General features: G+C 50.4%; 90 protein-coding genes and 2 tRNA genes. 25 read left to right on the plus strand and 67 right to left on the minus strand.

Annotation, left to right across the window (positions count from 1 at the left end):
• The 4 genes from BZJ18_RS09135 to BZJ18_RS09150 all read right to left on the minus strand — a co-directional run.
• Positions 1-125 (minus strand): transposase (locus tag BZJ18_RS09135; protein ID WP_131825275.1); only part of this gene is annotated, 125 nt, incomplete at its 3' end.
• A gap of 68 nt (positions 126-193) precedes the next feature.
• Complete coding sequence (locus tag BZJ18_RS09140) at positions 194-2,953, minus strand: type I restriction endonuclease subunit R (RefSeq protein WP_241824944.1); 2,760 nt, start codon at positions 2,951-2,953, stop codon at positions 194-196.
• 10 nt (positions 2,954-2,963) lie between these two features.
• Positions 2,964-4,337, minus strand: coding sequence for a restriction endonuclease subunit S (locus BZJ18_RS09145; protein WP_077456209.1), 1,374 nt, complete (start codon positions 4,335-4,337; stop codon positions 2,964-2,966).
• Complete coding sequence (locus BZJ18_RS09150; protein ID WP_077456210.1) at positions 4,337-6,658, minus strand: type I restriction-modification system subunit M; 2,322 nt, start codon at positions 6,656-6,658, stop codon at positions 4,337-4,339. The genes BZJ18_RS09145 and BZJ18_RS09150 overlap by 1 nt, the downstream gene beginning before the upstream one ends.
• 321 nt (positions 6,659-6,979) lie before the next feature.
• On the opposite strand from BZJ18_RS09150, the gene BZJ18_RS09155 reads away from it, so the two are divergent.
• A complete protein-coding gene (locus BZJ18_RS09155; protein ID WP_077456211.1) occupies positions 6,980-8,377 on the plus strand; it encodes an alpha-amylase family protein in 1,398 nt (465 codons plus the stop codon).
• A 97-nt stretch (positions 8,378-8,474) separates the two neighbouring features.
• Positions 8,475-9,920, plus strand: coding sequence for a dGTPase (dgt, locus tag BZJ18_RS09160; protein ID WP_077456212.1), 1,446 nt, complete (start codon positions 8,475-8,477; stop codon positions 9,918-9,920).
• 44 nt (positions 9,921-9,964) lie between these two features.
• Here dgt and BZJ18_RS09165 read toward each other — a convergent pair whose 3' ends face one another.
• The 3 genes from BZJ18_RS09165 to BZJ18_RS09175 form a co-directional block, all read right to left on the minus strand.
• On the minus strand, positions 9,965-11,209 hold the full coding sequence (locus BZJ18_RS09165; RefSeq protein ID WP_077456213.1) for a dicarboxylate/amino acid:cation symporter: 1,245 nt from the start codon (positions 11,207-11,209) through the stop codon (positions 9,965-9,967).
• A 246-nt stretch (positions 11,210-11,455) separates the two neighbouring features.
• Positions 11,456-11,860, minus strand: coding sequence for a hypothetical protein (locus BZJ18_RS09170; protein WP_077456215.1), 405 nt, complete (start codon positions 11,858-11,860; stop codon positions 11,456-11,458).
• 13 nt (positions 11,861-11,873) lie between these two features.
• Positions 11,874-13,769 (minus strand): S8 family serine peptidase, encoded by a 1,896-nt coding sequence (locus BZJ18_RS09175; RefSeq protein ID WP_108743139.1) that lies wholly within the window; start codon positions 13,767-13,769, stop codon positions 11,874-11,876.
• 478 nt (positions 13,770-14,247) lie between these two features.
• On the opposite strand from BZJ18_RS09175, the gene BZJ18_RS09180 reads away from it, so the two are divergent.
• The 3 genes from BZJ18_RS09180 to yjjX all read left to right on the plus strand — a co-directional run bounded on the left by BZJ18_RS09180 (position 14,248) and on the right by yjjX (position 16,757).
• Positions 14,248-15,177, plus strand: coding sequence for a sensor domain-containing diguanylate cyclase (locus tag BZJ18_RS09180; RefSeq protein WP_158011271.1), 930 nt, complete (start codon positions 14,248-14,250; stop codon positions 15,175-15,177).
• A 220-nt stretch (positions 15,178-15,397) separates the two neighbouring features.
• A complete protein-coding gene (locus tag BZJ18_RS09185) occupies positions 15,398-16,279 on the plus strand; it encodes a sterol desaturase family protein (RefSeq protein WP_077456219.1) in 882 nt (293 codons plus the stop codon).
• The gene (yjjX, locus tag BZJ18_RS09190) at positions 16,242-16,757 is read left to right on the plus strand and encodes an inosine/xanthosine triphosphatase (RefSeq protein WP_077456221.1); all 516 of its coding nucleotides are present in this window, start codon (positions 16,242-16,244) and stop codon (positions 16,755-16,757) included. Before BZJ18_RS09185 ends, yjjX begins: the two co-directional genes overlap by 38 nt.
• A 59-nt stretch (positions 16,758-16,816) precedes the next feature.
• Here yjjX and trpR read toward each other — a convergent pair whose 3' ends face one another.
• Entirely contained in the window at positions 16,817-17,137 is a 321-nt protein-coding gene (trpR, locus tag BZJ18_RS09195) for a trp operon repressor (protein ID WP_069589177.1), read from the minus strand.
• A gap of 41 nt (positions 17,138-17,178) precedes the next feature.
• A complete protein-coding gene (sltY, locus tag BZJ18_RS09200) occupies positions 17,179-19,185 on the minus strand; it encodes a murein transglycosylase (RefSeq protein ID WP_077456223.1) in 2,007 nt (668 codons plus the stop codon).
• Positions 19,186-19,343: 158 nt separating this feature from the next.
• Between sltY and ettA the strand changes: the two genes are divergently transcribed.
• The 3 genes from ettA to BZJ18_RS09215 all read left to right on the plus strand — a co-directional run bounded on the left by ettA (position 19,344) and on the right by BZJ18_RS09215 (position 22,662).
• Positions 19,344-21,011, plus strand: a complete 1,668-nt coding sequence (ettA, locus tag BZJ18_RS09205; protein WP_077456225.1) for an energy-dependent translational throttle protein EttA — start codon at positions 19,344-19,346, stop codon at positions 21,009-21,011.
• Between the two features lie 215 nt (positions 21,012-21,226).
• Positions 21,227-21,607 carry a PilZ domain-containing protein gene (locus BZJ18_RS09210; RefSeq protein ID WP_077456227.1) on the plus strand — a complete coding sequence of 127 codons (381 nt, stop codon included), beginning with the start codon at positions 21,227-21,229 and terminating at the stop codon, positions 21,605-21,607.
• A gap of 50 nt (positions 21,608-21,657) precedes the next feature.
• Positions 21,658-22,662 carry a peptidoglycan DD-metalloendopeptidase family protein gene (locus BZJ18_RS09215; RefSeq protein WP_069589171.1) on the plus strand — a complete coding sequence of 335 codons (1,005 nt, stop codon included), beginning with the start codon at positions 21,658-21,660 and terminating at the stop codon, positions 22,660-22,662.
• Positions 22,663-22,734: 72 nt separating this feature from the next.
• On the opposite strand, the gene radA is transcribed toward BZJ18_RS09215, so the two are convergent.
• Entirely contained in the window at positions 22,735-24,111 is a 1,377-nt protein-coding gene (radA, locus tag BZJ18_RS09220) for a DNA repair protein RadA (protein WP_069589170.1), read from the minus strand.
• Between the two features lie 123 nt (positions 24,112-24,234).
• Between radA and BZJ18_RS09225 the strand changes: the two genes are divergently transcribed.
• On the plus strand, positions 24,235-26,592 hold the full coding sequence (locus BZJ18_RS09225) for a PilZ domain-containing protein (RefSeq protein ID WP_077456229.1): 2,358 nt from the start codon (positions 24,235-24,237) through the stop codon (positions 26,590-26,592).
• Here BZJ18_RS09225 and serB read toward each other — a convergent pair.
• On the minus strand, positions 26,589-27,560 hold the full coding sequence (serB, locus tag BZJ18_RS09230) for a phosphoserine phosphatase (RefSeq protein WP_077456231.1): 972 nt from the start codon (positions 27,558-27,560) through the stop codon (positions 26,589-26,591). The two genes, BZJ18_RS09225 and serB, sit on opposite strands and share 4 nt — an antisense overlap.
• A 130-nt stretch (positions 27,561-27,690) precedes the next feature.
• Here serB and BZJ18_RS09235 point away from each other — a divergent pair, with 130 nt between their 5' ends.
• Positions 27,691-28,284 (plus strand): AhpA/YtjB family protein, encoded by a 594-nt coding sequence (locus BZJ18_RS09235; RefSeq protein WP_077456233.1) that lies wholly within the window; start codon positions 27,691-27,693, stop codon positions 28,282-28,284.
• Between the two features lie 88 nt (positions 28,285-28,372).
• Here BZJ18_RS09235 and BZJ18_RS09240 read toward each other — a convergent pair whose 3' ends face one another.
• The 7 genes from BZJ18_RS09240 to prfC form a co-directional block, all read right to left on the minus strand.
• A complete protein-coding gene (locus tag BZJ18_RS09240) occupies positions 28,373-29,593 on the minus strand; it encodes a phosphopentomutase (RefSeq protein ID WP_077456235.1) in 1,221 nt (406 codons plus the stop codon).
• 11 nt (positions 29,594-29,604) lie between these two features.
• Positions 29,605-30,936, minus strand: a complete 1,332-nt coding sequence (gene deoA / locus BZJ18_RS09245; RefSeq protein WP_077456237.1) for a thymidine phosphorylase — start codon at positions 30,934-30,936, stop codon at positions 29,605-29,607.
• Between the two features lie 64 nt (positions 30,937-31,000).
• The gene (gene deoC, locus BZJ18_RS09250) at positions 31,001-31,777 is read right to left on the minus strand and encodes a deoxyribose-phosphate aldolase (RefSeq protein ID WP_077456239.1); all 777 of its coding nucleotides are present in this window, start codon (positions 31,775-31,777) and stop codon (positions 31,001-31,003) included.
• Positions 31,778-32,160: 383 nt separating this feature from the next.
• The gene (locus BZJ18_RS09255) at positions 32,161-32,331 is read right to left on the minus strand and encodes a XapX domain-containing protein (protein ID WP_069589159.1); all 171 of its coding nucleotides are present in this window, start codon (positions 32,329-32,331) and stop codon (positions 32,161-32,163) included.
• A 112-nt stretch (positions 32,332-32,443) separates the two neighbouring features.
• Positions 32,444-33,730: a NupC/NupG family nucleoside CNT transporter gene (locus BZJ18_RS09260; RefSeq protein ID WP_069589158.1), complete on the minus strand. Its 1,287-nt coding sequence runs from the start codon at positions 33,728-33,730 to the stop codon at positions 32,444-32,446.
• 210 nt (positions 33,731-33,940) lie between these two features.
• On the minus strand, positions 33,941-34,711 hold the full coding sequence (locus tag BZJ18_RS09265) for a TatD family hydrolase (RefSeq protein WP_077456241.1): 771 nt from the start codon (positions 34,709-34,711) through the stop codon (positions 33,941-33,943).
• 283 nt (positions 34,712-34,994) lie between these two features.
• A complete protein-coding gene (gene prfC, locus BZJ18_RS09270; protein WP_069589155.1) occupies positions 34,995-36,584 on the minus strand; it encodes a peptide chain release factor 3 in 1,590 nt (529 codons plus the stop codon).
• Positions 36,585-37,003: 419 nt separating this feature from the next.
• Here prfC and pnp point away from each other — a divergent pair, with 419 nt between their 5' ends.
• Positions 37,004-39,139 carry a polyribonucleotide nucleotidyltransferase gene (gene pnp / locus BZJ18_RS09275; RefSeq protein ID WP_077456243.1) on the plus strand — a complete coding sequence of 712 codons (2,136 nt, stop codon included), beginning with the start codon at positions 37,004-37,006 and terminating at the stop codon, positions 39,137-39,139.
• Positions 39,140-39,206: 67 nt separating this feature from the next.
• Positions 39,207-40,079 (plus strand): lipoprotein NlpI, encoded by an 873-nt coding sequence (gene nlpI, locus BZJ18_RS09280; RefSeq protein ID WP_077456245.1) that lies wholly within the window; start codon positions 39,207-39,209, stop codon positions 40,077-40,079.
• 43 nt (positions 40,080-40,122) lie between these two features.
• Here the strand turns inward: nlpI and BZJ18_RS09285 are convergent, their stop codons facing one another.
• Positions 40,123-42,192, minus strand: coding sequence for a putative bifunctional diguanylate cyclase/phosphodiesterase (locus BZJ18_RS09285; RefSeq protein WP_077456247.1), 2,070 nt, complete (start codon positions 42,190-42,192; stop codon positions 40,123-40,125).
• Between the two features lie 342 nt (positions 42,193-42,534).
• Here BZJ18_RS09285 and BZJ18_RS09290 point away from each other — a divergent pair, with 342 nt between their 5' ends.
• Genes BZJ18_RS09290 through rimI form a run of 3 tightly spaced genes read left to right on the plus strand, consistent with a single transcriptional unit; the run spans position 42,535 to position 43,801 of the window.
• Positions 42,535-42,936, plus strand: coding sequence for a hypothetical protein (locus BZJ18_RS09290; RefSeq protein ID WP_069589150.1), 402 nt, complete (start codon positions 42,535-42,537; stop codon positions 42,934-42,936).
• Positions 42,937-42,948: 12 nt separating this feature from the next.
• Positions 42,949-43,341: a DNA polymerase III subunit psi gene (locus tag BZJ18_RS09295; RefSeq protein ID WP_077456249.1), complete on the plus strand. Its 393-nt coding sequence runs from the start codon at positions 42,949-42,951 to the stop codon at positions 43,339-43,341.
• Positions 43,334-43,801 (plus strand): ribosomal protein S18-alanine N-acetyltransferase, encoded by a 468-nt coding sequence (gene rimI, locus BZJ18_RS09300; RefSeq protein WP_158011272.1) that lies wholly within the window; start codon positions 43,334-43,336, stop codon positions 43,799-43,801. The genes BZJ18_RS09295 and rimI overlap by 8 nt, the downstream gene beginning before the upstream one ends.
• Here rimI and BZJ18_RS09305 read toward each other — a convergent pair.
• From BZJ18_RS09305 to BZJ18_RS09345, 8 genes are all read right to left on the minus strand, one after another.
• Complete coding sequence (locus tag BZJ18_RS09305) at positions 43,777-45,720, minus strand: bifunctional diguanylate cyclase/phosphodiesterase (RefSeq protein ID WP_198532224.1); 1,944 nt, start codon at positions 45,718-45,720, stop codon at positions 43,777-43,779. The genes rimI and BZJ18_RS09305 overlap by 25 nt on opposite strands.
• A 22-nt stretch (positions 45,721-45,742) precedes the next feature.
• On the minus strand, positions 45,743-46,348 hold the full coding sequence (locus BZJ18_RS09310; RefSeq protein ID WP_077456255.1) for an OmpA family protein: 606 nt from the start codon (positions 46,346-46,348) through the stop codon (positions 45,743-45,745).
• A complete protein-coding gene (locus BZJ18_RS09315; protein ID WP_077456257.1) occupies positions 46,345-47,733 on the minus strand; it encodes a TolC family outer membrane protein in 1,389 nt (462 codons plus the stop codon). Before BZJ18_RS09315 ends, BZJ18_RS09310 begins: the two co-directional genes overlap by 4 nt.
• Before the next feature lie 20 nt (positions 47,734-47,753).
• Entirely contained in the window at positions 47,754-49,145 is a 1,392-nt protein-coding gene (locus tag BZJ18_RS09320) for an HlyD family type I secretion periplasmic adaptor subunit (protein WP_198532226.1), read from the minus strand.
• On the minus strand, positions 49,145-51,310 hold the full coding sequence (locus tag BZJ18_RS09325; RefSeq protein ID WP_069589141.1) for a type I secretion system permease/ATPase: 2,166 nt from the start codon (positions 51,308-51,310) through the stop codon (positions 49,145-49,147). Before BZJ18_RS09325 ends, BZJ18_RS09320 begins: the two co-directional genes overlap by 1 nt.
• A 63-nt stretch (positions 51,311-51,373) precedes the next feature.
• On the minus strand, positions 51,374-55,210 hold the full coding sequence (locus BZJ18_RS09330) for an Ig-like domain-containing protein (protein WP_131825276.1): 3,837 nt from the start codon (positions 55,208-55,210) through the stop codon (positions 51,374-51,376).
• A 479-nt stretch (positions 55,211-55,689) separates the two neighbouring features.
• A complete protein-coding gene (locus BZJ18_RS09340; protein WP_077456265.1) occupies positions 55,690-57,357 on the minus strand; it encodes an Ig-like domain-containing protein in 1,668 nt (555 codons plus the stop codon).
• A gap of 173 nt (positions 57,358-57,530) precedes the next feature.
• The gene (locus BZJ18_RS09345; RefSeq protein WP_077456267.1) at positions 57,531-58,436 is read right to left on the minus strand and encodes a LysR family transcriptional regulator; all 906 of its coding nucleotides are present in this window, start codon (positions 58,434-58,436) and stop codon (positions 57,531-57,533) included.
• A gap of 102 nt (positions 58,437-58,538) precedes the next feature.
• On the opposite strand from BZJ18_RS09345, the gene metE reads away from it, so the two are divergent.
• A complete protein-coding gene (metE, locus tag BZJ18_RS09350) occupies positions 58,539-60,812 on the plus strand; it encodes a 5-methyltetrahydropteroyltriglutamate--homocysteine S-methyltransferase (protein ID WP_077456269.1) in 2,274 nt (757 codons plus the stop codon).
• Positions 60,813-60,941: 129 nt separating this feature from the next.
• Here metE and rpsO read toward each other — a convergent pair whose 3' ends face one another.
• The 9 genes from rpsO to secG all read right to left on the minus strand — a co-directional run bounded on the left by rpsO (position 60,942) and on the right by secG (position 68,623).
• Positions 60,942-61,211, minus strand: a complete 270-nt coding sequence (gene rpsO, locus BZJ18_RS09355; protein WP_069589916.1) for a 30S ribosomal protein S15 — start codon at positions 61,209-61,211, stop codon at positions 60,942-60,944.
• A 252-nt stretch (positions 61,212-61,463) separates the two neighbouring features.
• A complete protein-coding gene (gene truB, locus BZJ18_RS09360) occupies positions 61,464-62,441 on the minus strand; it encodes a tRNA pseudouridine(55) synthase TruB (RefSeq protein ID WP_077456271.1) in 978 nt (325 codons plus the stop codon).
• 3 nt (positions 62,442-62,444) lie between these two features.
• Positions 62,445-62,837 carry a 30S ribosome-binding factor RbfA gene (gene rbfA / locus BZJ18_RS09365; RefSeq protein WP_069589913.1) on the minus strand — a complete coding sequence of 131 codons (393 nt, stop codon included), beginning with the start codon at positions 62,835-62,837 and terminating at the stop codon, positions 62,445-62,447.
• 87 nt (positions 62,838-62,924) lie between these two features.
• Complete coding sequence (gene infB / locus BZJ18_RS09370) at positions 62,925-65,642, minus strand: translation initiation factor IF-2 (RefSeq protein WP_069589912.1); 2,718 nt, start codon at positions 65,640-65,642, stop codon at positions 62,925-62,927.
• Positions 65,643-65,663: 21 nt separating this feature from the next.
• Positions 65,664-67,151, minus strand: a complete 1,488-nt coding sequence (nusA, locus tag BZJ18_RS09375; protein ID WP_077456273.1) for a transcription termination factor NusA — start codon at positions 67,149-67,151, stop codon at positions 65,664-65,666.
• Between the two features lie 21 nt (positions 67,152-67,172).
• Positions 67,173-67,628 carry a ribosome maturation factor RimP gene (rimP, locus tag BZJ18_RS09380; protein WP_069589909.1) on the minus strand — a complete coding sequence of 152 codons (456 nt, stop codon included), beginning with the start codon at positions 67,626-67,628 and terminating at the stop codon, positions 67,173-67,175.
• 420 nt (positions 67,629-68,048) lie between these two features.
• Positions 68,049-68,125, minus strand: a tRNA-Met gene (locus BZJ18_RS09385).
• A 65-nt stretch (positions 68,126-68,190) separates the two neighbouring features.
• Positions 68,191-68,277 (minus strand) — tRNA-Leu (locus tag BZJ18_RS09390).
• Positions 68,278-68,284: 7 nt separating this feature from the next.
• Positions 68,285-68,623, minus strand: a complete 339-nt coding sequence (gene secG / locus BZJ18_RS09395; RefSeq protein ID WP_069589908.1) for a preprotein translocase subunit SecG — start codon at positions 68,621-68,623, stop codon at positions 68,285-68,287.
• Positions 68,624-68,633: 10 nt separating this feature from the next.
• Here secG and BZJ18_RS17460 point away from each other — a divergent pair, with 10 nt between their 5' ends.
• Positions 68,634-68,804, plus strand: coding sequence for a hypothetical protein (locus BZJ18_RS17460; protein ID WP_157893172.1), 171 nt, complete (start codon positions 68,634-68,636; stop codon positions 68,802-68,804).
• Here BZJ18_RS17460 and glmM read toward each other — a convergent pair.
• From glmM to rlmE, 4 genes are all read right to left on the minus strand, one after another.
• Complete coding sequence (gene glmM / locus BZJ18_RS09400; protein ID WP_077456275.1) at positions 68,801-70,138, minus strand: phosphoglucosamine mutase; 1,338 nt, start codon at positions 70,136-70,138, stop codon at positions 68,801-68,803. The two genes, BZJ18_RS17460 and glmM, sit on opposite strands and share 4 nt — an antisense overlap.
• Before the next feature lie 5 nt (positions 70,139-70,143).
• Positions 70,144-70,986, minus strand: a complete 843-nt coding sequence (folP, locus tag BZJ18_RS09405; protein ID WP_077456277.1) for a dihydropteroate synthase — start codon at positions 70,984-70,986, stop codon at positions 70,144-70,146.
• 61 nt (positions 70,987-71,047) lie between these two features.
• Positions 71,048-72,982: an ATP-dependent zinc metalloprotease FtsH gene (gene ftsH / locus BZJ18_RS09410; RefSeq protein WP_069589903.1), complete on the minus strand. Its 1,935-nt coding sequence runs from the start codon at positions 72,980-72,982 to the stop codon at positions 71,048-71,050.
• 51 nt (positions 72,983-73,033) lie between these two features.
• A complete protein-coding gene (rlmE, locus tag BZJ18_RS09415; RefSeq protein ID WP_069589901.1) occupies positions 73,034-73,663 on the minus strand; it encodes a 23S rRNA (uridine(2552)-2'-O)-methyltransferase RlmE in 630 nt (209 codons plus the stop codon).
• 206 nt (positions 73,664-73,869) lie between these two features.
• On the opposite strand from rlmE, the gene yhbY reads away from it, so the two are divergent.
• A complete protein-coding gene (gene yhbY, locus BZJ18_RS09420; RefSeq protein ID WP_069589899.1) occupies positions 73,870-74,166 on the plus strand; it encodes a ribosome assembly RNA-binding protein YhbY in 297 nt (98 codons plus the stop codon).
• Between the two features lie 106 nt (positions 74,167-74,272).
• Here yhbY and greA read toward each other — a convergent pair whose 3' ends face one another.
• The gene (gene greA / locus BZJ18_RS09425; RefSeq protein WP_069589897.1) at positions 74,273-74,746 is read right to left on the minus strand and encodes a transcription elongation factor GreA; all 474 of its coding nucleotides are present in this window, start codon (positions 74,744-74,746) and stop codon (positions 74,273-74,275) included.
• A 276-nt stretch (positions 74,747-75,022) separates the two neighbouring features.
• On the opposite strand from greA, the gene dacB reads away from it, so the two are divergent.
• A complete protein-coding gene (gene dacB / locus BZJ18_RS09430; protein ID WP_198532225.1) occupies positions 75,023-76,450 on the plus strand; it encodes a serine-type D-Ala-D-Ala carboxypeptidase in 1,428 nt (475 codons plus the stop codon).
• A 66-nt stretch (positions 76,451-76,516) separates the two neighbouring features.
• On the opposite strand, the gene carB is transcribed toward dacB, so the two are convergent.
• From carB to murJ, 9 genes are all read right to left on the minus strand, one after another.
• Positions 76,517-79,741 (minus strand): carbamoyl-phosphate synthase large subunit, encoded by a 3,225-nt coding sequence (gene carB, locus BZJ18_RS09435; RefSeq protein ID WP_077456279.1) that lies wholly within the window; start codon positions 79,739-79,741, stop codon positions 76,517-76,519.
• A 15-nt stretch (positions 79,742-79,756) separates the two neighbouring features.
• A complete protein-coding gene (gene carA / locus BZJ18_RS09440) occupies positions 79,757-80,896 on the minus strand; it encodes a glutamine-hydrolyzing carbamoyl-phosphate synthase small subunit (protein WP_077456281.1) in 1,140 nt (379 codons plus the stop codon).
• A gap of 466 nt (positions 80,897-81,362) precedes the next feature.
• Positions 81,363-82,166: a 4-hydroxy-tetrahydrodipicolinate reductase gene (gene dapB, locus BZJ18_RS09445; protein WP_069586574.1), complete on the minus strand. Its 804-nt coding sequence runs from the start codon at positions 82,164-82,166 to the stop codon at positions 81,363-81,365.
• Positions 82,167-82,325: 159 nt separating this feature from the next.
• Positions 82,326-83,270, minus strand: a complete 945-nt coding sequence (ispH, locus tag BZJ18_RS09450; protein WP_069586573.1) for a 4-hydroxy-3-methylbut-2-enyl diphosphate reductase — start codon at positions 83,268-83,270, stop codon at positions 82,326-82,328.
• A 9-nt stretch (positions 83,271-83,279) separates the two neighbouring features.
• Positions 83,280-83,711, minus strand: coding sequence for an FKBP-type peptidyl-prolyl cis-trans isomerase (gene fkpB / locus BZJ18_RS09455; protein ID WP_069586572.1), 432 nt, complete (start codon positions 83,709-83,711; stop codon positions 83,280-83,282).
• 49 nt (positions 83,712-83,760) lie between these two features.
• On the minus strand, positions 83,761-84,264 hold the full coding sequence (gene lspA, locus BZJ18_RS09460; RefSeq protein ID WP_069586571.1) for a signal peptidase II: 504 nt from the start codon (positions 84,262-84,264) through the stop codon (positions 83,761-83,763).
• Entirely contained in the window at positions 84,264-87,089 is a 2,826-nt protein-coding gene (ileS, locus tag BZJ18_RS09465; protein ID WP_077456283.1) for an isoleucine--tRNA ligase, read from the minus strand. Before ileS ends, lspA begins: the two co-directional genes overlap by 1 nt.
• A gap of 30 nt (positions 87,090-87,119) precedes the next feature.
• Complete coding sequence (gene ribF, locus BZJ18_RS09470; RefSeq protein ID WP_077456285.1) at positions 87,120-88,061, minus strand: bifunctional riboflavin kinase/FAD synthetase; 942 nt, start codon at positions 88,059-88,061, stop codon at positions 87,120-87,122.
• 90 nt (positions 88,062-88,151) lie between these two features.
• Positions 88,152-89,723: a murein biosynthesis integral membrane protein MurJ gene (gene murJ, locus BZJ18_RS09475; RefSeq protein ID WP_077456287.1), complete on the minus strand. Its 1,572-nt coding sequence runs from the start codon at positions 89,721-89,723 to the stop codon at positions 88,152-88,154.
• Positions 89,724-90,010: 287 nt separating this feature from the next.
• Between murJ and rpsT the strand changes: the two genes are divergently transcribed.
• On the plus strand, positions 90,011-90,271 hold the full coding sequence (rpsT, locus tag BZJ18_RS09485) for a 30S ribosomal protein S20 (protein WP_069586567.1): 261 nt from the start codon (positions 90,011-90,013) through the stop codon (positions 90,269-90,271).
• Positions 90,272-90,350: 79 nt separating this feature from the next.
• On the opposite strand, the gene BZJ18_RS09490 is transcribed toward rpsT, so the two are convergent.
• From BZJ18_RS09490 to nhaA, 4 genes are all read right to left on the minus strand, one after another.
• Complete coding sequence (locus BZJ18_RS09490) at positions 90,351-90,647, minus strand: ArsR/SmtB family transcription factor (RefSeq protein WP_069586566.1); 297 nt, start codon at positions 90,645-90,647, stop codon at positions 90,351-90,353.
• Positions 90,648-90,712: 65 nt separating this feature from the next.
• Positions 90,713-91,606 (minus strand): transcriptional activator NhaR, encoded by an 894-nt coding sequence (gene nhaR / locus BZJ18_RS09495; protein WP_077456291.1) that lies wholly within the window; start codon positions 91,604-91,606, stop codon positions 90,713-90,715.
• A gap of 72 nt (positions 91,607-91,678) precedes the next feature.
• Positions 91,679-91,954, minus strand: coding sequence for a hypothetical protein (locus tag BZJ18_RS09500; protein ID WP_077456293.1), 276 nt, complete (start codon positions 91,952-91,954; stop codon positions 91,679-91,681).
• Complete coding sequence (nhaA, locus tag BZJ18_RS09505) at positions 91,923-93,122, minus strand: Na+/H+ antiporter NhaA (protein ID WP_077456295.1); 1,200 nt, start codon at positions 93,120-93,122, stop codon at positions 91,923-91,925. Before nhaA ends, BZJ18_RS09500 begins: the two co-directional genes overlap by 32 nt.
• Positions 93,123-93,542: 420 nt before the next feature.
• On the opposite strand from nhaA, the gene BZJ18_RS09510 reads away from it, so the two are divergent.
• Entirely contained in the window at positions 93,543-94,691 is a 1,149-nt protein-coding gene (locus BZJ18_RS09510) for a Na/Pi symporter (protein WP_069586562.1), read from the plus strand.
• 150 nt (positions 94,692-94,841) lie between these two features.
• Here the strand turns inward: BZJ18_RS09510 and BZJ18_RS09515 are convergent, their stop codons facing one another.
• From BZJ18_RS09515 to rppH, 5 genes are all read right to left on the minus strand, one after another.
• Positions 94,842-95,681, minus strand: a complete 840-nt coding sequence (locus BZJ18_RS09515; RefSeq protein WP_077456297.1) for a thymidylate synthase — start codon at positions 95,679-95,681, stop codon at positions 94,842-94,844.
• An 85-nt stretch (positions 95,682-95,766) separates the two neighbouring features.
• Positions 95,767-96,570 carry a prolipoprotein diacylglyceryl transferase gene (gene lgt, locus BZJ18_RS09520; protein ID WP_077456299.1) on the minus strand — a complete coding sequence of 268 codons (804 nt, stop codon included), beginning with the start codon at positions 96,568-96,570 and terminating at the stop codon, positions 95,767-95,769.
• Positions 96,571-96,583: 13 nt separating this feature from the next.
• On the minus strand, positions 96,584-97,390 hold the full coding sequence (locus BZJ18_RS09525) for a sulfite exporter TauE/SafE family protein (protein WP_108743141.1): 807 nt from the start codon (positions 97,388-97,390) through the stop codon (positions 96,584-96,586).
• Complete coding sequence (gene ptsP, locus BZJ18_RS09530; protein ID WP_077456303.1) at positions 97,390-99,651, minus strand: phosphoenolpyruvate--protein phosphotransferase; 2,262 nt, start codon at positions 99,649-99,651, stop codon at positions 97,390-97,392. The genes BZJ18_RS09525 and ptsP overlap by 1 nt, the downstream gene beginning before the upstream one ends.
• A gap of 18 nt (positions 99,652-99,669) precedes the next feature.
• Positions 99,670-100,182: an RNA pyrophosphohydrolase gene (gene rppH / locus BZJ18_RS09535; RefSeq protein ID WP_069586557.1), complete on the minus strand. Its 513-nt coding sequence runs from the start codon at positions 100,180-100,182 to the stop codon at positions 99,670-99,672.
• A 631-nt stretch (positions 100,183-100,813) separates the two neighbouring features.
• Between rppH and mutH the strand changes: the two genes are divergently transcribed.
• The gene (mutH, locus tag BZJ18_RS09540; protein WP_077456305.1) at positions 100,814-101,479 is read left to right on the plus strand and encodes a DNA mismatch repair endonuclease MutH; all 666 of its coding nucleotides are present in this window, start codon (positions 100,814-100,816) and stop codon (positions 101,477-101,479) included.
• Between the two features lie 9 nt (positions 101,480-101,488).
• Here mutH and BZJ18_RS09545 read toward each other — a convergent pair whose 3' ends face one another.
• Positions 101,489-101,791 (minus strand): DUF6482 family protein, encoded by a 303-nt coding sequence (locus BZJ18_RS09545; RefSeq protein WP_077456307.1) that lies wholly within the window; start codon positions 101,789-101,791, stop codon positions 101,489-101,491.
• Between the two features lie 139 nt (positions 101,792-101,930).
• Here BZJ18_RS09545 and BZJ18_RS09550 point away from each other — a divergent pair, with 139 nt between their 5' ends.
• Positions 101,931-102,965 carry an NADP(H)-dependent aldo-keto reductase gene (locus BZJ18_RS09550; protein ID WP_077456309.1) on the plus strand — a complete coding sequence of 345 codons (1,035 nt, stop codon included), beginning with the start codon at positions 101,931-101,933 and terminating at the stop codon, positions 102,963-102,965.
• An 87-nt stretch (positions 102,966-103,052) separates the two neighbouring features.
• Here the strand turns inward: BZJ18_RS09550 and BZJ18_RS09555 are convergent, their stop codons facing one another.
• Positions 103,053-103,283: a hypothetical protein gene (locus BZJ18_RS09555; RefSeq protein WP_077456311.1), complete on the minus strand. Its 231-nt coding sequence runs from the start codon at positions 103,281-103,283 to the stop codon at positions 103,053-103,055.
• Positions 103,284-103,735: 452 nt separating this feature from the next.
• Positions 103,736-104,614 (minus strand): LysR family transcriptional regulator, encoded by an 879-nt coding sequence (locus BZJ18_RS09560; protein WP_077456313.1) that lies wholly within the window; start codon positions 104,612-104,614, stop codon positions 103,736-103,738.
• Between the two features lie 177 nt (positions 104,615-104,791).
• Between BZJ18_RS09560 and BZJ18_RS09565 the strand changes: the two genes are divergently transcribed.
• Complete coding sequence (locus tag BZJ18_RS09565) at positions 104,792-105,220, plus strand: PACE efflux transporter (RefSeq protein ID WP_077456315.1); 429 nt, start codon at positions 104,792-104,794, stop codon at positions 105,218-105,220.
• Positions 105,221-105,257: 37 nt separating this feature from the next.
• Here BZJ18_RS09565 and BZJ18_RS09570 read toward each other — a convergent pair whose 3' ends face one another.
• The 5 genes from BZJ18_RS09570 to xerD all read right to left on the minus strand — a co-directional run bounded on the left by BZJ18_RS09570 (position 105,258) and on the right by xerD (position 112,149).
• On the minus strand, positions 105,258-106,595 hold the full coding sequence (locus BZJ18_RS09570; RefSeq protein ID WP_077456317.1) for a sigma-54-dependent transcriptional regulator: 1,338 nt from the start codon (positions 106,593-106,595) through the stop codon (positions 105,258-105,260).
• Positions 106,596-106,825: 230 nt separating this feature from the next.
• A complete protein-coding gene (gene lysS / locus BZJ18_RS09575; RefSeq protein ID WP_069586549.1) occupies positions 106,826-108,334 on the minus strand; it encodes a lysine--tRNA ligase in 1,509 nt (502 codons plus the stop codon).
• 26 nt (positions 108,335-108,360) lie between these two features.
• Positions 108,361-109,459, minus strand: a protein-coding gene (gene prfB, locus BZJ18_RS09580; RefSeq protein ID WP_108743140.1) for a peptide chain release factor 2 whose coding sequence is annotated in 2 segments (ribosomal slippage) — positions 108,361-109,383 and positions 109,385-109,459 — 1,098 coding nt in all. Because the reading frame shifts where the segments join, the coding sequence is not laid out codon by codon here.
• 91 nt (positions 109,460-109,550) lie between these two features.
• Positions 109,551-111,281: a single-stranded-DNA-specific exonuclease RecJ gene (gene recJ / locus BZJ18_RS09585; protein ID WP_077456319.1), complete on the minus strand. Its 1,731-nt coding sequence runs from the start codon at positions 111,279-111,281 to the stop codon at positions 109,551-109,553.
• A 19-nt stretch (positions 111,282-111,300) separates the two neighbouring features.
• The gene (gene xerD, locus BZJ18_RS09590; RefSeq protein WP_232112119.1) at positions 111,301-112,149 is read right to left on the minus strand and encodes a site-specific tyrosine recombinase XerD; all 849 of its coding nucleotides are present in this window, start codon (positions 112,147-112,149) and stop codon (positions 111,301-111,303) included.
• A gap of 192 nt (positions 112,150-112,341) precedes the next feature.
• Between xerD and fldB the strand changes: the two genes are divergently transcribed.
• Positions 112,342-112,869, plus strand: a complete 528-nt coding sequence (fldB, locus tag BZJ18_RS09595) for a flavodoxin FldB (RefSeq protein WP_077456323.1) — start codon at positions 112,342-112,344, stop codon at positions 112,867-112,869.
• The last annotated feature ends 235 nt before the right edge of the window (positions 112,870-113,104 follow it).

Consider the following 113,104-nt stretch of genomic DNA (forward strand, 5'->3'; position numbering starts at 1 on the left):
ATGGTGGATTTGCCCACGCCCATGGCAGTAGCTGCTTCGATAATCGTGTAGTTTTGTTCGAGAACAAGCTCAGCGGCTTCACGTTTAAATTCAGCGCTGAAAGTACGTCTTGTGCGTTTGGTCATGGTTTCACCTGTCATGCTATGAGGCGTATCTTAACACCTCTAATCAGGTGGCCAAATTCACTATGCCACTACAGGTGACGCGCATACAGGCTCAGCTTCTCTAGCTCTTTATCGTCGTAATCGACAATCTGGGACATAAACTCATAGAAGCGGACGAAGCTGCCTAAGTCTTTCTTAAAGATCTCAAGACGGTCTTTCTCCTGCTTGCTCTCTTTGAAGGCATTTTCCGCATTAGCGATTAATACCGCATCGCCGGTTTTCTTGGTGCGTTCAAACACATTTTTGGCGTGAATGTATTCGTCTACAGCAGAAGCATAGCGCTTGCGCCAACGGTCTATCGCAGGCTTACAGATATTACTGATCGCCGCATTAGACTTGTTTTTGGTAAAGAAGGCATCAATGAACTGCTCGACCTCCGACCAAAGGAAGATACCGCTAGCGCGTAGCTTCTCTGATAGGTCGAAAATTTTGTCAGGATCAGTGACATCCTCAAGCTCTGCCACTTGGTAATAAGGCTGGAAAGCATCCAAAATATCTTGCGGTTCGTTGTAGAAATCAAGCACAAACGTACCGCACTCTGCTTTGCCCGGATAGATACGGTTGAGGCGAGAGAGCGTCTGCACACACTCAACGCCAGCCAGCTTTTTATCGACATACATGGCGCAGAGCTTCGGTTGGTCAAAGCCCGTTTGAAATTTATTGGCAACCAGCATCACTTGATAATCATCAGTGTTAAAGGCTTTGCGCATCTCACGCCCTTTAAGGTCAGGGTTCATGCTGTGCTCAGTAAATTTCTGATCCATAAACGCAGTGCTGTCTGGATCGGAAGCGTTAAACTCGACTTCGCCAGAAAAGGCGACCATGGCACGAATGCCCGCGTAACCATGCTCAGACACATACTTATCAAACGCCAGCTTGTAGCGCACCGCTTCTTTACGTGAGCTGGTGACTACCATGGCCTTAGCTTGACCACCTAGCAAGCCCATCACGTTCTTTTTGAAGTGCTCTATGATCACTTTCACTTTCTGTGAAATGTTGTGGTCATGCAGGCGTACCCAGTTGTTGAGCTTCACCTTGGCTTTGCCGGCATCCACTTCTTTGTCTTCCGCTTCCAGCTTTTGCTTGAGCTGATAGATCACCTTGTAGTTGGTGTAGTTTTTCAGCACATCAAGGATAAAGCCTTCTTCAATCGCCTGACGCATCGAATAGATGTGGTAAGCCATCGGCAAGTTGCGTTTAGATGCTGGCTGCTCTGGATCAGGCCTGCGACCAAACAACTCCAGCGTCTTTTGCTTTGGTGTGGCAGTAAAGGCGTAATAACTCAGGTTGGCACTGCCTCGACGCGCCGCAACAGTAGCATCGAGAATATCTTCAGATGATAATTCGATGTCATCATCGACTTCATCCGTCATCAACACTTCTTTAAGTTGACGAGCGGTTGCGCCTGTTTGTGACGAATGCGCTTCATCGGCAATGACGGCATAACGACGCGCTTTCAATGACGTTGAATTCTCAATCGCTTTTAACACATGCGGGAAGGTTTGAATGGTCACTATGATGATTGGTTGAGAGGTTTCCAGAGCCGAAGCCAACTTCTCTGATTTCGAGCCATCGCCCTCTTTACGATTGATACGCCCGACCACGCCATCAGCATGTTCAAACTGATAGATGGTATCTTGTAGCTGATCATCCAGAACGGTGCGGTCAGTGACCACAATCACCGAATCAAACTGCTTGTTACCCTTGGCATCATGCAAGGTCGAGAGTTGGTGCGCTGTCCATGCAATCGAGTTGGACTTACCCGACCCCGCACTGTGTTGAATCAGGTATTTGTTACCTGTGCCTTCTTCAATCGCAGCATTGACCAGCTTGGTAACCACATCCCACTGGTGATAACGCGGGAAGATCAGGGTTTCTTTCTTGGTTTTGCGCCCTTCCCAATCTTCCTTTTCTTCTATTTGAAGGTGGATAAAGCGCCCGATGATATTGAGCAGGTTGTCTGGGGTTAATACCTCATTCCACAAGTAGTCGGTGGCGTAGCGATTTTCATCTTCAGGAATATCATTACCCTTACCGCCATCATGCGTCCCTTTGTTAAACGGCAAGAAGAAGGTATCGGTACCCGCGAGTTTAGTCGCCATGTAGACTTCATACTGGCTTACCGCAAAATGCACTAACGCACCGCGTTTAAAGCTTAGAAGCGGCTCTGGCTTTTTGGTGGCTGGGTCTTTCGGTAAACGGGTTAGCTTGTATTGCGCAATGGCGTTTTCGACCGCTTGTTTGAATTCAGATTTCAGCTCAAGGGTAGAGACAGGCAAACCATTAACGAACAACACCAAGTCAATACGCCACTTCTTGGCTTGCTTGCCTGTCGCTTCAAATTCCGCCTGCGTGGCATACGGGCTGTAAACCAGCTCTGGCACAATACGGCAGATGTTTTGCTGATAACGCGCCAAAGTTTCAGGGTTGAGGTTATGCTCGGGCTTAAACTGACACAATTCAAAACGGGCATTGCGAATTTTCAAACCATGACGTAACACGCCCAAGGTGCCAAAGGTGCGTGATGCACGGTCAGTTGCGTTCTCATCGGCTTTTTTAAGCTGAGCCACCAAGGCATCAAGGAAGTGACGCTCTGAATCGGTTGGGAAAACTTTGCAGAACTTCTCCCACTCTTTCGGCTGCGTTTCTTTGATAAAGGTCAGCACATCCGCTTCGTATAATGCCGATTCGCGGTTATAGCCCTCTCCCGTGCCCTGCACCCAGCCACTGGCCACCATCTGGCGGATGATGTCGTCCTGAAATATCCGTTCTTGTGTGGTGTCTTTCATAACCATTCTCTTATTCTACTTGGGCGGTTTGTTCCAACGCTTGCTGTTGAGATGTTGGTGCTTGCCAGTTGCGCACATCGATCTTGCCAGTGACTGCGGCTGAGATTAGGGCGGTGCGGCGTTCTTGGGAAAGCTCAACAAAGTCCATTGTCTTTTTAATAATTTGATCAAAGCGATTTAGTTTAGTGTTGATATCTACCACTATCTGCTTTTGCTCATCAATTGGGGGAATCGTAACTTTGAAATTACTGATTAGCTCACAATTGAGAGCCGCTTGGTTCCCTCCTCGAGCACATTCACGTATTTCATTGTACGCAGCTTGCAAGACTAGATAACCGTATTCGGAATCCAACCTGCTATCTGGAATTATTGCTGCTAAGTTTTGGTTAATTGTTGCCTCTATCCGAGTAATAGCAGACATTCCTCTGGTTTTACCCTGACCAATCATTCCCATAACAAGAGTGCCAACAGGAAGTAGCTCCACTGAGCATTCTTTCAGTGCTTTCTCAGAAATATAGTCTGATGCAGTAGTGATGTTATATTGATTAACGGAACCGGATGACAGCCAAGGCACTTCCTTTTTATCCCAATAAGATAGGTTTACTTTACTTGGAGTCGAACCATTTATAACTCTGCTGTAATAACCTAACCTACCAACATCCCAATGCTCAGGCACTTCCCCTAACCACTCAACACCAGAATCCTTCATTGGTGCTTGTGGGTTCAACCCTTTGGTCACAGCATGGCTGATCACCGCTTGGCGTTTTTCTTTCAGCAGCTTAATCAATTGATGCTGCTTTTCGATCAAGGTGTCAATTTTGGCGGTTTCGTGATCGAGGAAGTTGGTTATAACATCTGCTTCATGTTCACTCGGTAACGGCATATCGAGGTTATCGATTGTGTTCATGCCCAAGTTTTTCTGAGTGTTTGAATTAGCAAAGACTTCACATTGGGCTTGAAGCATACTTGATTGCAGGCAGTAATATATATATTTCCCATATTTATTGCTCTTTGCTGTGATGACAGCTAAAGGCGACCAAACATTAAAATCTATATTACTGTCAACATAGGCTACCTTTCCCACCGATGCGGCCTTACCCAGCAAAACATCACCTTGCTTTGGATGACATTTCATTGAGTAACGTACATGGTCTTCTTCTGATATGTATCGGCAACCATTAAAAACCAATTTGTTATCTTGAATTCCATCAACTGATAAAAAGGGAATACCATCGTCCGTAAATTTAGGCGTTTCATGAGGGCCATCTTTTACAAAGCCAGAACAAATATACTTTAATGGGACAAGCTGCCATGATGCTGGCAAGCAACTTATCCATTTGTTGTTCCAGCTTCTATATTCTGAATATTCCTGATACTTCCCCATTACGAATGTACCTCTTGCAGAAGCTTCATAATGTCGGCACTGACGGCATCCAAATCGGCATCAATTTCTACCAAGTCACGCGGCGGCTGGTAGACATAGAAATGGCGGTTGAATGGGATTTCATAACCCACCACACCAATCTCTTTGTCTTTTTCATCACGCTTATCTGCGTTAATCCATGCATCAGCAACGTGTGGTTGCACCTCGCGTGCAAAGTATCTCTCAATCAAGCGAATGGTGGTGACACTTGGGTCAAGCGGTACATTCTCGTTATCACGCAATTCGCCATCTTGTTGGAACTCCACCACTTTGCCTTTGTAATCAAATGCACCGTATAGCGGCTGCGCCTCTTCTTTCAGCACTTTTTTGATCACAGGTTCAGCATCTTGGTTCTTCCACGTTACCGCATCAATAAATTGCTTCTTCTGCTTGGCATCGAACTTGATGCCTGTCGCCTTGAATGCGCCTTTCAGCGTCAGTTCAAACTGGTTGAAATCGTCGGATTGCTGCGATTTTCCACCAAGACTGTCTCCCACAGCAATTTGCAGGGCTTTCGCTGCATCCATCAGGGCTTTCTGGCTTAGCCACAGCTTGCTATCCAGCACGTCTTTGATTTGCTTTTCTTTAAGCTCAGGGAAGTCGGCTTTGATCAAGACACGAACTTCCTTTTCCACGTCACTCAATGAGCCGTAGGTGTCTTCCGTCCACTCAGTGCCAAATTGCTCAAAGACCGCCTGCATGACGGCATTAAACGGCTTGGGTGCAAAGCGCAGTGATTCAACTGCTTCATCGGTGATTTGTGCTGACAGACGCAATGGACGCTCGATAGTGAGGCGACGATAGCCAAACTCATGCGTATTAAAAATTTTGCTGGCGAAGTGTTTTTTATTGTCCGTCACTCCATCTTGGGTCAAGGTATCAATTTCTTCATAGTCACCAAAGTTTTTGGTGATGGTGCGAATTTCGTCATCCGTTAAATAGTGACGCTTAGAGCCTAATGATTTACGCATTTTCGTGCTGAGGTTAGCCGCGTTGATAAGCTGCACCTTGCCTTTACGCTCTGGGTCTTTCTTGTTCGTCAGTACCCAAACATAGGTCGCAATGCCTGTGTTATAGAACATGTCGGTTGGCAGCGCGACAATCGCTTCAAGTAGATCCGCTTCAAGGATGTAGCGGCGTATTTCACTCTCACCGCTACCCGCGCCACCGGTAAAGAGTGGTGAACCATTGAGGATAATGCCGATACGACCACCATCGGTAACTTGGTTGTCCGTAGTCTTCTTGTCACGCATCTTGCTGATAAGGTGCATCAAAAAGAGCAACGAACCATCAGACACACGCGGTAAGCCTGCGCCAAAGCGCCCATCAAAGCCTTTTTGCTGGTGCTCATCTTTGATGTCACTTTCAATTTTTTTCCAATCCACTCCAAACGGCGGGTTGGATAACATGTAATCAAATTTATCGCTGGGCAGTTGATCATTGGATAAGGTGTTACCCAGCTTGATACGGTCAACGTCTTGCCCTTTGATCAGCATATCGGCTTTACAAATCGCGTAGGATTCTGGGTTTAGCTCTTGACCAAACGCGCGCATCACCGCGTTAGGGTTCATCTCCGCCACATACTCCATACCTGAAGACAAGAAGCCGCCCGTACCGGCAGTTGGATCGTAAATGGTACGAATAATCCCATCTTGGCTGAGCGCCTGATCATCGGCCATAAAGACCAACGAGGTGGTCAGGCGCACGATATCACGCGGCGTAAAGTGCTCACCCGCCGTTTCATTCGAGCTTTCCGCAAAGCGGCGGATCAACTCTTCAAACACCAAGCCCATCTCATAGTTTGAGATTTTGCTTGGGCTAAGGTCGGTGGTGGCGAATGTCTTCACCACTTTGTAAAGCAGATTGGCATCTTCCAGCAGCCCGACAAATTCATCAAACTTGAAGTGCTCGAAGATCTCCCGCGCATCTTTGGAGAATGACTGCACGTATTTATCAAGGTTCTCCTTGATGTTGCTTTGTCCCATCTTGCCAAGGTTCATTGGCGAGGTATTAAAGAATGACAAACCATCTGGCTGAGCTGGCGATTTTGTTGCACGCAGCAAGAACTTTTCCTGCGCATCCTCTGGCAGGTTCATCGCTTTGATGCGCTCATATTCGGCAACCACGGCATCTTTGCTTGGCTCAAGCACACACTCAAGGCGACGAAGCAGGGTAAACGGCAGGATCACACGGCCGTATTGAGATTGTTTGAAGTCACCGCGAAGCAGGTCAGCCACCGACCAGATAAAGGCAGCGGTTTGGGAGAAGTTGTTGTTGGTCATTAAAAATGCCCTGAATGAAATACATATCAAATTGAAGGCATTATATCTAAGAATAGACTAGCTGTCTGATACCCCAAGCATCCTTTCACATTGGGCGTTAATACTACCCCATTCCTCTCGTTGGTTTTGCACGTCTCTGTCGTCACAATGTACACGACGTGTTAGCTTGAGGCCCCCGACCTTACTTTTGATAAATACTTCAATATTTGAGTATTTTATCCCCTACAGAGCGTGACCATTCTTCCTAATTCTCTCAACCTCTCTTATTAAAAAGAAATATGTTAATAGCATTAAAGGGAATCCAATAACGAGGCCCTTATAATGAAAAGAAACTATCCATTCGCATTAGCAATCAGCCTGTTTATCTATTCAGCCACAGCACATTCAGAGGCTATTCTCCATGCTTTTAATTGGCCGTATCAGCTTGTAGAAGCAAGAGCAGAGCACATTGCTGAAGCTGGTTACAAGAAGGTGTTAGTGGCGCCAGCTATGAAGTCGTCTGGCACAGAGTGGTGGGCACGCTATCAGCCTCAAGATCTGCGTGTTATCGACTCCCCATTAGGCAATAAACAAGACTTTCAAGCCATGATTGCAGCCCTCGGCCAGCATGGTGTGGCTGTCTATGCCGATGTGGTGCTCAACCATATGGCGAATGAAAGCGGATTACGTGACGATCTTAATTACCCCAGCGCACAGGTCTTAGAACACTACGCGCAGAACCAAGAAGCGTTCGAGCAGCAAACACTGTTTGGGCAGCTCTCGCAGCATTTGTTTTCCAGCATGGACTTTCATCCAGAAGGCTGTATCACTCAGTGGCATGACCCAGGCCATGTGCAATATTGGCGTTTGTGCGGTGGAGAGGGAGATGTAGGCTTACCCGATTTAGACCCGAATCAGTGGGTGGTGGAGCAACAGCGTGCATATTTATCAGCGCTAAAAGTGATGGGAGTGAAAGGGTTTCGGGTCGATGCAGTCAAACACATGAGCATGTATCACATCAATCAGGTCTTTACGGATGCCATTCGTGAAGGCATGCATATTTTTGGCGAAGTGATCACCAGTGGTGGGGCCGGCGACCAAAGCTATGAGGCGTTTCTTTTACCTTATTTACAACAAACCACCCATAGCGCTTATGACTTTCCTTTATTCTCGCAAATCCGTCGCGCGTTTTCGTTCCAAGGTAGCCTCACTCAGTTGCATCATCCTGAAAGTGTTGGTCAAGCGCTGGATAAACACCGAGCGATCACCTTTACCATTACCCACGACATACCGACTAACGATGGCTTTCGCTACCAAATCATGGATCCCACTGATGAAGCGCTCGCCTATGCCTATATTCTTGGCAAAGACGGAGGGAGTCCGCTGATCTATAGTGATGAGCTTTCTGCAGGCGAAGACAAAGATAACGGCCGGTGGCAAGGCGTGTGGAAGCAACCTGCGATGAAGGCCATGCTCCGCTTTCACAATGCAATGCACGGCAAGCCAATGACGGTGATTGGCAGCACCCAATGTCTGCTGTTATTTAAGCGCGACCAAGCCGGTATTGTGGCGATCAATAAGTGTGACGAGCCCCAATCTTATACCATGGATACACGCGAATACCCACTTAACTGGTATCGCCCTTATTATGATGTGTTAAGTGATGCGACCACCACCATCGCATCGGATTTTCACACTATCACCATTCCTGCTCGCTCGGCGCAGATGTATATGCATTAATCTATGTCGCCGCCGTCTTGCTATACCAAGCGGCGGATTGACAGTCAGTGAAATCCGCCGCACTCTATCTTAAAAAGTGGACAAACTGGGTGTCATGATGACTGTGAATTTTGAACAAAAAATCCGTCCAGATCGGCCTTTTAGAACGCAAACGAACGGCGATTTGATGAAGCAGTTTGAAAGCGATCGTGGACGGATCATTAACTCTGCCGCTGTACGCCGTTTGCAACAAAAAACCCAAGTTTTTCCACTTGAACGCAATGCCGCGGTGCGCAGCCGTCTCACCCACTCTTTAGAGGTCCAGCAAGTCGGGCGCTATATCAGTCAACTGATTGCCGACAAACTGTCTGCCTCGCAACTCGCTCCCCCGCTCGACCGCTGCTTGGAAACCTTGGTTGAGATGGCTTGCCTGATGCACGACATAGGTAACCCACCGTTCGGACACTTTGGCGAGCAAGCGCTCAGTGATTGGCTCAGTGAACAGGTCCCGTCTATCTATCGTCAACATTTTAACGACGAACTGCCTGAGAAAGTACAGCGCGACCTCTGTCATTTTGAAGGCAACGCACAAGGCATACGGCTGATCCATACCTTACAACAGCTGAACCTCACCTATTCGCAAGTCTCCGGCATTCTTAAATACACTCGGTGTGGTAGCGAGCCGAAACCTGCAGATGACGACGACCGCGCGTACCTTAAAAAGAAAGTCGGCTATTTTCTCAGTGAACACGCGTACATTGGCGATTTGCAAAAAACGCTCGCCATCTCGCCCGGCTGTCGTGCCCCAGTCAGTTACATCATGGAAGCGGCCGATGATATTTCTTATGGCATTGCCGATTTAGAAGACGCCGTTGAAAAAGGCGTACTGACTCTCGCGGATTTGAAAGCGGCCTTAAAGGCAACCTTTGTACAGCTTACCCAAGCCAGTGAGGAGCATGACGACAACACCATGGCGACCATGTTAGAGAATGCTGAAAAGCGCAGCCACGGCAGTGACAGTCAGTTTTTTGTCTTCTTGCGTGTGGAGGTCAATAAACGCTTGCCTCGCCATGCCGCCCAACGCTTTGTCGACCATTTGCCCGCCGTCATTGATGGCACCTTTAATCACGCGCTAATTGAAGATAACAGCGTCAATCATTTACTTGTACAAACCTTTAAAAACGTCGCCAAAGCGCATGCCTTTTGTCACCCTGAAGTGGAACGCCGCGAGCTACAAGGCTATCGCGTCATCCATGGTTTGATGAGCATCTATCGTCCACTCCTCACCTTGCCCAGTGAGGTGTTTACAGCCTTAGTTAATGGCGAGCCGGTCAAGCCACAGGCGTCGATATACACCCAGCGGCTATTTAAAAAACTGCCTGAAAAACATAAAAAAGCCTATCGCGACGCGGTACAAAAACAGGCCCTAGCGGAGCAGATCCCTTCTGCCACTGCGCGTGAGTTCTATTTTCGTACTCGCCTGCTAATTGACTATATCAGCGGTATGACGGACCAATACGCATTCGACGAATACCGCGCCTTTCATGTGATTGAAGAGGGATAAAAAAACCGCTCCGTGGTTGGGAGCGGTTTTTTGCGATGAGGCTATTAGCCAAAGCGCTTTTGCCACTTATCAATCACCGTGGCACCAATCAAATCGCCTTGCACATTGACCGCGGTACGGAAAGTATCGAGTGGGCGCTCAATGATCAGCAAAATAGCAATGGCTTCCAGTGGAATACCGGCAGCTAGCAACACCAACTGCATACCCGACATCGAGCCCGACGGCATGCCCGGCGCGCCTACCGACGAAACCATCGCCATAATGAAGATCATCACAATGCCGGTCGTCGACAGGTCAATGCCGAACAGCTGTGCGAGGAACACCGCAGCAATGCCTTCAAATAACGCGGTGCCATCCATGTTCATCACCGCGCCCAACGGCAAGACCATGCTCGCGGTCGACGGGGTAACCTTAAGCTCTTCTTTGGCAGCCTGCATCGATACGGGCAGTGTCGCAGCACTGGATGAAGTGGCAAACGCCATCGCCAGCGGTGCAGAAATGGCGCGAAACAGACTCACAAAGCCAATACCACCAGCAATGCGTGCAATAAGCGGCAACACGATCAGTGCATGGATCATCGTCAGTCCAAACACCAAAGCAGCGAAGCTAAATAGCTGACCAAATAGATCGTTATCCCCTTTGTGGGAGAATTGGAAAACAATCGCAAACACTGCAAATGGCGCCAGCTTGATAATGCCTGCCACCATGGTGTTAATGCCTTTATTCAGCCCGCGAATGGTCTCGAATAATGGGTGCGACTCTGGCAGTGCGACAATCAGCGAAATGCCGAACAAAATGGTGAACACCACAATCGCCAACAGGTTACCCTGAGTCACCGCGGCAAACGGATTCACCAACGCCATATTAATAAGTTTGGTGGCAATGGCTCCAGCCCCCGCAGCATCTTGGTTGATAAAGCTAATGCTCTCATCCACAGGCGGCGCATTGGTGAGCGGTTGCCATTCGGGCATCATGAGTGCTGCGCCAAGGCCAATGGTGATCGCGATGGTGGTGGTAAAACCGTAAAACAAAAGTGTTGCACCACCTAGGCGCTTAAGGCGAACCACATTGCCAATATTACTGATCCCTTCCAGTAACGAGAGCAATACCATCACGCCGACCACGGCTTTGAGTAGACCGATATAACTGACCTTGGCAAGCATAAGCAACGGATACCAAGTGGTCTGTTCCGCGTTCTCAATGGGGCCGAATATCGTGCCCACCAGCCAAGCCAGTGCGGCCGCCACTGCAATTTGCAATGGCAAAGAATGTCTAAGGGTTTTCCACATTGTCTTTTCCCTAATCACAGCGTTATAGCTGCATAATGATGATTTATCTGCATTTTTGTAGCGAATTGGCGACAAATCATAGCAAGTAGCGGAATTCAGCTCATGTAAAAGTTATGAACAATCTGGAATAACTAGTAACAAAATGGTTGGTTGGCGAATGAGACCACACTTTTCACTGCAAATACCAAGAAAGCGCATGATAAAAAAGCCCGCCATTAAGGCGGACTAGGGATCACCACAAAGCCATTATTGGGGGCGTTGGTTTTGTGGGTTGAGCTCTAAGTTGACGGGGGTATCTAGCTCTTGGTTCAAGGCTTTTTCAAGTTCTGCCACATTGGTGTCCGGTGTGGCTTCAAGTAGGGCAACGCCCTCTAGGTAACTTACCAAACTTAAACCGTATTTTTGAGCCAGCTCACTCGCGTGCGCTTCGGTTGCTTTGACCAAAATAGAGCCGGTAACAGTCAAAGGCGTGCTTTGCGCGGATACAGCGACCTTATCGCCAACCATCACGCCCATTTGTTCACCGCTCATGCTGCGAGCGCTGTTGGCCGTATCCACCACCACGTAGTCTTGGCCGTTCAATTGCACGCTACCTGCGCTAACACTCAAGCTAAAGCCCATGATAGCGAGTGCTGAGATCATCTTTTTCATACTTCGTCTCCTATTAACCACGGTGACCGATAACACGCAGTGACCATTGGGTTAGTTTGCCATCATCGCGGTTGTTGGGCATGGATTTAACCTCGCCACCTAAGGTGTACTGGCGTGTATCACCGTCAGTATCCGTGACATAGAGCGTCCACTGACCTTGCGATGCTTCACCATTAAATTTGTGCGATAGCATTAAATGGTCGGTAAAACCTTCTGGATAGGTGGGATCCAAGGTGTTTGACAGCATACTGTTACGTGGTGACATCAATACGCTGCGAGTCCCTGCGGGCGACTCTAACTCAATGAGCAAATCAGACATACGGCTGTGCTCAATCGAGGTACGCACTTGTACCGCCTCGATAGTGAGGTTATCGGCTACTTGCACACTGTCTGATGTCGCTACCGCCCCAGCATCGGCTATCGCAAGCCCAGTTTCACCCTCTTGGTTATGATAAGACCACGCCCAATCCGTGAACACTTGTGCAGGAAGTGGCTGATATGTCTTCGCCGCATCGAGTGCCGCATTGACATCAATCAAACCAAACCCATAGGTTGGGCTATACCAACGCCCCGCAGCATTTTGTTTCCAGCCCTCTAGGCCAATCACCGTGCGCTCACCACCACGTGCTGTTTGATAGGTTAAAAGAACATCGGCATCGTCTGCATCAACCCGTGTCGCGGTCGTCGCTAATAGGTGACGAATATCGCGCTGCGATAGGTTCGGGTAGGCTGACATCATCAACGCAAATGCCCCTGAGGTATTTGGCGCCGCCGAGGAGGTCCCGTTCATCACGCTGTTGAAATCACAGGTGTTATCTATCTCCGTGCCACCGTGCAGGTCGTGCGAATCGTAAGGAATACTATCATCACGGTTATATCCCATCGTACAACCGGAGAGGTCCGTGGTGATATGAGCGGGTTTATTGGTGCCATACTCCCCACCCGGTGCAGTCAGGAACACATTGCTCCCGACCGACGAGTAGGAAGAACGTTCGCCGTCTGCATTGAGCGCGCTGACCGTGACGTTCCAATAATTCGCATTATCAGACGATTGGTTGCTGTTCTGCCACGGTAACCCGTGGTTCCCGTCGACAGGACCGAAGCGCTCACGATTAAACGAAGTACGCTTATAACCATTTCCCGCTGATTTGATGAATACCGCCCCCAGTCCGCCAAAGGCTTCCGTGCTCATTTTTTTGTATTGGGCGTTCTGGCGACCATCATAGCTCATTGGGTCATCGCTGTAGGGATAGCTGCGCACCCCGGAACCACCATAGCTTTGGTTGAATATGCGGACATCATCCGAATAGCCTTCACGGCCATGGCTGATCTCCCATGCATTCTGGCTTTGATATGCGAGGTAGTTATACCCTTGCAGGTTGGCAAGCGGCGCAACCCCCATACCGCCAAGGCCGTTATCTCGCACTGCGGCGATGATGCCAGCCACCGAAGTACCGTGTGCGGTATTACGGTTACTCCAGCCTTCTGGCGTAGGGTCATTGTCACGATTGACAAAATCGTAAGATTTACCTGCTCGGACATTGGCGGCCAAGTCTGGGTGGCCAATCTCCAACCCATCATCGACAACAGCGACATTGACGTTTTGGCCCAGAATAGCCTGTCGGTGAGCCCACCAAAGGTTTAGGTCGTTCCCCGCTTGCCCACCTTCGCGGGCAAAGGCTTTTTGACCACTGTTGAGTAAGTGCCACTGCTGTGCTGTAAATGGGTCGTCGCCCGGCAAACAACGCTCTGCACTAGTGCGACTAATATCAACAGGTTCATTGCCCGTTAACGCCACACAAGCTTGTGGATCGGGCTCGACAGGCTCAGGTACTTTTGCCATCGCCCACGCCCCGGAGGTGTGGAAAAGCGCGCCGATAATCAACGCAAGAGAGCTGTGTTTGTGCATTTATCATTCCTTTTTACACTAACTAGACGTGTCTCGATTCTGAGAGACCCATCATTAGTAAAAATAAATAACCTAATGATAAACAAGCAATTAAAGAAGATGTGATCTTGTGCCTAGCTTTTAAACAAAAATCATCTAAAAAACTGACCACACCCCGCATTTGTTAACATTTAATTCACGTAAAAAATCAAATATTGCGACAAAACAGGCAATATAAAAAAGTAATAAGGTATACTTTTTTATTTTAAGGGAATTATCACAGAATTATTTAAGAAATGATGTAAACGCTTCACCTCGACGCACTCCGACAAATCGGCTATTCGCCGTGTCCCCCCTTTCTCAGCCCGCAACCCAAAGAGTCATTGCCCCATCGACGAGGGAGAGATGACGTCGAAGACGGGTAAATCATCTACACTCATTAATGATAGGAAAATCAATAAAGCAAGCGGATATTAATGGGAATAGTAAGGCGGATACCTTGAGTAAAGCGTCACTTGATGAGTTTAAACAGTACTTTTTTGATGCGCTGGATATCGTGCCATTGCCCTTATTGATATCGGAAGGGATTGTGACTGATGAAATTGGCAATAACAATCGCGTCCATATTTTCTTTAATCAAGCCTTCCGACAAGAACTCGGCTATACCCTAGATAGTATGCCAGACATCTACCAATGGTTTGAAAAAGCCTATCCGGATCCTACCTATCGGCAAGATGTCATTAACCAGTGGCATCGAGCCGTGCACGAGGCGCAAGCACGCGGTGAACGTACCGTTGAACTTCCGGCATTAATCACCCATGCCAATGGAGAGCAGCGTTGGTATGCGGTCACGGCACAAGTCGATGTCACGCCAAACCCAGATTGGCACATCGTTGTATTTCGAGATATCCATCAACTCAAGACTTCACTCGATGAGACGACGCACGCCTCTCTGACTGATAGTCTGACCCAGCTAGCAAACCGGCGCGGTCTAACAGAATGGTTTAAGCAATATAGTCATCGCACTGCACTCGGCACTATTGTGTTAGATATTGACCGATTTAAGCAGGTCAACGATAGCTTAGGGCATATTGCGGGGGACCGGTTGTTAGTCCAGATCGCAAGCCAACTTAAGCAGTTTTCACCGTCGAAAGCATGCTGTGCCCGTTGGGGAGGCGAAGAGTTTGTTATTATCATACCGGACTGTACACGCCAGGACGTGCTCCAGCTGGCCAACACCCTTTGCCATCATGTTTACCAAGAAGGGTTCTTGTGGCATGCCACTCGCCATCAGGTTAGCGTCAGCGCAGGCATTAGCTTCACAGAAGCGGACCATCATTCACTGGATGAGGTGGTTGCGCGCGCGGACCGAGCAATGTATACCGCCAAACAGCGTGGCCGCAATCAGGTATGCGTGGATCTCCCATAAGCTGCCAATCGTTTACTACTGTCGCATTGCCGCTCGCGGTGTCCAGATCCTATCGAACGTCCCGCCAAGTAAACACCATGTAAACTTGGGATCATCAGCCTCTCCTTTCGCTACATTGTCATTTTGACAGCCTAGATCCCAAATGCGACTTCATCCAACCCCCGCCTGTGGGCGAGTGATGCCGTTATCACGTATCATAAATCAACCCTAAGGAGCCTTTATGAGTTGGATTGAAACGAACGAGGCCATCTTCCGGCTGAGTGTGTTTGTCGCCGTGCTGGCGGTGATGCTACTCGCTGAGTGGCGTAGGCCCAAGCGCCCCCTCACCAGAACACGGCGAGAGCGCTGGCGTGGCAATATTAGTTTGACGGTGTTTAACACCCTAACATTACGCTTGTTTGCCCCGCTAACGGCGGTCGGTACTGCGGCTTGGGCTCAAGCCCATCATGTGGGCGTGTTCAATGTCCTCGCTCTACCCGAGGTATTCGCGATAATACTGACACTGTTGCTGATGGATTTGGCCATTTGGTATCAACACAAGCTATTTCATCAATGGCCTTGGCTATGGCGTTTACATCTTGTCCACCACGCGGACATGGACATTGATGTCACCACGGGAGCACGTTTTCATACCGTAGAAATTTGGCTTTCCATGCTGATTAAATGTTTAGTTGTCATGATACTCGGTGCGCCTGTGATGGGAGTGATCCTTTTTGAGACCTTGCTAAGCGGCATGGCCATGTTTAATCACAGTAATGTCGCCTTGCCCAAACAGGTAGATGCATGGTTACGGCGCGTTATCGTTACCCCCGATATGCACCGGGTGCACCACTCGACCCGTTTTCATGAGTGCAATGCCAACTATGGTTTTAATCTGTCTTGCTGGGACCGCTGGTTTGGTACCTATGTGCCGCAACCGCGTAAAGGCCATCACGGGATGCGTATCGGCTTAGCCGAAGTCAGCCAAGCCACTGACGCCAGTCATATTTTGGGGATGCTGCGTTTACCTTTGCGTTGGCGTATACTTCAGCGCGCCTATCAAAATAACAAGGAGACGCAGGCGCATGAGCCAAGTCATCGTCACATCCAAAAACCCCGCTAAAATCGCCGCCGTTGAAGCTGCCTTTCGTGATGTTTTTCCTGAACAGCCCTTTACGTTTACCGGTGTCGCGGTCCCCAGCGACGTGCCAGACCAACCCATGACAGAGAAAGAAACCTATGCCGGTGCCTGCAACCGTGTTCAGCATGCCAAAGCAAAATACGAAGGGGATTTTTACGTCGGGGTAGAAGCCGGACTAGACCACCAGCATACCTTTGCGTGGATGGTGATCGACGATGGGACGACACGCGGTGAAGCGCGCTCAGCCTCTCTACCGCTTCCGCCAGAGGCACTGCGCGCATTACACCATGGCGAGGAGCTGGGGGATGTGATGGATCGTATGTTCAGCGAGCAGAACGTGAAGCAAAAAGGCGGTGCGATTGGTATGCTCACTGGGCATCGCTTAACGCGCTCAAGCGTTTACCATCAGGCACTTATCTTAGCCTTGATTCCGTTTCTACATCCTCATCTTTACCGCTGATAAGCCAAGAAAAAACGGAGCCAGAAGGCTCCGTTATCAATAAAACTGTGGCGTTTCCGCTAGTCGGTGTGCGCTTTCTGCTCTGCTTCGCTTTTGAGTAAACGCGCCAGCCACGCTTTACTGTCATCATCAAGGCGCTTGAGCTCATTGGATCCGCGCGTCACGGTAGCGATGCCAACCCCCAGCAACTGACTCAGTTGGCGCTGGCTCATTTTACCTTCCAATAGCTCGTGTAAAATATTGATCCTCGCGACCAAGGTATCACGCTCATCTGGCGTCAGTAGCGCCGTCAGCAACGCATCATCATGGCCATCTTGTCCGGCACGACGCACTAAAGCGATAACATCTTGCCACCCTGAAAATGCAGGTGATTGCGACATGGTTTCCTCTCACGGTTAACGTCAGTGCGGCAAGTGTACCATTAATAACGTTTCGCTAACTCGTTGGCCCGTAAAAATTGAACCGGCTCCCCCAATAGCTGACGGTAATAAATTTCAAACATCAGCACATTTTGCACATAATGACGGGTCTCATAAAACGGGATCGACTCGATAAAGGCAATCGCATCCATATGACCTTGCGATCGCTCCAACCAACGTGACACCCGATGCGGGCCAGCATTATAGGCAGCAAAAGCTAAGATGCGATTACTTTCAAAGCGATCCAGCATCATTTTTAGATAGCCACTGCCAAGACGAATGTTCACCCCAGGATCGCTTAAACTCGCCGGCCCTTCGTAGTCATAGCCAAGCTCCCGCGATGTTTCTCGCGCCGTCCGCGGCATGAGCTGCATTAAGCCCCGCGCGCCAACATGAGACACCGCGTGAGTAAAGAAGGCACTCTCTTGCCGAGACAACGCCATTAACGTGGTTTTATCCACCCCTCGCTCACGGCTGAAAAACTCAAACCACCACTGATGGGCAAGCGGGAAACGCAACGATAAGTGATCCCACATTTTTCCGGCGATCGTTGCCTGCACCGCCAAGTGATACCAGTGATTTTTACTGGCGTATGCCGCCAATAACGCAATTTGCGCGTCACTGGCACGGTTGAGGACGTAATACCATTCACGTTTCGCGGCATAGATTTTGTTCAGCGCAATCAGCTCATCCACTCGCGCTAACACATCTTTCACTGGCATCAGCCCTTCTTCTTTGAGTACCGCTGATCGGGAAGGAATATGAATAGCTTGATCCAAATGCTGCGCCGCAGCGACACTGTAGAAGTTGCGCTCTCCCACCATGCTGGCGAAGGCACGATTAGCTTGCTCACTATCCCCTAACTCGAGCTGAATGCGCGCATCCCAATAGCGCCACTTCAACGATTGCTTCTCGCTATCACTGAGCAGCGACAGCCACGCATTAAGCGCGTGCCAATCATCGTCCAATAACGCCAACCGGAAGCGTCGCTCAATCAAGCCATCGTTGCGGGTATTGCGAAGCATGCGATCACGCCACCCCGCAAGAGCAGGATCGTCATCGTTCATCAATTGGCTGATCAGGTAATCGGCAATTTCTTGGCGTTCACGCTTATCATAATGTTGCCCTTCAACCGTACGACGAAACTGACGAATGGCTTGCGCTTCGTCTTTACGCGACAAGCGTTCAAATGCCAGTCGGGTTAGCTTTTGGTTAAAAGGCGTCACCTGACTGCGCTTGGAAAAATCAGCCACCTTCTCAGGCTCATCATAAAGCGCCAGTACCTGCTCGCCTTGTGGCTGATAAGACGCCGGTAATTGGCGATTTAAATACCGCATCAGGCTGCGATTACGTGCTTCAAAGGTTAATAGCATCCGCTGTAAGATCAGCTCTCCGGTTAAGAGTTTTTGCTCAGATAAAAAACCGAATAAGGGATCGCAAGCGCTGTCTACCGACTGACCCGAGAGATAAAGCGATTTCGCCCCACTGCGCGCCAATGCGCGGTTACCAGCCTGACTGTGGGCGTAATAATACTGGCACTGATAACGCTCACCACGCGGGACTTCGGTCTGAAAAGCCACCAAGGTTTTCCATTCCCCTCGGTCGGCAAGCAAGGTCAAATAGTCGGCCCGCAAACTGTTTACAAAAGGCAACGAATTGTAGCGGTTGATAAAGTTAGTGACCGACTTGTGCGACTTTAATGACAAATTGCGAGTAAAGTCACGATAGTCCAAATAGGGATAAAGCGGATAATCGCGAAGCTGGCCCTTTAAGGTGCGAAAGCGCTTGAGGTCACCACGCTCGATGGCGTCGATTGCGGCTTCATATTGGCGCTGTTGCGGCGTTAATTCGGTGCCGTCGGGGGTAGCTGAGGCCAACACCGCCGGCGCGGCAAAGCTGGATGTCACTAATACGCCTGACACTAAAGGGCGCGAGAAGGCACGGACACAGGCGACAGCGAGACGATACGCTGCGCCATATGGCCGGGAGAAGGCAGTGAGTAATTCCATGTCAACGGTTGCTCCTGTGTTCCTAACATCGAGTAGACAACAGCCTGGCAGGCAAATTCCCTCGATGTTAACGCCTGAATATGACGATCACTGTTAAACTTGGCAAAGTTAACGTTAGAATAGCGTCTTTCACTCCACAACTATTAACGCGAGCAGAAATGGCTGAGTACGTATATACCATGTCGCGGGTGAGCAAGATCGTGCCACCTAAGCGCCAAATTCTGAAAGATATTTCTCTATGTTTCTTCCCCGGCGCCAAGATCGGTGTGTTGGGTCTAAACGGTGCGGGTAAATCGACCCTATTGCGCATCATGGCCGGTATCGATACCGACATTGAGGGTGAAGCCCGTGCGCAACCAGGCTTAAAAGTGGGTTATCTGCCCCAAGAACCGGTATTGGACGAAGACAAAACGGTTCGTGAAACCGTCGAAGAAGCGGTTGCCGATGTTAAAGACGCGTTGAACCGACTCGATGCGGTTTACGCGGCTTACGCTGATCCAGATGCAGATTTTGACGCCTTGGCGCAAGAACAAGGCGAACTGGAAGCCTTGATCCAAGCGAAAGACGGTCACAACCTCGACAACGCCCTTGAACGTGCCGCTGACGCCTTGCGCCTCCCTGAGTGGGATGCACAAATTAAGCACCTTTCGGGTGGTGAGCGCCGTCGTGTTGCCATTTGTCGCTTGCTCCTTGAGAAACCAGATATGCTGCTTCTTGATGAGCCAACCAACCACTTGGATGCCGAATCTGTTGCATGGCTTGAGCGCTTCTTGGTCGATTACACCGGTACTGTGGTGGCGATTACCCACGACCGCTACTTCTTGGATAACGCTGCTGGCTGGATTCTGGAGCTTGACCGTGGTGAAGGTATTCCTTGGGAAGGTAACTATACCTCCTGGCTGGAACAGAAAGACGTTCGCTTGAAGCAAGAAGCGTCACAAGAAAAAGCACGTCAAAAAACCATCGAGAAAGAGCTCGAGTGGGTGCGTCAGAATCCAAAAGGACGTCAGGCCAAATCTAAAGCGCGTATGGCGCGTTTCGAAGAGCTTAATACGTCGGATTATCAACGCCGTAACGAGACCAATGAGCTGTTTATCCCGCCGGGTCCACGCTTAGGCGACAAGGTCATTGAGGTGAACAACCTCACCAAATCCTTTGGGGATCGTGTCTTGATTGACGATTTATCGTTCAGTGTGCCTAAAGGGGCCATCGTCGGTATTATCGGTCCAAACGGTGCAGGTAAATCGACGCTGTTTAAGATGCTAAGTGGCACTGAGCAACCAGACTCAGGCACCGTGGAAGTGGGTGACACCGTCCAATTGGCATCGGTGGATCAGTTCCGTGACAGCATGGATGACAATAACACTGTCTACGACGAGATCTCAGAAGGAGCGGACATCATTCGCATTAACAACTTTGAGTTGCCAGCGCGCGCCTATGTGTCACGTTTCAACTTTAAAGGGAGCGATCAGCAAAAACGCATCGGTGAGCTTTCCGGTGGTGAGCGTAACCGTGTCCACCTTGCCAAGCTGCTTAAAGCAGGCGGCAACGTGCTCCTTCTCGACGAACCGACTAACGACCTTGACGTAGAAACCTTGCGTGCACTCGAAGAAGCTCTGCTTGAATTCCCAGGCTGTGCCATGGTGATCTCGCACGACCGCTGGTTCTTAGACCGTATTGCAACCCATATTCTTGACTATCGTGACGAAGGCCAAGTGAACTTCTTCGAAGGTAACTTTGCTGAATACACCGATTGGTTGAAGAAAACCTTAGGGGCGCAAGCCGCTGAGCCGCACCGCATCAAGTACAAGCGCGTCGCGAAGTAATCGCCGCACGACAGGCCCTGCTGGACGGGTTGAGGTAGCATTCTACTGCCTCAGCCCCCAGCGGGGCTTTTTATGCGTCCTAAACCGTATTGTCTCCGGTACATAGCGCAATAAAGGTAACCAAACGTTGCAAAAGTGAGACAAAACGTCTAATTCCCGTGCCATCTGCACCCCATTGCCTACACTGAAAACAGATATCTAGAGGAGATGCTGTCATGTCAGAGCGTAGAAAATATTCCCGCGTGATGTATCGTGCTCCCGCGATACTCAAACAGGATGGTCGTGAATGGCACGCACACGTACTCGATTTATCCCTAAAAGGCGTGCTACTCAGTTTGCCCAACAATTGGGAATCTGACCCTGAGCGTAAAGAGTTCGACTTGGTCTTTTTTCTCCATGATTCAGAGATAGAATTAGACATGGAGTGCATTCTCGTGAACAACTGCGCGAATTACTTACATCTTTATATCGATCACATTGACATTGATAGTGCCAGTCATTTAAAAAGGCTCGTTGAACTTAACGTCGGCAACGATGAACTTCTCCATCGCGAGCTCGCACAACTGACTGACCATATAGCGGAGCCACAAGCTTAGTGCCCGCGCGGTCATGGACGGTATTTAATGCAGGCCAGCAGTAGCCAGTCATGACAGATCACATTCATATCGCCGTCACGCACCCCAATGGCGTGAAGCACTTCACCCTCTGCCCCACTCGTAAAAAGGTGGTGCAGACGCTCGCGCTTGTGTTGCTCGCACTGCTCACCGTCACCTTTGCCAGCTTGTACTTTCTCTCTGCACGCTCAACAGAGGCCGAAGCCGCCGTGGAACGTTTGCGGGATGAACGGGCTGCGCTGAATGCGGAACTAGCGGTCCTGCAACAAAAACGGGATGAGTTAACCGCAACCATTGAAAATAAAGACGTTGAGCTCACTGCACTCACGCAACGCGTGGTGACCGTCGAGGATATGCTGGGGTTAAACTCGGTCGCTAAAGACGCCTCACTCACTCACCGTTTAGACGTCGCGGCCATTAACTCTGCAGTGCGGTACACCATGTTGCAGCTCATTCCCAACGGCAAACCGATTGAAAGTTATCGGCGCTCATCCGGATTTGGTTCACGCACACATCCAGTCACCGGCAAAGCCAAATTTCATATGGGATTAGATTTGACCGCAGACAAGGGCACGCCTGTTTATGCACCTGCAGATGGCGTGGTGGAATACGTACGCCCGAGTCGCAAAAAAGGCTATGGCAACTTTGTCAAAATCGACCATGCTTTCGGCTTTATGACCTTGTACGCACACCTCGATAAGTTCAATGTGCGCAGTGGTCAGTTCGTGAAAAAAGGCGACCTGATTGCTTGGTCCGGCAACACAGGGTTATCGACAGGCCCTCACTTACACTATGAAGTCCGTTTTTTGGGACGCGCGCTGGACCCGCGCCGCTTTATTAAATGGAGCGCTGAGAACTTTGATACCTTGCTGGAAAAAGAAAAACGTGTGGGTTGGGGCCATTTAGTTTCGGTAGTAGAAAACTTGGTAGAAACTCAGGTTCAGGTCGCCAATATGCCCGACCCCGAGCCACCGCTAAGTACCGCGCAACAGCGCGAGGCGGATTTAGACGTGACACCTACCAACGTCTCGATGTAGTCACTCAACAAAGCTCACAGAGATCGGCGCCTGCGCAGCGAGACACGTGAGCTTTGTTGTTTATCACTGCGGTTAGAGGTCTTCTAACACATCCAACGCATCAGACAGCTTGCTTACCCCAAAGACTTGCATGCCCTCAAGCGGCTGCTTTGGCATATTCGCTTTCGGGACGACCGCTTTTTTAAAGCCGTGTTTCGCCGCTTCCATCAAGCGCTCTTGACCACTCGGCACAGGGCGAATTTCACCGGCCAAGCCAACTTCACCAAAGACCACCAAATCACGGGGTAAAGGCCGATCGCGGAAACTAGAGATCAGCGCCAACAACAAAGCGAGGTCGGCACTGGTTTCAGTCACTTTGACGCCACCCACCACATTGACGAACACGTCTTGATCCGACATTTGCAGCCCGCCATGTTTGTGCAACACCGCCAACAATAACGCCAGTCGGTTTTGTTCTAAACCCACCGCGACACGACGAGGATTGGCTAACTGCGAATAGTCGACCAGTGCTTGTAGCTCTACCAACAAAGGACGGGTCCCTTCCCATACCACCATCACCGAACTTCCCGACGTCTGTTCTTCACCACGGGAAAGGAAAATCGCCGAAGGGTTGCTGACTTCTTTCAGCCCTTGCCCGGTCATCGCGAACACACCCAATTCATTTACCGCCCCAAAGCGGTTTTTGTGGCTGCGTAAGGTTCTAAAGCGACTGTCACTTGATCCATCGAGTAGAATCGAACAGTCAATACAGTGCTCGAGCACTTTCGGCCCAGCCAAGGTGCCGTCTTTGGTCACATGGCCAACCATAAATATCGCCACATTGTGCTGTTTCGCGTAGCGCGTTAAGGCGGCGGCTGACTCGCGTACTTGAGACACGCTACCCGGTGCCGATTGCACATCACCGACATGCATGACTTGAATGGAGTCGATAACCATGATTTTAGGTTGCTCTTTCTTAGCGACCTGACAAATGGTTTCTACGCTGGTTTCGGACAACAGCTTGAGTTTATCTTTGGGAAGCCCAAGTCGGTCAGCACGCATCGCAACCTGTTGGAGTGACTCTTCACCAGTGATGTATAGCGTCGGTAAGTGCTGCGCTAAGCCCACCATGGTTTGCAATAGCAAAGTACTTTTACCGGCGCCCGGGTTGCCCCCAATCAAAATGGCCGCGCCAGGCACAATCCCACCACCTAGGACACGGTCTAGCTCTTTAAAACCACTGCTCAGGCGTGGCACTTCTTGCAAGTCAATCTCTTGCAACGTCTGTACTTTACCTTCCGCACTCCCCGCGTAGCCGGCATATTTTTCGTTGCGCGCGACTTGAGGGGACGCGGCAAGGCGTACTTCAGTGATGGTATTCCACGCACCGCACGCTGAGCATTGCCCTTGCCAGCGGGGAAAATCAGCGCCACAGTCATTACACACGTAGGCCCGTTTTGTTTTTGCCATTCGCACTCCAATACGTATGATGTCAGCTAATTCACAAAATGATTGCTATCTTATTAATTATTCCCAAACTTTTTTGATAGCGTGCCGCTACAAAAGCAGGCCAATACTTTAACAGACTTTGCCATGAAGCAGGATGATTACCAGGGACTGATTGAGCAACTGCTTCCTCTTTCCCAAACCCCAAAATTTGAGGTGCTGCTCGACAAGCTAACAGCTAACGAGCCGAACTCTGCCAAGCTGCTGATCAAAATGGAGATCAGGCGGCTGATGGCGCCGTGTAATCGCACCATTGATTTGCGCGGGAAAGTCGATGGCGAATGTCACGAATATGACTTGCATGGCAAGAAGCATTGGTTGGACGACGTCGCCATTAACTATTACTACGAGCGCTTGCCACTTTATAATGGACAACTGACCCAAGGGTTATGGGAAGATCTACATAACACCCCAAATAACTTTCGCGTCCAACACGAGAAAGCCAAGCAGAACCAGCAAAAAGGGCAAGGCCCAGTCACCGACAGTGCCCAAACGGCGTTATTACCCGAGAAGCTGACCTTTGGCAGCTATCTATCACGCAGCGAAAGTCGCATTCACTATGCTACGCAAGTCTTGATCACCTTGCAGTCGGGTCAGGAAGTTCACGGGACCACCAGCGACTTATCAAACTYAGGCTGCCGCGTGCGCGTCCCCGCCGCCTTTGACTACCCGCCAAGCTCAGAAGTCACTGTCCGGTTTGCGGCGTTAGCAAAGAAGTATCTCGACCCTGATCTTGAAGATGGCTTGAGCTACCGCATTATTGGTGTGGACCAAAACAATGATAGTACGAGCAATGCTTGGTTACGCCTGCGTCTTGATACCAGCAGTGACGCCATCAAACGGGCATTGGAGTCAGAGATGGCATCGCCAGACTTTCGCGGGAAACAAGACGGGGAAGATAAACTGCTGACCCTCAAGCTGCAAAGCTATGAGCAGTCATTTTTGCATCATACCAGCGTACTGCCGCTCTATTTTGCGCAAGATAAAATGGCGTACGTGCTTAAAACGCGACAAAACCACAGCCTTTGGGATTACTGGCATGATGAACGCAACCAGCCTGTGATCAATCACCTTTTCGACCCACAACGCCTTTCATTATTACAAGTCGAAGGGGCGGCCAATAGCCAGCTACTGCTTTACTGTTTTTATGTTGAAAAAAATAAACGTCGCTTTTTCTACTCGGCCTCTCCTAGTGAGATGAGTGTGGAAGAGCGCCAGCTGTTTTGGAAATTAGGGGCTAAGCGGGCATCTTGGCGGGCATTTAAAGTGACCATGTCGGCCATCACGGCTGCCGATATCGAACGACTGCAGGATGTATCGCCAGACTGGCTCAACAAATTGAAGACATTGACGCACRTGGCGCTGGTACAGGATGTAACACATCATGATGCGCAGCAGGCCTACTTAAGTCATCCGAAACCCGAACGCTCAAGCCAAGCACTGCGCCGCTTTTTACATGAGCGTAATCCTGTGAGCCAAGCCAGCTTAATTTCCTCCGATATGCAGCCGCAGCGCCGTGAGCCACGTTATCAATACCGCTCTAAGGTCTCTTTGGTGCATGCTGAACAGGGATTTATGGAAGGTGCCCTGTTGGATTTTTCCTCGGGTGGACTGAATGTCGCACTCAAGCAACCCTTTCAAGGGGCAAAAGACGATCTGATCTCTGTCTCTCTCGATGCCTTTGTGAAGATCGACCGCCGCGCGCCCTTGGTAGATATACCGTATCAGGTTATCCGAGTCAGCCCTAAACGGAATAATATCCAGCTAAAGCTGGTCAACGAGGCCCCGAATACCCGCCGGCGCCAATACTTACGCCGTTTGATTGAGCACAACCAAGAAAAACTCACCGTGTTAGATGAGATCTTACCCGATCCGCCACTGGTGCGAGCCATGCACCAACTATTGCTGACCCGACTCACCGTGCAACCTTACTTTATACGCCGAGACAATGGCGTACTCTCGGTATCCGCGGTCGGCATTAACCTACCACCGAGCCGGTTGCACCGATTACTGGAGCGCGCCGGTGGAGGGCGGCAGATTTCCTTCTACCCCTTGTTTGGCGACAAAATTCATACGCGCACGCATGAGGTTTCTCGTCCCTCTCAACCGCAAAAAGAACTGATCCGCGAATACTATGTCTGGATGGACATGCAAGATGAAATCGTACGCAGAGTGCATACCTTCGCGGATAGCGAGTTTGAGTCCGACGATGCCCGCCGCAAGTTTATTGAGCTGGCTCAGCGCGGTGGTCTATTTGCCGTACTGCGCAACCGCATGGCGCCGCTTGCTCATGCGGAACAAGAAATCAATCCCGAAAAACTCGCGGCATTGTTACAACGCGATACCCATAAAGCACGCCAGCTTGAGGATGAGTTTGCCGCACTGTGCGCGTATGGCGAGCTGGTCGATGTCACCGATGAGGTGCTGATGCGCCTCGGCTGTTAGCGGGTCTGCCAACTGATACGTCCCTCGCGCAAGCTTGCCGACAGGATACAAAGCACACCGCCTAACCAAGTGTGTTTCACCGCCGCTTGCGCTTGGGCGTTGACCATCGGCTTAGCATGGTAAGCAACACCAAGCCCGGCGGCGTTCATCATGGGTAAATCGTTGGCACCATCCCCGACCGCAAGGGTATTTTCTGCTGCGATATCATATTGTTGTGCCAGCATCGTCAGCACGTCTGCCTTCCGCTGCGCGTCGACCACGCGCCCTTCCACTTCCCCCGTTAGCTTTCCTTGCGCTATCGAGAGTTGGTTGGACTCGGCATAATCCAATGACAGCGTGTCTTTAAGGTGATCAGAGAAATAGGTAAAGCCACCAGAGGCAATTGCCACCTTCCAGCCATGCGCACGCAAACTGGCGACTAAACGCGCCATATCTGGCATCAAAGGCAACGTAGATTTCACTGACGCTAGGATTTGGCTGTCCGCGCCTTTCAACGCGGCAACACGCTCGCGCAAACTGGCTTCAAAGTCTAATTCACCCAGCATGGCACGTTCTGTCACCGCGGAGACCGCATCCCCAACCCCCGCTAACGCAGCTATTTCATCAATACATTCGATTTGAATCGCGGTTGAATCCATATCGAATACCGCAAGACCCGGCTGACTGAGATCTGGCAGACCGTGCACGTCCGCACAATCTAGGCCAAGCAAATGGACAATGGTTTGATGCGCATCGGTTAATGGCCCCGCCATTAATAAGACTTCATAAGGCCCTACCCGCCAGCCATCAATCGGTGTCACCGCTTCGCCAGTAAAAAAAGCAATATCATCAAGCTGGCGCGGATCTAACAGCTCACCAAAGAGCACCCATCCACCTTGACGTCGGGTATAGCGACTGTAGGTCGACAACGATGGGAAACGTTGATAAAGCGTTGGGGTGCGGTAAATTTTAAAAGGCGTCGCGTCCATGGTTGTAGGCGTCCTTGCGGCCGAAGCCGTCGATTGAATAGTGAATGAATCGTATTGAGGCTGTGATACCATAAAACCAGCACTGAGCTCCAGTGCAATTTATTCTGGCGATTTAGCTTATGAGGTGGCTATGTTTACGGTTTCGCGACAAGCACTGCGACGCGTGGTGAAATGGGGGATCTTGTTCAGTGCGATCGCTGCAATTGCGGCGTTGATGCTTTACAGCACGACATTAAGCCAGCGCCAATATCAAGCGCTCTACCAACAAACGGATGAACTGGCACAACTGATAACCCGTCAGATTGGCGCACAAGCCTACGACGCCTTGGTGGATAAGAACTATCAGCCATTACAAACTATGGCCGATGCCTTGATCAAAGAGCCTCTGATCCGCGATGCGAGTTTCTACCGCCTAAACGGCCAGGCCGTGGTGCACTCGGCTAATGCACTGCCGCTCGAAACGGCGGTTGGATTGACCACACCGCTTGGGTTAGAAAGCCGCGGCCGTCAGCAACTCATGGCCCCCATTAGCCGAGAGGGCGATGTAGCAGGCTTTCTCCGTCTCACGCTAGAACATCAGGCGGTCACAGAAAAAGCCCATCACCAATTGCAAGAGAACATGAATCAGTTTCGCACCCTGCTAGTACTTGCGATTCTGTTGGGAGCATTGCTGGTTGGCATGCTTAAGCGTCGCGACAGCCAAACCTCATTGCTTCCTTGGTAACCCAACTCAGCGACGTACGCGCCTCAAACCTCACTCATAAAAAAAGAGATGGCCAAAGCCATCTCTTTGATGCATGAATCCTTTATCCTTACAGGAAGGATTGTCCATAGTCCATCGGCGACGTGCCAAAATAAGCCGCCAGTGATTGGCCAATATCGGCAAAGGTTTCACGGCGACCTAATGACCCCGCAGGTACCTTGCTGCCATAAACCAGAGCAGGAATGTGCTCACGAGTATGGTCAGTGCCCGGCCAAGTCGGATCACAGCCGTGGTCTGCGGTAAGGATCAAGACATCATCTTCTTCCAGCATGGCCATGATTTCTGGCAAACGCGCATCGAAGTATTCCAAGGCCGCAGCGTAACCAGCCACATTACGGCGGTGACCATATGCAGAGTCAAAATCAACAAAGTTGGTAAAGACTAAGCTGTTATCACCCGCGTCTTTGATCGCGTCTTTGGTCGCGTCAAACAGCGCTTCAAGGCCAGTCGCTTTGATCTTTTTGGTGATCCCGCAATGGGCGTAGATGTCGGCAATCTTACCAATCGAAATCACGTCACCGCCTTTCTCGTCCACGATTTTTTGCAATACCGTGGCCGATGGTGGCTCAACTGACAAATCACGACGGTTACCCGTACGCTCAAATTGGCCTTTGCCTGGGCCCACAAATGGACGCGCAATCACACGACCAATGTTGTAGTCTTCCAGCTCTTCACGCACGATTTGGCAAAGCTCGTACAGGTTATCGAGGCCGTAGGTTTCCTCGTGACACGCGATTTGGAACACAGAATCTGCAGAGGTGTAGAAAATCGGCTTACCGGTTTTCATGTGCTCTTCGCCCAAATCGTCCAGCACTTGGGTTCCTGACGCATGACAGTTACCCAAATAGCCCGGCAGCTTGGCACGCTCGACAATACGATCTAGCAGCGCTTGCGGGAAGCTATTGGTCTGTTCAGTGAAGTAACCCCAATCAAATAGCACGGGGACACCGGCAATTTCCCAGTGACCAGACGGGGTATCTTTGCCAGATGACAACTCTTTCGCGTGCGCATAGGCACCGATGATCTCTGCGTTGGCATCTAGCCCTTCAGGGAAGTAACCCGATGATTCTTCACATGCCTTACCTAGACCTAATTTGGTGAGGTTTGGCAATGAAAGCGGGCCGCTGCGGTCGGCATTATCCGCTTCGCCTTTGGCACACGCTTGAGCAATGTGGCCCAAGGTATTAGCACCTTGGTCACCGAATTTAACTGCGTCTTCAGTGGCACCAATACCAAATGAATCTAAAACTAATACTATTGCGCGTTTCATGATCGCCTCCGTTAGACGTCTTCTAGGCTGATGCGACGGTAAACGTCTGGCGTCGTACTTGGCGCCGTATCAGCCACTTTTACTGCGGCTCGCACCGCATTCGCCGCTTGTTGCCATTGCTCTTCAGTTTGAGCATGGAGCATGGCGAGCGGTGTTTGCCCGTCCACGTGTTGCCCCAGACGAATCATTTCGTTCAGCCCAACGGCATAATCAATTTTATCGCTAGCAACCCGACGGCCGCCACCTATTTCTACCATAGCCATGCCCAATGCTCGGGTATCCATGGCACTGACTATACCTGAATCCGTCGCGCAGACTGGCTTAATGATAGCGGCGGTAGAAAGATAGCGCTCCGGCGACTCGACAAAGTCACGCGGACCACCCAGTCCAGCCACCATTTTGGCAAAGCACTCAGCCGCACGGCCACTGTCTAGTGCTTCATCCAGTTTCTGTTTTGCGCTGTTCACATCGTCTGCAAGCCCGCTAATCACCAGCATATCCGCACACAGTGCCATAGTGACATTGTACAAGCGTGGATTGCGGTATCGACCGGTCAGAAAATCAACCGCTTCTTTGACTTCTAGCGCATTGCCGGCAGAGGATGCCAATACTTGGTTCATATCGGTTAACAAAGCGCTCGTTTTCGTACCTGCGCCATTGGCAACCGCCACAATCGATTTGGCAAGCGCCTCGGAATCTTCATACGTGGGCATAAATGCCCCCGACCCCACTTTGACATCCATCACCAATGCATCTAACCCTGCCGCCAGTTTTTTCGACAAGATAGAAGCGGTGATCAGAGAAATGTTGTCCACGGTTGCCGTGACATCGCGGGTCGCATAAACGCGTTTATCCGCTGGCGCCAAAGAGCCGGTTTGCCCGATAATCGCAACGCCAGCATCGCGTGTGACATCACCAAACACTTGGTTACTCGGCATGATGTTATAGCCGGGAATCGATTCCAGTTTATCTAGCGTTCCCCCCGTGTGTCCTAGACCTCGGCCGGAAATCATGGGCACATAACCGCCACATGCTGCTACCATAGGGCCAAGCATTAATGAGGTCACATCACCGACACCACCGGTCGAATGTTTATCCACCACGGGACCATCAAAATTCATATGTGACCAATCGATGGTCATTCCCGAGTCGCGCATTGCACACGTCAGAGCAACACGCTCATCCATGGTCATGTCGTTGAAGTAAATCGCCATCGCAAAGGCGGCAATTTGCCCCTCTGAGACCGATTCGTCGGCCACCCCTTGGATAAATGTATAGATTTCTTCTTTGCTTAACGCGATGTTGTCACGTTTCTTACGAATAATTTCCTGAGGTAAGATCATCCATCCTCCTTACCGGCAAGACAGGACAAGCAGTCACTTGCCCTGCGAATCTCATCACTAAGGATTAGTAGCCGCCTTGCGCTGCTTTTTCACCTTCACCCAGCGTATGTAATAAGTTCGCTAACAAGCTTGAGGCGCCAAAGCGATAGTGACGGCTGTCTGCCCAGCTCTCGCCCAAGATACGATCCGCCATCGCGAGGTATTGCTGCGCATCCTCAGCAGTGCGTACGCCACCGGCTGGCTTAAAGCCCACTTTATCCGCGACACCTTTGTCTTTAATCACGTTCAGCATAATTTCTGCCGCTTCTGGCGTGGCATTCACCGCCACTTTACCGGTCGAGGTTTTGATAAAGTCAGCGCCCGCATCAATTGAGATTTCAGACGCACGCTTGATAAGCACATCTGTTTTCAGTTCACCGCTTTCGATGATGACTTTTAGCAGCGCTTGATCGCCACAGGCAGCTTTGCATTGTTTGACCAGTTCAAAACCGATCTCTTCGTTACCCGCCATCAATGCACGATAGGGGAAAACAACGTCAACTTCATCGGCGCCATAGGCAACGGCCGCCTTGGTTTCAGCCACGGCAATATCGATATCATCATTGCCGTGAGGGAAGTTAGTAACGGTGGCGATGCGCACCTCAGGGGTGCCTTGCTCACGCAGCGCTTTTTTTGCCACCGGAATGAAACGTGGATAGATGCAGATCGCAGCCGTGTTACCAACTGGTGATTTCGCGTTCTGACACAAAGCGATCACTTTTTCATCCGTGTCATCATCATTCAGTGTGGTTAGATCCATTAATTTCAGTGCGCGTAGGGCTGCGGTTTGTAATTCGTTCATGGGTATCTCCAGTCCTCATTCTTTTGCCAAACAGTTATGGGTTGGCCACTGTGTAAACAACCTATTAGCAGGTTGCCGTTCAGCGGACTTGGCTCCTTGAAGTTTGAGGCTGGACATCTCGCCGCCTTCAACCAACCATCCTTGTTGCCGCGTGCAAACGTGATGTGTTTGCGTATTCCGCCGTTGGACGTTCTAGATTGGGGCTAGCCACACCTTGTTGCTAACCATAAGAGGAAAATAAGGGATTGTGGCACCCTCAAACTATGACGGTGTTCACTTATTTTACCAACGCCATCCAAGCAAAACTAGATTTTACCGTTTCTGTTGAAATACACACTGTTGCCCACCAGCACCAATCGCAAACATGGTGAATATTTAGCCGATTAAGAAAAGAAACGCTCCACCACCCACTGGTAACCAACGCCTCCCAAATAGACACCGACAATTCCCATTATTCCTGATAAAACCGGTGGCGCAGGGATAGGGAGTTTAATCGCACTGAATAACACCCCGACCAAAAAACCCGCCACAAGCGCCAGTAAGACTTCCTGCATAGTATTTCCTTATTTTGTTGATAGATATCGCACTAACTAAGTATGGTCATCACAAATAAAAACGCCACACAGTCTCCTGTGTGGCGTTTTTGATGACACATGGTTGGAGGAATTAACCCATCATGGTCAAGGTTAGGAACAGACCAGCAATGGTTGCAGACATCAGGTTAGATAGCGTACCTGCCGCAACAGCTTTCATACCAAAGCGTGCAATGTCTGGACGACGGTTTGGCGCAAGGCCACCCAGACCACCCAGCAGGATGGCGACAGATGACAAGTTTGCAAAGCCACACAATGCGAATGAAATGATCGCTTGTGTTTTCTGCGTCATCAGTGCACCTGTTTGCGCGACTAACTGACCGTTTTCACCTAGATACTGGGTGAAGTTCAAGTAAGCAACGAATTCGTTCACAACCAGTTTCTGGCCGATGAAAGAACCGGCAACGATGGCTTCTTCCCATGGCACACCAATCAAGAAGGCAAGCGGAGCGAAAACATAACCTAGAATGAGCTCAAGCGTGATGTCTGGATAACCGAACCAGCCACCGATGCCGCCTAGCATGCCGTTAATCAGTGCAATCAAGCCGATGAATGCTAGTAGCATCGCGCCCACGTTTAGCGCCAGTTGCATACCTGATGATGCACCCGCTGCAGCCGCGTCAATCACGTTCGCTGGCTTATCAACACCTTCAGCAGTTGCATCTGCCATTTGCTCGACAGGCTCTTCTGTTTCAGGCTTGATGATTTTCGCAAACAGAAGACCACCCGGTGCCGCCATAAAGGATGCCGCGATGAGGTACTCAAGTGGCACGCCCATTGACGCATAACCGGCCAGTACACCACCAGCGACAGAGGCAAGACCACCACACATAACGGCAAACAGCTCAGATTGGGTCATACGCGGTACGAATGGGCGAATCACCAATGGCGCTTCAGTTTGACCCACAAAGATGTTAGCGGTTGCTGACATGGACTCGGCACGTGATGTACCCAGTGCTTTTTGTAGGCCACCACCCAGTACATTGATCACAACCTGCATGATACCTAGGTAGTAAAGTACGCTGATCAGTGATGAGAAGAAGACGATGACAGGCAGAACTTTCAGCGCGAAGACGAAACCGCCACCGCCGAACAGTTCAAACATTTTGCCAGAAACCAGCCCACCGAAGATAAAGCTGATCCCTTCATCACCATAGGCGATGACGTTGGCAACGTATTGTGATGCACCGTACAAGATGTCACGACCCACGTCGACATACAGTACGAAAGCACCGAAAAAGAGTTGGATAGCGAATGCGCCACCCACGGTACGGAGGTTAATCGCTTTGCGGTTATCGGAGAGAAGGACTGCAATCCCCAGCAGCACCATCATCCCTACCACGCTCATCAGCAGGCTCATAGTTTTGGCATCCTCAAAAATAAAAATTGGCGTCTCGACAAAGTGGAATTTGGTTTCCGGGGAGGGATTATACGCATGCAAGTCACATTAAAGTAATATTCCAATCACAGTTCGCTGTAAAACTATTCTGCAATGCATCAACAAGTATGACTTTGATCTACTTTTGTGAGCTTATACGAGTGCAAACGTTTGGCTTTAGACGATAGCGGCTTATTTAAGACTAAACAATCGCTCAGCATTGCCTGATGTTTCAGTCAGTAGACGATCTTCATCACAGTCTTTTAACTCACAGAGAGCGTCTGCCACCCGAGAAACCTGTGCTGGGGTATTGGCTTTTCCTTGAAATCCTGCCAAAGGCATATCCGGCGCATCGGTTTCCAGTAACAGATGTGAAAGAGGTAAATGTTGAATCGCTTGACGGGTCTTATTGGCGCGCGAATAGGTAATGGTTCCACCTACTCCCAACATCAAACCCGCATCGATAAACTGCTTGCCTTGCTGTGCGCTACCACTAAAGGCATGAAGCACGCCGCGTACCCCCGGATACGCTTTAAGCACACGCAATAATTGGTTATGGGATTGGCGACTGTGCAAAATAATGGGTAAGTCATAACGGCGAGCCAGCCATAACTGCCCTTCCAGTAAGGCGTGCTGGCGCTGCTTCATCTCTGCGCTATTCGCGACAAAATAGTCTAAACCCGCTTCGCCTACCGCCACGCAAGATAGCGGCCGTGATACCAGCGCGTCTTCTAATGCGGCAAGACTCGAGTCAGTGTGCGTGTCGACAAAACAAGGATGCAGCCCAAGCCCGGCATAGATGCCAGCAAAGCGCTCTGTCAACGCTAACACCGCCTGCCAGTTTTGTTCACTCACGCTGGGCACTATCATCCGCGTGACGCCCACCTCACGTGCCGCTTGCCAATATTGCGCGGGCGCTTGGTTAAACGGAGGAAAATCAAAATGACAATGGGTATCAATCATGCTTGTCAGTGCGATTTATCTGAGTATGTGATTCGCGTTTTACCGGCACGCAACTGCGTCGGTTCTCAGGAATGAGCCCCATGCGTTGGCACCATGCATCATAACGCGCTACCCACCTTTTGATGGCCAAAGCTATCTTCATCACTATCCTCTTAAAGTAAAATGCCGCCCTATAAAGACGGCATTATAGAAGGTTTGCCCCTCATCCGCAGGGAGCCTCACCCGCAGGGAACGAACCTGCTCCCCTACATGAGTGCGATGCCTTTGGCATCAACCCGCTTACTTAGTGCTCACGCGTTGCCCGCAATTGAATGTCCGGGAAGCGCTCTTGGGTCAGGTTGAGGTTGACCATGGTCGGTGCGATATAGGTAAGATTGTCACCACCATCCAGCGCGAGGTTGGCTTGGTTTTTACGCTGGAAGTCGTCGAGTTTTTTCTCATCCTCACATTCGACCCAACGTGCAGTCGCCACGTTAATCGACTCATAAATCGCATCAACGTTGTATTCCGCTTTCAAGCGTGCCACCACCACATCAAACTGCAGCACACCAACCGCACCAACGATAAGATCGTTCGATTGTAGCGGACGGAAGACCTGTACCGCACCTTCTTCCGAAAGCTGGACCAGACCTTTAAGCAGCTGCTTTTGACGCAAAGGATCACGCAAGCGAATGCGGCGGAACAGTTCAGGCGCAAAGTTAGGGATCCCAGAAAACTTAAGATCTTCGCCTTGTGTAAAGGTGTCCCCAATTTGGATAGTGCCATGATTGTGCAAACCGATAATATCACCGGCGTAAGCATCTTCGGCTCGCGCGCGATCACCCGCCATAAAGGTCACGGCGTCAGAGATATTAATTTGTTTGCCCAAGCGCACATGTTTTAACTTCATACCTTGCTGGTACTGACCGGATACCACTCGAACAAAGGCAATTCGGTCACGGTGACGGGGATCCATGTTGGCCTGAATCTTAAAGACGAAGCCGGTGAATTTTTCTTCGTCGGCATTAACGACACGATCCGGCGTCGGACGAGAGAGCGGTTTCGGCGCCCAAGCCGTTAACCCATCCAACATATGATCGACACCAAAGTTACCCAGTGCCGTACCAAAAAAGACCGGTGTTAAGTCGCCACTGAGAAACAGCTCGCGATCAAATTCATGCGACGCGCCCATGACCAGCTCGAGCTCATCACGTAAGTCTTGTGCAATATCAGCACCAATTGCTTCATCCAATTCGGGGTTGTCCAACCCTTTAATGATGCGAGCTTCTTGAATGGTGTGACCTTGGCCAGACTGATACAAGATGCTTTCATCACGATGAATGTGATACACCCCTTTAAACCCTTTACCACAACCAATTGGCCATGACACTGGCGCACAGGCAATATTGAGCTCACTTTCTACTTCATCCAGCAGCTCCATCGGATCGCGAATATCACGGTCCAATTTGTTCATAAAGGTAATAATCGGGGTATCGCGCAACCGCGTAACTTCCATCAACTTACGGGTACGATCCTCAACACCTTTTGCTGCGTCAATCACCATCAAACAGGAGTCAACCGCGGTGAGGGTTCGATAAGTATCTTCCGAGAAATCCTCGTGCCCTGGGGTATCAAGCAGGTTGACCAAACAGTCATTGTACGGGAATTGCATTACCGACGTGGTCACGGAGATCCCCCGCTCTTTCTCCATATCCATCCAGTCAGATTTTGCATGGTGGTTAGAGCCGCGCCCTTTGACCGTCCCGGCGGTTTGAATCGCACGTCCGAATAGCAGGACTTTTTCAGTAATCGTGGTTTTACCCGCATCCGGGTGCGAGATAATCGCAAAGGTGCGTCGTTTATCAACTTCCTGTTGCAGCGGTGTATTAGACATAGCAAGTTATCTTCTTGATTTATTCAGGCGGCAATCAGGCGCCAACTGAGGGGGTTAATCACAAAGGGAACGTATTTTCGCTGATCTTGTAGCCAGCTTCAATTCACAAATCTGACTTGGCACTGTTATCTGTGTTCGTTAGGGTCAAGATTGCTTGCCAAACACATCACAAATGTTGCCAATTGAACGCAGCGTGGTGTCGTTATTGGTGAAGCACGTGTATAATTAGCGCCACTTTCAGTTGTGACACAGTCAACGAAGTCGACCATCCGGTCGCGGCTATTGACAACACATTGCACGTCCGCCCGCGAGACAAGCCCTCAGTGTGTTGCCATTAGTCGCGATGGTGAACAGCTGAAAGCTTACATTTAGCTCGATAAATCGGATGATTTATCTCCTCAGCAACAAGGAAACATTCTGTGAATCCAATCGTAAAAACATTCCAATACGGCAACCATACCGTGACGTTGGAAACCGGTGTGATGGCTCGCCAAGCCACCGGTGCGGTAATGGCAAGCATGGACGATACCTCAGTATTCGTCTCTGTCGTCGGTAAAAAAGAAGCGGCAGAAGGCCAAGGCTTTTTCCCACTGACCGTGAACTACCAAGAGCGTACTTACGCAGCAGGTAAAATCCCAGGCGGTTTCTTCAAGCGTGAAGGTCGTCCTTCAGAGTCAGAAACCCTGACAGCACGTTTGATTGACCGCCCTATTCGTCCGCTTTTCCCTGACTCGTTCAAAAACGAAGTTCAAGTGATTGCGACCGTAGTATCGGTAAACCCAGCTGTTAGCCCAGATGTGGTTGCCATGCTAGGTACCTCTGCGGCACTGGCGATTTCTGGTATCCCATTCAATGGCCCAATCGGTGCAGCACGTGTTGGTTATATCAACGATGAGCTGGTATTGAACCCAAGCGAAGCAGAGCTGGACAACAGCCGTCTTGACCTTGTGGTTGCCGGTACTGAAGGCGCGGTGCTGATGGTTGAATCTGAAGCCGATCGCCTAAGCGAAGAACAAATGCTGCAAGCGGTGATGTTTGGTCATGACCAACAACAAGTCGCTATCAACGCTATCAAAGAGTTCGCCGCGGAAGTTGGTACCCCTGCGTGGGATTGGCAAGCACCAGAAGTGAATGCCGCCCTGCAAGCGCGTGTTGCAGAAATGGCGCAAGGCCCACTCGCACAAGCGTACCAAATCACTGAAAAAATGGCGCGTTATGAGCAAGTCGGTAACGTGAAGCAAGAGGCGGTTGCCGCTCTGCTTGAGCAAGACGAGACCCTCGACGAGCGTGAAGTACTCGATATGCTTGGCGATCTAGAGAAGAAAGTCGTGCGTAGCCGCATCATTGCCGGTGAACCACGTATCGATGGTCGCGAAAAAGACATGGTTCGTGCGCTAGACGTACGTACCGGTGTGCTACCTCGCACACACGGCAGCGCGTTGTTCACGCGTGGTGAAACGCAGGCGCTGGTGACCGCCACACTGGGTACCCAACGTGATGCACAGATCATCGACTCAATCATGGGTGAGCGTCAGGACAGCTTTATGCTGCACTACAACTTCCCTCCATACTGTGTCGGTGAAACCGGTTTTGTCGGTTCACCAAAGCGTCGTGAAATCGGCCATGGCCGTCTCGCGAAACGTGGTATCGCTGCGGTAATGCCAAGCCAAGACGAATTCCCATACACCGTCCGTGTGGTCTCTGAGATCACTGAGTCAAACGGCTCATCGTCAATGGCGTCGGTATGTGGTACCTCTCTGGCACTGATGGACGCCGGTGTACCGGTGAAAAAATCAGTCGCGGGTATCGCGATGGGTCTGGTTAAAGAAGGGGACGATTTTGTCGTACTTTCTGACATCCTCGGTGATGAAGACCACCTTGGCGACATGGACTTTAAAGTCGCGGGTACCGATGACGGTGTGACTGCACTGCAGATGGACATCAAAATCGAAGGTATCACCAAAGAGATCATGCAAATCGCTCTGAACCAAGCAAAAGGTGCGCGTCTGCATATCTTGGATGTGATGGATCAAGCGATTGGTTCAGCACGTGATGATATCTCTGAGTTTGCTCCACGTATTCACACCATCAGCATCAACCCAGATAAGATCCGTGATGTGATCGGTAAAGGTGGCGCGGTGATCCGTCAGCTAACCGAAGAAACCGGCACCACAATCGAAATCGATGACGACGGTACGGTGAAAATTGCTGCAACTGACGGCGCGGCGGCACAAGATGCGATTTCTCGTATCGAAGCCTTGACCGCTGAAGTGGAAGTGGGCCGCATCTACACGGGTAAAGTCCAGCGTATCGTTGATTTCGGTGCGTTCGTGTCTGTGATCGGTGGTAAAGATGGTCTGGTACACATCTCGCAAATCGCAGATCAGCGCGTTGAGAAAGTCTCTGACTTCCTCGAAATCGGCCAAGAAGTCGAAGTGAAAGTGCTAGAGATCGACCGCCAAGGTCGTATCCGTCTAAGCATGAAAGAAGCGGCTTCGGATAAAGCAGCCACTGAGGCTGCACCTGCCGATGATGCACCTGCAACTGACGCTTAGAGTCTGATTGTAATTCATGCTATAAAGGGGGCCGTGGCCCCCTTTTTTTATATGGAGACGCACCGTCATGACCGTTTTTTTGAAGTCGCTGGTCATTGCAGGCCTTTTACTACTCACAGGCTGCTCCAGTCAGTGGACTTTCCCGCCCATGGCCGTGCCATTGCAACCCACGTTGCAACAGGAAGTGCATCTTGCCCGTATTGACCAACTACTCGCTCGCGACGATCTGAGCGACGATGCACGCGCCCAACTCCACTATGAGCGCGGCTTGCTGCACGATAGCCTCGGAATGCGTGATCTGGCACAGCTCGATTTTAATCAGTCACTCTCATTAAAGCCGGATCAACCCGACGTGTTTAATATTTTGGGCGTTTATTTCACCCAAACCGGTCACTACGATGCCGCATATGAAGCGTTTGACTCTACCTTAGAGCTAGATAACACCCACACTTATGCCGAGCGCAATCGTGGTATCGCGCTTTACTATGGTGGACGCTACCGCCTCGCCTATCAGGATCTTCTCACCCATTACCAAGACGATGTGGACGATCCGTATCGTGTGATTTGGCTGTATTTGGTGGAGCGCGATTGGAAAGGCGATGACGCGGCCAAAACACATTTAGCCGAGCGGATAGAACATAGCGACCAACTGGATTGGGGATGGCAACTGGCGCGGATGTTTTTGGGCAAGGTGAGCGAGCGAGAGTTGCTGGAGCAGTTGGCCACTCAAGCGAGTGATAACCAAGTGCTGGCGGAGCGTTTATGCGAAGCCTATTTTTATCTGGCCAAACACTATCAGCACCTTGGCAATCAAGACAAAGCAGTTGCACTGTATAAGTTGGCCATGTCTGGCAATGTGTATGCCTTTGTCGAACACCGCTATGCCCTACTGGAGCTCAATCGTATTGCCTATCATCAATCCCAGCCAAACGACGAATAGCGCAAACCAATAACCGCCTTGTACAGGCGGTTATTTGATCTGGTTAGTCTGTCGGGGCAGGTACGGTCTGGGGTGGCTGCTTACGGGGCTTACTTTTTTGTAATAGCTTTTCAAATTCTCGCCGCGGCATGGGCGAGTGAAAATAATATCCCTGAATGGTGTCACAGTTTAAATTGGTCAGCACCGACGCTTGCTGGCGCGTTTCTACCCCTTCTGCTACCACCGTCATCTCCATGGCCCGCCCAAGGTTGATAATGCTTTCTACCAAGGTCACTTGCTTACTCAACGCATCCATATCGTGGATAAACGCGCGATCGATTTTCAATTCATCCAGCGGAAAACGCGCCAAGTAGGATAACGAGGAATATCCGGTTCCGAAGTCATCGATAGACAAGGCAAAACCCAGCTCTTTGATTGCATTGAGCATCTGCATGGCATGGGTATCGTCGTTCATCACCGCACTTTCTGTAAGCTCAAACGTGATGTCTTCGGGATTTGCGCCGGTTGCGCGCAGCAGTTTTTCCATATGCTCGGTCAGTTTAGGATTACGAAACTGTTCCGGAGAAAGGTTGATGGCAACGCGGCCGGGCAAGACATCATGAAGACGCCAACGACGCACATTTTGAAACACCTCTCGCATTACATTTCGGCCCAGTTGCTCAATCAAGCCACACCGCTCTGCGACCGGAATAAATCGCGCAGGACTGATGTACCCTTCGACTGGATGCTTCCAACGCACCAGGGCTTCCGCCCCGTTGACGCGGTAATCGCTCGCGTTAACTTTTGGCTGATACCACACTTCTAGGCCATTATTTTGTAATGCTTTTTGCAGTTCAATCTCAAGCCAAAGCCGCATCCGAGCTTCTTTGCTCATTTGGTCGTTATAGGCAACTACGCGGTTTCGGCCGCGCTCTTTCGCCTCATACATGGCAGTATCGGCATTTTGCAGTAGGCTGCGTGCATCTTTGCCATCTTCTGGATAGCGTACCAACCCGACAGAGCACGCCAAGTACTTACTAAAATGGTGCAGCTCAAACGGCTGACTGATCACAGAGACCACTTTTTCTGCAAGCTGGTCAGGCGCGTCTTCGGTCGCCGGCTTGGGCAGAATAATTGCGAATTCGTCGCCACCCAGATGACCCACAATGGTGTCTGGTGACAGTAAACGGCGTAAGCGTTGGGCAATATCTTGTAATACCCGATCGCCAATATGGTGACCTAATGAGTCGTTGATATTTTTAAAGTTATCTACGTCAAGGTACAGCATGGCTAAGGGTGTATCGCTGGCTATCAAGCCATCCAACTCACGACTAAAGCCATGTCGGTTATACAATCCAGTTAACGCATCCGTGTACGCCGAATGGATCATCGCCGCAGGCTGTGGCTCAGCCACGACAGCCTGTGCATGCAAACGCACCATATGCGCGTTTTTACCTAGGATGTGAATGGGTGCACAAGACACCTCGATGGGTGCCCCCGTGTTGGCAAGCACACACGGGGTGCTTTGATGGCCTTCAGGCTGTGAAAGCATGGCGACGAGCGATTGATTGGGATCTGCGGGACGCAGGAAGGTCGATAATGACTCACCCAATAAGGCGTCTACGCTGTCAACACCAAGGCGTTCCACTGCCATGGGATTTGCAGAGAGGATCAGTGCGTCTTCTACCAAACAGCAGCCGTCATCAATCAATTCACTCAAGCGGTAAAATTTTTCTTCGGCTTCTTCAAGGGCACTTGCAAGCACCTGCCGCTCTGATGTGTCAGCAGCATGAATGACCACATACGGCTGCCCTTTGCTGTCTCGATGCTCATTAAGCGGGGCGACACTAAAATGAAAACTGGTGCTGTGATAGCCATCAGACACCACCACTTCCCCTTCAGTGCTTTTCCCTCGCCGGGCTGACTCGTAATGCGGCTTTACCACAGCATAAAACTGTTCCCCGAGCGTTTGCCGGTCGTTCGCCCCCGCCAAGGCATCCAATGAGACCCCAGTTAAATCCGCATATCGCTGATTGGCATAGAGGTAACAATCGTCACTATCGAGAATGGCAAAAAGAAACGGACTGCTGTCGGTTAAGCGGTAAAACCAATCGGTTAACTGCGAAATTGGCATGGATGGCTCACATCTTCCTCGGTACAGGTGCCGACCAACGTGTCGTGGCGAAAAATTCGTCTCACATGTTAGACACTTTTTATTAGCTTGTCAGTAGCACTCTATGTGGAGCTGCTGTAGCGTTCAAGCTTTTAACACTATATACCGCACATCAATCTGTAAAAATAGATAAGGTGCTCAAAATCAGTCATTGGTGTTGAGTTTGCAGCGAAAGTGCGCAATTTGTTGCTTAACAATACAGACTCTGAGCGTCGATATACTGAAACCTTGTTCGCACAGTGCTTGCACCGGATCGGGAATCCGTTATCCTGACCGCATCATTTGTCATCTAGGCCTTTCGCTATGTTAATCCGCTCAGAAGCGCCCGCCGATCTGGTTCGCCTCGATCAATGGTGGCGAGATACACTCGCTAACCCTCAGCAAGCTGATCAGTTGCAACAATGGCGAGAGCAAGGGCTGATCACGCTGTCACTGGTCGCTACGGATGATATGGGTAGCACGCTGGGACACATTGCCGTCGTGGATGCACAATCCGAGGATAATGCGCAACTTATCGCGGTTTGGTTTAGCCCCGACCCTGAATTGATTGCTCCCCTTTTAGATGAGGCAGAATCCGTCTTGTTTGAACTTGGCTATTGTCAGCTTAAAATTGCGCCGAGCCCTCAAGCGGCCAATGCTGAATTTGCGCCGATTTCAACCGACAAGCATTGGTGGTACAAGCAACTCACTGCCGCCACCGTTTAACGAGCACTCGATATGCTGACCGATATTCAACGTTTACAAGCCATGGGTTTATCCGTCTGGCAACTCCGCCATCCTGAGCTTTACGGCCGTGAACAGGAAGTTATCCAACTTCCCGAAAACTGCCAGCTATTGCTGGTTTGCGACGATCCTCTCAGCGAGCAAGATGCGTGGTTATTTGGCAATATCTTAAAAAGTATGAAGCTTGACGCTGATAAGGCGAGGCAACTGCCCCACGCTGCGCTCGCAGCTCTCGGCGATCACCACTTGGTCTGGTGTTGGTATATTGGCGAGCCGGAGGTCATGATTGACGGTGTGCGTACACTCCGCTCTCTCCCCTTGGTACAGATGCATGATAACCCTGCGGCAAAACGCGATTTATGGCGTCAGATCTGCCAATATGACTGATTACACGCTCCAGCCTATCGACGATAAGCACCTGAGCGATATCGTACGTATTGAACAGGCCGTGCATATCGCGCCTTGGTCCAAGACACAGCTTGCACCGGCTCAGGGGCGCTTCGATCACCACTATGCGTTAGTCAACCAAGATGATCAGATCATCGGTTATTTTTACACGCGTTGCGTCGCTGGCGAAGCAGAGCTTTTAAACATCGCCGTTGACCGACCTTTTCAAGGTAAAGGCGTCGGTCACCGGCTGATCACCTTGCTAAAAAAGACACTCGTTGCTGCAGGCGCGAACACCTTGTGGTTAGAAGTGCGACAAAGTAACCGTGGTGCACGGGCGCTGTATCAAAAACAGGGATTTGAGCTGATAAGCCGCCGAGCAGGCTATTACCCCTGCCCGGATGGCACCACGGAAGACGCACTTATTATGCGCACTCAGCTTGGCAATGACGCGGACTGAGAAAGGTTGTCCAGTTGAACCGGTGGCAATATATAGCCTTGGTAACCATGACAGCCCAATTGATGAAAATATTGGTGCTGATCAGATTGCTCAATGCCCGTGGCAATGACGCGTATCTCTTGCGCCGCGGCAATATTGATCAGCATACGGATAAAGACATCATCCACATCGCTCGACGGCTGACCAAAGCCAATATCGAGTTTGACATAATCGGGCTCAATATCGTGGATATAATTCACGTTGTCCATATCACGGCCAAAATGGTCAATCCCCACTTCAACCCCATGCTCTCGGATCATCTTAAACAGGGTTTGGCATGCCGCAATGTCGACCTGCACCGCCTCCTCTGTAACCTCAAACGCGAGCTTATCTGACAAGTAGGTTTTTAATAAGTAGTTGGCTAACCAGTCATGGAACGCGGTACTTCTCACACTCTCTACCGTCAGGTTAATGGCAAGTTTGTCCGAGTCTGGATGCGCTTTAATGTACTGATCGGCGCGTGACAGCACATGACGGTCAAATTCTTCACCCAGCGCATACATTTCAATACGATTGAGCAGCTGCCCAGCAGACAGCCAAGCCTCATCCACCCACAAATGGGCATAGACCTCTTGGTGCCAGTTGGTTTGATTATCACGATGTCTCACTGGCTGAGCATAAAGGGTGAGCGGATTTTTATTGAGTGCATCAAGCAAAATGTGACGCCACTGCTCTCGGGTTCGACTATCGGCATTCGCATGACTAGGCCAATGGTAAACCTCACTGCGTCGCTTCGCTTGCTGCAAAGCGTTATCCGCTTTGGCCAGTAACGACGCCGCATCATCGTCTTGTGTTTTCGCTACACCAATATGAAAACCTTGATTCGCGGGCAAGGAAATGTTTTCCAGCTCTTGGTTAACCACACGCAGTAAGCGCTGTAGATAAGGACGAATATCCCCCTCATCAACACTGGTCAGGAGAATGGCAACCTCGTTGTGGCTTAGACGTGCAACCAGTTTGTGTCTCTCAGCTAACTCACCATGACTCAAGGCTTCACCCAGCAACCGCCAGCATTGATCGCGATATTGATAACCATACCGTGCGCGCAGGCGTGATAACCATTCGGTTTCAATTAACAATAAAGTGCAGTTCACATCGTCTTTTATAAAACTTTGCAACTGATGTTGGAAGTAACCTCGATTCGGTAAACGAGAGACGGGATCGATCATCAATTTATCGCGTAAACGCGATAGCTCTTCTTGCTGGCTTTTATGGACTCGAGCTACCTGCTGACCCGCGAGATTAAAGGCCTGCAATAAGGCTTGCAGATCTTTAACGCGCGTTCTCGACTTAGCGGGTTGATAATCACCTCGCCCTAACGCGTTTAAGCGCGTGTCCAGTTCAGCCAAAGGAGTGGTCACGCGCCGAAACATAAAGGATGCAGCAAAAGGGATCACCGCACACATGGCCGCTAGTAGCGTCACCAGTTGCGACATGCGATCCCAAAGCGCCTCAACGGCAGGGAGTGGACTAACCTCCACCGTAACTCTCGCCAATTGAGTCCAGCCATTACTGACTGATACTGTTTTCGACGCTGACTCAATGCCAGATAAATGCACAAACCAACGAGGCGTTGCGATCGCTCTTGCATCCGCCTGCCAAAGTTGTCGTTGACCAGAAAGCATCGGCATCACCGATACCGACTTAACTTGGGGAGCCGCCATAAAATGCGCCACGAGCTGGTTGAGCCGCTCGTTGTCGCTTTGTTCAATAATGGGTGGCAGTGCCTCGGCCATCGCTGCACTGAGTAAACTGACTTGCTGTTGCTGTTCACTTTTCAGTTGGGTTATGCCGAGCTGAAAAGCGACCGCCGCCGTCACTAACGCAGTTAGCAAAGCGGCGGCGACAACAAACAGGACAACACGTTGATGTAATGTCATGCTTTCTCTTTTAGATGATTCTCTAAGGCGTCTGCTCTGAAGAATAAATTGTCCAGCGCATATGGGTTGAGCCATGCTCACCAGTGACATGAGCAATCACTCTTCGGTTCACTTCATTAGCGTAGTCGTTTTCTTGGTCAATCAACGGACGCGACTCACCATAGCCGATAGCCTCAATACGAGCAGCAGGAATCGCAAACTGTCGCGTCAATACGTCCGCAATGGCTTGAGCACGACGTTGTGAGAGTGCGAGGTTGTACTCTGCCGAACCCACTTTACTGGCATGCCCCTCAATCACCACCTGAGTATTCGGGTAGCGCTGCATAAAGTCCGCTAAGGTTTGGATATCGCCATATTGTGAGACATCCACATCGGCGGAGTCGGTGTCAAAGTGCACGTTTAACTCAAACGACTCACTGGTTTGCAATTGCTCAGGACAGCCGTTGTTATCAACCAAGGCGCCGTTTAGCGTTTGCTCGCACTGCTCACGGGCAGAAATCACACCATCGTAGTCGGCGTCGCTCAAATCTTGGCTTTGCGCAATGGTGGTTGGCATTGTATCCACCGCTTGCGGTGCACAGCCGGCAAGAAGCATGACGGCAAATCCCGCGATATAAAACTGTTTCATTGGCTGTCCTCCTGCTTCAGTGACGCAGTATTCCAAATGGCAGGAGTATCAACTCGCAATGACGCCAAAAGACGACCGGTTGCATTTAAAATTCGGTATTGCGCGTAAAGCTCATCCGCTTCTTTGCTCAAGTATTCACGACGTGCTTCAAAAAGCTCGTTCTGAGAGTCCAATACATCCAACAATGTTCGCGCATTTAGGCGAAATTCCTCACGATAGGCATCGCGGGTATCGGTGGCCGCTTCAACATGTTGGCGCATAAAATCACGTTGCTGCTCAAGGTATGTACGCGCGTTCCAAGCAAGGGTTGCCCCTTCAATCACGTCCCGATGCGTCATTTCATTAATCTCTCGCGCTTCAATGGTTTGATACGCCGTTTGCCGTTCACGCGCACGGTCCACGCCCCCATTAAACAGGTTATAGCGCATGCGTAACATCGCTTGGACGTTATTGTTCTCAGGACCAACGTCAGGCGGGCCCGCCCCATCTTCCCCACCAACGTTTTCGTTCCAATTTGCCGCCACTTCAACATTTAAAGTCGGCAAATACGCAGCGCGCGAACCATCTCGCGCAGCATTGGCCGCCGCAATATCGGATTGCGCAGCATGAATACGTGGGTGCTGTTCGAGGGCAATATCTAGCATGGCTTCTAGCGTGCGCGGCAGCAACTCAGCATCAGGCATCGGCAGACGCAATGCTTCTGGAGACTCGCCAACCATTTTGGTAAAGCGACTTTGTGCATCAGCAAGATTGTTACGAGCTGACATCAGGTTTGCATTGGCTCTCGCTAAACGCCCGGTGACCTGAGAGAGATCACTGGCTTTAGCAAATCCGCCCGCATTGCTCTCCGCAATCGCATCATAGATTTCTTGGTGGTTTTGTAAGTTCTTCTCTGCCAAGGTCACCACTTGCTCTGCAATCAACACATCAAGGTAAACGCGAGAGACCTCTAGAGCCTTATCCTCGGCAGTAGCGACCATTGCCCACTGCTCCGCCGTCGCTTCATTTTGGGTGCGATCGACTTCGTTTTGGGTACGAAAACCGTCAAATAGCATTTGCTGAAGAGAGACACCCAGTTCACGACGCGTTAAATCCACTTCATCATCGGTGGTGGTATCACGCCGTGTCGCGGGGGAGTCGGTACGCTCCCAACCGATCCCAGCCGTCGCATCGAGCTTGGGATAATAACCGGCTTTCGCTTGATCAATAGCTTGCTCACTGGCTTTATAGCGGGCAAATGCTTGGCGGATCTGAGGATGTGATTCGAGCGACTGGGCGACCGCTTGCTCCAGTGTCTGTGATAAAACAGCAGGCGAACTTAGCCCTAACATCAAGGCTATGGCAGTCACACGCTTTTTAAATACCACGTGTGGTAAGTGCAGCATGTTGTTTCTCCTATTTTTTATTAGCGCTCGCGGAGCGCATTTTCTTTTGCTCGCAGTATCGGGTTAAGTAAGTACTCAATCACCGTCCGCTTGCCGGTTATAATATCCACTGACGTTAACATGCCTGGTATGATGGGCATGGGTGTCCCATCTTTCTTAGTGAGATGGGAAGAATCCGTACGTATTCTCACTAAGTAAAAACTGTTGCCTTCTTCATCTTGCGTTGTATCGGCGCTAATGTGCTCGACAGTCCCTTCCAATCCGCCGTAACGGGTAAAGTCATAGGCTGTGACTTTCACGACAGCAGGTAAGCCGGGATGCAAAAAGGCGATATCTTTAGGCAAGATTTTCACCTCAACCAACAATTGGTCTTCGGTAGGGACAATTTCAATCACGTCTTCACCGGGTTGCACCACACCACCGAGGGTATTGATGTGTACTGTCTTTACCGTGCCGTTCACCGGAGAGGTGATCACCGCTTTATCCACTTTGTCTTGCGCACCAACGGTCGCTTCCGTCAACCGAGACAACCTTGCTTCCACTTCACTCAGCTTGCCACGTGTTTCACTGATAAACTGAAGCGCGGCCTCTCGTCGCTTTAGTATGGCCTCATCCAACGCCGCTTTGATTTTCGGTCTAGACAGCTTCAGGTTTGTTAACTCACCTTCCATATCATTGATCTGTCTCTGGAGTTTGAGAAGTTCCACTTCTGAGACAATGCGCTTTTCGACCAGTGGGCGTGTGATATTGATCTCACGCTGCATGATTGTCATGCTGTTATTGAGTGTTTTTATCTTTGAAGCGACTTCTTGAAGCTCTTGGCCTTTTTGGACAATCTGACGCGCTTGTATCTCTAGCTGGTTACTCAAGCTATCTAATCGGCTGCGATATTCAGACTTTTGGCGAGCCACCAAATTGGGTTTTCGGCTAGTGAGGGTATCGGGGAAAGTGATCGTTCTGGGTTCAATCACAATTTGCTGTTGCCAAGGCTGGCTGGCGGGCAACAGTGATACGCWATCGAGTTCGTGATACATCCGAGTCACCGCCGCACGAAGGCTATCCACTTCTTGCTCTTGTTGGGCAAGATCTGAGCGGAATCGGGTATCATCAATTCGAGCCAACGGCATGCCCTTCTCGACGAGCTGGCCTTCATCAACGAACATGGCCTGAAGGATCCCTCCATCCAAGCTTTGAATCAGCTGAACATGAGACGACGGGATCACTTTACCACTGCCACGAGTGACGCGGTCCAATTCAGCAAAAGACGCCCAAACGATAAAACTCGCGACTAACAGGAGTGCTCCCCATACCACTGCGCGATAACGCAATGGTGCATCTGTCATCATCGCACCATAAACATCATCGATCATATCTAGATCTGTATGACGGTCTTTTTTAATTAACCGCTTGATCATGATGCATTTCCTTTATTGAGCTTACTGAGCACCTGATCTCTGGGTCCATCCATGACCACGCGCCCTTTATCCATCACAATCACACGCTTAGCCAGTTTGAGCAGCGCCATATTATGCGTCACCATGATCAGTGTTCGTCCACGCGCCGCCACTTGCATGGCTTTAATGAACTGGTTTTCGGCATGGGCATCTAGGCTTGCGGTCGGCTCATCCATGATCAACATCGGTGGCTCATTGAGCAGAGCTCTTGCTAAGGAGACCGCTTGGCGTTGACCTCGGGACAGCCGCTCGCCTCGCTCACCGACTTGTTTGTCTAGCCCTTCATGATCTTGTGCGGTAAATAAGCTCACACCAGAAAGCTGCACAGCACGCATCAATTGGTGTTCGGTCACTTGCCGCGTACCAAACATTATGTTTTCACGGATAGTGCCATGAAACAGGGCCACATCCTGTGCGAGATACCCGACGTTTCGACGCAGATCAGCGGGGTGTATTTGCCGGCTATCGACCCCATCAAAGCGTAAGCTCCCTTGCTGCGGCTGAAATAGGCCAGCTAATAGTTTGAGTAAGGTTGTTTTCCCTGAGCCGTTCTTACCCAAAATCGCGATCACTTCCCCAGGTTGAACACGGAAATTTAATGGATAGAGCGCTGGACGTTCTGACTCAGGATAATTAAACGCCAAGTTGTCAGCACTGATCTCACCTTTTAAGCGTTTGCGGCTCACTAGATGGCCTTTTTCCGCAAACTCATCTTCTTGCTCCATCATGGCATTAAGCTGACGAAGCGAGGAACTGGTTTGATTCCAGCGACTGAGCAGGCTCGCCATCTGTGCCATCGGCGACACGGCGCGGCTTGAAAGCATCACCGCAGCAATAATTCCGCCCATGGAAATATCACCATCAGCGACACGATACACCCCTAAAATCACCACCGCGATAGCCATCATTTGGGTCACAAATGTCGCGGTATAAGAGATGTTGTTGGTGATTTGCTTAACTTTAAAGTTCCAGTTAGCCGTATGTGCAGTCATTTGTTGCCAGCTACGCTGCACAATACCTTCAGCAACATTAGACTTAATCCCTTCTAACGCCGAGAGGCTTTCGATTAAGTGTCCGTGTCGCTCTGATGCATACTTGTTGCTCTCTTCGATGGCCGCTTTTAGTTTGGGCTGAACCGAAATGGTGTAAGCCAATATGATAAAGCCCGCAAGCACAGGCACTATCGCTAAATCCCCCGCAACGAGATAAATCACTGTAATAAAAAATACCGCAAAGGGAAGATCGACAAGCGTGGTAATCGTGGCTGAGGTCAACATATCTCGCACAGCATCAAACTCACCCAGCTGTTTTGCGGTTGCCCCCACACTGGCTCCTCGATTGACCAAAGGGGTTCCCATCAGCCGCGCAAATAAACGAGATGACACAATAATGTCGACCTTTTTTCCTGCAACATCAATCATGTAAGAGCGAAGTTTTCGCATTAAAAAGTCAAAACAATACGCTAGCGTCGCACCGCTTGCGAGCACCCACAGTGACTCAAACGCAAGGTTAGGAACCACTTTGTCATAGACATTCATGACAAATAAAGGAGAGACAAGCGCGAAAAGGTTTACCAAAATGGAGGCTAATAACGCATCTCGATAGATAGGTGCTGCGTCTTTTACCGTCTGCCAAAACCAGTGGATCTTGGTGTCGTGCAAATGCAGATCCACAGATTGATCACCGCGGTACTGACGTTTTATCAGAAAACAGTAACCAACATACATGGCCTCAAGCGCCTCAAGCGCAATGGTCTCTTCCCCTGCATTTTCAGGCAGTTGAATAAGTGCCGTGCCCGCATCACTATCTATTTCACGCAATACACAGGCTTTTTGGTCAGAGAGCAACAGGACACAGGGCAACAAGAGCGCGCCGACATTATCCAGATTACGTCGAGACAACCGAGCAGCCAGACCCGCTCGACCCGCGGCTTGTGGAAACATGTCCGGGGTAAGCAAGGCATTGGTCATCGGTAAGCCCGCGACCAACGCATCACCAGAGCAAGGGGTGCCATAGTGCTCAGTCAATAACACTAAGCAATCAAGCAAAGGATCGTCTGTGGGTTGCTCACCGGGCGCAATTCGCCATTGTGCAGTTTGACTATTGTTAGAAGGGTCAGTCACTTACGTCTCTCTTTTGACCGAAAATGAGCAGGCAGCGACATGATAGCCGCTGCCTGGTAGGGATTACCAGTCGGTATTGTCGACTTTTATCTCTAAGTCTAGATTACTCCCGATAGAAAGATCAGCGTGATCATCCCCTCTCGTTAATGTGAGCTCTCCTGCTTGACCGTCGATCAATGTATTAATCACCACCTCTTGTTGGCCATTCGTTGTGACAATACTTAAGCTCTCAATATCGATTTGCTGATCAATGTGACTATCGCCATCCGCATCAATTCCAATGGTTAATGTTCCTTCTTGCTCACCATTACTCGTGGTTTGCCAAGAAATGGACACCTGACCATCTTTAATAAGTTGCGTTAAGTCTTCAACAAATTCCAAGGTGTCTTGTGAGCTACCTTGATTATCGAAGTCAACAATCACATCGGTTTCAGCGGCATCACCGTTAGCGGATGATGGTATATCATCCAATGACCATTGGAACTTATCACTACCAGTCCCTCCGATAAGGGTATCTTCACCTCGCCCACCAATGAGGGTGTCATCTCCACCTTGACCATAGAGGATATCGTCACCGTCTCCACCTTTGAGGACATCATCGCCTCCGCGAGTATCACCATCGACATTAAACAACGCGTGGTTGTCTTTAATGTACTGATACAGCTCGATATCAGAAGGCGCTGCGCCATTTTTCATTTCAAGGAATGTAGTCAACGCGTCCACGCCCGATCCATCTGGTAGCGACTCAGGCCGTGTCAGACCATTTTCATCCCAAGGTAGATTGTCAGTGTTAATGGTATCGCCAAAGAGAATATCGTCTCCAGCATTACCGATTACCTCATCATCGCCAACAGGGAGTACATTGATCTCTCTGGCGCCTTCATCCAGTGCCGCACTCAGATCATCGGCTGTATTAACGATCTCAACATCTCCAGTTGGTGCACTCACACTTCCCCACTGGTCACTCCACGTTCCCGAACCAGTTACATTCGTATTATCAAAGAACCTGAGAATATCTGCATTCACTCCACTCCCAATGCCGATAGCTCGAACAGTAGAGTTCTCAGCAAGTGACTCATATGCCCTAATCGAAGCCTTTAATTCAAAGGACTCTGTCGTAGTTCCTGAGTAATTACTACTATTCGAAAGCGTCGGATTACCGTCGGTTAGGAAGAATGACAAATTCTCACTATTTGTGTCCGAGTGAGTGTTAAACCATGAAGAAGCTTGGTCAAAGGCAGCTTCATAGTTAGTTCCTCCGCCAGATTGAAGAGAATCTATAACACGATCAACGTACCAACTTTTCTGCCACTCACTCAGCTGAGTGAAGTTATCGATGTTGATTTTTAAACTTGCTGAGGAGTCAAAGTCTACCAATGCCAGATTGATCGTGCCCGGATGATCAGAAATATTCTCCAACATCGACTTCAACGACGTTTTCAACACATCAAGTCTCGATGCAGAACTTCCCGGCTCTAATGCATACCCCATACTGCCGGATGTATCGACAATCAACGCAATATTGTAGTTTGTTGGCTCGGTTGAGTTAACTTCCACCCCACCAATATCACCAAGCAACACATCATCGCCTGAGCCGCCCTCAACCGTGTTATCACCATTAGGATTATTAGGTGGAATCACTGCGATCCCTGGTTGCGTGGTGGCATACTCAGGTAAATCGACAGGATTGCCGTTTTCATCAACTTCTGTCGCACCAACAGTCACGGATAAATCAGGCGCACTTCCTTCAGGCAACTCAAGTGTGACAGAGAAACCAGCATCTGAGCCTGGGTTAGGCTGCAGTGCATCAATCGGCACTTGCCAATCACCTGAATCAAGCTGCTCTCCCCCTGAAACACTGCCGCCTTCCGGGATTCCCGATATAATCACTGATGTGATTTGTTCAGAGCCGTCGCTATCGTTTAGTGAAACATCCACATCTAGCTGTACAATGTCCGCAACTTTGGTCAATTCACCATCGTCAACGACATACTTACCATCCGCAAAATAGACAGTTTCGATACTGTATAGATCATGATTAGCATTTTGCGTGTGGTCATCTTGGTAAACCAAGCGAACCGCATCGCTAAAACCGCGAAAAGTCTCTATTTGATAATCGTCACGGTTTCCTTGGAGATAGACAGTGTCATCACCACTTCCTCCATAATAAGCTGTTGAGGCAGCACTCGCATTGCGTGATACAAAGACATCATCACCATCATTTCCACGCAGCGCATATGAACCATCGCCAGTACCACCAACAATAAGATCATCGCCATTGCCCGTATTTACATCAACAGCACCTGAGCTACTATCACCAACGCTAACTATTTGATCATAATGGTCAGATGACTCACCATTATGCTGTTCTGCGTAATTGATAATCTCATTTGCCGAGTGGTTATCGTCTGAATACGACAACGAAGCAGAGACGGACAAACCATTCGAGATCGGCAACACAAACAGTGGGATACTCTCTGTAGTAGTTGCCGTATCATTATTCCCCTCTTCTGTACTGGTTGCCGTTACTTTAAGATTGACCTCACCTTCATACTGCTCAGGCATCGAGATAGAAAGATTAGACAAGTCCCACCCTTTGATAGAGATAGAGCCATTTTCGACAATCACTTCCTGATTACCATCGGACAATGTCGATCCCGCAGGAATATCATCTAACGTGAGCGTCAGCTTCTCAGAGCCATCTTGATCTACTAGGCTGGCATTAATGACAGGTAACTTAATCGGCTCACCCGCCTGCCCTTCTCCTGGCTCGTTAAGGGTGTAATAACCCCCGTCTCCATCACCGTGATACCCCTTAACACCTAAGCCACCGTCTTCTAATGCTTCGGCATTTGGTGCGAGATTAAAATTACTTGCATTTAGGTCAATAGCCGAGCCATTACCTACGGCGACTTCAATATCATAGCCACCAGGACCATTCTGGTTATGGGTATAAATGTCTAACGAATAGTAGCCACTTTCTGATGGCGTAAATTCGCCGCTGAATCGGCCGCTTCCGCTTACGCCACCTGGGGAGGTTCCTTGACTGCCATATCGCCCCTCGGCAATCACTTCGCCACCAATGACGATTGCAGCACTATCATCTGCATACCCGCCAAAGCTGTAGCTTTTACCTGCCTCTAGATAGATTAACCCTGAAGTCACCATCGCCTGACCAGCATCTAATCCAGATCCGGTATTAACGGCGACATCTTCGGTTGTCGATTTAGCATCTGCTTCCCCAGCACTGTTCATCGCATTCAACAAGGTTTCAGCATCGACACCGTTTCCGTTCCCATTTGGCGTGCCAACGTCAACTGAATTCCAGGTTGAGACATTAAGATTCGTGGACACAAAGTCCAGATCAAGCTCGCCTAGTGATAAATCAGGCGCATCAGCCACAGGCGTCACACTGATATTGAGTGTCGCTTGCGTGGTATCACCATATTCATCTTGAACGGTGTAGGTGATAGCTGGTACGTCACCACTCCAATGCTCTACCGGCGTAAAGGTATAATCACCATCCCCGCCAATGGTAATTTCACCGACATCAGCGATAGTGACTGGCTCACCAGCGGCGTGGGTTTCAGTTTGACCAGCAATCGTGAAGGTGGTGACGGTGAGGTCACCCTCTTCATCTGAATCATTGGTAAGTACATTGCCACTCTGTGCAGTGTCTTCTGCACCTGAAGCGGTATCGTCTACTGCAATTGGCGCGTCGTTCACCAAGGTCACACTTGGATCGTAGCTGGCCGCTTCGCCATCCACTGTGCCGTCATTTGGCGTCAACGTGAACGCTGGCAACTCTTGACCACCGTTCACCAGTGCCGCACCCGCTTCGGTCAAGACAACGTTGCCATTGCCATCCAACGCGTAGTTCGTTGTATCACTGAGTGTCACGCTGACCGTGNGGCGCGTCGTTCACCAAGGTCACACTTGGATCGTAGCTGGCCGCTTCGCCATCCACTGTGCCGTCATTTGGCGTCAACGTGAACGCTGGCAACTCTTGACCACCGTTCACCAGTGCCGCACCCGCTTCGGTCAAGACAACGTTGCCATTGCCATCCAACGCGTAGTTCGTTGTATCACTGAGTGTCACGCTGACCGTGTCACCTTCTTCATCGCTGGTGGTGTAAGACGCAACCACATCGTCCGCAGACGCTTGCTCTTCGGTGAAGTTGTTAGTGGCAGTGATGGTGATTTCCGGCGCGTCGTTCACCAAGGTCACACTTGGATCGTAGCTGGCCGCTTCGCCATCCACTGTGCCGTCATTTGGCGTCAACGTGAACGCTGGCAACTCTTGACCACCGTTCACCAGTGCCGCACCCGCTTCGGTCAAGACAACGTTGCCATTGCCATCCAACGCGTAGTTCGTTGTATCACTGAGTGTCACGCTGACCGTGNCCGTTCACCAGTGCCGCACCCGCTTCGGTCAAGACAACGTTGCCATTGCCATCCAACGCGTAGTTCGTTGTATCACTGAGTGTCACGCTGACCGTGTCACCTTCTTCATCGCTGGTGGTGTAAGACGCAACCACATCGTCCGCAGACGCTTGCTCTTCGGTGAAGTTCTGCTGGTTCGTCATCGTGACTTCCGGTGCGTCGTTTTGTGCCGCATACGTTGGCGTTGCGCTGTCAGAAGCGGTCGCATTGTCGCTATCGGTCGCCGTTAGGCTCACCGCTGGCAAGGTCTCGCCCGCATTGATCGCGTCTACACCATCTTGCGTCAACACCACGTCGGTGCCATCTATCGCGTAGTAACCGTCATCATTGCTGCCTGGCGTGAAGTCCACGCTTGGCGTGCCGTCTTCTTCGTCACTGGCGCTGAAGGTGGCTACGACGGTGTCGGTGTCGGCGTCGTTTTCATTGAACTGAGCCGCCGCCGTCACCTCGATCACTGGGCCAACAAGATGAACAGACGCCCCGGTGCTCTCTACCGTATTACCCGCGTCATCCGACGAGCTCACTGTGACTTCAAACTCGGTGTCCGCGGCCAGGTCGCTGCCGGCCACGTCCACGCTCCACTCGCCGTTTTCATCCACGGTGGTGGTGTACTCGGTACCATTGATGGTCATGGTCACCACATCGCCTTCGCTGATGTCGCCACCTATCGCCGTACCGGTCACCGCGATGGGCTCGCCTGCTTCTTGCGCGTTGATCACGTCATCGCTGGTGATGTTATCTACGCTGACCGTGCCGGCGTCTGCGCTAGTATCAATTTCCGCACTATCACTGCCCGGTGCGGAGGTGTTACCGGAGGTGTCGGTAATGGTAGCGTCTACGGTAAGGGTTTCACCGTCTGCGGGAGTATCAGGGAGGGTCACGATGACAGAGCCGTCGGTAATATTGTCGTCTGTCAGGGTGAAGGTTTGTCCATTCACCGTTAATACATCGCCTGGATTAGCGTTAGTACCCGTTAAATCGATAGAGACACGAATACCATCGCCAATTTCTTGGCTGCTAATCACACCGTCATTGTTTGCGTCATTGAGGATGGTCACACCTGGCGCGTTGGGTGCCGTTGCATCAACGAAGCGTCCAAAGCCGTCTTCTTGGTTAGTGCCAATCGCACCTGCGTTGTTAGCAATCGAGTCAGAGTCAAATCCAGAGCTTGCGATGGTCTCGCTTCCATCACGCGCAATGTTCACATAGCTCCACGAGCCACTTCCGGTCGCGTCTTGCCCCGCAGCCGTCGCCTGATCTTCTTGAATGGTGATCTCGCCTTCACCGTCAAGGATTTGCTGCTGAATGTCTGCGATTTCGTCTTGGACGTCTTGTGGTAATGCGTCAAAAAGAGAGTCCGACGATTCACTCTGCGGTTCAATCATAAGCTGTGTCCCGTCACTCAAGGTAATAACAGTGTCACTGCTATCCGGCAAGCCAAGCTGGGTTCCCGACGGGAGCGTAGCCCCTTCGCTGAGTGTGGTCAGTTCACCATTGACTAAAACACGGCCACTGCCTTGAATTGTGTCGATTGTAACGTTGCGAGAGAGCGAGATTGATTTCATAGTACGAGACTCTTTAACCGAGAAAAGTGTGAGACGCATTCAAAATACCTATTGCCTCAGATTATCTAAGCATATAGACATAGATAAAAGCGATTTTAACCAGAAATGTGCGACCCATACGGCTCAAAAATGAGACAAATAGGACAGGGAAAACATGTATTACGAGATCAGGTGAATGTCTCTCTAGATCAGCAGAATAACCGGCCTTGTACTTAACTTACTTGGTTGCCATGATCTAGCGATATATCACGCGCCTTGATGATAAAGTCGTCAATATAATCATCCCGTTTTTCTTCTCGTATCCCAAGATGAATTGCCTTATGAATACCTTGTTCGCCCATACGAAGAATATGAAGGTTGAGTCGCTGTTGGTATTCTTGTGCCAGCCATTTGGGCAAAGCCGCAATCCCTCGCCCTGCGGCAACCATTTGCAGCATGATATCTGTGGTTTCAATCGTTTTGTGTTTGCGTGGGGCACAGTGCGCCGGCGCCAAGAACTGGGTAAAGACATCTAAACGCGATTGATCGACTGGGTAGGTGATCAGGACGTCTTGCGTCACTTGATTGGGCTCAACGTAGTCAAACGCTGCCAAAGCGCTTTGGTGATGAGTAACCAGCACGAGTTCATAATCGAATACGGATACGTACTCTATACCTGGCTTGAGCAAAGGATCGGGCGTGACGAGTACATCAATCTCGTGGCCAAACAATGCGCCCAAACCACCAAATTGGAACTTTTGTTTAACGTCAACATCCACATCCGGCCATTGATGCAAGAAAGGCTCAACCACCTTAAGCAACCACTGATAACAAGGGTGACACTCCATACCAATGCGCAGTGTGCCACGCTGGCCTTGTGCAAATTGTTTAAGTTGCTGTTCAGCGTGTTCGAACTGAGGAAGCATACGCTCAGACAATGTAAGCAAGTACTCACCTGCTTGCGTAAAATGAAGCTGTCGCCCCGACTTTTGCCACAAGCGAATCCCGAGCTGACTCTCCAGTTTTTTCATTGCGTGGCTGATCGCGGATTGAGTGAGGTATAGCCTCTCTGCGGCTGCGGTAATCGACCCTTGCTCTTTGATGGCACGCAGAATATGAAGGTGGTGACGTTCTAACATGTCTATTCCATGACAAAAATTCATTGATAGATGAAATAATGCCATTTTAGTTCATAACGAGAAAGCCCTATGCTGATTTCAATCGAAAAGGAGGACGTATAGATGGCTAAAACTCATAATCTCGGCTTTCCACGTATCGGCGCACAGCGTGAACTTAAATTTGCACTCGAGCGTTACTGGCGTGGCGAATCATCACAACAAGACTTAACCGATCTTGCGAAAGATCTGCGCCGCAATCACTGGCAACAACAAAGTGAACTCGACATCGCTCCCGTTGGCGACTTTTCATTTTATGACCATGTACTCGACACCAGCTTTTTAGTCGGCAATGTGCCTGAACGTGTTGCCTCGGACCAAGACAATGACCTTGATAACTACTTCCGCGTTGCTCGCGGTCGCTCAGCAAACGATAGTGCTTGCCAGTGCGTACACGCCGGTGAGATGACTAAGTGGTTTGACACTAACTATCACTACATCGTGCCAGAATTTACCGCGCAAACAACGTTTAGTCTTCATGCTGACAACCTGTTGAACCAAATAGAAGAAGCCCAACAAGCTGGTGTTCAGGCCAAGCCGGTTCTAGTCGGTCCCGTCACATATCTGTGGCTGGGCAAAGAAAAAGATGCATCGAACAAACTGGATCTGCTCGATAAGCTCTTACCCGTATATCAAACCTTACTGAACAAACTGGCAGAGAAAGGCATTGAGTGGGTCCAAATCGATGAGCCGATCTTGGTCACGGAGCTCACGCCTGAATGGCAGGCGGCGCTAAAAACCGCGTATCGTGCATTAAGCCAAACGAAGGTCAAGCTATTGCTGGCGAGCTACTTCGGCGAGCAAGCTGAAAATCGTCCATTGGCGCAATCGTTGCCCGTTGACGGCTGGCATTTGGATGCTATTCGTGGTCGAGGAGATGTGGATGCATACCGTGAAGCGCTTAGCGATCAACACGTCCTATCTCTGGGTGTGATTAATGGTCGTAATGTTTGGAAAACGAATCTCAATGCCACGTTAGAATGGCTCGAACCGATTCATCAATCTCTGGGGGATCGCCTCTGGCTCGCGCCGTCTTGCTCTTTGCTTCATGTGCCGGTCGACTTGGCGAGCGAGAAAAACCTCGATCCTGAGGTAAAAAACTGGCTTGCCTTTGCCCACCAAAAGCTCGAGGAGCTGGATGTACTCGCTCGCGCGCTTAATCACGGCCGTCAAACCGTTCAGCCCGCGCTGGACAATAACCGTGAGGCAATCGAAAGCCGCCAGCAATCACCACGCGTACACAACCCTAAGGTGCAAGCCGCATTGGCAGCAATTACACCACAGTTAGGGGCACGGCAGCGTCCGTTTGCCGAGCGTATTCGCTTGCAACACGAGCAGCTCAACCTGCCGCGCTTCCCGACCACCACCATAGGGTCATTCCCACAAACGCGTGCCATTCGCCAAACACGCTTGCAATACAAGAAGGGCGATATTGATGCCGCCACTTATCAAGACATTATGCGCAAAGAGATCGCCCATGCGGTGGAAAAGCAAGAAGCGTTAGGGCTCGWTGTCTTGGTTCACGGTGAAGCTGAACGTAACGATATGGTGGAGTACTTTGGCGAACAGCTGGATGGGTATGTGTTCAGTCAGTTTGGCTGGGTGCAATCGTATGGTTCTCGCTGTGTGAAGCCGCCGATTTTATTTGGGGATATTGAGCGCCCGAAAGCAATGACAGTGGAGTGGACCCAGTACGCTCAGTCTCTGACTGATAAGCCGCTGAAAGGCATGCTCACTGGACCGGTCACCATTCTTAATTGGTCATTTGTGCGCGATGATCAGCCACGATCGCAGACCTGTAACCAACTGGCACTGGCGATCCGCCAAGAGGTGCAAGATCTCGAGAAAGCTGGCACCAGGATCATTCAAATAGATGAAGCGGCACTGCGTGAAGGTTTACCGCTGCGTCGCAGTGAGTGGCAAAGCTACCTTGATTGGGCGATTAACGCGTTTAAAATTGCCGCCAATGGTGTCAATGACGAGACGCAAATCCATACCCATATGTGTTATTCCGAGTTTAACGATATCATCGCATCGATTGCTGACATGGACGCCGACGTGATCACCATTGAAACCTCACGCTCGGATATGGAACTGTTGGATGCATTTGATCATTTTGACTATCCCAATGATATTGGTCCTGGTGTGTATGACATTCACTCGCCAAACATTCCCAGTCAGGCACAAATTATTGCGTTAATGAAAAAGGCTGCCGCTCGTATTCCGGAAGAAAGATTGTGGGTAAACCCAGATTGCGGCCTAAAAACCCGCCAATGGGATGAGGTGATCCCGGCATTAGAAAATATGGTTGCAGCGGCGAAAGCGCTTCGTCAGGAATAGCGCGTCAGCAGCGTACCGCTACCCGCATTGACTGAACCCTATAATGACAAAACGCGCCACGGATAACTCCGATGGCGCGTTTTTTATCGCAAAAGAAAAGGGAGCCTGAGCTCCCTTTTCTCCAGAATCTTAGCGACGGATGCCTAGACGCTTGATAACGTCCAAGTAACGGTCAACATTGTTCTTTTTCAGGTAGTCCAACAGCTTACGACGACGTGAAACCATGCGTAGCAGGCCACGACGGCTGTGGTGGTCACCTTTGTGCTCAGCGAAGTGCGATTGCAGATCGTTGATAGATGCAGTCAACAGGGCGATTTGAACTTCTGGTGAACCAGTGTCGTTCTCAGTTTTACCAAAATCAGCAACGATTTTAGCTTTTGCTTCTGCAGTCAGAGACATAATGCTCTCCTAATAAGAGTGTGTGATTATCATGCACCAGCCAATCTCTGATTCAGCCAGTGCCCGAAGGCGCGAATTCTACCCGTTTTAGCTGGGTATCGCAATGTTATTGCCGACTATCACGCCATTTTCTTACCGTTGCCACCTTACCGCTTGAAAATGCGACAAGTTTATTCGCAGCATGCTCGCGCTGTTTCGCGCCAGCAGTGCTTGGCAAGCGCGCATTTTAGCTAAGCGTGCCGCTAACGTGCTCTAGGCGTTGTCACTGCGCGCGGTTTGCGGCTCAGGTTGACGGCTCGCGACCAAACGGCGCGGCGCAACCAGACCATCAGCATCAATTTCACCCACACCGATAAACTGACGCTCTTCGCCAGCCGTTAAACGCACATAGCCTTCAGTCGGAGCGTTAGGCACTTGCACCGCTTGACCTTGTAGCGCATAACTTGCCACGACGGGCAGTAGGTTAATCTCGCGCAGATCTTGTACCGCCGTATCAAGTGGCAATAGCAAAGGATCGAGCAGTTGTTTTGGCTGGATCTCTTGCTCACGCGCTTGGTTAAGCAGGCTTTCAAGCTGCTCTAAGGTCACCATGTTACGTGCTGGATAGCCTGACACACCAATACGACGCAGCGCCGTGACATGTGCACCACAGCCAAGCATTTCACCTAAATCGTCAACAATGGTGCGGATGTAGGTGCCTTTTGAGCAATGCACTTCCATCTCGATTTCATGGCCTTCAAAGCGCAGCAGTTCAATCTGATAGACCTTAATGGTACGCGCTTCACGTGGTACTTCGATGCCTTGGCGCGCGTATTCATACAAAGGTTTCCCTTGGTATTTCAACGCCGAAAACATCGATGGGATCTGCTGGGTTTCCCCGCGGAATTTTGCAATACAACGCTCAAGCAAACCTAGGTTTACTTTGACGTCACGGGTTTCTACCACTTCACCATCTGCATCTGAGGTATTGGTACGCTCACCCAATTTGGCGACCACTCGATAACGTTTATCGGAGTCGAGCAAAAACTGAGAGAACTTGGTTGCCTCACCCAAACAAATCGGCAGCATCCCGGTTGCAAGTGGATCCAGTGCCCCCGTGTGGCCTGCTTTCTCCGCAAAGAAGATACGTTTTACTTTTTGTAAAGCATCATTGGACGTCATGCCGGTTGGTTTATCGAGTAGGATAATCCCATCCACCGGACGACCTCGACGACGTTGACGACGCGCCATCAGTTACTCCTCACCTTTTTCATCATCACCGCGACGTTCATCGTCATCGCGTACCGCCTTGCTGACCAAGTTCGAGATACGCATCCCTTCAGTCAGTGACTCGTCAAACACGAAGGTCAACTCAGGGGTCACACGCAAACGAATCGCTTTGCCAACCAATGAACGGATGTAGCCACTGGCTTCGTTCAGCGCCTTAAGGCTCTCGGTAGGGGCTTGTTCATCGACGGTTAAAAAGGTCACGAAGACTTTGGCATACGCCAGATCACGTGAAATTTGCACATCGGATACGGTGACCATTCCGATGCGAGGGTCTTTGATTTCGCGTTGTAGGATCAGTGCAATCTCTTTTTGCAGCTGATGCGCAACGCGATCAGTACGGCTAAAATCTTTACCCATAATCTTTTCTCTCAACAAAATGGGGGTAAGCGCATGCGCCTCCCCCCACGGTGTATCCAAACAACCTCGTTGTATTGTCTCGTTCAATTAGTCGATTGAACGTTGAATCTCAACGGTTTCATAGACTTCGATTTGGTCACCAACGCGAACATCATTGTAGTTCTTCACGCCAATACCACATTCGTAGCCTTTCTTCACTTCGTTCACATCATCTTTGAAGCGGCGGAGTGATTCCAACTCACCTTCGTAGATAACCACGTTTTCACGTAGGACACGAATTGGGTTGTTACGCTTAATCACACCTTCAGATACCTGACAACCGGCAATGGCGCCCAATTTTGGTGATTTGAAGACATCGCGCACTTCTGCCAAACCGATGATTTCTTGTTTGAATTCAGGCGCAAGCATACCGCTCATCGCTTGTTTCACTTCATCAATCATGGTGTAGATGACAGAGTAGTAACGCAGATCCAAGCTTTCCGCTTCAATGGTCTTACGCGCAGCGGCATCCGCACGCACGTTAAAGCCACAGATAATGGCGTTAGACGCGGCTGCAAGTACTGCGTCAGTTTCAGTGATACCACCGACACCAGAGCCCACAACTTTCACTTTTACTTCGTCAGTTGAGAGCTTAACCAGTGCATCGTTGATCGCTTCCACTGAGCCTTGTACGTCAGCTTTAAGTACGATGTTCAGCTCAGCCACTTCACCTTCTTCCATGTTAGAGAACATGTTTTCCAGTTTGGCTTTTTGCTGACGCGCCAGCTTAACGTCACGGAACTTGCCTTGACGATACAGCGCCACTTCACGCGCTTTCTTCTCGTCACGTACCACCGTGGCTTCATCACCCGCAGCAGGCACGCCAGATAGGCCCAGAATTTCCACAGGAATCGAAGGTCCCGCTTCTTCTACTTCTTGGCCATTCTCATCGCGCATCGCACGGACACGGCCATATTCCAGACCACACAGAACGATATCGCCTTTTTTGAGCGTACCTTCTTGAACCAATACGGTAGCAACTGGACCACGACCTTTGTCGAGGCGAGATTCAACCACAACGCCACGCGCCATACCATCTTTAACCGCTTTCAGTTCAAGCACTTCTGATTGCAGCAAGATAGCTTCTAGTAGCGCATCGATGTTTTGGCCTTGTTTCGCAGACACGTGAACAAACATGTTCTCACCACCCCAGTCTTCTGGGATAACGTCATGCTGTGCCAGTTCGTTCTTCACGTTGTCAGGGTTCGCACCCTCTTTATCCATCTTGTTCACTGCCACGATAAGAGGCACACCGGCCGCTTTCGCGTGTTGGATCGCTTCGATGGTTTGTGGCATTACGCCGTCGTCAGCAGCAACGACCAAGACAACAATATCCGTTGCACCGGCACCACGTGCACGCATCGCGGTAAACGCGGCGTGTCCTGGAGTATCCAGGAAGGTGATCATGCCATTGTCGGTTTGTACGTGGTACGCACCAATGTGCTGGGTAATACCGCCCGCTTCGCCCGTGGCAACGTGTGCTTTACGGATGTAGTCAAGCAGTGAAGTTTTACCATGGTCAACGTGACCCATGATGGTAACGACTGGCGCACGTGGCGCAACGGGTGCATCGTTATCACGATCAGACAGTACCGCTTCTTCCAGCTCGTTTTCTTTACGCAAGATAACCTTGTGACCCATTTCCTCTGCAACAAGCTGTGCAGTCTCTTGGTCAATCACTTGGTTAATGGTCGCCATCGCGCCCATTTTCATCATGGTTTTAACGACTTCAGCGCCTTTTACTGCCATTTTGTTGGCCAATTCGGCAACGGTGATGGTTTCACCGATTTCAACTTCACGGTTTACTTTTTGCGCTGGCTTTTTAAAGCCGTGTTGCATCGAGGTTGGCTTAGCCATGCGACCTTTGCCTTTCCCGCCTTTGCCACGACGGCCACGAGGTGATTTATCCTCAGCTTGAGTCGCTTTTTTCTTTTTCTTACGACGCGGTGCAGCACTTTCTTCGCGACGATCCGCTTCGTCTTCCGCTTCGCGGGCATACTGAGAGGTAACTGTATGGTGATCAGCTGCCTCCATGGTGGTTAGCGCTTGATCTTGTTCAGACCAGCGTTCTTGGTTTGCTTCTGCCATTTTGCGTGCCTCTTCTAACTGCCGCTGACTTTCTTCTTCAGCTTTACGCTTGGCTTCCTCTTCCTGGCGACGCTTAAGTTCATCAGCTTCTTTCTTCGCTTGCGCATCGGCAGCACGAGCTGCAGCAGTCTCCGCTGCGTCCTCTTCGGACTGCTCGTTTTGTGGTTGCGCTTGCGGTTTGGCTTCACGCTTAGCTTTCTCTTCGGCTTCGCGTTTGGCTTTCTCTTCAGCTTCGCGTTTGGCTTTTTCTTCAGCTTCACGCTTGGCTTTCGCTTCTGCTTCACGCTTCGCTTGCTCTTCAGCTTCTTGGCGCGCTTTCTCTTCGGCTTCACGTTTGGCACGTTCTTCCGCTTCTTGCGCAACCTTTTGCTCTTCAAGCTCGCTACGTTTCACATAGGTGCGTTTCTTACGCACCTCAACTTGGACATCTTTGTTCTTTCCGCCAGCTCCTGAGACGCTCAGCGTGCTGCGTTTTTTGCGCTGTAGCGTCAGACGCGTCGGAGCATTGCCGTTGTCGCCGTGCTCACGTTTGAGATGCGCCAACAAGGCTTGTTTTTCATCTTGGCTTACCTGATCGTCAGCTGACTTTTGCATACCAGCTTCTTTAAACTGCTTCAGCAGACGATCGACTGGCGTATCAATTTCCTTCGCCAGTGTATGTACTGTAACCTCTGACATTCTGCTCCTCCTTTGCCGTCTTTACGCTTCGTCGCTGAACCAGCAAATATTACGTGCTGCCATAATGAGCTCGCCCGCACTTACTTCGTCCAATCCTTCAATGTCCAACAGATCATCGGTGCCTTGGTCGGCAAGATCTTCCAGCGTTTTCACGCCTTTCGCCGCCAATTTAAAGGCCATTTCGCGAGAAAGACCTTCCAGCGCCAACAGATCGTCAGCAGGCTCAGCGCCTTCCAGCGACTCTTCTTGTGCCAGTGCGATGGTGGTCAACGCTTCTTTGGCACGTGAGCGCAAAATGTCGACAGTGTCTTCATCTAGGCCATCAATTTCGAGCATTTCGCTCGTTGGAACGTAGGCCACTTCTTCTAGAGTGGTGAAACCTTCGTCAACCAAGGTCGCGGCAAAGTCTTCATCGATGTCGAGGTGTTTAACAAACAGCTCCAATGAGGCTTGTGCTTCTTCTTGGTGTTTTTTCTGAAGGTCTTCAACCGTCATGACGTTCAGTTCCCAACCGGTCAGTTGTGAGGCTAAACGTACGTTTTGACCATTGCGGCCGATCGCCTGTGCTAGGTTATCTGCCTCAACAGCAATATCCATGGTGTGGGTGTCTTCATCGACGATGATAGAGGCCACATYGGCTGGTGCCATTGCATTGATCACAAATTGCGCTGGGTTATCGTCCCAAAGCACGATATCAATACGCTCACCGCCTAACTCACCTGAAACGGCTTGGACGCGCGCACCACGCATACCGACACAAGCGCCGACAGGGTCAATGCGTTTGTCGTTGGTCTTCACGGCAATCTTTGCACGTGAGCCTGGATCGCGTGCCGCACCCATCAGCTCAATCATTTCTTCGCCAATTTCCGGCACTTCAATGCGGAACAGCTCGATCAGCATCTCTGGCTTTGAACGTGTCATGAAGAGCTGGAAACCACGCGCTTCTGGGCGCACAGCATACAGCAAACCACGGACGCGGTCGCCTGGACGGAAGTTTTCGCGCGGTAGTTGATCGTCACGCTGAATCACAGCTTCTGCGTTATTACCCAAATCCACGATGATCACATCACGGTTCACTTTTTTCACTACACCGGTAACCAGTTCACCTTCGTTATCCATGAACTGCTCAACCACTTGTGCACGCTCAGCTTCACGTACCTTTTGTACGATCACCTGCTTCGCGGTTTGGGTGGTAATACGGTCAAAAGTGACAGACTCGATTTCGTCTTCGATGTAACCACCAAGTTCAATCGTTTCGTCTTCGTATTGCGCCGCTTCCAATGTGATTTCACGGGTTGGCAATGTGACTTCGTCAACCACGAGCCAACGACGGAAGGTATCGAATTCACCGGTTTTGCGATCGATGGCGATACGTACATCAATGTCGGCTTCGTACTTCTTTTTGGTTGCCGTTGCCAGTGCGGTTTCCAGTGCCTCAAAAATACGCTCACGCGGAACGGCTTTTTCGTTTGAGACCGCTTCGACAACAGCCAAGATTTCTTTATTCATCTACTAATGCCTCATTTACTTTTAAAATGAAGGAACCAGGTTTGCTTTGGCGATATTACTCAAGGCAAACGCCTCATCTTGGCCGTCAACGCGAACCGTGATGGTGTCGCCATCGACAGAAAGGATTTCTCCTTTCCACTTACGGCGGTTTTGCATAGCCATTTTCAGCACGATGTTCACTTCATGCCCGATGAATTGCTGATAATGATCAGCGGTGAACAGTGGGCGATCCACGCCTGGCGATGACACTTCCAGGTTGTACGCCACTGTGATTGGGTCTTCCACATCCAACACTGCGCTAACCTGACGGCTTACATCGGCGCAATCGTCGACAGTAATGCCATTTTCATGGTCAATAAAAATACGCAATGTTGAGTGTTGGCCAGCCCGAACGAACTCTAGTCCAACTAACTCATAGTCCAACGCCTCAACCGGCGCGGTCAAAAGTTCAGTCAGTTGTTTCTCTAATCCTGTCATTCCAAACCCCAGAAATAAAAAAAGGGCTTAAAAGCCCAGTTACTATCCGAATGGTCGTTTTCAGATAACAAAAAACCCCGATAATCGGGGTTTAATGTAACTGGACCCTGATGCTATACCAGTGACGCATGTCGTTGGTATAGCCGTTATCGCTGGTCTCGGAAATATTTCAGCAATAACGAGAGAGTAACTCTCCGTGCCGATAAAAATGGTTCTTATTGGCACTGCCCCGAGGGCAAAACGGCCAGCCGTTGGCTAGCCGAGTTAGCGTAACTTTGTAAAAGAACGCTAACGCGTCTTTCAGTTTAGCAGTTGAGTAAACTACTAACTAAATGTGGTTGCGGAAGATGGATTTTATCGCGAAGTGCAGCTTCGACGACCTTCGGCTATTCAGCAGCCTAACCTTCCAAAACCTAAATTTGGTTGCGGGAGCCGGATTTGAACCGACGACCTTCGGGTTATGAGCCCGACGAGCTACCAGACTGCTCCATCCCGCGTCCGAGTGGCGATGATTATATCGCCTTTTCTTTCAAAGGTGCAAGTAATTGCACTTTGAGAACCTTGGTGCCGAGAGCGGGACTTGAACCCGCACGCCCATACAGGCACTACCCCCTCAAGATAGCGTGTCTACCAATTCCACCACCTCGGCAAATTTTTTACTGAGGGATCTCGCTGTTATCAACAGGGATTTCATTCTCAGTTTGTGTCGCTTGCTGTTCTACAGCAGGCTGACTTAAATCTTCAAAACCGCTTTGCGCTTTTGGCTTATGGGCTGTCATGTTACCTAGCACCAAGCTCAGGGCAAAAAATGCAATCGCAAAACCGGTTGTCATTCGGGTTAAAAAGTTTCCTGAGCCGCCAGAGCCAAATACTGTGTTTGATGCTCCAGCCCCGAACGAGGCTCCCATATCTGCGCCTTTACCTTGCTGAACCAGAACCAGGCCAATTACACCGATTGCGGCCAACAGATAAATCACAAGTAGAATTTCGTACATGGTTCCACCTATGCTCCAGGTTGTTGAGCCGGCAGTGTTACTTCTCAGCCAGCGCAGCCCCCTTTGTTGGGAGCGGGTGAATACTAGCGAAAGCCTGATGCCGAAACAAGAGAAAAATGCAAAAAACCCTGATTTCGGCACTGTTTGCGCATTCTATAACCACCCGCTGATGAATTATTAACAGTTTGCTTTGACTGCCTCTGCAATTTCAAGCGCATAAGCCTTTACGGTTTCCGCATCAGGCCCTTCAACCATGACACGGATAAGTGGCTCAGTACCTGATTTGCGTAGCAATACACGCCCTTTTTCACCCAGCTTTTCTTCCACGTTGGCCTTCGCGGCGAGCACGGCTTCGCTTTGTAGTGGGTCAACATCACCTTTAAAACGAACATTTTCCAGCACTTGCGGCAGAAGCGTCATACCGTCGGTCAGTGTTTTCAGATCCATGCCGGTCGCTGCAACACTGGCTAGCACTTGTAATGCAGCCACAATGCCGTCTCCGGTAGTCACTTTATCCAGCACAATCACATGGCCGGAATTCTCTGCCCCGATACGCCAACCTTTCTCTTGCAGCATTTCCATCACATAGCGATCACCGACTTTGGCGCGCGCAAAAGGAATACCCAGTGATTTAAGCGCCAGTTCCATGCCCATGTTGGTCATCAGGGTACCAACGACACCACCTTTAAGTTCACCGCGACGCAGGCTCTCACGTGCAATGATATAGGCGATTTGATCACCATCGACCTTGTTACCAAGATGATCCACCATGATCACACGATCGCCATCCCCGTCAAACGCAACACCAAGATCCGCTTTTTCTTCCAGAACACGCTGCTGCAACGCACGCACGTCTGTCGCACCAACTTTGTCGTTAATGTTGGTGCCGTTGGGAGCACAACCAATCGTCGTTACCTCTGCCCCCAGTTCTCGGAAGACTGAAGGAGCAATATGGTAGGTTGCACCATGCGCGCAATCGAGCACAATCTTGAGGCCGCTCAAGCTTAGAGCACTGGGGAAGGTACCTTTACAGAACTCGATGTAGCGCCCCGCGGCATCATTAATGCGGCTCGCTTTACCCAGCTCGGCGGACTCCACACAGGTCAACGGCTTTTCAAGCTCTGCTTCGATAGCCAGCTCAACCGCATCGGGTAGCTTGGTGCCTTCCGATGAGAAAAATTTAATTCCATTATCGTAATGCGGATTATGAGAAGCAGAGATCACAATACCCGCTTCAGCGCGGAAGGTTTGAGTCAGATATGCGATCGCAGGGGTGGGCATCGGACCGGTAAATGCGGCCTCAAGACCTGCGGCAGATAAACCTGACTCGAGGGCCGATTCGAGCATATAGCCTGAAATCCGGGTATCCTTACCAATCAGTACCTTACGAGTGCCTTGTTGCGACAAGACACGCCCTGCTGCCCAACCAAGCTTGAGCATAAACTCAGGGGTAATTGGGAATTCACCTACCTTGCCACGTACCCCATCGGTACCGAAATATTTACGTTCTGCCATTATTTTTATTCTCCTAGTGCGCCTGCACGCTTTGTCATGGCGACCACACGCAGCGCGTCCGCCGTTTCTTTCACATCATGAACGCGAATAATTTGCGCACCTTTCTGCGCTGCCAAGGTCGCGCATGCAATGCTACCACCTAAAACGTCGTGTGGTGTCTTATCGACTAGCTTATAGATCATTGATTTACGCGACATGCCCGCTAACACCGGCAAGCCAAAATCATGGAAGCTGTCTAACTCGGCAAGCAATTGATAATTGTGGGCCAAGCTTTTACCAAACCCATAGCCAGGGTCAAGGATAATCTGCTGTCTTGAAATGCCGGCAGCTTCACATGCTTGGATTCGCTCGGTTAAAAACGCTTTTACGTCACGGGTAACATTGTCATACGCTGGCGCAGCTTGCATGGTACGCGGCTGCCCTTGCATGTGCATAATACACACAGGCACTTGTCGTTCAGCTGCCACCTCGAGTGCGCCAGGCTCTTGCAAGGCACGCACATCATTGATCAAGTCCGCCCCCGCATCTATCGCAGCACGCATCACAGCCGCTTTGCTGGTATCAATAGAAATCCAACAGTCCGATTGGGCGCGAATGGCTTTTATGACGGGAACAACCCGATCGATTTCTTCTTGTTCTGCCACGTCAGCAGCGCCGGGACGGGTCGATTCACCACCGATATCAAGGATCGTGGCGCCATCAGCAAGCATTTGCATGGCATGTTCAATCGCTTTGTTCGATTGCTGATATTGCCCCCCATCAGAGAAAGAGTCTGGGGTGACATTAAGAATGCCCATCACAACAGGGCTATCCAGGGAGAGTCGTTTATTTTTGTGTGTTATTTCCATGAGATGTCCCAACAAGGATCAAAAAAACCCCGATAAGATCGGGGTTTTATATCGCGTGGGCTTAGGCTTCAGATTGGTTTTCTGAGTCTAGCGGTTTTTGCTTTTTATCATCAGACGCTTCAGAGGAAGCCTCTGGTTTTTTCGGTGTGTCATCCGATGATGAGCCACCACTGCCACCTTCCCAACCAGCTGGCTCGCGAACATCGCGACGTGCCATCAGGTCATCAATTTGGGCAGCATCAATGGTCTCGTACTTCATCAGTGCATCTTTCATCGCGTGCATGATATCCATGTTTTCTTCTAGGATTTCTTTCGCACGGTGATAGTTACGGTCGATGATGTCACGGATCTCGCTATCAATCAGGCGCGCAGTGTCATCAGAGACATGCTTTGTCTGCGTCACAGAGCGACCAAGGAAGACTTCACCTTCATCTTCAGCATAAAGCAGCGGGCCTAGCTTCTCAGAGAAACCCCATTGCGTCACCATCTTACGGGCGATATCGGTCGCTCGCTCAATATCGTTTGATGCCCCGGTCGACACTTTGTCTTTGCCATAAATCAGCTCTTCGGCCAAGCGACCACCATAAAGGCTCGAAATCATCGACTCGAGGTGCTGACGAGACATGCTGACTCTGTCTTGCTCTGGCAAGTACATGGTGACACCTAACGCACGGCCACGCGGGATAATCGACACTTTGTACACAGGATCGTGCTCAGGCACTAAGCGACCGACAATCGCGTGTCCTGCTTCGTGGTACGCAGTCGACTCTTTGGTTTCTTCCGACATCACCATTGAGCGGCGCTCAGCACCCATCATGATTTTGTCTTTGGCAAGCTCAAACTCGACCATCGACACCACGCGCTTGTTACCACGCGCGGAGAACAACGCAGCTTCGTTCACCAAGTTGGCAAGATCGGCCCCCGAGAACCCGGGTGTACCACGCGCAATCAAAGATGCATCGACGTCGTTACCCAACGGCACTTTGCGCATGTGTACTTTAAGAATATGTTCACGGCCGCGCACATCAGGCAGGCTGACCACCACTTGGCGGTCAAAACGACCAGGACGCAATAACGCGGGGTCCAGAACGTCTGGGCGGTTAGTCGCGGCAATTACAATCACGCCTTCATTGCCCTCAAAACCATCCATTTCAACCAGCATTTGGTTCAAGGTTTGCTCACGTTCATCGTGACCGCCTCCAAGACCCGCACCACGCTGGCGGCCCACCGCATCAATCTCATCGATAAAGATGATACACGGCGACGCTTTCTTGGCTTGTTCGAACATGTCACGTACGCGTGAGGCACCCACACCCACGAACATTTCTACAAAATCAGACCCCGAGATGGTAAAGAAAGGCACTTTCGCTTCACCGGCAATCGCTTTTGCCAGCAAGGTTTTACCGGTACCCGGAGGACCAACCATGAGTACGCCGGTTGGGATCTTACCCCCTAACTTTTGGAAGCGGCTCGGGTCGCGCAAGTAATCCACCAGCTCTTTGACGTCTTCTTTGGCTTCGTCACAACCAGCCACGTCATTAAAGGTGGTTTTGACTTGCTCTTCGCTCATCATCTTGGCTTTGGATTTACCAAATGACATGGCGCCTTTACCGCCGCCACCTTGCATTTGGCGCATGAAGAAAATCCATACCCCAATCAGCAGCAACATGGGGAACCATGAGATGAAGATCGAGGCCAGCATGCTTGGCTCTTCAGGTGGCGTGCCTTTTACGCGCACGTTTTTGTTGAGCAAGTCGTCCAGCAACTTAGGATCGTTATACACAGGCATGAAAGTGACATAGCGTGAGCCGTCACGTCGGGTAATGGTCAGCTCACGATCGTCAAAAGTTACTTCCTGTATTTGATCGTTGCCGATTTCACGTACGAAGGTGGTGTAGTCGACTTGACGACCGGCGCTGTCGCCTGGTCCAAAGCTTTGGAACACAGACATCAAGACAACGGCGATAACCAGCCACAAAATCAAGTTTTTTGCCATGTCACTCAAGGTGTTAGCCTCGCATAACTGAGATAGATAAATGTAAGGGTACTACAGTTTATAACCTGTAGCCACAATGTAGACCTCACGTGAGCGCGCACGTGACGAGTCAGGTTTCCGAATTTTGACCGCTTTAAACATTTTACGCACTTCGGCCAAATACTGATCAAAGCCTTCGCCTTGAAATACTTTTACAATAAAGGCGCCATCAGGCCCCAATACTTCACGACACATTTCGAGCGCAAGCTCGACCAGGTACATCGCACGAGGTTGATCTGCCGCCTGATTACCACTCATGTTCGGYGCCATATCAGACATCACCACATCAACCATGTCCGGTTGGATACGATCTAACAGTGCATCAAGGACGGATTGTTCGCGAAAGTCCCCTTGTAAGAAGCTGACACCGGGCAGCGAGTCCATCGGTAGAATGTCACACGCAATGACTTGGCCCTCGTCGCCGACTTGCGTCGCCGCGTATTGCGACCATCCGCCCGGCGCGGCCCCCAAATCAACCACTGTCATGCCCGGTTTTAGAATACGGTCTTTTTGCTGAATTTCTTCAAGTTTAAAGATAGCGCGTGAGCGATACCCTTTTTTTTGTGCTTCGTTGACGTATTTATCGTCAAAATGTTCTTTTAGCCAGCGTCCGGAGCTAGCAGAGTGCTTTTTTTTACTCATGGTTTTCCTAAAAGTGGCTCTCGCTTTGGGTCGCATTCAGCGGGAATTCAACGCGTTGTTCCTGCTTTCTCACCTTTCTGGTCATGTCGGCAATCGCGCTCAACCGCCAGCAACACGATGAGCACCATTTATACTGTTTCAGTTTGTGGTGAGATGGCGTTAGAATGGCATGTTTTCAACCCCTAGCAAATAGAAATCGAGCCAACATGAAACTCAGCACCAAACAAAAACAGTATCTCAAAGGACTGGCTCATCAGCTCAAGCCCGTTGTATTGATGGGCGCAAATGGCTTAACCGAAGCCGTGGTCGCTGAAATTGAGCTTGCTCTTGACCACCATGAGCTGATTAAGGTGAAAGTGGCCTCTGAAGACCGCGAGACCAAGAACCTGATTGTTGACGCCATTATTCGTGAAACTGGCGCAGAAAAAGTACAGGTTATCGGTAAAACCTTGGTGATCTATCGCCAAAGCGAAGAGCGTAAAATCGAGCTGCCGCGCAAATAACCGAATGGTTCGCGGTAACTTGCCGCATACCTTAACAAAAAGGCCGCATTGCGGCCTTTTTACTGTGTCAAAGTCAGAGAATGTTTACACTCTGTAACACTTTCTCTTAAAGATACTCGACTTTATCGATTTCGAATTCTTTTAACCCACCCGGTGTAGTGATGCTGACTTCGTCACCTTCATCTTTACCAATCAAACCACGGGCAATGGGGGAGTTCACTGAGATCAAGTTCGCTTTGATATCCGCCTCATCGTCACCAACGATGCGATACGTCACTTCCTCATCCGTGTTCACGTCAATCAGTGTCACGGTCGCCCCAAAAATCACTTTGCCGTTTTGTGGCATCTTGGTGACATCAATCACTTGTGCCACCGAGAGTTTATATTCGATGTCACGGATTTGCGCTTCGCAGATGCCTTGCTCCTCGCGAGCGGCATGGTACTCTGCGTTTTCTTTTAGATCGCCCAGTTCACGCGCCTCAGCAATAGCGTTGGAGATCTCAGGGCGACGCTTGATCAACTTATCCAGCTCTTCACGCAGCAGTTTCTCACCGCGTACGGTCATTGGCACTTTATCCATAAATGACATTACCTCTTTCAATCCGCAGCAAAGGGATTTTGGCAAAACAAAGCCACGCCCAAACCAAAGATTCGGGCGCGGCGTAATTCAACTCTTTCATCAGATTGTAAACAAGAATCCGCGCAAAATCACCTTTGATCCAAGCAAAGCGTGAGGCCTATACGGCACGCACCGGTACAAAAGCACGTACAGCCGCAGCCGGTGTGCGTTTGACGCTTGTCTTCAATGCTATACAAGGTAGGATGAGCAAAGACAGAACTGACCGAGCACGCATTCATGACAGGTTTTATTCGACAAACGATTGTACTGGTTGGCCTTTTATTGATCAGCGCCCTTTCGCCCGCCCTTTCGCAATCACTGCGCGTTGACCAGCTCACTCCAGTCCTCCCCCAAGGTAGCCAACTGGCATTGTGGGTGAGTGATGTCAAAACCAATCATCCTCAAGTTGCCTTGCAAGCGGATGCATTACTGCCGCCAGCCAGCACGCAAAAGCTGGTAACCGGTCTCGCCGCTCGCTTATATCTGCCAGAGACCTTTCGTTTTTCTACTCGGTTAGTCCAAGCTGGTGATGATATTGCGCTGGTGTTTAGCGGTGATCCGCTGCTCACACGCAAAGACTTGCGCCAACTACTTCGCCAGCTGCCCGCACGAGGGCTCACCACGATTAATAACGTCTTTTTAGATGGTCATATCTTTAGCGGTAAATCACGCGCCGTTGGCTGGCCGTGGGATATTCTCGCTGTTTGTTATAGCGCTCCCTCGACGTCCATTGCGCTCAATCACAATTGTGTGCAAGGCGCGATATACAGCACACCAGACGCCGACCATACCCGTGTCCATGTTCCTAGCCATCAACCGATCACAGTCATCACCGAGGCACGCGCGGTCAGTGAAGAGCAAAAAGACGCGGCACACTGTGACTTAGACCTTACCGCAACTCCCCGCAATCATTATCGTTTTTCTGGCTGTTTAGCGCATCGAGAGCGACCGCTGCCGCTCAATTTTGCCGTGCAAAATCCGCCCGCTTATGTGAAAGCGATAATTGCCGATGAATTAGCCCGGCTCGGCGTCAAAGTAACAGGCAATATTGTACAGGCGCGCACTCCAAACCAAGCCCGAGAGCTGGCGCGTCACGACTCCGTCAACTTGGAAGCCTTGCTAACCCGCATGATAAAAGACTCGGATAACTTAATTGCGGACAATCTGCTGAAAACAGTCGGCCAGCGCTATTTTCAGCAACCAGGGTCGTACCGAAATGGTGTGGCGGCAGTGAAAGCAATCCTCGCCGAGAAAGGGCTGGATCTTACCCATGCCATCATGGTTGATGGCTCGGGGCTATCGCGGAATAATCGTTTAAGTGCACGCCAGCTTTCTGAGGTGGTGCACTATATTCTCACCCACCCAGAATTAGGCCTCAAAGCGATGCTGCCCATCGCCGGGATTGATGGCACCTTAAAATACCGCCAGAGTGTGCGTCGCGCGCCCATCAAAGGGCGGTTATTTGCGAAAAGCGGATCACTTTACGGCAGTCATAATTTGGCAGGGTTTATTGAAACTGACGACAATCAGCAACAAATTGTGGTACAGCTGGTTAGCCACTACCACCCTGATGACGAGGCCTTGCCAGATAACGTGCCAGCCCCCATCACTCAGTTCGAGCGAGAGCTTTATCAGGCGCTGATCCATCGCCGTCTGCTGCCTTAAACGCGCCTTTAGCAAAAAAAAGCGCCCACCGGATGGTGGGCGCTGTCTGTATCAGCACGTCGTCGTTTACTTATTCAATACGCGCGCATGAAGCGCTTGTACCGAATTGACTTTGCTCATGTCTGCCGCCGTCAATGCCATACAAGTGGCAAAAGCAGCATTCAGTGTGGTGGTATAGTTCACCTTGGCAGCGAGTGCGCCACGACGTAGCACTTTCGAGTCTTCAATCGCTTGGCGTCCTTCGGTGGTATTCACAATGTAGCTGTACTCACCGTTCTTGATCCGGTCAAGAATATGAGGACGCCCTTCGTGAACCTTGTTGACCAATCGAGGATTGATACCCGCTTCGCCCAAAATCACGGCTGTACCGTGAGTGGCATCCAGCTCAAATCCTAATTTCAGCAGCTTAGCGGCCAAGTCGACCACACGTTGCTTGTCATTGTTACGTACCGATAGCAGTGCGCGTCCCCCTTCGCTGTAGGCTTTCCCGCAAGCTAAATCCGCTTTAGCGAACGCCTCAGCAAAAGTGTCGCCAACTCCCATCACTTCACCGGTTGAACGCATTTCAGGGCCCAACAATGGGTCAACACCGGGGAACTTGTTGAAGGGTAACACCACTTCTTTGACTGAGTAGTAAGGCGGGATCACCTCTTGGGTAAAGCCTTGCTCAGTCAGCGATTGGCCCGCCATCACACGCGCTGCAATTTTGGCGAGTGGCACACCGGTCGCTTTCGACACAAACGGCACCGTTCGTGCGGCACGCGGGTTCACTTCGATCAGGTAGATCTCATCGTCTTTAACCGCAAACTGCGTGTTCATGAGGCCACTGACCCCCAGTTCCAACGCCAACTTACGCACTTGCTCGCGCATCCGGTCTTGAATGTCATCGCTAAGGGTGTAAGCCGGCAGAGAGCAGGCCGAGTCACCGGAGTGCACACCCGCTTGCTCGATGTGTTCCATGATGCCACCAATCACTACGGTTTCACCATCACACACCGCATCAATATCCACTTCCGTGGCATCGTCGAGGAAATGGTCGAGCAATACTGGGGATTCGTGCGACACACTTACGGCTTCGTTAAAGTAACGACGCAGATCGGTCTCGTCATACACAATTTCCATCGCTCGTCCGCCTAGAACATAGGAAGGACGCACCACCAGTGGATAGCCAATGTCTTTAGCTTTTTCAACCGCTTGCTCTAACGCGGTCACCGTTGCATTCGCCGGCTGCTTGAGCCCTAAACGCTGCACGGCATCTTGGAAGCGCTCACGGTCTTCCGCGCGGTCAATCGCGTCTGGGCTAGTGCCAATAATCGGTACCCCAGCCGCTTCAAGGTCACGTGCCAATTTCAGTGGCGTTTGCCCCCCGTATTGCACAATCACGCCTTCCGGTTGCTCCACACGTACAATCGCCAGTACATCTTCAAGCGTCACAGGTTCAAAGTAGAGACGGTCGGACGTATCGTAATCGGTCGAGACGGTTTCAGGGTTACAGTTAACCATGATGGTTTCATAGCCATCTTCACGTAGCGCCAGTGACGCGTGCACGCAACAGTAATCGAATTCAATGCCTTGACCGATGCGGTTCGGACCACCGCCCAATACCATGATCTTTTTCTTGTCGGTTGGCTGCGACTCACACTCCTCATCATAGCTGGAGTACATGTACGCAGTATCTGACGCAAACTCCGCGGCGCAGGTATCTACGCGCTTGTACACAGGATGGATGTTGAATTTATCGCGCAACTTGCGGACTTCAATTTCAGACACACCCAGTAATTTGGCAAGACGCGCATCGGCAAACCCTTTGCGTTTTAGCTGGCGCAATGCGGTTTCATTAAGCCCCGCAAAGCCATGCTCGCGAACTTGTTGTTCCTGTTTAACGATGTCTTCAATTTGCACCAAGAACCAGCGGTCGATGTTCGTCAGATTAAAGATGCCATCAACTGACATGCCGGCTCGGAACGCATCCGCAATGTACCAAATACGTTCTGCACCTGGCTCTTTGAGCTCATGACGAATGCGAGTCAGGGCGTCAGCGTCGTCCAAGTTCACCATCTCATCAAAACCTGACGCGCCCACTTCCAAACCACGCAAGGCTTTTTGCAGTGACTCTTGCTGGTTACGGCCAATTGCCATCACCTCGCCCACTGACTTCATTTGCGTGGTCAAACGGTCATTCGCACCGGCAAATTTTTCAAAGTTAAAGCGCGGAATTTTGGTCACGACATAGTCGATGGTCGGCTCAAAAGAAGCCGGAGTCGCACCGCCTGTGATGTCGTTCATCAACTCATCAAGGGTAAAGCCGACAGCAAGCTTAGCCGCCACCTTGGCAATCGGGAAACCGGTGGCTTTTGAAGCGAGCGCGGATGAGCGCGACACACGTGGGTTCATCTCGATGATGACCATGCGTCCAGTTTTAGGGTCAATACCAAACTGTACGTTCGAGCCGCCCGTCTCAACACCAATTTCACGCAGCACCGCCAGTGATGCATTTCGCATCAATTGATATTCTTTGTCGGTCAGCGTTTGCGCAGGTGCCACCGTAATGGAATCGCCGGTGTGGACGCCCATGGCATCGAAGTTTTCAATCGAACAAACAATGATGCAGTTATCATTTTTATCCCGCACCACTTCCATTTCATACTCTTTCCAACCAATCAACGACTCATCAATCAGAAGCTCATTGGTGGGGGACAGGTCGAGACCGCGTTCACAGATGTCCTCGAACTCTTCTTTGTTATAAGCGATCCCGCCTCCGGTTCCTCCCATTGTAAAAGAAGGACGGATGATGCAAGGGAAACCGACTTCATCTAAAACCTTGTAGGCTTCATCCATGCTATGGGCAATCCCTGCACGAGGACACTCAAGGCCGATGCTGCGCATGGCTTCATCGAATCGGTGTCTGTCTTCGGCTTTATCAATTGCATCTGCGGTGGCGCCGATCATCTCCACACCGAATTCGGCGAGTACGCCGTGGCGCTCGAGATCCAGCGCACAGTTCAGTGCGGTTTGTCCGCCCATGGTCGGCAAAATTGCATCAGGACGTTCTTTGTCGATGATGTGTTTCACAACCTGCCATTGAATCGGCTCAATGTAGGTCGCATCGGCCATTTCTGGATCGGTCATGATGGTGGCAGGGTTCGAGTTCACCAGAATGACACGATACCCTTCTTCACGCAGCGCCTTACACGCTTGTGCCCCTGAATAGTCGAACTCGCAGGCTTGGCCAATAATGATTGGGCCTGCGCCCAGGATAAGAATGCTTTTGATGTCTGTGCGTTTTGGCATGCTCAACGACTCCAATTAGGCGCGGTGTTGTTTGATGAGGTCGATAAAGTGATCGAAAAGGGGCGCAGCATCATGTGGCCCTGGGCTTGCTTCAGGGTGCCCTTGGAAGCTAAAGGCTGGCTTCTCGGTATGATGGATCCCTTGCAAGCTGCCATCGAACAAGGACACATGCGTCGCACGTAATGTATCAGGCAAGCTGTCATTGTCTGCGGCAAAGCCGTGGTTTTGGCTGGTGATCATCACCACCCCACGCTCTAAATCTTTCACCGGATGGTTAGCACCATGGTGGCCAAACTTCATTTTGACCGTTTTCGCACCGCTCGCTAGCGCCAAGATTTGGTGCCCCAAGCAAATACCAAATAATGGCACGCCTTCCGCTAAGAAGGTTTGGGTGGCCGCAATCGCATAATCACACGGCGCCGGATCGCCAGGGCCATTAGATAAGAAGACACCATCGGGATTCATCGCCAGCACTTCGTCTGCCGGGGTGGTTGCCGGTACCACAGTCAAACGGCAGCCGCGGTCGACCAACATGCGCAAGATGTTGCGCTTGGCACCAAAGTCGTAAGCGACAACATGGTAAGGCAATTCACTGTCCGGCAATGCATCTGGTAGGCCCTGATGCAGCTGCCATGATCCTTGCGTCCAGCTGTAACGCTCCTGCGTCGTCACTTCTTTGGCAAGATCCATCCCTTTCAAGCCCGGAAAATCTTGTGCCTTGGCCAGCGCCAGCGCTTCATCAACGCTCTCTCCGGCCACAATACAGCCATTCTGCGCCCCTTTTTCACGTAACAAACGAGTGAGCTTGCGTGTATCAATGTCGGCGATGCCAACAATGTTGTGTTGTTTGAGGTAATCAGAGAGGGATTGTTGATTGCGGAAATTGCTAGCTAACAGGGGAAGATCGCGAATGACGAGGCCTTGGGCGTGGACTTGGGAGGATTCTTCGTCTTCGGTGTTGGTGCCGGTGTTGCCAATATGGGGATAGGTAAGTGTTACGATCTGACGGGAATAAGAGGGGTCGGTTAATATTTCTTGATACCCCGTCATCGAGGTATTGAAAACCACTTCTCCCACCGCGGTGCCATCAGCGCCGATCGGGGTACCGTGGAACACTGTCCCATCTTCTAGGACTAAGAGCGCAGACTTGCTCAAGACAACCTCCAGTTATATAGAAATGCACTTTTTACGACTAACGTTGCATTCACGTATTCCATCTAAGATCAAAACTCACGTCAAGCTGAATTTTGACAAATTGCGCGCATTCTAGAGATGCGAGGTTTGGCTGTCAATAATGCGTGCTACTTTTTATTGTATTTACTAAGCACTCAAGAAAAACAGGCCACCTAAGCAAGATAAAGCACTATCTTGTCTGTATTTTAAAACCAAAGAGCTAGATAAATTGGCAGAGAAATAACTTTTTTACCCAAACCGAGAGAGAAACATAAAACTGGCGTGCGCAAACGTTTACTGCGCAACAAAGATCATAACTGGAAGAGTTATCGCGTCGAAATGCTGTCAACAAGGGGAAAAAAAAGCAAAAATTACGACAATATGAAGTGCGTTGTATGAGAAAAAGAAAGGGGGATAAAAAAACATCGCGCCGAAGCGCGATGCATAATTATTTAAGATTAAGTACATCCTGCATGGTATAAAAACCTTGCTGGTGTTGATTGAGCCATACCGCGGCACGGACCGCTCCCTTGGCAAAGGTGGAACGACTTGACGCTTTGTGCGTGATTTCAACACGCTCGCCAATATCCGCAAACATGGCGGTATGCTCCCCCACGATATCGCCAGCGCGAATAGTGGCAAAGCCGATTTCATTTTTGCTACGCTCGCCAGTGATCCCTTCTCGGGCATACACAGCGACATCACTCAGCTGGTTTCCCATCGCTCCGGCAATGGCTTCTCCCATTCCCAGTGCTGTGCCCGATGGCGCATCCACCTTATGGCGGTGATGCGCCTCAACAATCTCAATGTCGCATTCCTCACCCATCACTTTGGCGGCTTGTTCAAGCAGTTTAAATACAAGGTTCACGCCGACACTGTAATTGGGGGCCATCACCACTGCCGTCGCTTCTGAGGCATCTTGGATGGTTTGCTTTTGTGCGTCATCAAATCCAGTTGTTCCAATCACCAACTGCTTGCCTTTTTGTTGGCACAACGCCAAGTTCGCGAGTGTGGCCGCGGGTGCGGTAAAATCAATGATCACATCAAAGTCATCCGCCACTTTGGCCAGATCGTCCACCACTTGTACGCCGAGGCGGCCCACACCCGCCAGTTCCCCTGCATCCGTCCCAATCAAGCTTGATTCAGGCCGCTCACTCGCCGCCCCCAATGTTGCGCCTGTGTATTGCGTAACCGCTTGAATAAGATTGCGTCCCATACGGCCGGCTGCACCAGCAATGGCAATACGTACCATGGTTCTCCCCTCTTTTACTTCACCAGCAGCGCTGGCCACCTATCCATTAACCCATCACTGTAGCGCGTTCGTTTCAGCTTGTATATTGCTGAAAGTGGCCCAGAAGCATGCTAACAAAAAGGGAAGCTTTCGCTTCCCTTTAATTTTGTCGATGGGTAACTAGGTCACCTCACGAATTTGTAACTCTTTCGGCACTTCGAAGAACATGTTTTCTTCACGGCCACTCAGGTTTTCTACCTCAGTGGCACCCAACGCCTTCACGCGGGCAATGATCAAATCAACCAATTCTTCTGGTGCCGAGGCGCCAGCAGTGATCCCAACCGTGTGCTTACCCTCGAACCACGCCGGATCAATGTCTTCCGCGCAGTCGGTTAGGTACGCCGGGGTTCCCAGTTTTTCGGATAACTCGCGGAGACGGTTTGAGTTCGAGCTATTCTTCGAGCCCACCACCACCATCACATCACAGCTTTGGGCGAGATCACGCACTGCATCTTGGCGGTTTTGTGTCGCGTAGCAGATATCATCTTTGCGTGGACCTTGAATGTTGGGGAAGACCTGACGCAAGGTATCAATCACATCAGCGGTTTCGTCCACTGACAGCGTGGTTTGACTCACATAATGCAAGTTATCTGGGTCGTTGACTTGAAGCGTGTGCACATCCGCTGGCGTTTCAACCAAGTACATACCGCCGGTTTCACTGGCATATTGACCCATAGTGCCTTCCACTTCGGGGTGTCCAGCATGACCAATCAGTACCACTTCCATATTTTTACGGCTGGCTCGCGCCACTTCCATATGTACTTTGGTCACCAAAGGGCAAGTTGCATCAAACACCGTCAGCTGACGGGACTTGGCTTCATTGCGCACCGCTTGCGATACACCGTGGGCCGAGAAGATCACAATGCTGTCGTCAGGCACTTCGCTTAATTGTTCCACAAACACCGCGCCGCGTTGCTTTAGGCCTTCCACCACAAATCGGTTATGCACCACTTCATGGCGCACATAAATGGGAGGCTGATAAATTTCCAAAGCACGTTCAACGATGCTGATCGCGCGATCGACACCAGCACAAAAGCCTCGGGGATTCGCAAGTAGGATCTTCATGACTTTGCCTTATTGCACACTGATTATTTCTACGTCAAAAATCACGGTTTTCCCTGCCAACGGATGATTGAAATCGACCGTCACAGATTCGCCACTAACCTCGGTCACGATACCGGGAATTTCTTGTCCTTGAGGACCGCTAAACGCAATGATGGCACCCACTTCAGCAGGCGTGTCTCCCCCAAACTGACGGCGGTCCATATAGTGGATATTATCCGGGTTTGGCTGGCCGAATGCATCTTCAGGTGCCAGCGTAAAGCTGCTTTGCTCCCCTTCATGCAGCCCTAATAGACAACGCTCAAAGTTCTCGGTCAAGCTGCCGTCTCCCATCACTAACTTGGCGGGTTTTCCGGCATTGTGGGTGCTGTCGGCGACCGAGCCATCTTCAAGCTTAATGGTAAAGTGCATCAATACTTCGCTGGATGCGCTAATCGCTTTCATGATCTGTCCTTATCGAAAGTCGTGTTGGGCTAATTACTACGAGCGACCCCTAGGTCGCCGATGACTGCTCATGACGAAAACTATCTAGCACCACTAAAACGGCGCCAACACAAATGGCTGAGTCAGCGAGATTAAAAGCCGGCCAATGTGAATTGCCAATGAAAAAGTCGAGAAAGTCGATCACATAGCCATGAACGAGGCGATCAAATAAGTTACCCAATGCCCCACCGATAATCATGGCATAGGCGATATTGAGCATGCGCTTACTTGCCGGTGTCACTCGCATCCAGTATGTCAGCAAGCCGCTCACGCCTAACGCGATAACGCTAAAAAGCCAACGCTGCCAACCGCCTGCATCGCTTAAAAAGCTAAATGCCGCACCATGGTTATGGACGTAGGTAAGATTAAAAAACGGCAGTAATTCAATGCGGTTCGCGGGACCATAGCCCATGGTGTTCATCACCAGCCACTTACTGCCAATGTCTAAAACGAAAACCAGAGGCGCCAGCCAAAGCCAGCGCCATCCTGATTGCGAGAGTGAGTGAGAGGTCATCACGCAAATTGGCGAGTTTCGCCTTCTCCTGCAATGTTAGTCACACAGCGGCCACAAATTTCTTCGTGTCCTTCGATCGTGCCCACATCAGCAACATGGTGCCAACAGCGGTCACATTTTTTCGCTTCAGACGCCACAACGTCAACAGATAGCCCTTCGACATCCGTTTGCGTCGCAGAGGATGGCGCCTCACCAGCGATCACTGTCGCTTTCGAGGTCAGCAGCACAAAGCGTAACTCATCGCCCATCATTTGCAGCTTTTGCGCAAACTCCGCCGGCGCGTATAGCGTGACTTCGGCTTCAAGTGAACCACCAATGACCTTGTCATTACGGGCCTGCTCGAGGGTTTTATTCACCGCGGCACGCACATCCAGCAGTTTTGCCCAGAATGCATTGTTGAGCACGGCATCGTCTTCTAAGCCAAATAAGCCGTCATACCAGACGTCGGTGAACACAAACTTGTCGCGTTCGCCAGGCATTTCATTCCAGATCTCATCTGCCGTGAACGACATAATCGGTGCCATCCAACGTACCAACGCTTCGACAATGTGGAACAGTGCGGTTTGGCAACTACGGTGCGCGTGGCTCCCCGCTTTCGCGGTGTACTGACGGTCTTTGATGATATCCAGATAGAAAGAGCCCATCTCAATCGAGCAGAACTGCATCAAGCGTTGGGTGACTTGGTGGAAGTTGCAAGCTTCAAACGCTTCGGTGATCTCTTGTTGTGCGGCTAATGCACGCCCAACCGCCCAGCGGTCAACCGCCACCAGCTCATCGGCAGCGACACTGTCTTGCTTAGGATCAAAACCATGCAGGTTTGCCAGCAGGAAGCGTGCAGTATTACGAATACGGCGATACGCATCAGCGCTACGTTTTAGGATCTCATCCGATACCGTGATCTCACCGGTGTAGTCGGTTGAGGCCACCCACAGACGCAGGATATCGGCGCCCAGTTTGTTCATCACATCTTGCGGCGAGACAGTATTCCCCAGTGATTTCGACATCTTGCGGCCTTTGCCGTCAACCGTGAAACCATGAGTCAGCACTTTGCGATACGGTGCWTTGCCTTTGATCGCCACCGAGGTCATCAACGAAGACTGGAACCAACCACGATGCTGATCTGACCCTTCGAGGTACATATCCGCTTCTTGGCCGTTAAACTCGTCGCGCTGGTTAACCACCGCGTAGTGGGTCGCACCAGAGTCAAACCAAACATCCAGCGTATCGAGGACTTTCTCATACTGTTCAGCGTCATCACCCAACAGTTCATTCAGATCCAGATCCCACCAAGCTTGAATACCCGCTTTCTCAACCCGTGCGGCAACTTGTTCAATCAAGTTCAGCGTGTCTGGGTGAAGCTCTGCGGTTTCTTTGTGAACAAATAGCGCAATCGGCACGCCCCAGGTACGTTGACGTGAAATACACCAATCAGGGCGACCATCTACCATCGACTCGATACGGTTTTGGCCCCACTCAGGGATCCAATCAACGTTCTTGATCTCTTGCAACGCTTTATCACGCAGACCCGCTTTCTCCATCGAGATAAACCATTGCGGTGTGGCGCGGAAGATGATTGGCGTTTTGTGACGCCAGCAGTGTGGATAGCTGTGCTCATAGGCATGGTGATGCAGCAGAGCATCATGCGCTTTCAGCGTTTCAATCACACTGTCATTGGCTTTAAAGACATGTTGGCCGGCAAACAGTGGGGTATCCGGTAAATAGACCCCGTTACTGCCCACTGGGTTTGCCACTTCAAGATCGTATTTTTGACCGACCACAAAGTCTTCTTGGCCGTGGCCAGGTGCGGTGTGTACCACACCCGTACCCGACTCTGTCGTGACGTGATCACCCAAGATCACGGGCACATCAAAATCGTAAAATGGGTGCTTCACGCGTTTCAGCTCAAGCGCGTCACCCTTACAGAAACCGAGGTTGTGGTAGTGCTCAATACCCGCGCGATCCATCACCTCTTTGACCAGTTCGGCCGCGACGATAAGGCGCTTAGGTTGCTCGCCTTCAACTTGTACTAAAACATATTCAAGGTCAGCGGCCACCGCTACCGCACGGTTAGCAGGCAAGGTCCAAGGCGTCGTAGTCCAGATCACCACACCCACTTCGCCTTCACCTTGATGATCACCAGCAAGACTAAAGACACTGATCAGTGCTTGTTCGTCAACCGCACGAAAGATCACATCAATCGATGGCGAGGTTTTATCTTGATATTCCACCTCAGCTTCTGCCAAGGCCGAGCCACAGTCCGTACACCAGTGCACCGGCTTAAAGCCTTTGTGCAAGTGTCCATTGGCGGCAATTTTACCCAACGCGCGGATGATGCTGGCTTCGGTATTGAAGTCCATGGTCAGGTAAGGTTTGTCCCACTCACCTAAAACACCAAGACGTTTAAAGTCTGCTTTCTGACCTTCCACTTGTTTGGCTGCGTATTCACGGCACTTTTCACGGAACTCAGCGGTTGAGACTTTTTGACCGGGTTTACCGACTTTTTTCTCTACCATCAGCTCAATCGGCAAGCCGTGGCAATCCCAGCCAGGTACATACGGTGCGTCGTAGTCCGCTAGCGTTTTTGATTTAATAATAATGTCTTTGAGAATTTTATTAACTGAGTGACCAATATGAATGTTGCCGTTCGCGTACGGAGGACCGTCGTGCAAAATAAATGTTTTTTTGCCTTTCTTCGCTTGACGGATAGCACCGTACAGATCTTCATCGTACCAACGCTTGAGCATATCAGGCTCGCGCTTAGCAAGATTACCTCGCATCGGAAACGCAGTTTCCGGCAGGTTTAAGGTATCTTTATAGTCACTCATTGATTATTGATTCCGTATGGAGGTTACACTCTAGACATTATTCACATCAGCCAGCCACGCACGCGCAGCTGATGCATCTCGTTGAATTTGCATTTTTAGTGCGTCAATAGACGCGAATTTGGTTTCATCGCGAAGTTTATGCAAAAGATAAACTTCCAACTGTTTGCCATATAAATCGATTGATTGATCAAATAGATGGACTTCGAGCTGCTGGCGTACACCGTCGACCGTCGGCCGTACACCAACGTTAGCCACACCGGGTAACCGCTGTCCGGTCACGGCGCCTTCCACTTGTACGGCATACACACCTGAAACCGGGGAAACGCGGCGTTTTAGCAGTACATTGGCGGTCGGGAAGCCAATCGTGCGCCCTAACTTACGCCCATGCGCGACGCGTCCACAGATGCTGTAAGGTCGCCCCAACATGTCCGCCGCCTCGGCAAGATGGCCTGCGGCTAACGCATCGCGAATCGCCGTACTGCTCACTCGGCGGTCACTGACGCAAAAACTTTCGGTACTGACCACATCAAAGTGATGTTCCTGGCCTGCTCGTGCGAGGCGCGCAAAATCACCGCTTCGCTTCAAACCAAAACGAAAGTCATCGCCGACTACCAGAAACTTAACACCCAATTGTTCGACCAACAAGCGGTCAACAAAGTGATCAGCACTCATGGCCGCAAATGCAGGGGTGAAATTCACGCACAGCAGGCGGTCAACGCCCAGCTTCGCTAACTGGGTATATTTATCTCGCAACCTCGACAGGCGCGCCGGCGCTTTTTCACCTTTAAACAGCTCTAACGGCTGCGGTTCAAACAACATCACAGTCGCAGGTAGGTTCAGCGCTCGGGCCTTTTCCACCACTTGGCGCAACACCGCCTGATGTCCCAAATGGACACCATCAAAGTTACCGATGGTCAGGACACAACCTCGGTGGCGCGCTCGTATGTTATGGATACCTCGGATTAATTCCATCGCCTGCTGACTATTTGAACTATTGAAACTGGCGGATTATATACTAGTCAGGGCTGGCAATCAGCCCTGGATTCACATCCGACCCTTGAATTACCCGCGATGACGAATATCACCAAGTCGCACACCGCATAACAGTGCGGTGCATAAATACACCACACTGCCACCGAGGATCAGTCCAGCCAACACCATGCTGCGCATCGACAGAGACATCTCGACCCAGCCATTTAATGTCGGCATCAGTGTCATTAACACCGCCACCATTGCTGCTACCGCAACCACTAAACGGCCAATATATAAAGCCGTCGCACGAGACAAACGGTAAACACCAGCACGGTGTAGGCCTTGATAGAGCAAGCCCGCGTTGATCAGTGCCGATAACGCCGTAGCAATCGCAAGGCCAACATAACTGAACAAATAGGCAAAGATAGCGTTAAACACCATATTGCTTATCATGGCAATCACACCAAATTTCACCGGTGTTTTGGTGTCTTGTCGTGCGTAGTAACCGGGCGCGAGGACTTTGATCAACATAAAGTTGACCAATCCACAGGCATAGGCCACCAGCGATAAACTGGCCGCCTGCACATCTTCGACACCGAACTCGCCTCGCATAAAGAGTACCATCAGCATGGGCTTTGCTAACAAAATCAACCCCACCATGGCAGGAATACCCAGCAACAACACCATGCGCACTCCCCAATCCATGGTCGCAGCAAATTGGGTGGGCGATTTATCGACATGACGCTGGGAAAGCGCCGGCAGGATCACGGTCGCAATGGCAATGCCAAATAAGCCTAACGGAAACTCGAGTAAACGATCGGAGTAATACAGCCAACTGATGGAGCCTGTCATCAAAAAGCTGGCAATGAAGGTATCAAACAATAGGTTAATCTGGCTCACCGAGACCCCAAAAAGAGCCGGGATCATCAGTTTGCGGATCTTTACCACCCCAGGATGGTGCCAACCCCACTTGGGTTTTACCAGCATGCCCTCTTGCGATAAGAAAGGAAGCTGAAACAGCAACTGAACCAATCCACCAATAAAGACCCCGACCGCCAAACCGATTTCAGGTTGTGCAAGATAGGGCGACAGCCAAATCGCCGCGGCAATAATCGCAACATTGAGGAATACAGGGGTAAAGCTTGAAACGGCAAACTTATTAAGCGTATTCAGGATGGCGCCCGATAGCGCCACGAAAGTAATAAACCACAAGTACGGGAAGGTAATTTTCAGCATCAAGCTCGCTAACTCGAACTTGGCCCCGTCAGGGCGACCATCCAACCAGTCGACAAACCAACCAGTCCCAAATAACGCCGCCAACACAGGCGAGCCAATGACACCGAGCAGGGTGACAATCGTCACTAACCCACCCAAGGTACCGACGACACTGGCAACCAGCTCGCGAGATTGCGTCCGATGATTATCGTCTTTATCCAGCGCCTGATACTCAGTCAATACGGGGACAAAGGCCTGTGAAAACGCACCTTCTGCGAATAAACGACGCAAAAAGTTAGGGATTTTATTGGCGAAAAAAAACACATCGGCGGCAGCCCCTGCCCCCATCAAGTTGGCAATCACCACATCCCGCACCAGCCCCAACACGCGGGACACCAGTGTCATGGTGCTAACGATTAGCCCAGAGCGTAATAGTCGCTTACTCACGGTTACCTCTTGAAAACACGTGCCTCTATTGTGCGCCACCCCATGCGTGTTGATGCTCGCTCACTCATGCAGGCCAAGTGATAATGGCATGCAAAACGGAAATAAAGGTGACGTAGGGCCTGAAATGCTGATAGAATCAGCCGCCATATTAACCGTGATAACCCCGCAGCGCCAACACTACCTTGGGGCGGCGGATATTTGCACAAATGAATTGACAATAGAGGCAAAAAGAGGCATAGTCCTCCGCCTTGAAATGTCACCGAACAAAAGATTTGGGAGTTAGACCCTTGGCGAATATCAAATCTGCTAAGAAGCGTGCGATCCAATCTGAGAAGCGTCGCCAGCACAACGCAAGCCGTCGCTCTATGATGCGCACTTATATGAAGAAAACTGCTGCTGCTATCGCTGCAGGCGACAAAGAAGCGGCAACTGCTGCTTTTGCGCAAGTACAGCCTATTCTTGATCGTTCAGCCACCAAAGGCCTGATCCACAAGAACAAAGCAGCACGTTACAAAGCAAGCTTCGCAGCACAAATCAAAGCGCTGTAATAGCTTTTTTGCTTTGCATCATGCATAAAAAAACCGGCCTCGGCCGGTTTTTTTATTGCGCGTTGATTAATGTGCTTTATCAATCACCGCAATACAGATCGTGTAATAGCTGGATCACCGCTTTCACTTCTTCACTTTTCAGCGAGTAATAGACCGTTTGCGCCTCTTTTCGTGTATCCACCAAACCGTCTTTACGTAACCAAGCAAGATGTTGGGATAAGGCCGATTGGCTCAAAGGCACCCGTTCAACCAACTGTCCAACCGAAAGTTCGCCTTGTAGTAAATAGCACAGAATAAACAGACGCTTTTCGTTTGCCATGGCTTTCAGCAAGCTTACCGCTTTCGGCCCGTTTTGTTGCATTTGGGCTAAATCCATTTGACTTCCACTTCAATTGTTACCACCTTGCTCGAGTCTAGCACGATCTCACCACAAGCCTGTAACTAAACGAATAAGTGACTGTAATCAGCTTCGCAAATCCGTTTGACGGCGGGGTGCTGAATCATTCGCTCAGCAAAAATCACATAGTACTCTTCCTTGACCGTCTCCAGGTTTGCAATCGGTGCAACATTACCGACGCCACTGATTTCATTAGCGTAGGTGCTGGGAGCGATAAACAATGCCTGATGGTTGATCCCAAACGCTTTCATTAACGCGGAGTCATCAAACTCCCCCAAAATATTGGGAACAATACCTTGTTGATCAAACCACTGCATCAGTTTGCGACCCATCGCTGTCGCTCGGCTTGGGATCAACAATTTCTGGTTCGCAAGCAGTGTGGCGAGCGGTATATCGGCCAATATATCTGGGTGAGAGGCAAACAAGCTCATACTGCACTCGCCCAGTTTGACGCTGAATAACCCCGCTTGCTGCGTCGAATCAACCGGACAGTCCGACAAAATCATATCCAATTTGTGCTGGGACAGTTGCTCTAACAACATTTCATGTGTCGATTCAAAACAGCGCAAATGAATTGCGTTATCGTCAGGTACTGCGTGGAGTAACACCTGACTGACTAACCGCTTGGATAATGCATCGGCGACACCAACGTCAAATAGGATATTCTCTTGCTGACTGTAATTAACGATATCGAGCATTTCGTAGCTCAAACCAAACATACGATCCGCATATTGAAACACCAGCTGCCCCAACTCTGTGGGCTCAACATGCCGGCCGTTTCGCTTAGTCAGCTTCCCATTAAGTCGTTGCTCGAGTGCTCGGATTTGTCCAGTGACCGTTTGAGGGGTTAAGCAAAGCTTATCGGCACCTTTGGTAATCGAGCCTTGCTTGCAAACCATCCAAAAATAGTAAAGGTGGTTGTAATTAAGATGCGCCATGACTTGCCATAAAAAAACGCCAAGCCAGCAGCTTACGCTGCCAACTTGGCGCCTTCAAGCGAAATGAATGGGTTAGTTTTTCATATCGTCTTTATCCAGCGGCTTTCTCACGCGCTCACCGGCGCGATGCTCTAATGCTCGCTCTGAGAAGCTTGCGCTATCCGCGGCGCGCGTAGACTCTGCATCAGCGGACGCCGCCGCTTTGCCGTCCTCGACACCTGCAAGGTAGGCCTCGCATACTTGGCTGTTGTCGTTGTTGCCTTGGCAATATGTCTCGTAATTGGCCGCAAGCGCCGTTCCCGAGACACCCAACAGACTAGTAATCAACGCTAACTCCATTTTCTTCATCTTCGTCTCCTTCTTCAAAGGCGCTGGCTGGCGGCAACATAAAATGCAGAACCAAGTAGCCAATCACTGCCGACAAGGTTGATCCTATCAAGATCCCGAGTCGAGAGAATGTGACGAACTCACCATTCACACCGACGAAGGCCAGTGACGAGATGAAAATCGACATGGTAAAACCAATACCACACAGTAAGGACACCCCAAAGATTTGTGAGAATGTCACTCTTGCCGGCATTTTCGCAATACCAAGTTTTACGGCTGCCCAACTAAAGGTAAAGATACCGAGCGGTTTACCAATCAACAAACCTAATGCAATACCGAGAGGCAGCATTTCGGTTAAGCTTGCTAGCGAGACGCCATCGAGTGAGACGCCAGCATTAGCAAACGCAAATATCGGCAGAATCAGATACGATACATAAGGATGCAATGCATGTTCGAGCTTTTTCAGTGGTGACGGCGCATCCTCTGTTTTGCCTTTCAACGGAATCGCAAAACCTAATACCACACCCGCGAGTGTCGCATGCACGCCTGACTGTAAGACACTGAACCAAAGCACCAAACCAACCACAATATAGGCGGCAATATTGGTGACATTGCGCATATTCATCCCAACCAGCACTAGGGTTGCGACAAAGGCACTGGCGAGCGCCATGATGGAAAGGTCGCTGCTGTAAAACAGAGCAATAATCACGATGACGCCCAAGTCATCGATTATCGCCAGTGCTAATAAGAACACTTTAAGTGCCAGAGGGACACGGTTCCCCAAGAGCGCTAATACACCTAAGGCAAAGGCAATATCAGTGGCTGCTGGGATCGCCCAACCGGACACAGCAAGCGGGTCACCCCAGTTAAACGCTAGATAAACCAGCGCGGGAGCCAACATACCGCCCACCGCCGCAACGGCAGGGAAAGTGGCTTTATCTTTGGTGTTTAACGCCCCTTCGATTAATTCCCGTTTAACTTCTAAACCAATCAGCAGGAAAAAAATCACCATCAGGCCGTCGTTGATCCAGTGACCCACGGACAGACCTGCAACATAGGTATGAAGCGTGCTGTCATATAAAGGCTGTAGATCCGAGTTCGCCACGWACATCGCTAGCACAGCCGCAATAATCAGCACAATACCTCCTGCAGATTCCATTTTTAGAAACTGACGAATGACATCAGTCATTTAAGCACTCCATACAAAAAAAGTGGATTTCCGTAGTCTAGACAGCCAGACCCGTTTTCTAAAAATCGTTTGTTCTGATAGTAAACATCGGAAAAACCGATGTAAAATCTCACTTACTATTGATTTATTCGCAGTCTAAACATTTGTCAACGAATTTTACCGTCCACCATTTAGCATAGTGGCAATCGCTTTGTTGTTGTTACATTTTTTATATCGGTTTTTTCTACTTGGGTGACACGGCCTAAATTTTAATTATAATCATGGACATAACCCCAGCTAACCCTACCAACCCATCGACCCAGATCGGATTTTATGAACACTGCAGTATTTGTGTCATATTTCTGAAATATTCCCTTCTTACTATCGCCGCTGATTTTGCTTTGACACAAAACCGACATCGAATTGTCACGGAGATAACTTATGACTCCCCATGCTACAGCGGTAGAGGCAACCCAAAGCTCCTCGAACTGGTTCCGTTGGACCAAGCTCGCCGTCATGCTTTATGTACTACTGGTGGCGGTTGCCATGGTAGGGAGCGGCTTTAAATTAGCCGTGGGCGATGAGGCCAAGACCTTATTCGAATTTGCTTCTCACCCCGTAGCTGGCTTGATGATAGGGATTGCCGCCACGGCGCTGATCCAATCGTCAAGTACGGTTACTTCTATTATCGTTGGTCTGGTTGCAGGCGGCTTGCCGGTTGAAACAGCGATTCCAATGGTAATGGGCGCAAACGTGGGCACCACAGTCACCAATACCTTGGTGAGCTTGGGCCATGCGCGTTGCAAAGAAGAGTTCCGTCGTGCATTCAGTTGCGCCACGGTGCATGATTTCTTCAACTTATTCGCCGTGGCTATCTTCTTGCCGCTCGAAATGATGTTCGGCTTGCTAAACAAGTTGTCACTATGGTTGGTTTCGCCACTGTCACAAACCGGTGACATGAGCATCAAGGGGCTGAATTTCGTTAAGCCGCTGACCAAACCTGCTGTGAACATGGTGCAGTCTCCTTTGGAGTCGGTTCTACCCGGCAACCTAGGTGGCTTGCTGATGATCGGTTTAGGTATCTTTGCCATCGTATGTGCCATCACTGTGATGGGTAAGGTGATGAAGAAGCTGATGGTCGGTCGTGCCAAAGATATGCTGAAAAACGCAATTGGTCGTGGTCCATTGCATGGCATCTTCTCAGGCTCAGTGGTCACTGTACTGGTACAGTCTTCATCCACCACTACAAGCTTGATGGTTCCGCTAGTTGGCACTGGCGTGTTAAAAATTCGCGATGTTTATCCCTTTACCCTGGGTGCAAACATTGGTACCTGCATTACTGCCTTGCTTGCGGCGACTGCCGTCACCGGTGAATTCGCGGTGTTCGCGCTGCAAATTGCGCTCGTGCACCTTTGCTTTAATATTCTCGCTACGGCGCTCATTTTCGGTATCCCGGTATTGCGTGAGTTGCCGCTAAAAGGCGCAGAATGGCTCGGTCACTTGGCCGCGAAATCGAAGATGGCGGTCCTGGCCTACATCACATTGGTGTTCGTGGTGGTACCCGGCGGGATTGTGCTGTTGTCACAATAATACCCACCCGACGCTTATCGAATCAAAGCCATCGCTCCTCGCGGTGGCTTTTTTGTTATGAGCCGCAACCGCCACGCAGAGACCACGCTGTAGGCATAAAAAAACGCAGCGGCTTGGCTGCGTTTTTGCTGATGAATGTGTCCTACATCATTAAATGGCAATCGGCGCTTTAATGGTGGGATGCGGGTCGTAACCTTCAATCTCAAAGTCTTCAATATTGTAGTCGAAGATGGAGGCAGGTTTGCGCTTAATCGTCAGCGTTGGCAATCCTCGCGGCTCGCGCTTTAACTGCTCATACACAATCTCATCGGTCAGGTGATTGTGGTATAGGTGCACGTCGCCAAACGTATGGACAAAATCGCCCACTGCCAAATCACATTGCTGTGCAATCATATGCGTTAGCAACGCGTAACTGGCAATATTGAACGGCACCCCTAAAAAGTAATCGGCACTGCGCTGATAAAGCTGGCATGAGAGCTTGCCATCGGCCACGTAGAACTGAAAAAGACAGTGACAAGGGGCAAGGGCCATTTTGCCCTGCTCCGCGTTCTCAGACGGGCTGACAGACTCGTCGGGTAAATCTGCGGGGTTCCACGCTGTAATGATATGACGGCGCGAATGTGGTTTGGTTTTTATTTGCTCCACCAGCTGCGCAATTTGGTCAACCGTCGAACCATCAGGACATGCCCATGAGCGCCACTGGGCGCCATAAACCGGCCCTAGATCGCCTTGCTCTGTCGCCCACTCATCCCAAATACGTACTTTGTTGTCTTGTAAGTATTGGATGTTAGTCTCGCCGTTAAGAAACCACAGTAATTCGTGGATAATGGCGCGGGTATAAAGCTTTTTGGTCGTGAGCAGTGGAAAACCTTCAGCAAGGTCGAACCGTAATTGGCGTCCAAACACTGAACGTGTACCTACACCCGTGCGGTCGCCTCTATCCGTACCATTGTCAAGAATATCCTGCATCAAAGCTAGATACTGCTTCATAGTGTTTCCTATCGTTGGACAAACAAAAGGCACCGCCCGCGGTGCCTTGGTGTGGTCAATAGTATATCTGATTACTCGACGTTAATCACCGAGCCGCAACAGAGCCTCGTCGGTACGACCAGACCATCAAGAGCGCCCCAGCAACGATCATCGGCAATGATAATAACTGTCCCATGCTGAACAAGTCACCAAACAACCCAAGATGCGCATCCGGCTCACGGAAGTATTCGACGATAAAGCGGAAAGTGCCATACCCGACTAAGAATAATCCCGATACCACCCCCATAGGACGAGAACGGCGAATAAACAGATTGAGGATCACAAACAACGCCACCCCTTCGAGTGCAAACTCATAAAGCTGGGAAGGGTGACGCGGCCAAGGACCGCCGGTGGGGAAGATCATCGCCCAAGGCACATCGGTAACACGCCCCCAAAGTTCACCGTTAATAAAATTGCCTAACCGCCCCGCGCCTAAACCGAAAGGAACGAGCGGCGCAATAAAATCAGCCACGGTGAAAAAATGACGTTGGGTTTTACGCGCATACCATGCCATGGCCACGATGACGCCAAGCAAGCCACCATGGAAGGACATGCCGCCAGTCCACACTTTAAACAAGAATAAGGGGTCGGCAACAAACGCATCAAATTGATAAAACAATACGTAACCGATGCGACCGCCCAGTACGACGCCAAGAAAACCCGCGAACAGTAAATCACTGACTTCCTCTTTGCTCCAACCACTGTTCGGTTTCGTAGCACGGTAATTGGCGAGCCATAGGGCAAACACAAAACCAACTAAATACATCAGTCCGTACCAGCGAATGGCAATCGGGCCAAGCTCGACTAATATCGGGTCTATCGACGGAAAGGTAATGTAACCTTCTGTCATGGATTCCATCCTTTTACTTCAACAACATGCTTGCGCCGACAATAACAAGAAAGCCAGCAAAAATACGTTTTATTTGCCGCGTCGGAAGCCTTACCGCGAGCGTGGCGCCAACGCGAGTCATCAACACGGAAGTCGACACCACACCCAGCAAGGCGGGCAAATACAAATATCCGACACTGAGTGCCGGTAAGGGTTCCGTCTGTCGCCAGCCCAACCAAACAAAACTTATCATCCCGGCCAACCCGAGCACGGCGCCGCCAAGTGCAGAGCTGCCAATGGCTTTGTGCATCGTGACCCCTCGCCAATGCAAGTAAGGGACGGTAAAGGATCCGCCGCCAATGCCAGCCAAGCTTGATAGCGTACCGATCAAGGTACCCGCCAGAGATATTCGCCATGGAGACGGTAAAGGGCGGAGGGTGACTTGGGGACGACTGAGCAACATTTGTATCGCCATGGTCAGCACGATGACGCCAAAGATACGTGGCAGCCAATCGGGTGGAAGTTTATCTGCCAATGAGGCACCTAATACGCCGCCTAGCATCATCCCTGGAACCAGGGCTCTGACCGCGCGCATATCCACATTGCCCATACAAAAATGGCGCCACGCTGAGGCGCTGGAGGTTAAGACAATGGTAGCCAACGATGTTGCCAGCGCCATCGGCATGACGATATCAGCAGACAGACCAAATAATGGCAGCAAAAAGCTTAACGCCGGCACCACCACCAAGCCACCGCCAATGCCAAGGAGTCCGGAGAGTGTGCCAACTAACGCCCCCAACAGCATACAAATAAACGCTAACAACAAGGTTGCGGTGGTGATCATCGCATACGTCCAATTTGAACCAGCGCATCCAAACCTTGTTCGGCTAAAAAGCCTTCCATCTGGGTACGGACCTGTCCGGGTTCGCTCAAACTAAGCATCTGCTCGGTTTGCTTTTGTAAGCGCGGTAAGGAAAGACGACTGAGCAAGTACTTAATCTTTGCCACATTACGCGTATTCATACTCAATTGACGATACCCCAGTCCCACTAATAATGCCGCGCCCACCGGATCGCCAGCCAGTTCACCACATACGCTCACCGGCAATTGATGGCGATCACTGGTAGTCGCAATCAAACTCAGCGCATGAAGTACGGAAGGATGGAGCGCATCAAAGATGTTGGCGACGCGGGCATTGTTGCGATCCACGGCCAACAAATACTGCGTTAAATCGTTGGTGCCAACGGAAAGAAAATCGACTTCTTGCGCGATCCCATCGAGCTGATACAACACCGAGGGTACCTCAACCATAATGCCAAGCAGCGGTTTCACCAGAACTTCTCCCGCCAACTGTGCCTCTTGGCGTACTTCCTCAAACGCGCGAGCAATTAACGCTTTCGCTTCCAGCAATTCATTCACACCGGAGATCATCGGCAATAAGAGTTTCAAATTATCCAAACCCAAACTGGCACGCAGCATCGCACGCACTTGGATCAGAAAAATATCGGGATGATCTAAGGTAAAACGAATGCCGCGCCAGCCAAGAAACGGGTTATCTTCATCGACACTCAAATAGGGTAATGGCTTATCCCCGCCAATATCCAAGGTGCGCATCACCACCGGTTTATCTGGGTAGCTGGCTAAAATCGCACGGTATTGTTTGACCTGTTCGTCCTCGGAAGGAAAACGGCGCTGCATTAAAAAAGGCACTTCGGTCCGAAACAAGCCCACCCCATCGACACCTTGGTTGATGGCGATGCTACTGTCGGCGCTCAAACCAGCGTTCAAATGGATCTGGATACGGGTGCCATCTTGGCTTTTTCCGGGCGAGGCTAGCGCCGTATCTAGGGTCGATTGCAAACTGACTTCCGCTTGAACCAGCTGCTGATACTCCTTCAGCAAAGGTGCGGCGGGCTCAATCATCAACAGCCCTTTGTGACCATCCAAGATCACCGATTTATTGTGGAGTCTTGGCGCGGAAAAGCTCACTCCCATCACCGCCGGAATGCCAAGTGCCCTTGCCAAGATGGCCGCATGGGAGTTCGCCGCGCCCTCTTCGGCTACGACCCCCGCGAGCAGCGCACGTGGAATAGAAGCCAGCATGCCAGCTGTCAGTTCACGGGCAAGCAAGACGATAGGTGACGAGATGGGTTGATGATTGCTTGAGGCTTCAGAAAGAAAATAGAGTAACCGCTGGCCGAGCTCCTTCACATCGGCAGCCCGTGCCTTAAGATAGGGATCATCCATGGCCGCAAAACGGGATGAAAAGGTTTCTACCGTTTGTCGGACCGCCCACGCGGCTTCGTCGCCCTGTTGGATACGTAGGGTCATATCCTCACGCAGCATAGGATCGTTGAGCAAATGGACAAACAAATCAAAGATCGCCAGCGCTTCTTTTTGTAGCTCCTTATCAAAGCGTTTTCTAAGGCGACGGAACTCCACTGACGCATCATCTAATGCGGCATCTAAACGATCGAGCTCTTTTTGAACATGCAAACAGCTGGCCGGTGAAACGTCCTCTAAACGTGGTTGAGAATCATCACACCATGCATTCGCAATTCCTACCCCAGGTGATGCGGGAACCCCTTCCAACAACACGGGTGACTGTGACGCATTCAGCCATCCGCCTTGTGCATCGGCATGGGCAAACACTACGGCCAGTTGCGCGGCGAGAGTGACAAGAAACGACTCTTCACTTTCGTCAAATTGACGCGGCTGGTGTTGCTGCACGACCAGTACGCCCAGTACCGTTTTACGATAAATAATGGGCGTACCTAGAAAAGACTGGAAGGCATCTTCTCCTGTGGCAGGGAAAGGTTTAAACGCGGGATGCTCACGCGCATGGGCCAGATTGATCGGTTCTGCGCGCTCGCCAACTAACCCTACCAAGCCTTCACCAAAAGACAGTGAGACTTGCGCGGCAGGATCCAAGCCTTGGGTGGCCATCAGATCAAAGCTGGCTTGCTCGGGATTGGCAAGGTACACAGAGCAACACTCAGTGTGCATCGCAACACAGGTTTGCTGCACTAGGGTTTGCAGCGCCTGATGAAGATCCGCCGATGCGGCTACGCTCTGAACAATATTTCTAAGCTGTGTCAGCACCGGCTTCCTCCTTAAACGTTACCCTCGCTTGTTCCGACGTCGAGGCTTACGCTCCTTAAAAGGCATCGCTAACGGCGCAAACTCTTTCATTGCGCGGCGGTATACTTCGCGTTTGAAAGACACAACCTGACGTACCGGATACCAATAACTGACCCAACGCCAGCCATCAAATTCCGGGGTTCCCCCGCGGGACACATTCACTTTCGACTCATCGCATTCCAGCTTCAACAAAAACCATTTTTGTTTTTGCCCAATACAGACTGGCTTGGAGTCCCAACGCACCAAACGTTTCGGGAGCTTATAACGTAGCCAATGACGGCTAGTACCCAAGATGCGGACATCTTTTTTGGTCAGCCCCACTTCTTCGTAAAGCTCACGGAACATGGCTTGTTCGGGACTTTCCCCATCATCAATCCCGCCTTGCGGGAACTGCCATGAATGCTGACCATATCGACGAGCCCAGAGAACCTGACCGTGGCCGTTACATATTACTATCCCCACATTGGGACGATAGCCATCGCCATCAATCACTGGACGACCTCAATGATAAATCTCTACTGAGTCTGATTTTTTCACAAAAAGCCGCTAAGGGTAAACAAACATTGTGGATTAACCTGTGTTTTTGCGCACTCGTCGTCATCTGAGGATAACTCAGGGCCTAACAGGAAGTTATAAACATAGCAATGAGAGTTTGCGCACATTTATTCACGCTTTCTGTGGATAGATTTGTGAAGAAGCAACGAAAAAGTCTAAAACGTCATCAGATCAAGATCAGTTAATCTGATTTATAATTAAACAAAAATAAAAATAACCCATATAAATCAGAATATTAAAAACATAAAACCCAGCAAAGATCCTTCTGACGATCTTTCGATCATCCTTTGCACACAGATCGCTCAAAGATCCATCAGTTAGTAAATTATCCACATCGTTAGCGCAAAAATCCAACAATATCGTTAGTTACTCACCTAACACAGGTAAAAATGGTACTGTATATATGATCATGGTCGCGATTTTTATACGCAACACTTATCTTTCTGTGGATAACTAAAGCGCCGCCAGATTGATCTTCACCATGAGGATCCTTGCGCCTTGCTCGACGCTTAACGATAATGCCGGTCATCTTATGCCAAACATTACCCGATGCCGAAAAGCTATCTATATGCAGCCACCACAGTCCGAATCAGAACTCATGCAGCGTGCCGCTGATTTAGCCGGTTTTACGCTAGGGGAAATCAGCCACGAGCATGGGGTCGCCTGTCCGGCCGATCTGAGCCGAGAAAAAGGCTGGGTAGGCATGTTGTTAGAAACCTGCTTGGGCGCGACGGCAGGAAGTAAGCCCGAGCAAGACTTTGCTCATTTGGGGATTGAGCTGAAAACGATCCCCGTTAACGCGCATGGCAAGCCACTCGAAACTACCTTTGTGTGTGTTGCGCCTTTGACGGGGATCAGTGGTGTACAGTGGGAACACAGCCATGTTCGGCACAAACTCTCCCGTGTTCTTTGGGTTCCGGTTGAGGGAGAACGCACTATCCCACTCGCAGAGCGGCGCATTGGCACCCCCCTGCTCTGGTCACCCAGTCGAGAAGAAGACGCGCAGCTGCGTGCCGATTGGGAAGAGCTGATGGATTTGATTGCCTTAGGACGGGTGAATGATATTACCGCGCGTCACGGCCAGTATTTACAGCTGCGCCCCAAAGCCGCCAACAGCCATGCACTCACCGATGCGTTTGGGGCAAAAGGCGAACCGATCAAAACCCTACCGCGTGGCTTTTATCTGCGCACCCAGTTCACCCATCATATTCTAAGCCGATTTTTCGTCAGCTGACCGAACGGCCTAAAAGCGTATCGGCATGTCCTCTTTGCAGGGCGGTTGATCACCGGTGGCGAACTCGTCGTAAGGGTCGAACAAGCGCAATACACCCTGTTCAATTCCCAGCGCCTTTAAGCGGTCTCCCACTTGACCCACATTATCAAACTGCATCACTTCACCGGTGGCATCGTCACGCAAAGGTTCGAGGTGGTGTTTCACCTCCACTTCAACGGAATATTTCGCACCACCGGCGTGCGCCATCACATAACATTGGGGGCAAGAGCGCGGGTCGGCGCGCATCCATGCCTTAAGTTGTCCATAGTTCATGATGCTCTCCTCGTTGTAATCTTTATCAGTAAAGAGCAGGATCGGAGAAACTGTCAAGCAAGGCGCCACAACGCTTTTGCTGAGCAATAAAATTCTCTACTATGGAATGCCATAGGTCGATTGCAGACAAGGAGACAGGATGCAATACCACCGCCTGCCCCATTCCACCTTAGATGTCAGTAAAGTGTGCTTGGGCACCATGACCTTCGGTGAGCAAAACACCGAAGCCGATGCCCATGCGCAATTGGATTTTGCCCTTGAGCGCGGCGTTAATTTTATCGATACCGCCGAAATGTATCCGGTTCCGCCCAGCCAAGCCACCCAAGGCCGAACCGAGGCGTATATTGGAAGTTGGTTAGAAAAGTCGGGGAAGCGTGATCGTGTGATCTTGGCCACCAAAGTCGCTGGTCCACGCAATGTGCCTTACATTCGTGAGGATATGTCCCTCAATCGTCGCCACATTCATCAAGCCGTTGAAGACAGCTTATCGCGCTTAAAAACTGACTACATCGATTTGTATCAGGTGCACTGGCCACAGCGTCACAATAACTGTTTTGGCAAATTGAACTATCCGTATCAAGACGAGCACTCCGGCGTCACCTTGCTAGATACCCTGGATGCGTTAAATGATCTGGTGAAAGCCGGTAAAATCCGCTACGTCGGGGTATCAAATGAGACGCCTTGGGGCGTGATGAGCTATTTGCATTTAGCCGAAAAACATAGCCTGACGCGGATTGTATCGATCCAAAATCCCTATAATTTACTTAACCGTAGCTTTGAAGTTGGCCTGTCTGAAATCAGTCATCACGAAGGCGTCGAGCTACTTGCCTACTCCCCCCTTGCCTTCGGTGCCCTCAGTGGTAAGTATTTGGGCGGCGCGCGTCCCTCTGGTGCGCGTTGTACCTTACATCAGCGTTTTTCTCGCTATTTTACTGAAGCAGGACAAAAAGCGACGCAGGAATACGTTGAGTTAGCCCGAGCGCACGGCTTGGATCCGGCGCAAATGGCGCTCGCTTTTGTCAACTCTCGCCCTTTTGTTGCCTCCAATATTATTGGCGCAACCACGCTAAAACAGCTAGAAAGCAATATCGACAGCCTCAATATTACCCTCAGTGAGGACGTCCTCGCGGGGATTGACGATATCGCTACTCGCTATCCAAACCCTTGCCCTTAAACGAGAAACGGCAGCCTTATTGGCTGCCGCGCAGAGGGTGATTAGATAGGGCGGCGTTTGCTCGCAAACGCCGCTTTCTGGGACCCATTACAGCCACCGCCATCGTCGTCGCCATGTCACAAGATAGCGTTTTGCCGCGAAATGCGTATTCACAGGCAACCCATCTTGGAGGTCGGCGGTGATACCAATATCACGCTGCAAATGACGGTTCAATGCAACATTGGCAACTCGATAACGGTTTGCGTTGGTGCGGCGCTGACGACGTGCGCTAATACGAACAACAGCTTGCGCTAATGGGTATAAAGATAGTTGAGTCATGATGGCTCTCCTTGTTGGTTAAAGGAGGCCACAGGCACAATACGTAGAGGTACTGCAATCTGGCCGCATTATGCCCGCGGCCAGTTACAATTGGTCGCAGAGTCAGATGTATAAGCGGGTATCTCGTGCGCAATGATTGGCACGACCCATCGCTGAGGCAAAGATGACACCCTGTTTTTGGCTCGGTATGTATGTCATGTTGCCTCCTAAATACACATGAATCTGCGTGACTTGAGGGTTTATTGTTCAATATCACGTCATTATATTCAATAACTTATTCGAATATTGTGCAAATTTAACGCAATGCTCTGCTATCATTTTTATCAACCTTGTATTTGCACTGCTCTGGTTAACAAGGCTGTGACATAAATAGATAATTATTCTGTTCCTATCTCAGCATCAGCTGTCGCTTTCATCCCCTTCGTGACCTAAACTCATTGAGTGGGCGATAACTAAACCTTTGAGGCAATAAGCTGTTGGCGCAACGCTTGCAGTGCTATCCCCATGGCCTGCTGAGGCAACCAAACCAAATCGACAAAAAGTTCCCAGCTATCTTGAGCAAGATCGGAAGGCAAAATCACTAACTCACCTTGTTGAACCGCCGTTTCCACTAATGAGAAGGGCAGCTCCGCCCAACCAATCCCCGCCTCAACCAAACGCAATGCCACACTCAAATTTTCTGTTCGCCATGCACTGTCTGCATACTGCCAACGCGGCGCCGCGTGCCTATCTCGTCCGGCCACCACAATTTGGCGATGCTTCACAATTTCGGGCCAATCAAAGTGCGTTAACCGCGCGAGTGGATGCTGAGCACTGCAAACCGCACACATTCGCATCATCTCAAGGTTATGAAATTCAAAGGCGGTCGGCAGCTGTTGTTCCTGAACCAGCAGCCCTAATTGCGCGCGCCCTTGCTCAAGTAAGCTAATCACATCCACATAAGCGGCGGTGAGAATTTCAATTTCGACCTGTGGAAATTGCTGTTCAAACGCCGCCAGACGCGCAGCAATACTGGGCGAGATCGCGGCAGACTCTGCAGCAATGGTGAGTCGGGTTTCGACTCCGGTTGCAAACGCATCGGCGCTGRCTTGAAGACGCTGCATTTCGGTTAAAATTCGCTTCGCTTTACCCAGCAGTGCCTCACCTTGCTCTGTCAGCACCGGGTAGCGTCTTTGACGATCGAATAACGTTACCGCCCAATCAATCTCTAGATTCGCGACCGCGGTGCTAACCACAGATTGTGCTTTACCCAGCTTTCTCGCCGCCGCAGAAAAGGAGCCTGTCTGTGCTGTCGTCACAAACGCGGCTAATTGATCCAATGAAAACGCCATCAAGCTCTCCCAAGAATTGTCATCTATCTATTTATACGATAGTTACTAACTTATATACATCGATTTTATCTATACAATATCCCGGAAGATCGATAGTAGGCAAAACGGAGTCTTCTCCCTAGCGTCGCCACTATCGGTCGCGAATAACGTAAATTGATTGTGTTGTGTGAGGTTGTAATGCGAACAAAAGCCGATCGCTGGCGTCATGCCATTGGCTTTGAATTAATAGGCCTAATTCTAGTGGTAGTCGGGCTCAATTTTATATTGGGGGCTGATATCGGCCACTTGGGGGTGATGGGCGTGCTGTTTTCCGTGATCGCGACGGGTTGGAACTATGTGTATAACATCCTGTTTGATAGAGCCATGCTCGCGATGCGAGGCAGTGTCCTCAAAACCCTGCCAATCCGAATCCTGCACGCCGTGTTTTTTGAAGCTGGGCTTTTGGTGGTCACCATTCCGTTTATTATGTGGTGGCTCTCGATGACCCTTTGGCAAGCCGTGGTGATGGATTTAGGTATGGTTGTGTTCTACTTGTTTTACGCCTTTGTCTATAACTGGGTCTATGATCAAGTCTTTCCGATCCCTTCCCATTCTCCCCAAGCGTAATGGTCAGGCTGCACGGAAGCAGCCCAGCTCAATCTTTCTATTGACGAAACGTGCGAGGGGTCGGGATCAAGTTATGTTTGTTGAGCAAGCGATACATGGTGGCTCGCGACACGCCCAACTCTCTCGCCGCTGCCGACACCTGTCCTTTGTTCGACTCAAGTACCGCAATCAATGCATCGCGCTCTGACTCTTCGCGTATTTTGCGCAGACTTTGTTTATAGTCCCCTTGGCGAGGTAAATCGAGATGTTCCGCTTCGATGACCAAGTGATCGGCAAGAAGCACGGCCCGTTTGACTTGATTGATTAACTCCCGCACGTTCCCCGGCCATGAATAGGCGCTTAATACACTCTTGGCTTCATCTGAAAACGTTCGCGCTTGGGTATTATATTGACGGGCAAATTTGAGCAGAAAATAGTCGGCTAAGTCAGTGACATCGGCTTGCCTATCTTTCAACGACGGCATGTTAATACGTAACACATTCAGCCGGTAATACAGATCTTCGCGGAACAATCCTTCAGCGACCCGCTTCTCTAAATCCATATGGGTTGAGGCGATAACACGCACATCCAGATCACGATTGTACTTGTCGTGATTGATATCCAGCATCCCCTCTTGCAATAAATGCAACAAATGGCTTTGTAAGTGCAGCGGTAAGTCACCGATTTCATCAAAAAATAAGGTGCCTTTGTGGCATTGGCGTATTTTTCCGGGCGTCTCGTCATCACCCAATAATTCTTGCTGCATTTGCTCGTCGGCCAATGCCGAGCATTTAATCGACTCAAACGGGCCTTTGGCACGGGTAGAGGCGTTATGAATCGCCAGTGCGACTAACTCTTTACCTGTCCCACTCTCACCGGCCACCAGCACAGACACATCGGTCGGCGCAACACGTCGCACCTGATCTCGCAGCTTTTTCATCGCAGGGCTTTTGCCTTCCAAGCCCATATCACTGTGATCGCCCAGATGGGGCCACACCTGACGCTCCAAACGCAGCATCCCCAATTGGTGACCAATGGTGCTCATCAACTGTGAGTTCGGCACTGGCGAGGTGAAGTAATCAATGCAAAAGCTGACAATAAACTGGCAGATTGCTTCATTCCCCAATTGCTCTTCGCGTACCAAGGCCAACCAACGCACTTGCTTGTTACGGTTAACCATAGACGCGACGCCATTGAGGCTAAAATCATCGTGGCTTAAGTCAACAATACCAATACAGGGGCCAATGTCTTGCAACAAAGATTGCGCTGCCCGCAAGTCATAACAACGATGACACCGCCAGCCTGCTTGTTCCAGGGTTGCTATCCAAGGCTCATACGGGCCCCCGACGACCACCAATGAGCTCAAGTTTGTTTCACTCCCTGTGTGTAATCCCATAACCTCTGCCTTACATCCAGTCTGTGATACTGCGGAAGAACCAAAATCCCATTATAAGGAGGCTCAGTCCTGATTCTGTCTCAATAAAGAGACATTGAGTAGGTCGGAATACGTATGATTTTAGTCACTCATCGCAAAACGCAGAATAAAATAAGGCTTTTAGCGCGGGCATGATTCCGCTGATAGAAAAAAAGCGGCTCGAAAGCCGCTTTTTCATCATACCTAGCGATTTAGCCGTTTTGCTGTGGGCGCATCGCTGGGAATAGAATAACATCACGGATGGTATGCGTGTTGGTAAATAGCATCACTAGGCGATCAATACCAATCCCCTGTCCTGCCGTTGGCGGCAAACCATGCTCAAGCGCGTTGATGTAGTCTGCATCATAGTACATAGCTTCATCGTCGCCCGCGTCTTTCGCTTCCACTTGGGCTTTAAAGCGTGCGTCTTGATCTTCTGCGTCATTCAGCTCCGAGAAACCGTTCGCCACTTCACGACCACCGACAAAGAACTCAAAGCGATCGGTTACAAACGGGTTGTCATCGTTGCGACGAGCCAGTGGTGAAATATCTGCAGGATACTCAGTGATAAAGGTTGGCTGAATCAACTGAGGCTCAGCGGTTTCACCAAAGATTTCTTCCATCAGCTGACCGGCCGTCCAGAATGACTCCACACTGATTTTCAGTGATTTAGCAATCGCCGCGAGGTGATCACGGTCTTGCGCATTCTCGTAGGTCAGTGCTTGGATCTCAGCATGATCAGGGTTGTACTGCTTGATCGCATCCAGCATGGTCATGCGTGGGTATGGACCAGCAAAGTTAATTTCATGCTCGCCATATGGCATCACAGACTGCCCCAGAACCTCGAGAGCAACACGCGATAGCATGTCTTCGGTCAAGTCCATCAGATCATTGTAATCCGCGTACGCCATATAGAATTCCATCATAGTGAATTCTGGGTTATGACGAGGCGACAAGCCTTCGTTACGGAAGTTGCGGTTAATCTCGAACACACGCTCAAAACCACCCACGACCAAACGCTTGAGATAAAGCTCTGGCGCCACACGCAAGTACATATCAATGTCTAGCGCATTGTGGTGAGTGATAAATGGACGTGCGGTCGCGCCCCCAGGGATGACATGCATCATCGGGGTTTCTACTTCCATAAAGTGTTTTTCTACCATGTAGTTACGGATAGCAGTCACTACACTCGAACGGATTTGAAACGCCTGACGCGATTCTTCGTTGACGATCAAATCTACATAGCGCTGACGATAGCGCAGCTCTTGATCAGCCAAGCCATGGAATTTTTCAGGCAATGGACGCAAGGCCTTGGTCAGCAACTGGTAGCGTTCCATATTGACATACAGATCGCCTTTGCCGGATTTGTGCAGCGCACCGTGTACACCAATGATGTCACCGATATCCAAGCCGTGGTATTCGGCTTTCAGTGCCTTTTGAACGTCTTTAGAGGCATAGGCTTGAATACGGCCCGAGACGTCTTGTACCACCAAGAAAGGACCACGCTTCGCCATGATACGGCCTGCGATGGTCACTTTATGATCGAGCGCTTCTAGCTCAGCTTTTTCTTTTTCGCCAAATTCAGCTTGTAGGTCCGCAGCAAGGTGCTCGCGACGGAAATCATTCGGATGACCGTTCGCCTTGCAGTTTTCACGGATGTGATTCAGTTTGGCGCGACGCTCGGCTATCAGCTTATTTTCGTCTTGTAACTGGTCAGTCATAGAAAACCCTTTACTCAAAGTCGTGATTACAGGCCAGATTTGAGGCTGGCTTCAATAAATTTATCCAAATCGCCGTCAAGTACGGCCTGTGTATTGCGGTTTTCAACCCCGGTGCGCAAGTCCTTGATGCGTGAGTCATCCAGCACGTAGGAACGGATCTGGCTTCCCCAGCCGATATCTGACTTCGCGTCTTCGTTGGCTTGTTTTTCCGCGTTTTGCTTTTGCAACTCAAGCTCAAACAGTTTGGCGCGAAGCTGCTTCATCGCTTGGTCTTTGTTTTTATGCTGCGAACGGTCGTTCTGGCACTGCACCACCGTATTGGTCGGCACGTGGGTAATACGAACCGCAGACTCTGTGGTGTTAACGTGCTGACCACCTGCGCCAGACGCGCGATACACATCAATGCGCAGATCGGCAGGATTGATGTCGATAGCAATATCATCATCAATTTCAGGGTAAACAAACGCAGACGCAAACGAGGTATGGCGGCGACCACCCGAATCAAACGGTGACTTACGAACCAAACGATGCACCCCGGTTTCGGTACGTAACCAACCGTAGGCGTATTCACCTGTAATCCGCACGGTGGCAGACTTTAAGCCGGCGACTTCACCTTCAGATACTTCAATGACTTCCGCTTTAAAGCCTTTCGCATCGGCCCAACGCAAGTACATGCGTAACATCATGTTGGTCCAATCTTGCGCTTCTGTGCCGCCGGAACCGGCTTGCAGATCGATATAGCAATCTGACGCATCGTGTTCACCAGCGAACATACGGCGAAATTCCAGCTTCTCAAGCTTGTCTTCTAAGTCGGCAAGCTCTGGCTCGACTTCATCAAAGGTTTCTTGATCGTCTTCTTCAACGGCGAGCATCAAAAGCTCGTTAACATCCTCACCACCTTGGGTGAGTTGGTCAATGGTTTCAACCACAGCTTCCAGCGAGGCACGTTCTTTGCCCAGTGCTTGTGCGCGCTCAGGTTCGTTCCAGACGTCTGGTTGTTCTAATTCGGCATTAACTTCTTCTAGACGCTCTTTCTTGGCATCGTAGTCAAAGATACCCCCGAAGAACATCGGTGCGTTCAGCGATGTCCGCGAGGCGGTTTTTGATTGGATTGATCTCAAACATGGTCAAGCATCTTCATTTGCGGAAATTTAACCGCCGAATTTTAGCGAATTGTGGGGTCAATAAACAGGGCATGACGGAAAAAGCCGCACAATTAAGCACTCTCCAGATGAGAAACAATCAATTGCGCACTGCGATTACCACGAAACTCGTTAATATCCAGCCGGTAGACTAACCGCATCTGCTTCACACTCGGGTCCGGCCAACGGCGCACATCGATATTAAACGCAATTGCATCAATCATGGCACCACCGTCTGGATGCTCCACCATTAATTTCAGATGCTTACTGCCAACCAGCTTTTGCTGTAACACCTTAAACGTGCCATCAAATTGCGGCTCCGGAAATCCTTGTCCCCAAGGTCCCCCCGCTTGGATAAGCTCCGCGGTTTCGATGCTCAAGTCACGACTCGACAGTTCCCCATCACTGAGTAGTACGCCTTTGAGATCATCGTCGCTGACTGCCTCACGTACTTGCATATCAAACAAACGGGCAAAACGCTCAAATTCACTTTCATCGATAGTCAGCCCTGCCGCCATGGCATGCCCGCCAAACTTTTTGATCAAGCCGGGATGCTGAGTATCGATCCGATCCAGCGTATCGCGCATGTGCAATCCTGGAATCGAACGCGCCGAGCCTTTAATGGTGCCATCGCCCCCATCGGCAAAAGCGATCACGGGACGATGAAACTGCTCTTTCAGACGCGAGGCTAAAATACCAATCACGCCTTGATGCCAATCTCGTTGAAAGAGTGCGAGGCCAACAGGTAAGTCTTGTTCGCTTTTTTCAGCAATCAAGCGCTCACACCATGCTACCGCTTCTTGCTTCATCCCGGCTTCAATTTCTTTGCGGGTTTGATTAAGTGCGTCCAACTCAGAGGCCATGCGTCGCGCGGCGTGGATATTGTTGCTCAGTAATAGCTCCACTCCAAACGACATATCATCCAGTCGCCCCGCCGCGTTGATCCTTGGGCCTAAAGCAAATCCAAAGTCGCTGGCCACCAAGGTCGCCATGTTTCGGTTAGCGACTTCGATCAGAGCCTGAATACCGGGGCAACATCGCCCTGCACGAATGCGCTGTAAGCCTTGGTGCACCAAGATACGGTTGTTGGCATCCAATGCCACCACGTCAGCTACGGTTCCCAATGCAACCAAATCAAGCAGTTCCGCCAAGTTCGGTATCGCAATGCCTTGTTGCTCAAACCAACCTTGTCCACGCAAATGGGCCCGCAATGCCAGCATCAAATAAAATGCCACCCCGACACCGGCAAGGGCTTTGGACGGGAAGCCACAGTCATTTAGATTAGGGTTTACCATCGCATCTGCGTCCGGAAGCTGCTCTCCGGGTAGGTGGTGATCGGTCACCACCACTTGCATGCCTAACGCTTTGGCATGCGCGACTCCGGCCAACGATGACACACCATTATCAACGGTCATGATGAGATCAGCATCACGCTCAGCCGCTTGATCGACGACCTCAGGACTCAGTCCATAACCATCATCAAAACGGTTGGGCACTAAATAATCGACCCGCGTTGCACCCATCATGCGAAGCGCCTTTACCGAGAGCGCCGACGAGGTCGCGCCATCAGCGTCAAAGTCTCCCACAATAAGAATCGACTTGTGGGTTGCGATCGCCTCCGATATAAGTGCGACAGCGCCTTCAATACCGGTTAACGCTTGGTATTGATGTAAACCTGCCACACTGCGGTTTAACTCACTGTCTTCGCGCAGTCCTCGGTTGGCATACAAGCGTTGTAGCAAAGGGGAAATATCATCACTAAAGGCCGGCGTAACCGTCGGCATTCGTCGTTTTATCTCTATCATGGAAAATCACCAATCAGGGTTAGCCGCGTGGATGATGAGTTTGATGCAGCTGTTTCAAGCGCTCAGTCGCAACATGGGTATAGATTTGGGTCGTCGAGAGGTCGCTATGGCCAAGTAACATTTGTACCACACGCAAATCAGCACCGTGATTGAGCAGATGGGTGGCAAAGGCGTGGCGCAACACATGCGGGGAGAGCGCGTCGCTATCAATCCCTGCCAGCTGAGCGTAATACTTAATCCGGTGCCAAAACGTTTGGCGTGTCATCTGTCGCGCCCGTTTGCTCGGGAAAAAGACATCGGTACTGGTTTCGCCAAGCAGCACAGGCCGGCTGTGCGCCAAATAGTGCTCCAACCAATCTACCGCGGTTTCTCCCATCGGCACCAAGCGCTCCTTGTCGCCTTTACCGACCACACGGACCACCCCTTGCCGTAAACTCACATTTTCAGTGGTCAAGCCCACCAGCTCAGTGACACGCAACCCCGTGGCGTAAAGCAACTCAAGCATGGCTTTGTCGCGCAGCTCCAGCGGATCGTCGGTATTGGGCGCATCGAGTAATGCGTCAATTTGCTCTTCACTGAGATCTTTCGGCAAGCGTTTCGGTTGTTTAGGGCTAATTAAGGTGGCACTCGGATCATCCGGACGCAGCTTTTGACGGTATAGATACTGGAACAAACGACGCAGTGCCGACACCATACGGGCTCGGCTGCTGGGCTGGTAGGCTTGTTCGTGCAACCAGTACTGATAATCCTGCAAGTCCTGTTTACTCACCGACAGCAATGCACGGCTATCAAGCCAGTGGCAGAGCTTGAGCAAGTCATTCCGATAAGAGCCGAGGGTGTTTTCCGATAGCCCCCGCTCCATCCACATGGCATCGAGGAACTGCTCGATTAATTCAACATTCTTGTTCACATTCAGCCTGCTTATTGGGGAAAACTCGAATAATAAGGGCGCCACACGCGACTTAGCGCGGGTCATTATACAAAATGTCGGCGCCGCTTGCTGGATCAAATTACCCACCAGCAGGTAAACTGCAGGTAATCAAACCAAATGAGTCAAACTATGAGAATCGGTCTGTTTTATGGCTCAACCACCTGTTATACCGAAATGGCAGCGGAAAAGATCCGTGACTTTATCGGCGACGATTTGGTTGAGTTGCACAACGTCAAAGAAACGCCGCTGGCCAAGATGGCAGAGTATGACTTGCTACTTCTCGGCATTTCAACTTGGGACTTCGGTGAGCTGCAAGAAGATTGGGAAGCCGTTTGGCAAGACATTGATAGTCTGCAACTGCAAGGCAAAGTGATTGCATTATTTGGCCTTGGCGACCAAGAAGGCTATGCCGAATGGTACCTCGATGCCATGGGCATGCTCCACCAGCAGCTGCAAGGCAGTGGTGCGCAATTTATTGGCTATTGGCCCACCGAAGGCTACCGCTTTGATGCGTCTAAAGCCGTGACAGACGAAGGAAAACAGTTTGTTGGCTTGGCCCTAGACGAAGACAGTGAGTACGACCTAAGCGACGAACGGATTCACACCTGGTGCGAGCAAGTTTTGGTTGAATACCAAGCGTTACTCGAACAGGCCTGATACCTCGCCTGTTGATATAAAAAACCGCGCCTGAGCGCGGTTCAGACTGCTGACAAAGGTCTAGCTTTCGAGCTAGACCTTTGATCTAATAGGAGTGTCGCAATAGGGATGCTCCGGTATGCTTCAAGAACCTTCTCCACACCAATATGAACTTGAAATGGTGACGATGGAACAACTTGTTCCCAAAGACCATCTTGTTCGTAAAATCGACCGTGCCATCGACTTCGAGTTTATT

It is taken from the genome of Salinivibrio sp. IB872 (genome assembly GCF_001995345.1).
GTDB classification, from domain to species: Bacteria; Pseudomonadota; Gammaproteobacteria; order Enterobacterales; family Vibrionaceae; genus Salinivibrio; species Salinivibrio proteolyticus.

What these genes read in the sequence shown, in the direction of transcription:
- serB (WP_077456231.1), bottom strand. Translation starts at nt 27,560, where the DNA reads ATGGACGCGACGCCTTTTAAAATTTACCGCACCCCAACGCTTTATCAA.
- lysS (WP_069586549.1), bottom strand. Translation starts at nt 108,334, where the DNA reads ATGACTGACCAGTTACAAGACGAAAATAAGCTGATAGCCGAGCGTCGC.
- BZJ18_RS09240 (WP_077456235.1), bottom strand. Translation starts at nt 29,593, where the DNA reads ATGAAACGCGCAATAGTATTAGTTTTAGATTCATTTGGTATTGGTGCC.
- xerD (WP_232112119.1), bottom strand. Translation starts at nt 112,149, where the DNA reads ATGTGGATGGAGCGGGGGCTATCGGAAAACACCCTCGGCTCTTATCGG.
- BZJ18_RS09155 (WP_077456211.1), top strand. Translation starts at nt 6,980, where the DNA reads ATGAAAAGAAACTATCCATTCGCATTAGCAATCAGCCTGTTTATCTAT.
- BZJ18_RS09555 (WP_077456311.1), bottom strand. Translation starts at nt 103,283, where the DNA reads ATGACTCAACTATCTTTATACCCATTAGCGCAAGCTGTTGTTCGTATT.
- BZJ18_RS09295 (WP_077456249.1), top strand. Translation starts at nt 42,949, where the DNA reads ATGCTGACCGATATTCAACGTTTACAAGCCATGGGTTTATCCGTCTGG.
- nhaR (WP_077456291.1), bottom strand. Translation starts at nt 91,606, where the DNA reads ATGGCGCATCTTAATTACAACCACCTTTACTATTTTTGGATGGTTTGC.
- BZJ18_RS09515 (WP_077456297.1), bottom strand. Translation starts at nt 95,681, where the DNA reads ATGAAGCAGTATCTAGCTTTGATGCAGGATATTCTTGACAATGGTACG.
- BZJ18_RS09140 (WP_241824944.1), bottom strand. Translation starts at nt 2,953, where the DNA reads ATGAAAGACACCACACAAGAACGGATATTTCAGGACGACATCATCCGC.
- BZJ18_RS09315 (WP_077456257.1), bottom strand. Translation starts at nt 47,733, where the DNA reads ATGCTGCACTTACCACACGTGGTATTTAAAAAGCGTGTGACTGCCATA.
- lgt (WP_077456299.1), bottom strand. Translation starts at nt 96,570, where the DNA reads ATGACAGAAGGTTACATTACCTTTCCGTCGATAGACCCGATATTAGTC.
- fldB (WP_077456323.1), top strand. Translation starts at nt 112,342, where the DNA reads ATGAGAATCGGTCTGTTTTATGGCTCAACCACCTGTTATACCGAAATG.
- BZJ18_RS09165 (WP_077456213.1), bottom strand. Translation starts at nt 11,209, where the DNA reads ATGTGGAAAACCCTTAGACATTCTTTGCCATTGCAAATTGCAGTGGCG.
- yhbY (WP_069589899.1), top strand. Translation starts at nt 73,870, where the DNA reads ATGAAACTCAGCACCAAACAAAAACAGTATCTCAAAGGACTGGCTCAT.
- BZJ18_RS09170 (WP_077456215.1), bottom strand. Translation starts at nt 11,860, where the DNA reads ATGAAAAAGATGATCTCAGCACTCGCTATCATGGGCTTTAGCTTGAGT.
- rimP (WP_069589909.1), bottom strand. Translation starts at nt 67,628, where the DNA reads ATGACAGGATTAGAGAAACAACTGACTGAACTTTTGACCGCGCCGGTT.
- BZJ18_RS09570 (WP_077456317.1), bottom strand. Translation starts at nt 106,595, where the DNA reads ATGGGATTACACACAGGGAGTGAAACAAACTTGAGCTCATTGGTGGTC.
- BZJ18_RS09235 (WP_077456233.1), top strand. Translation starts at nt 27,691, where the DNA reads ATGTTTACGGTTTCGCGACAAGCACTGCGACGCGTGGTGAAATGGGGG.
- ispH (WP_069586573.1), bottom strand. Translation starts at nt 83,270, where the DNA reads ATGAAGATCCTACTTGCGAATCCCCGAGGCTTTTGTGCTGGTGTCGAT.
- secG (WP_069589908.1), bottom strand. Translation starts at nt 68,623, where the DNA reads ATGTACGAAATTCTACTTGTGATTTATCTGTTGGCCGCAATCGGTGTA.
- BZJ18_RS09145 (WP_077456209.1), bottom strand. Translation starts at nt 4,337, where the DNA reads ATGGGGAAGTATCAGGAATATTCAGAATATAGAAGCTGGAACAACAAA.
- ftsH (WP_069589903.1), bottom strand. Translation starts at nt 72,982, where the DNA reads ATGGCAAAAAACTTGATTTTGTGGCTGGTTATCGCCGTTGTCTTGATG.
- BZJ18_RS09150 (WP_077456210.1), bottom strand. Translation starts at nt 6,658, where the DNA reads ATGACCAACAACAACTTCTCCCAAACCGCTGCCTTTATCTGGTCGGTG.
- BZJ18_RS09285 (WP_077456247.1), bottom strand. Translation starts at nt 42,192, where the DNA reads ATGCCAATTTCGCAGTTAACCGATTGGTTTTACCGCTTAACCGACAGC.
- BZJ18_RS09310 (WP_077456255.1), bottom strand. Translation starts at nt 46,348, where the DNA reads ATGAAACAGTTTTATATCGCGGGATTTGCCGTCATGCTTCTTGCCGGC.
- lspA (WP_069586571.1), bottom strand. Translation starts at nt 84,264, where the DNA reads ATGACCTCTCACTCACTCTCGCAATCAGGATGGCGCTGGCTTTGGCTG.
- sltY (WP_077456223.1), bottom strand. Translation starts at nt 19,185, where the DNA reads ATGGAATTACTCACTGCCTTCTCCCGGCCATATGGCGCAGCGTATCGT.
- infB (WP_069589912.1), bottom strand. Translation starts at nt 65,642, where the DNA reads ATGTCAGAGGTTACAGTACATACACTGGCGAAGGAAATTGATACGCCA.
- BZJ18_RS09215 (WP_069589171.1), top strand. Translation starts at nt 21,658, where the DNA reads ATGACAGATCACATTCATATCGCCGTCACGCACCCCAATGGCGTGAAG.
- dacB (WP_198532225.1), top strand. Translation starts at nt 75,023, where the DNA reads ATGACAGGTTTTATTCGACAAACGATTGTACTGGTTGGCCTTTTATTG.
- BZJ18_RS09260 (WP_069589158.1), bottom strand. Translation starts at nt 33,730, where the DNA reads ATGAGCCTGCTGATGAGCGTGGTAGGGATGATGGTGCTGCTGGGGATT.
- BZJ18_RS09305 (WP_198532224.1), bottom strand. Translation starts at nt 45,720, where the DNA reads ATGACATTACATCAACGTGTTGTCCTGTTTGTTGTCGCCGCCGCTTTG.
- deoC (WP_077456239.1), bottom strand. Translation starts at nt 31,777, where the DNA reads ATGAACGAATTACAAACCGCAGCCCTACGCGCACTGAAATTAATGGAT.
- rpsO (WP_069589916.1), bottom strand. Translation starts at nt 61,211, where the DNA reads ATGTCTCTGACTGCAGAAGCAAAAGCTAAAATCGTTGCTGATTTTGGT.
- BZJ18_RS09185 (WP_077456219.1), top strand. Translation starts at nt 15,398, where the DNA reads ATGAGTTGGATTGAAACGAACGAGGCCATCTTCCGGCTGAGTGTGTTT.
- BZJ18_RS09545 (WP_077456307.1), bottom strand. Translation starts at nt 101,791, where the DNA reads ATGAACTATGGACAACTTAAGGCATGGATGCGCGCCGACCCGCGCTCT.
- deoA (WP_077456237.1), bottom strand. Translation starts at nt 30,936, where the DNA reads ATGATCTTACCTCAGGAAATTATTCGTAAGAAACGTGACAACATCGCG.
- radA (WP_069589170.1), bottom strand. Translation starts at nt 24,111, where the DNA reads ATGGCAAAAACAAAACGGGCCTACGTGTGTAATGACTGTGGCGCTGAT.
- BZJ18_RS17460 (WP_157893172.1), top strand. Translation starts at nt 68,634, where the DNA reads ATGCTCCAGGTTGTTGAGCCGGCAGTGTTACTTCTCAGCCAGCGCAGC.
- BZJ18_RS09510 (WP_069586562.1), top strand. Translation starts at nt 93,543, where the DNA reads ATGACTCCCCATGCTACAGCGGTAGAGGCAACCCAAAGCTCCTCGAAC.
- ettA (WP_077456225.1), top strand. Translation starts at nt 19,344, where the DNA reads ATGGCTGAGTACGTATATACCATGTCGCGGGTGAGCAAGATCGTGCCA.
- BZJ18_RS09255 (WP_069589159.1), bottom strand. Translation starts at nt 32,331, where the DNA reads ATGCAGGAAGTCTTACTGGCGCTTGTGGCGGGTTTTTTGGTCGGGGTG.
- BZJ18_RS09500 (WP_077456293.1), bottom strand. Translation starts at nt 91,954, where the DNA reads ATGAAGAAAATGGAGTTAGCGTTGATTACTAGTCTGTTGGGTGTCTCG.
- yjjX (WP_077456221.1), top strand. Translation starts at nt 16,242, where the DNA reads ATGAGCCAAGTCATCGTCACATCCAAAAACCCCGCTAAAATCGCCGCC.
- BZJ18_RS09490 (WP_069586566.1), bottom strand. Translation starts at nt 90,647, where the DNA reads ATGGATTTAGCCCAAATGCAACAAAACGGGCCGAAAGCGGTAAGCTTG.
- BZJ18_RS09210 (WP_077456227.1), top strand. Translation starts at nt 21,227, where the DNA reads ATGTCAGAGCGTAGAAAATATTCCCGCGTGATGTATCGTGCTCCCGCG.
- folP (WP_077456277.1), bottom strand. Translation starts at nt 70,986, where the DNA reads ATGGAAATAACACACAAAAATAAACGACTCTCCCTGGATAGCCCTGTT.
- carB (WP_077456279.1), bottom strand. Translation starts at nt 79,741, where the DNA reads ATGCCAAAACGCACAGACATCAAAAGCATTCTTATCCTGGGCGCAGGC.
- rbfA (WP_069589913.1), bottom strand. Translation starts at nt 62,837, where the DNA reads ATGGGTAAAGATTTTAGCCGTACTGATCGCGTTGCGCATCAGCTGCAA.
- ribF (WP_077456285.1), bottom strand. Translation starts at nt 88,061, where the DNA reads ATGGAATTAATCCGAGGTATCCATAACATACGAGCGCGCCACCGAGGT.
- BZJ18_RS09345 (WP_077456267.1), bottom strand. Translation starts at nt 58,436, where the DNA reads ATGTTAGAACGTCACCACCTTCATATTCTGCGTGCCATCAAAGAGCAA.
- dgt (WP_077456212.1), top strand. Translation starts at nt 8,475, where the DNA reads ATGACTGTGAATTTTGAACAAAAAATCCGTCCAGATCGGCCTTTTAGA.
- fkpB (WP_069586572.1), bottom strand. Translation starts at nt 83,711, where the DNA reads ATGAAAGCGATTAGCGCATCCAGCGAAGTATTGATGCACTTTACCATT.
- dapB (WP_069586574.1), bottom strand. Translation starts at nt 82,166, where the DNA reads ATGGTACGTATTGCCATTGCTGGTGCAGCCGGCCGTATGGGACGCAAT.
- mutH (WP_077456305.1), top strand. Translation starts at nt 100,814, where the DNA reads ATGCAGCCACCACAGTCCGAATCAGAACTCATGCAGCGTGCCGCTGAT.
- prfC (WP_069589155.1), bottom strand. Translation starts at nt 36,584, where the DNA reads ATGTCTAATACACCGCTGCAACAGGAAGTTGATAAACGACGCACCTTT.
- greA (WP_069589897.1), bottom strand. Translation starts at nt 74,746, where the DNA reads ATGGATAAAGTGCCAATGACCGTACGCGGTGAGAAACTGCTGCGTGAA.
- truB (WP_077456271.1), bottom strand. Translation starts at nt 62,441, where the DNA reads ATGGCGCGTCGTCAACGTCGTCGAGGTCGTCCGGTGGATGGGATTATC.
- BZJ18_RS09550 (WP_077456309.1), top strand. Translation starts at nt 101,931, where the DNA reads ATGCAATACCACCGCCTGCCCCATTCCACCTTAGATGTCAGTAAAGTG.
- BZJ18_RS09265 (WP_077456241.1), bottom strand. Translation starts at nt 34,711, where the DNA reads ATGATTGATACCCATTGTCATTTTGATTTTCCTCCGTTTAACCAAGCG.
- glmM (WP_077456275.1), bottom strand. Translation starts at nt 70,138, where the DNA reads ATGGCAGAACGTAAATATTTCGGTACCGATGGGGTACGTGGCAAGGTA.
- rimI (WP_158011272.1), top strand. Translation starts at nt 43,334, where the DNA reads ATGACTGATTACACGCTCCAGCCTATCGACGATAAGCACCTGAGCGAT.
- recJ (WP_077456319.1), bottom strand. Translation starts at nt 111,281, where the DNA reads ATGATAGAGATAAAACGACGAATGCCGACGGTTACGCCGGCCTTTAGT.
- BZJ18_RS09565 (WP_077456315.1), top strand. Translation starts at nt 104,792, where the DNA reads ATGCGAACAAAAGCCGATCGCTGGCGTCATGCCATTGGCTTTGAATTA.
- BZJ18_RS09175 (WP_108743139.1), bottom strand. Translation starts at nt 13,769, where the DNA reads ATGCACAAACACAGCTCTCTTGCGTTGATTATCGGCGCGCTTTTCCAC.
- trpR (WP_069589177.1), bottom strand. Translation starts at nt 17,137, where the DNA reads ATGTCGCAATCACCTGCATTTTCAGGGTGGCAAGATGTTATCGCTTTA.
- nlpI (WP_077456245.1), top strand. Translation starts at nt 39,207, where the DNA reads ATGACCGTTTTTTTGAAGTCGCTGGTCATTGCAGGCCTTTTACTACTC.
- BZJ18_RS09290 (WP_069589150.1), top strand. Translation starts at nt 42,535, where the DNA reads ATGTTAATCCGCTCAGAAGCGCCCGCCGATCTGGTTCGCCTCGATCAA.